We start from the raw sequence: 110,743 nt of genomic DNA on the forward strand, positions 1-110,743 counted from the left end.
GCGGCCGGTGAGGAAGGCGGCAAGGCCGCCGCCGATCAGCACGACAAGGACCGAAACCGCCGGGTTGAACAGCCGGATGACGAAGAAGGCGGCGATCAGCGGCAGGATCAGCCACGGATCGGCGGGAATGGCCTTGACCGCACTGATGGCGAAGCCGACCAGGATGCCGGCCAGCATGCCGGACGCCACCGAGGCCGGAATCTGCGCGATCAGCCGGGTCAGCGGCTTGAACAGGCCGGTGGCGATCAAGAGGATGCCGGTGACGATGAAAGCGCCGACGGCTTGCGCCATGGTGAAGCCGCTGGAGGCCGCGATCAGCGCCAGGCCCGGGGTCGACCAGGCGGTGATGACCGGCATTTTCGTGCGCCAGGACAGCCACAGGCATTCTAGGGCCATGGCCAGGCAGATCGCCGTCACCCCGCTCGCGGTCTCGATCTGAGTGGCGCCGATCGCCTTGGCGGCGGCAATGACGATGGCTAAAGTGCCGCCAAAGCCGACGATGGCCGCAACGAAGGCGGATATCGGGATTGAAATGCGCATGCTCATGAAACCCGCTGGACCAGGTCGCCGACGGCGCGGTTGAGCATGTCGAGATCCTCCGGGCGGGAGAGGCGATGATCGCCGTCGGGGATAAGCGACAGCGTGACGTCATCGGCCGGCAGCAGTGCGGCGAGCTTCAGCGCATGGCCGGAAGGCACGTCCGGATCGGCGAGACCCTGCAGGATATGCACCGGGCAATGAGTGTCGATCGGCCCGGTCATCACCCGGTTCGCGCGGCCGTCCTCGATCAGCGCGCGCGTGTAGATATAGGGCTCGGCGGAATAGTCGGACGGTTCCTCGAAAAATCCCTTTTTCGAAAGGTCGCGCTTCTGCGCCCTGGTCAGCACCGGCTCGATCAGTTCGACGGTGAAGTCGGGCGCCGGCGCAAGCAGCACCAGGCCGGCGATGCGGTCGTCGCCGGCCTTGCGCAATTCCTGCACCATGCGCAGCGCAATCCACGCCCCCATCGAGGAGCCGACCAGGATCTGCTTGCCCTTGCTGAAGCGGCGAAAGACGGCGAGGCTCTCGGCCAGCCATTTCGAGATCGTGCCCTCGGCGAATTCGCCGCCCGATTCGCCGTGGCCGGAATAGTCGTGGCGCAGATAGGCGCGGCCTTCGCGGCTCGCCCAGGCCGACAGCGCCTCGGCCTTGGTGCCCAGCATGTCGGACTTGTAGCCGCCCAGCCAGACGATGCCCGGCGCTGAGCCCGGCGCCTGCCTGACAGCGATCTGCGTTCCGTTCACGTCGATGAAAACTGGTGCGCTGGCGTCCATGACCTCGTCCTTCCGGCCGGTCTTTTGGCACATCCGGCGGTTCGCGGAAAAGTGCTCGCACCTTTTCTTTGCTTGGTGCAGGCAATGGCAAGCTTTGAGGTGATTTCCTGGCGAGGCTGTGCTATTGACTCCGGCCGCGCGCTCACCACATAGGCGCGTCCAAGCGATTGAACTCAAAGAAACCCTGAACGAAACGGCCGAGGAGACCACGACCATTCGCAGACCTTTCAAAGCAGCGGCCCCGACCAAGGACGGTCCGCGCTCCAACCGAGACATCCGGGTGCCCCGGGTCCAGCTCATCGACGCAGAAGGCCACAACCGTGGCGAAGTTTCCATCAACGACGCGCTGCTGCTGGCCGAAGAGGCCGGGCTGGATCTCGTCGAGATATCGCCCAACGCGCAGCCGCCCGTCGTCAAGATCCTCGATCTCGGCAAGCTGAAATACGCCAACCAGAAGAAGGCGGCCGAGGCGCGCAAGAACCAGAAGGTCATCGAGATCAAGGAGATCAAGATGCGCCCGAACATCGACAGCCATGACTACGAAACCAAGATGAAGGCCGTGCGGCGCTTCTTCGAGGACGGCGACAAGGTCAAGCTGACGCTGCGTTTCCGCGGCCGCGAAATGGCGCATATGGAACTCGGCATGCAGCTCCTGAACAAGGTGCGCGAGGAAGTCGCGCCGATCGCCAAGGTCGAGGCCGAGCCGAAGCTCGAAGGCCGACAGATGATGATGGTGCTGGCGCCCCGCTGACGGTGCGCCTCACGTTTCCTTTCCGTCCTGGAGCCATTCCGGCGCGATCGCCGCAAACTGTCGCGCCGATCACGGTTTCGCGAAGGAGAATTGACCGGCCGGCGCTGCTTGGTGCTCCAAAATCCGCCTGAATTGCCGCGCAGGGCGACCCGACGATCGGCGGGGCGCCTGTTTTTCTATCCGATCGCCGGCTTCTCGACGATCGAGCTCCTCGATCGCGAGCAAATCGACGATCGGATTTTCCCGATCGCGATCAAAACACGACGATCGGATTGGCCATGGTCGATGAAACAAAGATCCCGACCGACAACCAGATAGAAGGGTTGGGCGGCTACCAGTATATGCGCCGCATCGTGCTGGCGGTGCTCATCGTGGTGCTGTTTGCGGCACTCCTGTTCGGCCAGTCGACGTTCCCTCCCGAGACGCCCGTGCACGAGACGATCGAGATGTTCGGCGTGCTCCTGATCTTCCTGGGCATTGTCGGGCGCTTGTGGTCGACGCTCTACATCGGCGGCCGCAAATCCTCCGAAGTGGTCACCGGCGGGCCCTATTCGATCACCCGCAACCCGCTCTATCTGTTCTCGACCGTGGCGGCAGCCGGCGTTGGCGCGCAGATCGGCTCGTTTTCCGGCATCATCCTCTTCGCGGTCCTTTGCGCCGGCGCCTTCCACGTCGTCATCCTGCGCGAGGAGCGCTATCTCAAGGAAGTCCTCGGCGCGCCCTACAAAGCCTATCTGGCGCGCGTGCCTCGCTTCTTTCCGAAGCTTTCGCTCTACCAGGAAGGCGACACCGGCAGCTTCAAGCCGCGCCTGCTGTTGAACACGCTGCTCGACGGGCTGGTATTCCTGGTGGCGCTGCCGGCCTTCGAACTGATCGACGGCGCGCAGCAGTCGGGGGTGCTGCCGGTGTGGTTCACGCTGCCCTGAACGGGACAGCGCGCCGCGGGGCGTGAGGTGTTGCGCACGAGCCCTGTTTGATCTATAGGACCGCCGTTCCGCGTATCGGCCACGGAAATCATCTCTGATTTACGGAAAGCACGATACGCAGAGCAAATACAAAAACCGCCCGGCAGGGCATGCCGTGGCGGTTTCATTTGCTTTTCGGGCTTTGGTCGGCCCGAAGCGAGAAAAGAAGCGCGATGGTGCGCCACATTACGGAGTAGCAAAATGCCCAAGATGAAGACCAAATCGGCCGCCAAGAAGCGGTTCAAGATTACCGCCACCGGCAAGGTGCTGTCGGCTGCCGCCGGCAAGCGCCACGGCATGATCAAGCGTTCCAACAAGTTCATTCGCGATGCCCGCGGCACGATGGTTCTGGCTGAACCGGACGGCAAGAAGGTCATCAAGAATTTTCTGCCGAACGGCCTTTAAGCATTCGGTCCGGAACAGCGTTTTAAGGAGATCATGACATGGCACGCGTAAAGAGAGGCGTCACCGCCCACGCCAAGCACAAGAAGGTCCTGAAAGCCGCCAAGGGCTTCTACGGCCGTCGCAAGAACACCATCCGCATCGCCAAGCAGGCGGTGGAAAAGTCGCTGCAGTACGCCTATCGCGACCGCAAGAACCGCAAGCGCTCGTTCCGCGCGCTGTGGATCCAGCGCATCAATGCAGCGGTGCACGAGCACGGCCTGACCTATGGCCGCTTCATCGACGGCCTCAACAAGGCCGGCATCGAGATCGACCGCAAGGTCCTTTCGGACATGGCCATCCACGAGCCGCAGGCTTTCGCAGCCCTTGTGGCCAAGGCCAAGGTGGCGCTCGAATATCTGAAGAACACCACGCCGAATGCTTTTGAGAGCGCTGTCGCCTAAGCCAGCGCTTCCCAAGCATTCGCTATTCTGATTTGGGGAACCCGCGCTGGCACGGCTGGCGCGGGTTTTTCTTATGCCTGATGCAACCAAATTGGTGACGCGCCGGACCCCGGTGGTTGCCCGATCGAGAGAGTTTCGCCGTGAACGCCACTGCTGGAAATCTTGAAACCCTTGAAGCTTCTTTGATGGCCGACATCGCGGCCGCGGCCGACGAGCAGGCGATCGAGGCTGTGCGCGTCTCGGCGCTGGGCAAGAAGGGCTCGGTCTCCGAGATGCTGAAAACGCTCGGCGCCATGAGCGCCGAGGAGCGGCAGGTCAAGGGCCCGGCGATCAATGGGCTGAAGAACCGCGTCACCGAGGCGCTGACGGCGCGCAAGTCGGAGCTGAAGGACGTGGCGATCGCGGCGCGGCTCGCCGCCGAGACGGTCGACGTCACGCTGCCGGTGCGCCAGTCGCCGGCCGAGCGCGGCCGCATCCATCCGATCAGCCAGGTGATCGACGAAATCGCCGCGATCTTCGGCGACCTCGGCTTCGCGATCGCGGAAGGCCCGGACATCGAGACCGACTATTACAATTTCACCGCGCTCAATTTCCCGGAAGGCCACCCCGCGCGCGAGATGCACGACACCTTCTTCTTCCAGCCGGACGAGAAGGGCGAACGCAAGCTTTTGCGCACGCACACCTCGCCCGTGCAGATCCGCACCATGGAGCAGCAGAAGCCGCCGATCCGCATCGTCATCCCCGGCAAGACCTACCGGCAGGATTCGGACGCAACGCACTCGCCGATGTTCCATCAGGTCGAGGGGCTGGTAATCGACAAGACCGCCAACATCGCCAACATGAAGTGGGTGCTGGAGGAATTCTGCAAGGCCTTCTTCGAAGTGCCGAGCGTCAAGATGCGCTTCCGGCCGTCCTTCTTTCCGTTCACCGAGCCCAGCCTCGAGGTCGACATCCAGTGCGACCGCTCGCGGCCGGGAGAAGTGCGCTTCGGCGAAGGCTCCGACTGGATGGAGATCCTGGGCTGCGGCATGGTGCATCCCAACGTGTTGCGTTACGGCGGGCTCGATCCCGACGAATACCAGGGCTTTGCCTGGGGCATGGGCATCGACCGCATCGCCATGCTGAAATACGGCATGCCGGACCTGCGCGCATTTTTCGACGCCGACGTGCGCTGGCTCACGCATTACGGCTTCCGGCCGCTCGACATGCCGACGCTGTTCGGGGGCCTTTCCACATGACCGCTCCCCATACCGGGGGCTGCCGCTGCGGTGCCGTGCGGTTCCAGGCCTCGGCCGAGCCGCACCACATCAGCTATTGCCATTGCGGCGATTGCCGGCGTGCCAGCGGCGCGCCGGTGTCGGCCTTTATCGGCTTCGCCGCCGACCAGATCGCGCTCGAAGGCAAGTCGCTGAAGAGCTACCGGAACGGCCCGGTGGCGCGCTCGTTCTGCGGCATTTGCGGCTCGCCGATCGCCTATAGCGACGAGCGGCTCGCCGGCCATATTTACTTCACGCTCGGCGCCATGGACATGCCTGCCTATTTCAGGCCGACGCTGCATGCGCATGTGCGCGAGCAGCTGCCCTTCCTGCATATGCCCGATTCACTGCCGCGGCACCTCAAGACGAGCGTGGCCAGACCTGACGCGCAAAGCCCTTCCTACGGAACACAGTCATGAAATTCACCCTCTCCTGGCTCAAGGACCATCTCGAGACCGACGCTTCGCTTGCCGAAATCGTCGAGCGGCTGACGGCGATCGGCCTCGAAGTCGAACATGTCGACGACAAGGCGGGCCTAAAACCCTTTGTCATCGCCAAGGTGCTGACTGCCGTGCAGCATCCCGACGCCGACCGGCTGCGGGTGCTTACGGTCGATACCGGCGACGGCAAGCCGCCGGTGCAGGTGGTGTGCGGGGCGCCCAACGCCCGCGCCGGCCTGGTCGGCGCTTTTGCTGCGCCCGGCACCTATATTCCCGGCATCGACGTCACGCTTTCGGTCGGCAAGATCCGAGGCGTCGAGAGCCATGGCATGATGTGCTCCGAACGCGAGCTGCAGCTTTCGGACGAGCATACCGGCATCATCGACCTGCCCGAAGACGCACCGGTCGGCACCAGCTTCGCCGCCTACGCCCATCTCGACGATCCGGTGATCGAGATCAACCTGACGCCGAACCGCCCCGATGCGACCAGCGTCTACGGCATCGCGCGCGACCTCGCGGCGAGCGGCCTCGGCCGGCTGACCGGCGGCGCGATCATGCCGCATGCCGGCGACGGCATGTGCCCTGTCAAGGTCAAGATCGAGGCGCCGGAACTCTGCCCCGGCTTCGCGCTGACGCTGGTGAAGGGCGTGAAGAACGGCCCGTCGCCGAAATGGCTGCAGCAGCGGCTGATCGCCATCGGGCTTCGGCCGATCAGCGCGCTGGTCGACATCACCAACTACGTCACCTTCGACCGCGGCCGGCCGCTGCATGTGTTCGACGCGAAGAAGGTCGCCGGCAACCTTGTGGTGCGCCGCGCCAGGGACGGTGAAAAGGTGCTGGCGCTCGACGGACGCGAATACTCGCTGACGGCCGAGATGTGCGTGATCGCCGACGACAACGGCATCGAATCGATTGCCGGCATCATGGGCGGCGAGCATTCGGGCTGCGACGAGAACACCACCGACGTGCTGATCGAATCGGCGCTCTGGGACCCGATCACGACGGCCCGCACCGGTCGCACCCTCGGCATCATCAGCGATGCGCGCTACCGCTTCGAGCGCGGCGTCGACCCTGAGTTCATGGTGCCCGGCGTCGAGCTCGCGACCAAGCTGGTGCTGGAATTCTGCGGCGGCACGCCGACCGAAATCGAGGTGGCGGGCTATGCCGGCCACAAGCCGAAGATCATTTCCTTCCCGCTGTCGGAAGTGAAGCGGCTGACCGGCATCGAGGTGCCGAGAGAAGAAGCGCTCACCATCCTGACCCGTCTCGGCTTCGAGCCGCGCAGCTCAGGTGACGCCGTCGAGGTGAAGGTCCCCTCCTGGCGTCCGGATGTCGACGGCAAGGCCGATCTCGTCGAGGAAGTGATGCGCATCCACGGCGTCGACAACATAGCGCCGCAGCCGCTCACCTCGCATGACGCGGTCAACGGCAGGATCCTGACCATGCTGCAGGTGCGCACCCGGGCCGCCAAGCGCGCGCTCGCCGTGCGCGGCATGATGGAGGCGGTCACCTGGTCGTTCATTCCGGCGAAACACGCGGAGCTGTTCGGCGGCGGCCAGAACGGGCTGAAGCTCGCCAATCCGATCGCCGCCGACATGTCCGACATGCGGCCGTCGCTGCTGCCCGGGCTGATCAGCGCCGCCCAGCGCAATGCCGATCGGGGCATCGGCGACGTGGCGCTGTTCGAAGTGTCCGGCACCTATGAAGGCGACTTGGCCGACCAGCAGCGGCGCGTCGCCGCGGGCGTGCGGCGGGGCACCGCCAAGCTCGACGGCTCGGGCCGCAGCTGGGCCGGCAATGCCGGGCCGGTCGGCGTCTTCGACGCGAAGGCCGATGCGATCGCGGCGCTCGAAGCCTGCGGCGCGCCGGTCGACAGGCTGCAGATCGAGCCTGGCGGCCCGACCTGGTACCATCCTGGACGCTCAGGCACGATCAAGCTCGGGCCGAAGACCGTGCTCGGCACTTTCGGCGAGTTCCATCCAAAGACGCTCGAAGTGCTCGACGCCTCCGGGCCGCTCTGCGGCTTCGAGGTCTTTGTCGATGCCGTGCCGGAGCCGAAGGCCAAGCCGACGCGCACCAAGCCGAAGCTGGAGCTTTCACCCTTCCAGGCGGTGAAGCGCGATTTTGCTTTCGTCGTCGACCGGACGGTCGAGGCCGGCACGCTGGTGCGGGCAGCTTTGGCCGCCGACAAGAAGCTCGTCACCGGCGTTTCGGTGTTCGACGTCTTCGAGGGCGCTGCGCTCGGCGCCGCCAAGAAGTCGATCGCCATCGAAGTCTCGATCCAGCCGGTCGAAAAGACGCTGACCGACGAGGATTTCGAGGCGCTGGCCAAGCGCATCGTCGAGAACGTCAACAAGCAGACGGGCGGCGTGCTGAGAGCATAAAGGATTGCCGGAAGGTGGCGAATCGCCCTCCATTGGGCGATGCACCATCTCCGCTATTCCGGCCTGCCTTTCGAGGAGCAACGCGCGGCGTTCCTCGAAATCGTGGCGGCGGACCCGCTGCTGGCCAAAACGCTGGCGCGAGTGCGTGAACTGGCGTTGCCGGACTGGCTGGTGGTTTCCGGCGCGCTCTACAACAGCATCTGGAACCATCTCACCGGCAGGCCCTCAGGCTACGGCATCAAGGATGTCGATCTGTTCTATTTCGACGGCACCGATCTCTCCTACGAGGCCGAGGACGCGGTGATCCGCCGGGCGGCGCAGCATTTCGAAGGACTGACGCTGCCGGTGGAGGTGCGAAATCAGGCACGCGTGCATCTGTGGTATCCGGCCAAGTTCGGCCAGGCATGCCCGCGCTACACGAGCGCGAGTGAATCGGTCGGCTATTTCGCGTCGAAGACGCATGCGGTTGGGGTGCGGTACGATGCCGAGGGATGCCTAGATTTGGTGGCACCGTTCGGGCTCGATGACATTTTTTCGTTCCGCATCACGCCGAACCGGGTGCTGGACAACCAGCGGACGCATGAGGCGAAGGGGAGGAGGGCGCGAGAGAACTGGCCGGAGATCAGCGTCGTGCCTTGGTAGGTCAGCGCGAGGCGCCCCCCTCTGTCCTGCCGGACAGAGGGGGGCGCTGTCCCGCCAGCGTCTCAAAGCAAGCTGAAATGTCTAACCATTCACCAGCGCCAGCAGCTCTTCGGTGTAGCGCTTGCCGACGACCTTATCGGGCGACAGCGCGTCGCCGATGGCCGCGACCTCGGCGGCGCTCAGCTTGATCCCGGCGGCTGCCGTGTTCTGCTCCAAATGGAGGATCTTGCGCGCGCCGGGGATCGGCACGATGAAATCGCCCTGGTGCAGCACCCAGGCGAGCGCCAGTTGCGCCGATGTCACGCCCTTCTCCGCCGCCATCTTCTCCAGCACAGCGATGACGGCGTTGTTGGCTTCCATCGCCTCGGCCTGGAAGCGCGGCAGGGTGAGGCGCCAGTCGCCGGCGCCGAGCGCGTCGGGCTTGGCGATGGTGCCGGTGAGCAGGCCGCGGCCGAGCGGGCTGTAGGGCACGAAGCCGATGCCGAGCTCGCGGCAGACCGCAAAGACCTCGTCCTCGGGGTCGCGGCTCCACAGCGAATACTCGCTCTGCACGGCGGCGATCGGGTGCACGGCATGCGCCCGGCGCAGCGTCGCGCCGCTCACTTCCGACAGGCCGAGCGCCCGCACCTTACCCTCGCGCACCAGCTCGGCCATGGCGCCGACCGTGTCCTCGATCGGCACGTTCGGGTCAACGCGATGCTGGTAGTAGAGGTCGATGACGTCGGTATCGAGCCGCTTCAGCGAGGCCTCCGCCACCGCCTTGACGTGCTCAGGGCGGCTGTCGACGCCGATCATGCGGTCGATGCCCGAACCGTGCTCGGATATCTTGAAGCCGAATTTGGTGGCGATGGTGACCTTCTCGCGTACCGGCTTCAGCGCCTTGCCGAGCAGGATCTCGTTCTCGTAAGGGCCATAGACTTCGGCGGTATCGAAGAAGGTGACACCGATCTCGACGGCGCGGCGCAGCGTGGCGATGGCTTCCGCCTCCGGCTGTCCGCCATAGACAAAGCTCATGCCCATGCAGCCGAGGCCGACGGGGAAGACTTCGAGTTCAGTTCCTAATTTGCGGGTTTGCATGGCGCATCTCCTTGTTGCGATGGAGATGAAATAGCGCCTAGGCATCCGTTCGATAATCATGTCTCTTTCGCACAGCTCGCTCTATAAGATAGATCAATGAACCGGACGAACCTTTCCCAGCTGGCCGTTCTCGCCGCGGTCGCGCAATGCGCCAGCTTCCGCGGCGCGGCCCGCGAGCTCGGCATCGCGCCGTCGGCGGTCAGCCATGCGGTGGCGAGCCTGGAGGCGCGGCTCGGCGTGCGGCTTCTGGCGCGCAGCACGCGCAGTGTCGCCCCGACCGAGGAAGGCGCGCGGCTGTTGGAGCGCCTGCGGCCGGCACTGTCCGAGATCGACCTGGCGCTGGAAACGGCGGTCGAGACGCGCGACCGGCCGGCTGGCAATCTCAGGCTTAGCGTGCCGCGCACCGCCGCGCATCTGGTGCTGACGCCGCGGCTCGCTGCCTTCACGGCCGCCTATCCCGAGATCATGCTGGAGATCGTGATCGAGGACCGCTTTACGGATGTGGTGGAGGGTGGGTTCGACGCCGGTGTCAGGCTGGGCGAAAGCCTGCAGCGCGACATGATCGCGGCGCGCATCGGGCCGAACATCCGCGGCGCGGTGGTCGGCGCGCCTTCCTACTTCGCGACCATGCCCAAACCGCGCCATCCATGCGATCTCGCCGATCACCGCTGCATCCGCTTCCGCTTCTCCAGCGGCATCCTCTACCGCTGGGAGTTCGAGAAGGACGGCGAGGAAATCGAGATCGCCGCACAAGGGCCGCTGATCCTCGACGAGGACCATCTGATCGCCCAGGCGGCGATCGACGGCGCCGGGCTCGCCTTCGTCTTCCAGGACTATGTGAAGGCGCCGCTCGCCGATGGCCGGCTGATCCGCGTGCTGGAGGACTGGTGCCCCGCTTTCGACGGCTTCTTCGTCTACTACCCAAGCCGCCGCCAGATGCGGCCGGCGTTGCGGGCCTTCGTCGATTTCTTCAAGGTGAGCGGGTAGGGCTCCTCCGTTCCGCTTGTGGGGAGGGCTGGAAGAAAGGTGATTTCAGCGACGTTTTTCGACCATGCAATCGTCCATCACCAACACCGCTACCCGCTATGGCTGGGCGATGATCATCCTTCACTGGCTGATCGGCATCATCTTCATCGGCCAGTTCGTGCTCGGCTTCGTGATGATGCGGATCGACAGCCAGCGGACATCCTTCGAGCTGATCCAGCTGCATAAGTCCTTCGGCTTCCTGCTGCTTGGGCTGGTCATCCTGCGCATCGCCTGGCGTGTCGGCGATGCGGCGCCAGCACTCCCGCCTTCGGTGGGAACATTGGAGCGCAAGGCAGCGCCGCTGGCGCATTTCGCGCTTTACGCCTTCCAGGTTGCGCTGCCGCTCTCCGGCTGGGCGCTGGTCTCGGTCTCGACGCTGGAAATCCCGACGATGCCGTTCAACCAGTTCGTCATGCCCGACCTGCCGCTCGCCGAATCCGACGCCGCGGAAAGCTTCTGGTCGGCCGCGCATTGGTATCTTGCCTATGCCGGCATCGCGCTGGTCGCGTTGCATATCCTTGCTGCGATGCGCCACCATTTCCTGCTGCGCGACAGCGTGCTCACGCGCATAATCACGCCTTCGTCAGCCCGGGAATAGGGCGGGCCGCCCGTTCGTTGGTGGCGGGAAGACAGCAATGCGCTGGTTCAGGATAGGAAAGATGTCGATGCATGCGCGCATCCTCGGATTGGCGGCCTTTGCCGCTTGCCTTGCCGCGCCGGTTTGCGCCGCGGTGGCGCTCAGTGACGCCGCCGGCAGCTATACGATCAGCCCGGCGGGCTCCTCGATCCGCTTCACCATCGGCAAGGCCGGCGGTGGCGGCTTCGGCGGCGCCTTCGGCCGCTTCAAGGGCACGATCCGCATCGACAATGCCGATGTCGGGCGCTCGAAGGTCAACCTCACGATCTTTCCGGAAAGCGTCGGCACCGGCCAGGGCCGCATCGATGCTTTCCTGCGTTCCGACGCCGTCTTCGACAGCGCCAACAATCCGGAGATCCAGTTCCGCTCGACAAACGTGACCCGCACCGGCGAGACCACCGCCGTGGTCACCGGCCGGCTGACGGCGCGCGGCAAGACGTTTTCGGAAAAGTTCACGGCCGAGCTCGATGGGCTGAAGTCAGGAACCATCAAGTTCCATGTCACCGGCAAGGTGCTCAGATCGCGCTACGGCATGGATGTCGGCACGCCGATCTATTCCAACGTCGTCGACTTCGACATGACCCTGACGGGGAGAAGGGGTTAGCTCTGGTCGCGCATCCTCGGGTTCGTCATCCTAGGGCGGAGCAAGGAGCGAAGCGACGCGCGCAGACCCTAGGATCCATGCCGTGACGCTAAGGCGTTGCAACGGTTACAGAATTCTGCATCCCTGCACTTTACGTCATAGGTCACGGAATGGATCCTCGGATCAAGCCCGAGGATGACGAAGGCGCTTTGTGGCCCGCGTCTGCGATTGGCTTTTCTCCGGAATTGGGGCACACCTCCATCGACGTAACCGACATGGAGAAGCATGATGTTCCGATGGGGTGTTCTGTCGACGGCCAAGATCGGCCGCGAGCAGCTTTTGCCGGCGATCGTGGATTCTGAGAACGGCGTGCTGTCGGCGATCGCCAGCCGCGATCTGGCGAAGGCTCGCGCCCTGGGCGAGCGTTTTGGCGCCCGCCATGCCTTCGGCTCCTATGAGGAACTGCTCGCTTCCAAGGAGGTCGACGGCGTCTATATTCCGCTGCCGACCTCGCAGCATGTCGAATGGACGGCGAAGGCAATCGAGGCGGGAAAACATGTGCTGGTCGAGAAGCCTCTTGCGCTCGACGCCAAGGACATCCCGCCGCTGATCAAGCTGCGCGACGAGAAGAACGTGCTGGTCTGCGAGGCCTTCATGGTCGTCTACCACCCGCAGTGGATCAAGGTGCGCGACCTGATCGCCAGCGGCGCGATCGGCCGGCTGCGCCACGTCCAGGGCGCGTTTTCCTATTACAATGTCGATCCCACCAACATGCGCAACCAGCTCGATCTCGGCGGCGGCGCGCTGCCCGACATCGGCGTCTATCCGACCGTGTCGACGCGCTTCTCGACCGGCAAGGAACCGGTCCGCGTGCAAGCCACCATCGAGCGCGACAAGACCTTCGGCACCGACATCTATTCCTCGATCCGCGCGGATTTCGGCGACTTCGAACTGTCCTTCTACCTGTCGACGCAGATGGCGGCGCGACAGGTGATGGTGTTCCACGGCGAGAAGGGTTTCATCGAGGTCTTTGGCCCGTTCAATGCCGGGCTCTACGACCACCATCGCATCGAATTGCACAACCAGAACCACACCGAAGCGCAGGTGTTCCGCTTCCCAGGCACCCAGCAGTACCGGCTGGAATGCGAGGCCTTCGTACGCGCGGCCCAGGGCGGCAAGGAGCGTGTCTTCACGCTGGAGGAATCGGTCCTCAACCAGAAGGTCATCGACGCCATCTTCCGCGCCGGCGACAAGGACGGCTGGGAGCCCGTCTGACAGGCCGTCGGAAGGCGCTGGGGGGAACGAAGATGGCTGACGACGCGGATGTCATCATTGTCGGCGCGGGGCTGGCAGGCCTCGTCGCCGCGACAGAACTTGCCGAGGCCGGCAAGAAAATCATCATCGTCGACCAGGAGCCCGAGCAATCGCTGGGCGGCCAGGCCTTCTGGTCGTTCGGCGGGCTCTTCCTGGTCGACTCGCCCGAGCAGCGGCGCATGCGCATCCGCGATTCCCACGACCTCGCGCTCGCAGACTGGATGGGCACCGCCGCCTTCGACCGCCCTGAGGATTTTTGGCCGCGCAAATGGGCTGAAGCCTATCTCGGCTTCGCGGCGGGCGAGAAGCGCTCCTGGCTGATCGAGCGCGGGTTGAAATTCTTCCCCGTCGTCGGCTGGGCCGAGCGCGGCGGCGGCACTGCCAGCGGCCACGGCAATTCGGTGCCGCGCTTCCACATCACCTGGGGCACCGGGCCCGGCGTGCTGGAGCCCTTCGTGCTGCGCGTGCGCGAGGCGCAGAAGCGTGGGCTCGTCGAGTTCAAGTTTCGCTACCGGGTCAACGAGATCACGCGGACCGGGAAGACGGTGACCGGGGTGCGCGGCGACGTGCTGGAGCCAAGCACGGTCGAGCGTGGACGCAGGAGCTCGCGCAACGTGGCCGGGGATTTCGAGCTCCACGCCCAGGTCGTGATCGTCGCTTCCGGCGGCATCGGCGGCAACCACGAGCTGGTGCGTAAGAACTGGCCGCAGCGTCTCGGCGCGACGCCGAAGCGGATGATCACCGGCGTGCCGGACCATGTCGACGGCCGCATGCTGGCAATTGCCGAAGCAGCGGGCGGGAGGGTCATCAACCGCGACCGCATGTGGCACTATGTCGAGGGGATCAAGAATTGGGCGCCGGTCTGGACCGATCACGCCATACGTATCCTGCCGGGTCCCTCTTCGCTATGGCTCGACGCGCGCGGCAGACGGCTGCCGGTGCCGCTTTTCCCAGGCTTCGACACTTTAGCCACGCTCAGCCATATCATGAGCACCGGCTTCGATTATTCGTGGTTCATCCTGACGAAGAAGATCATCCAGAAGGAGTTCGCGCTGTCGGGCTCGGAGCAGAATCCGGACCTCACCGGCAAGAGCTGGCGGCAGGTGCTTGGCCGCGCCACGTCGGGCATTCCCGGCCCGGTGAAAGCCTTCATGGAAAAGGGTGAGGATTTGATCGTCGAGGCCAACCTTTCGAAGCTGGTGGCGCGGATGAACGGGCTGGCCGGCGAGCCGCTGCTCGATGTGGCGCAGGTCGAACGCGAGATCCGCGCCCGCGACATGCAGCTCGACAACCCGTTTCTCCAAGGATGCGCAGGTCACCGCGCTGCGCGGCGCGCGCGCTTATCTCGGCGACAGGCTGATCCGCACCGCAAAGCCGCACAAGATGCTCGATCCGGCGAACGGCCCGTTGATTGCGGTCCGCCTCAACATCCTCACCCGCAAAACGCTGGGCGGCTTGCAGACCGATCTCGACAGCCGCGTGCTCGACGCGGCGGGCGAGCCGGTGCCTGGTCTCTACGCGGTGGGCGAGGTCGCCGGCTTCGGCGGCGGCGGCGTGCACGGCTATGCGGCGCTCGAAGGCACCTTCCTCGGCGGCTGCATCTTTTCCGGACGCAGCGCCGGAAGGGCGGCGACGAAGGCGGTCGGCTGAGCGATCGAACGGTGTTGCCAAAAGCTCGTGAGCTCGGCCCACCTTGTATGCTGCGGCCTCATTCGGGGTTTGATGTTGCTTGAAGTCGATGCCGGAAAGGGCGTTGACGATGCACGGAGACCTCATACCAAGCGGCCTCCGGCAAGTTTGGCCTCTACCCCAAGCAAGATGGCCCTTACAACGGGTACCCACGCGCTTTAACGGATGCTAATATTCTCCGTTACTCGGGAAGGTCGCAATGTCCAAGGTTTGTTTGTTGTGCGCGTGCCTTCTTTTGCTGGCCGGCTTGTCGACACCGGCCTCCTCTGAGACCCAGATCGGTCAACGCAGCCATAGATATGCGCTCGTAATCGGTAACTCGGCCTACCGTTTTGCGTCATCGCTTCCCAACGGGGTAAATGATGCGAATGCCATCTCCCGAGTTTTGCAAGAGACGGGCTTCGACGTCACCCTTGGATTGGATACCGACGCATCAACGTTCAGGGAACTCATCGGAAAATTCAGGCGAAACTTGCGGCCGGGTGACGTCTCGCTTTTTTACTTCGCCGGACACGGGCTCCAAGCGAACGGGGAGAACTACCTATTGCCGGTTGACGCCGCCCTTCAACGTCCGGCCGACTTGGCTCTGGAGGCTGAGCGCCTGCAAGACATCATCGCCGCCATGACGGCCGAGGAAAATATCGCAATCGTCCTTCTCGATGCCTGTCGGGACAATCCTTTCGTTAAGCAATTGAGTGGACCGGGTCAAAGTCGCGGCCTTGCCATAGGAAAGGGGCTGGGAGCCTTGGATGCTGGCAGGGGAGTCTTTATCGGCTTTGCAACACAACCCGGCAACGTGGCTCTCGATGGAGCCGTCAATCATAGTCCGTTTGCAGACTCTCTTGTGAAGCGGATAAAGACTCCTTCGATCGACATTGAAATTCTCATGCGTCGCGTCCGGTTGGACGTCATGAACGCGACTTCTGGGAAGCAGGTTCCCTGGAGCAACTCGTCCCTGGTGGAGCCGGGATTCTCATTCAACCCGGATGCCGCGTCTAGTCCGTCTTCGGCAGACGCCTATCAGCCAGACATCAACGCGGCGGCAGAGCTTGAATTCTGGAAATCAATCAAGGATACATCCGATGTCTCGATGTATCGTGCTTATCTAGCGGCATTTCCGAATGGTGCATTCGTCGAAATTGCAAAGAGCCGAATTGCCAAGTTCCAAGCACCTACGCCGCCACGCAAAAAGATCCTGCCAAAGAAAGTCAGTCGCAAGCCGCAAGTGTCGTTGCCTGTCGATGAACCTTCCAATCGTTCGGCAAAAACGAGCGCACCAGCTAAACCGGAATCCGTGGGGCGATGCAGGGATGGCAACAAGGAGAGGTGTCGCCAGAGATGCCGTGAAGGCGCAAGGCGTGCCTGTCGCAAGCTGCAACAGCTAGGGGGTTAGTAACGCCGATGACTGCCTTGCGCGCGGTGGGACTTAGGCCGCGCCGCCGACTGCGGCTGGAGACGAGCAAGGGTGCATGAAAAAAGCTGAACTCAAGAACGCTCGGGTACCACTGCCGACCCGATCAGGATCGTGGATTAATACGCCACGTGAACCTCGCCGCGTGAGCGTAGGCAGCCAGCGACTGCTTCGGCCGGCGAGGCAAATGCGCGGGAGTTCAGTTTGATTAATTGGCGCGCCCGAAGAGATTCGAACTCCTGACCCCCAGATTCGTAGTCTGGTGCTCTATCCAGCTGAGCTACGGGCGCGCATCAGGCCGTGTGAGACACAAGCCCCGCGATCCGGTCGAGACGCCGGCCGCGATGTGGAGTGTTCCCTAACGACTGAATTTCGGAAAAGCAAGCCGGCCCGGCAAAAGTTTTGTCGCAGGCGTTTACAGGATCACATTCCGACCGGGGTCTTTGCTTCGCGGAACTCCGAAGCGGGAACGTCTTCCCTGGCCTGCCACGGTCAAGCCGGGCGGCGCAGGCCGTTGCGGGCCTGATCGAGCCGCACCGGCTGGTCGGGGATGGTGACGGCGAAGACCGTGCGGCCGCCGATCGATTCGACCAGCTCCACCGTGCCGCCATGGGCGCGGATCAGCTCATGGGCGATCGCCAGGCCAAGGCCGGTGCCGCCGCTGCGCGCCGAGCCGCGGAAGGCGGCGAACAGGTTTTCGCGCGCCTTGGGCGGGAGGCCGGGGCCGGTGTCGCTGACGGTGATGCGGCTGACGCTGCCCAAGCGCTCGGCCGAGACGGCGAGCCGGCGCACCACCGCGCTCTCCGTGTCCGCCGCCATTGCCTGCACCGAGTTGCGGCACAGATTGGTGAGCACGCGGAAGAGCTGGTCGGAATCGGCGTCGACTTCGAAGGTGAGCTCGACGGCATTGATGAATTCGATGCCCTCCTCGATGTCGAGCAGGCCGTGCACGTCGTCGACCAGCTGGCGCAGCCGCAAGCGGCGGCGCGACGGCGCCGGCTCCTGTGTGCGGCCATAGGCAAGCACGCCCTCCGAATAGGCGACGGCGCGGTCGAGCGCGCGCAGGAGCTTCGGCGCGAAGGACTGCACGGTCGGATCCTTCACCTGGCGCAACCGGTCCGACATGAGCTGCGCGGAAGCCAGGATGTTGCGCATGTCGTGGTTGATCTTGGACACGGCAAGCCCGAGATTGGCGAGGTGCTTCTGCTCGGCGAGCATTTTTTGCAGCCGATCCTGCATCTGCGACAACTCGCGCTCGGCGACGCCGATCTCGTCGGCACGCTCCGTCGGGCAAATTATGCGGCCGGGATCGTCCGGCGCCTCGGAGAAGGACAGGATCGAGCGCGTCATGGTGCGGATCGGGCCGATCATGATCAGATCGATCGCCGCATAGACGAGCATGGCGGTGAACAGCGAGATCAGCAGCGAGACGACGGCGACGTTGCGCGAATATCTGAGCATGGCGTTGCGCAGACTGTAGTCCGGCATGATCAGCTCGAATTCCTTGTCGCTGTCGCCGACTGGGCCGAAGACGCGCAGCATCCGGTTTCCGCCGGCGAACAACGTTTCCAGCGCGCCTGTCATGCCGTTGACCAGGCCGACATTGGCAATGTCGATATGCTCGTCGACCTTCGGCGGCATGTCGGCCACGACCAGCAGCCGCGAGACGCCGCCGTCGCGCACCGCGATCGCCTTGGCGCCGATCGCCATCAGCACGTCGTTCTGGGCGGTGTGCGACAGGGAGTTGGGCTCGCCCTGCAGCAACACGATCGACACCGCGGCGGAGGTGCTCAGCCGCTCCTTCAGCCAGTTCACCCGGTAGCTGGCGATCCAGGGCAGGAAGATCAGGATTTCGGCGAGCAGCACGAAGACGATGGTGAGAAGCAGAAGCTTGGTCGACAGACCGCGCGACAGCGGCACCCGGCGCGGCGAGCTTGCCGCCGCGGGGCGTGGCTTTTCATCCGTTGACAGGACTTCACTTGTCATGACGCGGTTTTCACGAAGGCTTGATCGAGCAAGATTATGCGATTTGCGGCTTTTTTGCCAATTTCGCCGCCGGCCAGTGAAAAAATGCCTCTGGACGGGCTGGATTGACTTCCAAAATCCTTCTTCCTATAAGCCCGCTCACGCTCGGGCCTTCCGTCCCGGCGCGGTTTCGATCGCGCCTAAAACCGGCCCGGCAAAGCTCCTGTTACAGAGTGACAGAATCAAGAAGGGCCGCACGCCGCGGTATTAAAACAAATGAAGCGTACCTACCAACCGTCCAAACTCGTCCGCAAGCGCCGGCACGGTTTCCGTGCCCGCATGGCCACCAAGGGTGGCCGCGGCGTCGTCGCAGCCCGCCGCAACCGTGGCCGCAAGCGGCTCAGCGCCTGAACGAAAGACGAGATCGTTGCCCGCAACCGGCAAGCCAAAGGGGAAAACTCCCGGGCGGCTTCTGAAACGCGCGGATTTCATGGCTGTGCGCGGCGGCGAGAAGCGCCGCGGGCGGCTTTTTCTCGTCGAGGTTCTCGACCGGGGCGACGATTGTGCGCCACGCGTCGGCTACACCGTGACCAAGAAGGTCGGCAACGCCGTGGTGCGCAACCGCGTCCGGCGGCGGCTGAGAGAAGCCGTGCGAACGCATGCCGCCGATGACATGGCGCCCGGCAGTGACTATGTCATCGTCGGGCGCGAAGACGTGCTTGCCATTCCGTTCGGCCAGTTGAAGGCCGAGCTTTCCCGCCGGCTGCGCGGAACACGATAGGCCAAGGGCTTTCGATGGAAAACAACCGCAATTTCTTCATCACCATCGCGCTGTCGGTGCTGATCCTGACGCTCTGGCAGGTGTTCTACATGAACCCCAAGATGGAGCAGCAACGCGAGCAGGCCCGCATCGAGCAGCAGCGCGTCGAGGCGCAGAAGAAGGAAGCGCAGGGGACCAATCCGGGCGCGGCCGGGACGCCGGCGCCGGCTCCGGGCGCCATCCCGACCGCACCTGGCGGCGAGACAGTCACTGTAGAGAGCCGCGACCAGGCTGTTGCCGCGACCAAGCGCATCAAGATCGACACGCCGAGCCTCGAGGGCTCGATCAACCTCACCGGCGCTCGCTTGGACGACCTCAAGCTCAAGCATTACACCGAGACGGTCGACAAGAATTCGCCCGAGATCCAACTCCTCAATCCGCAGGCGCTACCGACCGGCTATTTCGCCGAGATCGGGTTCGTCGGCACCGACAAGACCGGCGCGGTGCCGAGTTCCGACACGGTGTGGAGCGTTGAGGGCAATCCGACGCTGACCCCGTCGACGCCGGTGACGCTGACCTACACCAACGACAAGGGCCTGACCTTCAAGCGCACCATCTCGGTCGACAACGATTATATGTTCACCGTTTCGGACACCGTGCAGAATTCGGGAAGCGCTGCCGTCAGCCTGTTCAACTACGGTCGCGTCACGCGCTACGACAAGCCGGCGGTCGCCAGCACTTATGTGCTGCATGAAGGCCTGATCGGCGTTACTGGCACCGAGGGGCTGACGGAATACAAATACGCCGCCATCGAGAAGGACAAGGAAGTCAAGCCAGGCAAGTCGACCGACGGCTGGCTCGGCATCACCGACAAGTACTGGGCCGTCACCATGGTGCCGACCGAAAAGCAGCCCTTCCAGCCGCGCTACGGCTATTTCGAGGACGGGCGCCATCGCTACCAATCCGACTTCCTCACTGATCCGATCAACATCGAGGCCGGCCAGTCCGCGACCATCGAAACCGAAGTGTTTGCCGGCGCCAAGGAAGTCGCCAAGATCAACTCCTATGAGGCTGACCGCCACATTCGCCAGTTCAACCTGCTGATCGATTGGGGCTGGTTCTATTTTATCACCAAGCCGATGTTCTGGCTGATCGACACGCTCTACAAATTCTTCGGCAATTTCGGCCTAGCGATCCTGGCCACGACCGTCATCGTCAAGGCCATCTTCTTCCCGCTGGCCAACAAGTCCTACGCGTCGATGGCGAACATGAAGAAGGTGCAGCCGAAGATGCTGGAAATCCGCGAGAAATACGCGGACGACAAGATGAAGCAGCAGCAGGCGATGATGGAGCTCTACAAGACGGAAAAGATCAATCCGTTGGCCGGCTGCTGGCCGGTGGCGCTGCAGATCCCGGTCTTCTTCTCGCTCTACAAGGTGCTCTACATCACCATCGAGATGCGGCACGCGCCGTTCTTCGGCTGGATCCACGACCTCGCGGCGCCCGATCCGACCTCGGTGTTCAACCTGTTCGGCCTGCTGCCCTTCGCGCCGCCGGCCTTCCTCCCGCATATGGGCGCCTGGGCGGTCGTGATGGGCATCACCATGTTCCTGCAGATGCGCATGAACCCGACGCCGCCGGACCCGACGCAGGCCGCGGTGTTCACCTGGATGCCGGTCCTCTTCACCTTCATGATGGGTTCCTTCCCGGCCGGCCTCGTCATCTACTGGGCCTGGAACAACCTGCTCTCGATCCTGCAGCAGGGCGTGATCATGAAGCGCCAGGGCGCCAAGATCGAGTTGTGGGACAATCTGGCGGCGATGTTCCGCAAGAAACCATCGCCGGCGGAATAGACGGCACCCCGGCCCTAACGCCAAAAACCCCGGCATGACCGGGGTTTTTTCGTTGGCGGCTTGCCCTATGGCGCTCCGGACAGAACTTCGCGCAGCCGTCTTTCGGAATTTGGCCTGCCCCCGCGAAACTGCGGCATGGCCTGCCTCGTAGCTTCCCCGGTCCTCCCCAAAAGCCGCGACGGCTTCCGGCGCAGCGACGCCGGTGTTGGGAAGGCCGTCCGGCAGGCCGGGGTCCCGCGGGGGGACCCCGGTTTTTCCTCCTAAAGCGCGACGCGCTTTAGGGACTTTGTTTTAGTGCAGTGTCGTTTTCCCAAAACCGCTCCACGCTTTTGGGCGACATGCACCAGCTCACTCCATGACGGCGCTGTGGTCGACCTTGGTCGGTGTGCCAGGCTTGCGCAGCAGAAGCACAAGCGGGATGGCGGCGAGCGAGAGCAACATCATCAGCTCGAAGTCGTCGACATAGCTGATGATCGTTGCCTGCAGGGTGACCAGCCCGTCGAGCGCGGCGCGGCCGGCGGCGGTGTAAGGGCTCAGCGCCTGCGCGATCGCCGGATCGCCGAACGCCGGATTATAGGGCGTCACATAGTCGGCGATGTTGGCATGGTTGATCTGCTGGTTCTGCGTCAGAAGCGCGGTGACGACCGAGATGCCGACGCTGGAGCCGATGTTGCGCGACAGATTGTAGAGGCCCGTCCCTTCAGCGCGCCGTTCCGGCGCCAGCGTGGCGAAGGTGATGGTGGTGAGCGGCACGAACAGGAAGCCTAAGCCGGCGCCCTGGATGAAGCCGGTGCGGATGATCGTCCATTGCGAAACGTCCGGGGTCCAGCCGGTCATGTCGTACATCGCCCAGGCGGTGACCGCGAGCCCCGTGAACAGCAGCCAGCGCGTGTCGACCTTGCCGACCAGCCGGCCGACAAGGAACATGCAGGCCATGGTGCCTAGGCCGCGCGGCCCCATGACGATGCCGGCGGTCACCACGGGATAGCCCATCAGCGTTTGCAGGTAGGGCGTCATCAGCGCCAGCGAGGCGAGATAGGTGATGCCTATGATGAAGATGAACACCATGCCGACCGCGAAATTCCGGTCGAGGAACAGCCGCGGGTTCACGAAGGTGTCGCGGGCGGTGAAGGTGTGGACGATGAAGATATAGAAGGCCGACGCGCAGACCAGCGCCTCGACGATGATCTCGGACGAGGAGAACCAGTTGAGCTGCTCGCCGCGGTCGAGGAACATCTGCAGCGAAGCGATGGCGAGGCTGAGCATGCCGAAACCCAACCAGTCGAGCCGGGCCTTGAGGTCGAGCTTGGTCTCCTGCACGAACATCGAGACGCCGGCGAAAGCCAGCACGCCGATCGGCACGTTGATGTAGAAGACCCAGCGCCAGGAAACATTCTCGGTCAGCCAGCCGCCGATGACGGGCCCAAGCACCGGGCCGACCATCACCGAGACGCCGAACAGCGCCATGGCCGAACCGCGCTCCTCGACGCTGTAGATGTCCAGCAGGATACTCTGGGACAGCGGTACAAGGGCGGCGCCGAACAGGCCTTGAAGCAGCCGAAAGCCGACGATCTGCGGCAGCGACTGGGCAAAGCCGCACAGCACCGAGGCGACGACGAAGCCGGTGATGGCGACCAGCAGGATGCGCTTGCGGCCGAAGCGGTTGGCAAGATAGCCCGAAGGCGGCGTCATCACCGCCGCGGCGACGATATAGGAAGTGAGCACCCAGTTGATCTGGTCGGCGCTCGCCGACACGCTGCCCTGGGCAGCGCCACATTGGCAATGGTGGTGTCCAGCGCCTGCATGATGACCGCCAGGATGACGCAGGCGGTGATGGCTCCGCGATTGGCGACCGCAGGCGTGCCCGTGGCGGCGGTGCTCATGACTTTTGCTCAAACCGCTTGAAGAGGTCGGTCACGAAATCGGGCAGGCCGCGGGCATGGCCGGTGTCTATGCTGACAACCGCGCTCATGCCCCCGCGCAGCGGCGGCTTGCCTTGCGGGTCGTCGATCGTCACCCGCATCGGAATGCGCTGCACGACCTTGACCCAGTTGCCGCTGGTGTTCTGCGCCGGAAGCAGCGAGAAGCTCGAGGACGAGGCCGGGCTGATGCTGCCGACCTCGCCATGCCAGACCTCGCCCGGATAGCCATCGATGCTGATCGTCGCCTTTTGCCCCGGCCGGACATAAGTGAGCTCGGTTTCCTTCGGCTCGGCGGCGATACAGATGTCGGTCGACGAGACCAGGCTGAAGGCCGGCTGCGAGGCGGGAAGGTACTTGCCGACCTGCAGCGCATCGACATTGGTAACGACGCCGTCGAACGGCGCCTTGACGACGGAATCGCCGAGATTGCGCTGGGCATCATCCAGCGCCGATTGGGCCTGCAGGTAGAAGGGGTTCTTCTCGACCGGCTGGTCGGCGTCGCCGCCGAGCTGGGCGAGCGTTGCCTGCGCCTGCGCCTTGGCGACGATGACTTTCTGCCGGGCGGCGATGAGATCGTGCTGGGCGCTGTCGAAAGTCGCCTTCGAGGCGGTTGAGGTCTTGAGCAGATCCTGCTGACGCTGGAAGGCCGACTCGTAATAGGGGATGTCGGCCTCGGCCTGGGCGATCTGCGCCAGCGATTGCTGGTAGCTCGCCTGCAAGGTCAACACCTGGTTGCGCACCGTGCCGAGTTGCGCCTGAGCGCCGGCCAGCGCCGTCTCGAACGAGGCCGGCCGCAAGCGGAAGAGCACCTGGCCCTGCTTAACCGCCTCGTTGTCATGCACGTCGATCTCCTGCACGGTGCCGGAAACATCGGTGGAGACGCCGAGCGACTGCGCCTGGATATAGGCATTGTCGGTGGTCATGACCTGACCGCCGACGACGTAGTAATAGCCGCCGACCGCCAGCGCCACCGGAAGCAGCGCAAACAGGACGGGCCGGGTCAGGCTGCGCCGGGGCTTGGCTCGGGCCGGCGAAGCTATCGTCACGGCGGCCGGCTTCGGCTGGGCCGAGGGTGCTTCGAGCGCAGCGGGTTCCGGCGCGACAGGCGCTTCCAGCTCATCGTTTTCGATCGCCGGATTGGCGGCACGCCTTTGCTCGCGCTGGCTGTCAAGGCGAATGACCTGGTCGCTGCTTCTGTCGTCGGCATTGTCGCCTTCGGCGGGCTTGCGTGGTGAGGCTGGTTCAGACATGGACTTTCTCCCGGTCGACAGCCGGCTGGGCGCAGGCCTCGAACAGATTGGATTTGATCAGACAAAGTGTTTGCAGCTGCTGCCGCGCCTCCGCGAAAAGGTGAATGCCTTCCTGTCGAGACAGATAGGGCCGCACCTGCCAATGCCCGCGGGTCTGGCCCGAGCGGCGCGAGCGCTGCTCGAAGCGCTTTCCGGGCAGGCGCGCGACGTCGTGCAGCACGAAGCTGCTGGTGAGCGAGGAAGGCATGGGAGGAACTTCGGAGTCGGCAGACAGGTCTTCGTGAGCATGCTTATTATCATCATGCACATAATCCTGCTGGACGCGGTGTGCAAGACCGGCTAAGCCGCCTGGAGCAAATGTCGCGCCGACGTGGCGCAACTGAAGGCCGGCAGATGCACGCACGAAGAATGAAGATGAACCGGCTCAGGATCGCGACCGTGGCTGCCCTGCTGACATGCGCGTTTCCGGCCGCCGCCAAGGAAGCGGTGAGTTGCGGCGGCGCGGCAATGCTCGGCGGCGCGCAGCTCAACTGCAGCCACGTGCAACCCAAGGCTCCGCCGCAGTTCTGCACCTATAGCTGGGCCCTGCACACCTCGGCCGGCGACCAGAAAGTGGTCGACGGCAGTTTCACGCTGCCGCCCGGCGCCTCCAACGTCCAGGTCTATCAGGGCAGCGGTTTCGACAGCGCGCTTTCCAACCCGATCGTGATCTGTCGCGGCAGCCGCTGAGCGCGGGTTGGTGCTGCAGCCGGATCACGGTAGTTTGATCGGGAGACAGCGTCGCCAGGGCGCCGCCTCGTGCCTGCCAACTACGGACTGACCGCGATGACCGGACCCAACCCCAACATCAAGCATCCCATTGCGATGCATCCGCGCGTCGGCTACCTGAAGCCGCTGGTCAATGCGCCGAACATCGAGATCGGCGACTTCACCTATTACGACGATCCCGACGGCCCGGACAAATTCGCCGAGAGGTGCGTGCTGCACCACTATCCCTTCATCGGCGACAGGCTGATCATCGGCAAATTCTGCGCCATCGCCGAGGGTGCCCGCTTCATCATGAACGGCGCCAATCACGCCATGTCCGGCTTCTCCACCTATCCGTTCAATATTTTTGGCCATGGCTGGGAGGAAGGTTTTGACCCCGAGACCTGGTCGAAAGAGATCCGCGGCGACACGATCGTCGGCAATGACGTGTGGATCGGCATGGATGCGGTGATCATGCCGGGCATCGAGATCGGCCATGGCGCGATCGTCGCCGCGAAATCGGTTGTCACGCACGACGTGCCGCCCTATGCGATCGTCGCCGGCAATGCGGCCAAGGTGGTGAAGATGCGCTTCGATGAGTTCACGGTGCGACGGCTTTTGAAAGCGGCCTGGTGGAACTGGCCGGTCGACAAGGTCAGCCGCAACCTCAACGCCATTCGCGGCGCCGATATTGCCAAGCTGGAGGCCGCCGTTTGAACGCGCCGGATAAAACCACGAGCGAAACTGCCATAGGTCCGGAGCTGTTCACCCGCGCGTGGATCTTCATCCGCGGCGTGCCGTCGATGAAATTCCTGCCGCCGGAAGGGCCGCCGGAGATCGCCTTTGCCGGCCGCTCCAATGTCGGCAAGTCGTCGCTGATCAACGCGCTGGTCGGCCAGAAGGGGCTGGCGCGCACCTCCAACACGCCGGGACGTACGCAGGAGCTGAACTATTTCGTGCCGGACGGCTTCTCCGGCGAAGGCGCCGACCTGCCGCCGATGGCGCTGGTCGACATGCCGGGCTACGGCTACGCCAGCGCGCCGAAGGACAAGGTCGATGCCTGGACGAAGCTGATCTTCGAATATCTGCAGGGCCGCGTCACGCTGAAGCGCGTCTATGTGCTGATCGACGCCCGGCACGGCATCAAGGCCAAGGACGAGGAGGTGCTGTCGCTGCTCGACAAGGCGGCGGTGTCCTACCAGATCGTGCTGACCAAGACCGATAAGATCAAGGCAGCCGGCGTGCCGAAGCTGATCGAGGAGACGCTTGCCAAGATCAAGAAACGGCCGGCGGCATTCCCGGCGGTGCTCGCGACTTCGTCGGAAAAGGCCTCAGGGCTCGAGGATCTGCGCGCGGCGATCGCCTTGGTGGCGAACGGCGGCTGACGCATTTTTCGCCTAGGAGGGCAGCCGCGTATGGTGCTCCCCCTGACCCAGCCCCCGCTTCGCCCGGCTGACCTCTCCCCGACGGCCCCAGATCGAACAAGGACGCGGACAGGACCAGCCGTAATCGGCCGACCTGACTGCGCCTCCCGACGCCCCGCTCAATCCGTCTCGTCGCGCTCCAGCGCATGGTCGCGCCGGCCGGCAAGGATTTCGCGCTTGCCGACATGGTTGGGCGCGCCGACCAGGCCTTCCTTCTCCATGCGTTCGACCAGCGAGGCGGCGCGGTTATAGCCGATGCCGAGGCGGCGCTGGATGTAGGAGGTCGAGCATTTCTTGTCGCGCTTGACCACTTTGACCGCCTCCTCATAGAGGGCGTCGCCATCTTCGGCGTCGATCGAGCCCTTGTCGAAGACTGGACCCGTGTCGGCCGGATCTTCTTCCTCTTCCTCGCCGGCGGTGACCGTATCGAGATATTCCGGGCGGCCTTGCGCCTTCAAATGCGCCACGACGTGCTCGACCTCGAGATCGGAGACGAAGGGACCGTGCACGCGCACGATGCGCCCGCCGCCGGCCATGTGCAGCATGTCGCCCTGGCCGAGCAGCTGCTCGGCGCCCTGCTCGCCAAGGATGGTGCGGCTGTCGATCTTGGACGTCACCTGGAAGGAGATACGGGTGGGGAAATTGGCCTTGATGGTGCCGGTGATGACGTCGACCGACGGGCGCTGTGTGGCCATGATCAAATGGATGCCGGCGGCGCGCGCCATCTGCGCCAGCCGCTGGATGGCGCCTTCGATCTCCTTGCCGGCCACCATCATCAGGTCGGCCATCTCGTCGACGATGATGACGATGTAGGGCATCGGCGCGAGGTCGATCTCCTGCTCCTCGAACAGCGGCTCGCCCGTGCCCTTCTCGAAGCCGACCTGCACCTGCATGACGACGACCTCCCCCTTGTCGCGGGCGGCCGCGGCGCGCTGGTTGTAGCCGTCGATGTTGCGCACGCCGAGGCGCGCCATCTTGCGGTAGCGCTCTTCCATCTCGCGCACCGCCCATTTGAGCGCGGTGACCGCTTTCTTGGAATCGGTGACAACGGGCGTGAGCAGATGCGGGATGCCGTCATAGACGGACAATTCGAGCATCTTGGGATCGACCATGATGAGGCGGCACTCCGCCGGCTTCATCCGGTAGAGCAGCGACAGGATCATGGTGTTGATGGCGACCGACTTGCCCGAGCCGGTGGTGCCGGCGACTAGCAGATGCGGCATCTTGGCGAGGTCGGCGATGACCGGCTCGCCGCCGATGGTCTTCCCCAGCCCCAGCGCCAACTTGCACGACGTGTTGCGGAAGCCGGCCGATTCGATCAGCTCGCGGAAATAGACCGTCTCGCGCGTTTCGTTGGGCAGCTCGATGCCGATGACATTGCGGCCCGGCACCACGGCGACGCGCGCCGAGATGGCCGACATGGAGCGGGCGATGTCGTCGGCCAGGCCGATGACGCGGCTGGACTTCACGCCCGGCGCCGGCTCGAACTCGTAGAGCGTGACGACCGGACCCGGCCGGACATGGATGATCTCGCCCTTGACGCCGAAATCCTCCAGCACGCTTTCGAGCAGGTCCGCGTTCTGTTCCATCCGCTCCTGAGACATGTAGAAGCCCTGGCCTTCCGGCGGCATCTGCAGCAATTCCTCGGACGGAAGCTCGTAGCCGGCCGAAGCGGGCTGCGGCGCGACCTTGCCGGCGACGTGCAGGGACGGCGCGGGTCTGGCAGCCTTGGCGCTCTTTGCAGCGGAACGCGGCGCGACGGACTCAGGCGCGGGCGCGCGCGATTCGATTTCCCGAGGCGCGGGCCGGAGCGCGGGCAGATCGACCGCCGCCGTCAGCGGGGCCAGGCTTGCGGCCGGCCCGTTCGAGCGCCATTCGATGACGCGGTAGAACGAGGTCGCCTCGCCCCCCATCGCGGCGGGGCGGAACGGGCTCGGTTGCGCCGCAGGACTCACCCGCGCGGAAGCCGCGGGCGTCTGCAAAGGATCGTTCAGCCGTGCCCGCGCCAGGCGCTCGGCGAGCAAGGGCAGGCTGAACTCGAAAAACGCATCGTCGGAGAGATAGGACCAACGAAATTTCGGCGGCTGCGGCTTTTGTGCCGGAGTGGCTACGGCCCGTGGCGGCGCGGCGCCCGCCTGCTGCGGCTTGACGATGGCCTGCGACGGCTTGGCCGGAGCGGTGGCGGCCGCGGCGGGAATTGCCCGGGCCGGATTGGCCGGCTGGGCCGCCGGCGGCGCCGGGCGAATGGAAACGCCGCGGGAAGCCACCGCCTGGGCCTGCGCTTCATCAACTGGCTCCGGTGCGGGCCGTTTGTCGGAATCCGGCGTGCGAGTGAAGCGCACATTGGGCGCGAGGAAGAAATATTGCTGCCAGGCCTGGCCGCCGAACTCGTCGCCGCCAGCCGAATCGGCGGCGTTCGATTCGCCGTCAGCGGCGGCTCGCAGCGTGACGACCTGCCCCGTTTGTCGCTGCGGCGGCACGGCAGCGCCATGATGCCGCGCGTCTTCCGAGCTGCTGTCGTCGTTGTCGCCGTAAGCGGAAGCGCCGGAAGGATTGGCACGGGTAAAACGCATGGATGTCACACTCGAGATTCGTCGAACAAACGTGTCCCGAGACATAGGAACCGATGGTTAACAAGCTCTTCCGGAAGGGTCCGGGAAAGTGCCGGTCGACGGTTCGAGTTGAGCTGGAAGAAGGAGGTGACCGGTGGCATCGAAGTCGGTTGCCGCGGCGCCGTAGCGTCGTCAAAGCGCCTCGCGTTCCTTCGCAATCGCTGCGCGCCGCAGGTTCACGCCGAGAGCGAGGCCTGCTCCTCGGCCGCGAGCTTCTCGGTGCCGTAGGCCTTCAGAAAGACGTTCACGCCGGAGCGGACGACATGCTCGATCTCGGCCTGGCTCGGCGCCTTGGTGCGGTAGGAAAAGATGCACTGGCGGAAGAGGCCGGCGAGGCAGAGCTCGGTGAACTGATAGGCGGCGAGATCGACATCGTCGATCTTCAGCAGGCCGCGTTCGACAGCTTCATTGAGGAAGATCATCACCTTGTCGTGGCCACGCTTGGGACCGCGCTCGTAAAAGCGGGCGCCAAGCTCCGGAATCCTGTCGGAAGCACCGACCACGGTGCGCTGCGCCTGGATGACCTTGGCCGAGGTGATCTTGGCGGAGAGCACCATGCCGAACTTCACCAGCGTCTTGCGCAGGTCGTCGAAATGGTCGAGCACCTCATACATATTCTTGAAGATGGTGCCGCGCTCTTCCTCGATGAGAGCCTCGAACAGCTCTTCCTTGTTGGCGAAATAGACATAGATCGTGCCCTTGGAGACGCCGGCCTCGCGCGTGATGTCGTTCATCGACGCGGCTTCGAAGCCCTTGTCGATGAAGACGCGGCGCGCGCCTTCGATGATCTGGGCCCGTTTGATCGGATCCTGCCCGGCCGCGGGACGGCCTTTGCGCAGGTCGAGCAGATCGCTTTCGGCTGTCGTTTCGACCATCGAAGTCAAACCTCGCGAAATATTTCGAACCAACCGGTTCGATTTGCTCTTGATATGGGCCTCTTTTCGCGCTATGTCAATCACCAATTCGAACCGAACGGTTCAGTCTGACTGACTTGTCCCAGAGAGATTATCATGTCCTCGAACGCGCCCGCTACCGCCGAAGTCCGCAATTTCCCCAACGCCAAGGTCCAGCCGTCGACCGAAGCTCCGGAAGCGCCTGTACTGCCCGCTCCTACCGCGCCTGCCGAAGCGCCGGCCAAGAAGAAGCGCTCTGTCCGCTCGCTGCTGCTGCCGATCATCGGGCTGGGCCTCCTCGGCGCCGGCTCCTGGTACGGGTACGATTACTGGACCGACGGCCGGTTCATGATCTCCACCGACGACGCCTATGTCCAGGCCGACATGTCGTTCGTGTCGCCGAAAATCTCCGGCTATGTGGACAAGGTGCTGGTGAGCGAGAACCAGAGCGTCAAGGCCGGCGATCCGCTGTTCGTCATCGATGACGGCGACTACAAAATCGCGGTCGCCCAGGCCGAGGCGCAGATCGCCACGCTGGCGAAGACGCTCGACCGCATCGACGCGCAGACCAAGGCGGCGCAGGCCTCGCTGGCGCAAGCACAGGCGCAGAAGATCGCCGACCAGGCGGCAGCCGACAATGCGGCACGCGCCCAGGCCCGCGCGGCGCAGCTGCTCAAGACCCATGTCGGCACGCAGGCGCAGCTCGACGACGCCCAGACGGCGCTCGACCAGGCAAAGGCAGCCCTTGCCGGCGCCGACGCGCAGATCACCGCCGCGCACGCCAATATCGGCGTGCTCGAAGCCCAGCGCGCGGAATCCGCCAGCACGCTCGCCTCGCTGCAGCTCACCCGCGACAAGGCGCAGCGCGACCTTTCCTTCACCGTGCTCAAGGCGCCCTATGACGGCGTCGTCGGCAACCGCTCGGTCGAACAGGGCGACCTCGTCACCCCCGGCCAGAAGCTCGCCGTCGTCGTGCCGATGGACAAGCTCTACATCGTCGGCAACTTCAAGGAGACGCAGCTTGGCCGGCTGGTGCCCGGCGAGAAGGTCCGCATCACGGTCGATGCCATCGACGGCCAGACCTTCGAGGGCACGGTTTCGTCGCTGGCACCGGCTTCGGGCGCGGTGTTCTCGCTGCTGCCGCCGGAAAACGCTACCGGCAACTTCACCAAAGTCGTGCAGCGCGTGCCGGTCCGCATCGACGTGCCGGCCGACGTGCTGAAGACCGGCAAGCTGCGCGCCGGCCTGAGCGTCATCGTCGCCGCCGACAGCCGCACCGCGCCGGCCACGACGACCAACTGAGAGTTTGGGGGGCGGCCCGGTGGCCAATTTGAGCGCCGAGCCGCCCAGCCTGTTTTGACGCAGTTCCGGGCGGAAAACGCCGCGCACTTTTGGAGCTGCCGTAGGGAGGCCATGAGATGGCAACCGCAACCATTGCCGCAGGAGCAGCGCCGGCCCGGCCGGCAGCCGCCGCACCCGCCGACCACATGCCGGCGCGCCGCGTCATCGCCTTCCTGGCGATGGTGTTCGGCATGTTCATGGCAATCCTCGATATCCAGATCGTCTCGGCATCGCTGGCCGAGATCCAGGCCGGCCTCAGCGCCAGCTCCGACGAGATCCCGTGGGTTCAGACCGCCTATCTGATCGCGGAAGTGGTGATGATCCCGCTGTCGGGCTTCCTCAGCCGCATGCTGTCGACCCGCGTGCTGTTCACGACCGCGGCCGCCGGCTTCACAGCAGCAAGCGCGCTGGCCGCGACCGCCACCAACATCGACCAGATGATCGTCTACCGCGCCATCCAGGGCTTTATCGGCGGCGGCATGATTCCGAGCGTGTTCGCTGCCGCCTTCACCATCTTCCCGCCGTCGCGCCGCGCCGTCGTCTCGCCGATGATCGGCCTCGTGGCGACGCTGGCGCCGACCATCGGCCCGACGGTCGGCGGCTATATCAGCCATGCCATGTCCTGGCACTGGCTGTTCCTGATCAATGTCGTGCCGGGCATACTGGTGGCGACGGCTGCCTGGTCGCTGATCGATTTCGACAAGCCGAACCTCAAGCTGTTTTCCAAGTTCGACTGGTGGGGCCTGATCGGCATGGCCGCCTTCCTCGGCTGCATGGAATACGTGCTGGAGGAAGGCCCGAACCATGACTGGCTGCAGGAGCCGGCCGTCTTTGCCTGCGCCATCATCATGACCATAGGCGGTCTCATCTTCTTCTGGCGCGTCTTCACCGCCGAGGAGCCGATCGTCGATCTGCGGGCCTTCAACAATGTCAATTTCGCCTTCGGCTCGCTGTTCTCCTTCGTGGTCGGCATCGGCCTTTATGGGTTGACCTACCTCTATCCGGTGTTCCTCGGCCGGATCCGCGGTTACGATTCGATGATGATCGGCGAGGCGCTGTTCGTCAGCGGCCTGGCGATGTTCTTCACCGCGCCCGTTGCCGGCATCCTGTCGAACAAGATCGATCTCAGGCTGATGATGATGGTCGGCTTCATCGGCTTCGCCACCGGCACATGGTGGATGACGCATCTCACCGCCGACTGGGATTTTTATGAGCTCTTGATCCCGCAGATCCTGCGCGGCTGCTCGATGATGCTGTGCATGGTGCCGATCAACAACATCGCGCTCGGCACGCTGCCGCCGGAGCGGCTGAAGAATGCGTCGGGCCTGTTCAACCTGACCCGCAATCTCGGCGGTGCCGTCGGCCTGGCAGTCATCAATACGGTGCTGATCGACCGCAATGCCTTCCACTATGCAAGGCTTTCCGAGCATGTGCAGTGGGGCAGCGAGGCCGCGCAGACCAAGCTGCAGAACATGACGCTAACCTTCCAGCAAAACGCCGGCCTCGACGCCACGACCGCCGCCATTTCGAAGCTGTCCGGCATGGTGCAGCAGCAGGCGGCGCTGCTGTCATTCATGGACGTGTTCATGATGCTGACCGTGCTGTTCGCCTCGCTCGGATTTTTCGTGCTGTTCATCAACAAGCCGGCGCAGCAAGGCGGCGGTGGCGGCGGAGGCCATTGAGGAGCCGGAACCCCCGCCTGGCGTCCTCAACGCGTGACCCCGGAAATCGTCGCCGATTTCCGGGGTCATTTCTTTGGGCAGATCGCAGTCCGCTCAGGCCGCGGCGGGCTTGAAGGTCAGCGCCACGCCGTTGATGCAGTGGCGCAGGCCGGTTGGCGGCGGGCCGTCGTCGAAGACATGGCCGAGATGACCACCGCAGCGGCGGCAATGCACCTCGGTGCGCGTCATGCCGAGCGAACGGTCTTCGGTCTTGCCGATGGCATTGGGGATCTCCTGCCAGAAGCTCGGCCAGCCGGTGCCGGAATCGAACTTCGTTTCCGACGGATAGACCGGCAGGTCGCAGCCGGCGCAGGCGAAGATGCCCTTGCGGTGTTCGTTGAGCAGCGGGCTGGTGCCCGGATATTCGGTGCCCTCCCTGCGCAGCACGTCGAAGGCGGCATCCGAAAGGATGGCGCGCCATTCGGCGTCGGTCTTGGTGATCTCGAAGGTCTCGGCGGCCAGAGCCGGCTTCGCGCCGCCCATGTGCAACGCCGCTCCGGCTCCGATTGTGAGGGCGGTGGCGGCGGCACTGCTCCAGAGAAAGTCGCGACGGTTCATGGCCTTTCCTCCTGACTTGATCTTACAAACTAGGACGCCACCGGAAAAGCAAAAGCCGTTGACGGTTCGCGCGCCACCCGCGTCGACCGAAGCGCTGGCGATGCGGAGCGGCGCTTGACGGCAACACGGATCGTGGGAGGGAGACCGTGCGGCCGACGCGGACATACGCCACTTCGCCGGCCGCACGCGCTTTGTTACATCTTCGGTAGAAGAACCTTGTCGATGACGTGGATGACGCCGTTCGACTGGCGCACGTCGGCGATCGTGACATGAGCGACGTTGCCGTTCTCGTCGGTCGCCGTGACCTTGCCCTTTTCCGACTTCAGCGTCAGGGCGCAGCCGCCGACGGTCTTGACCTCATGCGCACCGCCATCGGCCTTGGCCATCTTGGCGACGTCGGCGGCCAGCGCCTTGGCGGCAATGACATGGCAGGTGAGGATCTTGGTCAGCTTGTCCTTGTTCTCGGGCTTGAGCAGCGTCTCGACGGTGCCGGCCGGAAGTGCAGCGAAGGCCTCGTTGGTCGGGGCAAAGACGGTGAAAGGACCGCGGGTCTGCAGCGTGTCGACCAAGCCGGCGGCCTTGACGGCGGCGACCAGCGTGGTGTGGTCCTTCGAATTGACGGCATTCTCGATGATGTTCTTCTTGGCATACATCGGGGCGCCGCCGACCATCGGATTGGCGGCATAGGCAACGGCGCCAAGCGCCGAAAGGCCGATTGTAGAGGCAAGCAGAAGGGTGGCGAGTTTACGCATTGTATCAGTCTCCTCGGGTTGTTTTCCCCATCCTTGGGAACGCGAGGAGATACGAGGCGTCAAAAACTTAGTTTCGCGAACTTCGAAGATTTTTTATTCGTCGGCCCGGATGCAAACGTACCGCGTCTAAGCGCACGAAAGCGCTGCTGCCGACACATGTCGGGTGGATAGACTTCGGCTAGTCTCCAATTCTTTTCCGAAGTGTCGTCAGATGCCCTTCAGATCGCCGGCGGCGACGACGGGGCCGGTCGGCTGGCCGGTCGGCGAACCGCCGGCCGGCTCGAGACTGACGGCGAGCACGGCGCCTTGCGCCAGCTTCTCCTGCACGGCCGGCGTGACGGCCATGCGCGCGCTCTGACCGGCCGGGATGACGCCCATCGAGACCGGCGCAGTCTTGCCCTCGATCATCCACAGCTCGAAATCCTTGCCGACGCCGCGTTCGCCGGAAACATGCGAGAGGCCGACCTCCTGGCGGGCTGCGTCGTAGACAGCGAGGTATTTGACGTTGCTGTTGTCGGCGGCGAGCGAGGCGACCAGCCTGGTTTCGGGCTGCGGCAACGGCGGATTGACGAGAGGCAGGGCGACAAAGACGGCCAAAGCGGCAAGCGCGGCCGCGGCAAGCCCGCGCCAGAAGGCGAGGCTCCCCAGCAGGCCGGTGCTGGGCGCGGCGGGGGTGGCCACTGATGAGGCAAACAGCCGCCGGTCGATCGCCGCCTTGACCGAAGCCGGCGCCTCGACCGCAGCGTAGGCGGCTGCCATCGGCGCGAAATGGGCTTCCCAGGCATCGACCAGGCGGGCAAAACCCGCCTCGGTATCGATGCGGCGGGAGGCGATCTGGCGTTCGTCGGCTGCCAGAACGCCGAGAACGTATTCGGCGGCGAGCAGGTCGTCGCCTCCGCGTTCCGGTCCGTTGTCTTCCGCCAGCGTCATCTTTCCAGGCATTCTCTCAGTTTGAGCAAGCTTCGCCGCAGCCAAGTCCGCATCGTGTTCAGCGGGACCTTGTGGCGCTCCGCCAGCTCGGCATAGCTTTCGCCGTTGAGATAGGCGCCCCGGACCGCCGCCGCCCGGTCTTTCTCCAATTCGTCGAGGCAATGGTAGATGCGGTCGGTCTCGCCGCCCGCGACAGCCATGGCCTCAGGCCCCGGCGCCGGATCGGCGACCTCGAGCGCTGCGTCGATATTGGCGGAAGGACCGCGCCGGGCCCTGATGCGGTCGATCGCATGATTGCGCGCAATGGCCACCAGCCAGGAAATCGGGCTGAGATCGGAAACCGCGAAACGATCGGCCTTGGTCCAGATCTTGACGAAGACCTCCTGCAGCGCTTCTTCCGCCTCACTCTTGTCCCTCAATACACGAAGGCAGACGCCGAAAAGTTTCCCGCTGGTCTGCTTGTAGAGCAGATCGAACGCAGCCCGGTCCTTCATCGAAGTCCGGACGATCAGCTTGCTGATGTCCTGAGGCCCCATGCAGGCAAATTAGAAGATTGCGATCTATTTGCAACGGCACCGGCGGTGTTGTCCACCCAAGGCTGCCGCATCGCCAGTACGTGAAGTCATCTTCTCCAATGCGAGATGAACAACGCAAATCCGGATTTCGATTTGCGGCTTCATGCGATAGCCTTCGCCAAAACAGGGGAGCGGCAATGTCAATTGAACGCGTGCTTTGGGAACAGGATGCGACCGGACTTGCCGAGCTCGTCCACAAGGGGGAAATCTCGCCGCAGGAGCTGGTCGACGCCGCGATCGCCCGCGCCGAGGCGACAAGAACCGACATCAACGCCATAGCGACGCCGCTCTATGACGCCGCCAGGGCGCGGGCGAAGGCGATCGACCGCAAGCAGCCGCTCGCCGGCGTGCCCTTCGCGCTGAAGGATCTCGGCATCGGCATCAAGGGCGTGCCGATCCATGGCGGCAGCCGCATCCCGGCCTTCACGGCCGATTTCAACTCGGTGATGGTCGAGCGCTATCTGGCCGCGGGCCTGATCCCGATCGCTACCAGCACCTCGCCCGAGCATGGGCTGCGGCTGATGACCGAATCGGCCCGCTTCGGCATCACCCGCAACCCCTGGAACACCGGCCACACCACCGGCGGCTCGTCCGGCGGATCGGCGGCGCTGGTGGCGGCCGGCGTGGTGCCGGCGGCGCACGCTTCCGACGGCGGCGGCTCGATCCGGGTGCCTTCGGCCTGCAGCGGCTTGGTCGGGCTCAAGACCTCGCGCGGCCGGGTGCCGCTGACGCCGCTCACCAGCGAGAGCTGGTACGGCATGGTCGTCGACCATGCGGTAAGCCGCTCGGTGCGCGACACAGCCCTCCTGCTCGACCTGACGCACGGCGCCGATCCGCTGTCGCCTTATGCGGCGCGGGAGCCGAAAGGCTCCTTTGCTGCTGCCGCGGCCCGCGATCCAGGCCGACTCAGCCTCGCCGTCTACCGCAAATCGCCGCTCGGCCTGCCGATCTCGGCTGAGACGATCGAAGCGCTGGACACCGCGGTGGCGCTGGCGCGCGAGGGCGGGCACACGGTGGAAGAGATCGACCTGCCTTATATCGGCCGCGACTTCATCGCGAATTTCTGCAAGAGCGTCGCCTCGGCCGTCGCAGGCATGATGCGTGCCGAGGCGAAGCGCGTCGGCCGCCCGGTGTCCGGCGAGGTCGAACGTGCGACGCGCGTGCTCGGCCGCCTCGGCGAAATGCTGTCCGCCGGCGAGGTCTATGACGCCGTGCAGCGGCTCAACGCCACCGCGCGACAGATGATCGAAGACACGGCGCGCTTCGATGCCGTGCTGATGCCGATCATTGCGCACCCGCCGCTCGCCTGCGGCGCGATGGATCCGAAAGGCGCCGACGAGATCGTCGAGAACGTCCTCGACAAACTGCATCTTACCGGGCTGCTCAGGATCAAATCATTTTTCGGCCAACTGATGGACAAGAGCCTGTGGTTCACTCCCTGGCCGGCGATCCACAATGTCAGCGGCCAGCCCTCGATCGCGCTGCCGGTGCATGTCACCGCAGGTGGCCTGCCGCTCGGCATCCAAGCCGCGGGACGGCCCGGCGACGAGGAGACGCTTTTGTCGCTCGCCGCGCAGATGGAGAAGATTTCAGGATGGCTGAAACGCCGCGCACCGCTCAAGGTGCCCGGCTAGGTCTGTCGATATTCAGGTGATGCCGGCCTGCGAATGGCGGTTTTCTGCGCTTCCGGTACTCACGTAGAAAGTACGCTCTGTTCCGGTTCTCGAAATCCGCCATTCTCGACTCGACCTGACCTGAATCTCGACAGACCTTGAAACCCGCCGATTTCGTCATTGTGAGCGCAAAGCCGTTTGCGACCTGCGGCAATTCCCGCTAAGACGCCCGCCATCCTTGCCACCTAGGGAAAAGCACCGATGACGGACATCGCCGCCAACGCCGAAATGCAGGCCGCGCTGCTTTCCAGAGCGCTGCCTTATATGCAGCGCTACGAGAACAAGACGGTGGTGGTGAAGTATGGCGGCCATGCCATGGGCGACAACGAGCTCGGCAAGGCCTTTGCCCGCGACATCGCGCTGCTCAAACAGTCCGGCGTCAATCCGATCGTCGTTCACGGCGGCGGGCCTCAGATCGGCGCCATGCTCAACAAGATGGGCATCGAATCCAAGTTCGAGGGCGGGTTGCGCGTCACCGACCAGAAGACGGTCGAGATCGTCGAGATGGTGCTGGCCGGCTCGATCAACAAGGAAATCGTGGCGCTGATCAACGCCGAAGGCGAATGGGCGATCGGGCTCTGCGGCAAGGACGGCAACATGGTCTTCGCCGAAAAGGCGCGCAAGACCATGATCGACCCGGATTCCAACATCGAGCGCGTGCTGGATCTCGGTTTCGTCGGCGAGCCGGTCGAGGTCGACCGCACGCTGCTCGATCTGTTGGCCCGTTCCGAGATGATCCCGGTGCTGGCGCCGGTGGCGCCCGGCCGCGACGGCCATACCTACAACATCAACGCCGATACCTTTGCCGGCGCCATCGCCGGCGCCTGCCGCGCCTCACGCCTGCTGTTCCTGACCGACGTGCCCGGCGTGCTCGACAAGAACAAGAAGCTGATCGACGAGCTGACGGTAGGAGAGGCCAAGGCGCTGATCAAGGACGGCACGATATCGGGCGGCATGATCCCGAAGGTCGAGACCTGCATCGAGGCGATCGAGCGCGGCGTCGAGGGCGTCGTCATCCTCAACGGCAAGACGCCGCATTCGGTGCTGCTCGAGCTGTTCACCGAGCACGGGGCCGGCACGCTGATCGTGCCGTAGCGATTATTTAGCCGGCTATCCTTCTGCTTTCCGCCCGCTTATCTTCCGCGACGGGCAGGGCCGGCTCTCGCGCCGGGCGCTGAAAGACCATCGATTCCTCGTCGGTGTCCTGCGGCGCGCCCCAGAATTCGGCAAGCGTCGGGCCCGCGGCCACGCGGCGGTCGCGGACCAGAAAACCCCAGACCTCGCGGAACCAGACGCGGCGGCCCATCTTGGTGTACCAACGCATCGAATGCCGCTGCTCTGGATCGGGATGGAAAAGGACCCGCGCCAGCGCTTTCGGCCGTGACTGCACGGCAAGCTCGATCAGCTTGACAGCGAAGAACAGCATCCACGGTTTCAGCCGGGTCATATGCAGCACCTGGTGCTTGTAATCCCAGAGCCGGATGTCCTTCTGGATCACCCTGCGCTCCTTGGCGATGCGGAAGAACGGCGTCCAGCGATGCGGCGTCACATAGAGCGCCTGGATCTGGTCGGGATCATAGGCGATGAGCTGGCGAAAGCCGCGCCAGAGATCGCGAAAACCCTCATCCTCGAAGCCAACGACCCAGGTCGCCATGGACAATATGCCGTGCCGGCGAAGCAGCCGGATCGCCTCGCGGTCGGACTTGGTGCTGCCGCCCTTGCGGATCAGCGACAGTGTGGCCTCGTCGGTGTTCTCCATGCCGAGCAGCCAGCGGATGACGCCAGCCTTGCGATAAAGGTGCAGGATATCGGCATCGCGCACGATATCGTCGGCGCGCGTCGAGCCGACGATCAGCACCGGCACGTTCTCGGCGATCATGGCATCGAGAAAGGCGCGCCAGGCCTTCTTCGAAGAGGTGGGGTTCTCGTCGGCCAGATTGACCAGCTCGACGCCATACTCGCGGTGCAGCCAGGCGATCTCCCTGGCGAAGCTGACCGGATCGCGATGTCGCCAGCGGGTCCAGAAGCCGCGCTGGCCGCAATAGTTGCACAGATGCGGACAGCCGCGCGAGAACTGCATGACCACGGCGCGCTTGCCGCCCCAATAGCTGTAGCGGCCATGGTCGATCAGCTCCCAGCCGATGCGGCAGGCGTCGAGATCGGTAATCGTCATCGCAGGCGGCGTCGCAAAGGGTCGGCCGCAATCGTCGCGATAGGCGATGCCGGCGACACCCGACATCGGCCGGCGCCTTTCCAGCGCCTCGACCAGCGCCAGCGCGGTCGCCTCACCCTCGCCGCGCACGATGAAGTCGAAGACGTCCGTTGCGGCGAGCACGTCGCGCCAGTGATAGGTCGGGAAGACGCCGCCATAGAGGATGACGACCCCTAGCGCGCGGGCCTTGATCATTTCCGCGATCCGTAGCGCGGTCGGATGCGCCGAAGTCGAGCCGGAATGGCCGATCAGGACGAAATCCGGATTATCGCTCAGCGCCTCATCGACGAGCGTGGAAAGCGGCATCGGCCCGAACTCCGCGTCGACCAGGCGCACCCGATGGCCGGCATCGAGCAGCGGACCGCCGATCGCCAGCAGACCCAAAGGCGGCAGGTGATCGTCGGGCACGCGGCTGCCGATGGCCGTATGCGGCGGGTTGACCAGCACGATGTTCATGGCGGACCTCCGTTGCGTCGGTCCGCCGGTCGTATTTGGCGATGTCGAAGCCGCCTGGGCGCGGTTCAGCAGTTTCGATGCAGCTTTCCCACAGTTTTGATGGGCACACCCGAAACGTCGCGCAGAGCGGGAGACGGCGTCAGCCCAGTGCATAACAGAAGGTTAAGGACGTGCGCGTTGCGCAGCTCGATCGAGCTCTGGTTTTCGGCGCTTCAAACCTTCGGCAAGGAGAGTATTAGCAGAAACTAATGCAGTTGACCCTAAACTTTTATTAAAACTCTAAGCATTTATAATTGTCGGTGGGGGACCACAAGGAAATGCCCATATGGCGCTGAATCCCGATCTGAAAATCGATGAGGCGAGCCTCATCACATCGACGTTGATCAAGAAGCACAAGGCGGCGTCCGCGGAGGCGGTCGACGCCGCCGAGCTCAAGGCGCGGGCGGCCCAGCTCGCCCTGGTGCTGGACCTCGCTCATCAGGCTTTCGCGCGCCAGGAGCCCGCAGGGCAAATCGTCGAGCGCCTGGCGGGCCGATTGCATGAACTGCGCCGGGAGGTCGCTCCGGCTCTCTGGCAGGAACTGATCCCGCTCGCTCAGCAGCACCGCGTGGCGGCCTACCTGAAGCAGGATCCGTTCACGCGCTGGTCCTTCGAAAAGCCGCGCGGCTATTCGGGCGACGCGACGCTGCTGGACATCTACTACAAGCACCCGAGCGCCGCCGAGATCGTGGCCTCGTCGAGCGAACTCGGCCGCGAGATCTTTGCCTATACGAGCGAAGCGGCAAGCTCGGTGGCGGGGCGCGAGCGCCGCGAGATACTGGCCAAAACGGTCGACGAAACGGCTGCCCGGGTAGAAAACGCCGAGGTGCTGGCAATCGCCTGCGGCCATTTGCGGGAAGCCGAACTCTCAAAGGCGCTCGCCGAGAGAAGGTTAAAGCGCTGGATCGGTCTCGACCAGGACCCGGTGAGCGTCGGCACGGTCAACCGCGACCTCGCCGGTACGGCAGTGGAAGCCGTGGACGGATCGGTGCGCGGTCTTTTGCGGCGCGCCTACCCGCTTGGCACATTCGATCTCGTCTATGCGTCCGGGCTGTATGACTACCTGCCGCTTCCGGTCGGCGCACGGCTGCTGCAGCGCGCCATGGAACTGGTCAAGCCGGACGGCGAATTCCTCTTCGCCAATTTCAGCGACGAGATCACGACCGACGGGTACATGGAGACGTTCATGGACTGGCCGCTCATCCTGCGGTCGGCCGGCGACATGTGGGACATCATCAATGCCGCGGTGGACAAGAACCGCGTCGAAGCCGAGGTCTATTACGGATCGAATAGGAACATCGTCTACGGCAAGATCCGCAAACGCGTGGATTTCGCGGCGCCCGCCATGGAGCGGTAGCGGAGCCGCTTCACATTCCGATTTCAAGTCGGGCCGTGCAGCGGCCCGGCTTCTGATGCAGCGCGCGGCGTGCTCGTTTCGCCGAGATGGCGCCGCCCTACATTCCTGCCGCACTGCTTTGAGTTAAGCGACGAGGTCCTGCCTGGCCTGCATGATCTCTTCGATCGGGACCGGACGTCCAGTCAGGAAGCCCTGGATCGACTGGATGCCCATGTGCTGCAGCAAATTCTGCTGCTCTTTCGTCTCGACACCCTCGACAAGGACCGTATGGCCCAGATTGCGCAGCAGTCTGACCATGTCCTGCAACAGGCTCAGGCCTCGAACCGTCTGGCAATCGTGCAAGAAACTCCGATCGATCTTGACGACGTCGAACTTGAAACGACGGAGCCAGGCCAGACCTGCAAATCCGGTTCCGAAATCATCGAGCCAGATCTGAACGCCCAGGTTTCGAAGCTGCTCGATACTTCTGGCGGCCTGCGCCTCCAGGGATATATCGCTGCCTTCGGTGACCTCGAGCGCCAGCCTCTGAGGCGCCATGCCGTGGCGGCCAAGGATCTCGGTGACGTGAAGCGGGAAATTCGGAGCCTTGAGCTGGACGACCGAGACGTTCACGGACACGACCGATCCCAATCCGTGCTCGACCATGTCGCCGCAAGCCCGATCGATCACCCATATCCCGAGTTCCTCGATCCCGCCGGTCTGCTCGGCGACAGGTATGAACACGGACGGGCTGATCACGCTGCCGTCGAAGTCGCGCAGCCGCATCAACGACTCATGGCCAAGCACCTTGCCGGATATCGCATCGCAGATCGGCTGATAGACGACGGAGACCAGTCCCTCCGAAACGGCTTGCTTGAGCAGTTCCGAAAGATTCTGGCTGGCGCGCTTCTGATCGATGGCCTGCGCATCATAGATGGTGACGGTCGCGCGACCGGAAAACTTGGAGGCGTAAAGCGCGCGATCGGCCTCCTGCAACAGGATCCGAAGCTCTATGCTTTGATCGGCGCGCGTCAACGAGGCGCCAGCGCTGATGGTGACGATGTTGAGTTTATCGTCCCGATCGGGATGGGAGATGTTCAAGTCCTCGACGGCCCGGCAGAATTGATGGGTCACCTCGCGCAGGTGATCCGGTCCGGCGACCTTGCAGAGCACGACGAATTCTTCGCCGCCGTACCGTCCCGCGATGGCGTGATTGGACGCCGCCGTCTCGTCGAAGGCTCGGGCAAGCTCGATCAGGCAGTCGTCGCCGGCCTGATGGCCGAGCCGGTCGTTGAACCGCTTGAAGTAGTCCACGTCCATGAGAATGACGCCTATTTCGTCATTGTCCCTGGCCCATTCCTTGCACAACTCCGCGAATTCCCGGGTGATCGCCCTGCGGTTCTTAAGCCCGGTAAGCGGGTCGGTGTCTGCGATCTCGATGAGCTTTTGACCATTTTCGATGGCGACCTGCTCCTGGATCTGCGCCTGAAGGGCATGCAGGAAGGTTTGGTAGCGCTCCATGCTGAGGCGCCATGAAAGATAAAGCGACAAAACAAGGCAATTCACGAAATAGGTTGCAAGCACCAGACGGGTGCCAAGATCGGCTTGAAGCAAGAACAGCGTGGCGCCGAGGAATGCTATTGTCACGGTTGCGGACGACAGCGCCGAGAGCCATAGCCGGAAGTTGAAGAAAAGGTTGGCACCGAGAATGAAAACCGTGCCGAAGATGATGAAATGGGACAGCGCCTCCTGATGCGTCGTTCCGAGGGCCGACAGCAGCCATCCGATCGCGCCCGCCACGATCGCCAGAGCAGCAACGTAGTGCAGAGTCGTGACGGCAAAATCGCGTCGAGCAACAAGTTCGACAAGCACCAGGAAGGTCAATCCCAACGTCAGGCGCGTCAGAATCACACGGTCGGCAATGTCCGGGAAAAGGAACCAGTCGAAGGCCCCGTAGCATATGTAGCTCAACACGGCCGCCGCTATGCCCCAGCGCACGACCTTGCGATTCTGATCCGCGTTCTTCTGCAGCAGCATCGCAAAAAGCGTCGGATCGGCGGATTTCCACGGCGGGCGTGAAATCGCTTCAGTGACCCTCTGAGCCACGTCCTCCGTCAGTTGCATGCAATGCTCCTTTGCGATCATCCTCCGCATGAACGGGTTCGAGCAAGCGAAGTCCGTCAAGTCCTTACGGAAGGACGAAGGCAAGCCTGGTTCATTATAAGACACTAATGTTGCTAACCGCCGGTAAACGGATCATGCGATTGCACCGGCCCAGCGGCCCGCTAAGGATTCCATGCAACAATCGTGAGTTACCGAATAATGCATGGTCACACTTTCTCCAGATCGCAAGAGAAGACGGACGAAACATTGCGTAAATTTCCGAGCACGTCTTTTGTTAAGATTCGTGTAACCTTAATTTCAGTTGATATCGGGGAAATCGTCCCGACGTAGATTCGCTCCGACAACATTGTCGGGCCGTTCTTTGCGGAGAACCGTTTCGGGCACGATTACCGCCGCAAATGGCTGAGCGGCACGTGGCCTGGCCCCTTGATGTTCTGCAGCACAAGCTGGGTGTGGACGTCGCGGACGCCGGGCAGCCGCATCAGCCGGTGCATGACGAAAGCATTGAGATCGTCCACCGACGGCACCATCACATGCAGCAGGAAATCGTGGTCGCCGGTCATCGTCCAGCAGGACGAGACCTCGTCCATGCGCTGCACGGCGGCGATAAAACTTTCCGGCGAGCCGTCGCTGTGGCTCACCAGGCGGACCTGGATGAACACCTCGACCGTCAGCCCCAGCGCGCGTCGGCTGAGCACGGCGGCAAAGCCCTTGATGACGCCGGCGCCTTGCAGCGCCTCGAAGCGCCGCGCGCAGGGCGTGGTCGACAGGCCAATCTCCTGCGCGAGTTCCGACACGGCCTTGCGCCCGTCGCGTTGCAGGGTGTCCAGCATTCTTATTTCGAACTCATCCAACTGAGGCATTTTCCCTCCTAAACGTTTAAATTTGAGCGAAGTTTACCTCAAAATCCCTCGCTTGGCTACAAAGAAGGCTGATTTGCCTCACGAGCCGCGGCTACGATGACGCCACCATCCGGGAACCGACGATTTTTTTCAGGAGGAAGAAATGACGATCAGCGTTGCCGACTATGCCCGCGAATGCGCGGCGCAAGGCCTTCGCGGCGACTATTCGGTGTGCCGCGCCGACTTCACAGTGGCTCAGGATTACGACTATTCCGCTGACGAGCAGGCAGTGTGGCGCACGCTCTGCGATCGCCAGACGAAGCTGACGCAGAGGCTGGCGCACCGTTCCTATCTCGACGGCGTCGCGACGCTCGGGCTGCTCGACAAGATTCCGGATTTGGACGCCATCAGCGAGAAATTGCGCAAGCTCACGGGCTGGGAAATCGTGGCGGTGCCCGGGCTGATCCCCGCCGGCCCCTTCTTCGACCATCTCGCCAACCGCCGTTTCCCAGTCACCAACTGGCTGCGGACCAGGCAGGAACTCGACTACATCGTCGAGCCGGACATGTTCCATGACTTCTTCGGCCATGTGCCGATCCTGACGCAGCCGGTGTTCGCCGATTTCATGCAGATGTATGGTGAGAAGGCCGAGGACATGATCGCGCTGGGCGGCGACGAGATGATCACCCGGCTCTACTGGTACAGCGCCGAATACGGCCTCATCCAGGAAGCCGGCCAGCCGGTAAAGGCTTTCGGCGCAGGACTGATGTCGTCTTTCACCGAGCTGCAATTCGCGGTCGAAAGCAAGGACGCCCATCATGTGCCGTTCGACCTGGAGACGGTGATGCGCACCGGCTACGAGATCGACAAGTTCCAGCGCGCCTACTTCGTGCTGCCGTCCTTCGACGCATTGCGCGATGCATTCGCCGGCGACGACCTCGCCGGGATCGTCACGCGGTTCAAGGGTCAGCCGGCGCTCGACCCCGCCACGGTCTAGGCATTGAACCAAAATGCGCGAGCCCGAAATCGTTCGGTGCGGCGCGCTTCGGGGTCCGGCTTTCGCCCAGCCGGCCGTCAGAGCGGTTCGGTGCTAAAAGGCGACTGAGCCGCTCTGGGTTTTGCGGAAGCAAGCCGCCAGTGTCCGGTCCTCGGGCATCAGCCGGCCGAAGCCGGCTCGGCCTTGAGCCTCGCCAACTGCTCGCTTTGCAGCTCCAGCGCGGCGTCGATGAAGCGCAGCACGGTCGCCAACTCGGCGTCGCTGAAAGCCGCCATCACTTTCTCGCCCTCGCGCGCGATGGCGCCATAGTAGCGCTCCGAAAGTTCTCTGGTCAGGTCGGTCGCCTCGATCACCACCTTGCGCCTGTCTTCCAGGCTGCGGGTTCGGGTAACGAGCCCACGCGCCTCAAGGCGGTCGATCAAGGCCGTCACCGCTGCCGGCGTCAGCCCCGTCGCCGCCGCCACGGCGCCGGCCGATTGCGGCCCCGCGTAGAGCAAACCCAGACAATGCCGCTCGGCCGCGATCAGCCCAAGCCGCTCCCCGACCGCCTCGTCATAGGCTTGCGTCGCGTCCTGCCAGCGCATGACGGCACGGCTGACGGCCGCCGTCATCTCAGCACGATTCATGCTTGACGAATTTAGTTCGATCATCTAACTATCAAGTTGTCTAACATTCAGACTATCGTATCAATATGCGATGCCACCCTTTGCGAAGCAAGGGCAAAGTCGCCGACAGGAGTGAACAATGAGCTTGATTCAACAGCGCCCCCCTCTCTCGCATGAGGACGAGTACAGATACGCCAAGCTGGCCATGGAATGGTACGGCTGGGGCTCGCCCATCGGCCTCGGCATCCTGCTGGTGGCACTTGCCGCCGCGGCCGTGCTGGTGCGGGTCGCCGTTTACGGACTGTAAATCCGACCCCCAAAGGCGCGCCAAGGCGGCGCCGGTTGCCATTGCAGGCGCCGGCGCCGCCCGCCTGTCGGGAGTTCAGACTGTGATCACCTTCCTGAGGTGGCCGCGCAGCCGGCAGGTACTCATGCGGGTGCCGCCCATTTTGGTGATGGCCCGCCGTCTCCTTATTCGTCGGATAATCGCCGCCTTTGCCGATCCAGTCGGCGATGCGCACGCGGCCGAGATTCTTCCGCGCCATGGTCGTGCCGAAGAGCCGCAAGCCCTCAGGCGGCTTCCGAAAGATCGCGATCGAGAACGGACAGGTTGCGGCCGCGATGCTTGGCCTCGTAGAGCCTGCGGTCGGCGGCGCGCATCAGCTCCGACACGGTGGCGCTCTCGCCACAGGTGATGCCGCCGATCGAGACCGTCAACGGCACGGTCCGCTCGTCGACAGGACGAAAGCGGATCAGTTCGACCTCGCGGCGGATGCGCTCGGCCACGCGCCTTGCTTCCGGTTCGGTGGCGCCAACCAGGAAGGCGGCGAACTCCTCGCCGCCGATTCGGCCGAGCACATCGCCGCTGCGCACGCCGCGCTCGATGGCGCCGGCGATCAGAAGCAGCGCATCGTCGCCGGTCAGGTGACCGTAATTGTCGTTGATGGTCTTGAAGTGGTCGGCATCGATGATCAGCAGGGCGCCGCGATCGGCCTTGCGCCGGGAACCGTCGAGCGCGGCGAAGAAGGTCTCGCGGTTGAGCATGCCGGTCATGTCGTCGCGGCTTGCCTTCTCCGACAGGCGTCTGTGGGCCGCGGCGAGCTGAGCATGCGCGCGGGCAAGCTCGCGATGCGCATTTTTCAGCCGGTCGCTTTGCCAGAAGGTGCCGACGCTGGCAATCCAGGCGAGAATCAAAGGGCAAACCGTGGCCGTCAGCCAGACGGTGCGGCTGATCGGAAAGCCCATGGCCGGGACCACAACCAGCGTCAACAAGAGCGAGACAGCGACCGAAGCGAACGCGACGACTGCGGACTTCAAGATTATGCGACTCATCGCTGTCTCCCAACGGACTGCCTCTGTGCCAGCAAGCGCTGAAGGTGACCTTTCCGGGACGATTAAAATTTGAAGCGAGGCGTCATTTTCACGACGCAAGACGCGCGGAAGTTGTGGATAAACTCCGCGTCCGCATGCCATAAGGAGGCCATGACGACGACGCCCGAGCCCGCCCGTTTTGCCCATGTCACGGATTGGGTATTCGACCTCGACAACACGCTCTATCCGCATCACTCGAACCTGTTCGCGCAGATCGATGTGAAGATGACTGCCTATGTCGGCGAGTTGCTGACGCTCTCGCGCGAGGAGGCGCGCAAGCTGCAGAAAGAGCTCTATCTCGAGTACGGCACGACGCTGAACGGGCTGATGGCGCGCCACGGCATCGACCCCGACGACTTCCTCGAGAAGGTGCACGACATCGACTATTCCTGGCTGGTGCCCGATCCGGTGCTCGGTGCCGCGATCCGCCAATTGCCGGGCCGCAAGTTCATTTTCACCAATGGGGACCGCAAGCATGCCGAGCGCGCCGCGCGCCAGCTCGGCGTATTGGATCATTTCGACGACATCTTCGACATCGTCGCGGCGGGTCTCAACCCCAAGCCGGCCCGCCAGACCTATGAGCGGTTCGCCGAGCTGCATTCCGTGACCGGCCACAACGCGGTGATGTTCGAGGACCTGGCGCGCAACCTCTCTGTACCGAAATCGCTCGGCATGACGACGGTGCTGGTCGTGCCGCGCAATTTCGAGCCGACTTTCTCCGAGATCTGGGAGCGCGACCCGGCGAATGAGGACGACGTGGATTTCGTCACCGACGACCTCGCCGGCTTCCTGACGGCAATCGTCGAGGTCCCGGGCTGAACCAACTCCAGATTGCCGGCGCCGCCGTCAGAACTCGCTGGTCATTGCGGTAACGACGAGCGCGCACTCAGAGGCTGTAGAAGCGGCGAACGATGTCCCAGGCTTCGTCGGCGGTGTCGACGAAATCGATGATGTCCTGGTCGCCGGGCGAGATCGTGCCTTGCTCGGCAAGGAAGTCGAGGTCGATCGCCCGTTGCCAGAACGCCTTGCCGAACAGGATCACCGGCACGCGCTCCATGCGCCCGGTCTGGATCAGCGTCAGCGTCTCGAAGAATTCGTCCATCGTGCCGAAGCCGCCCGGAAACACGGCTACCGCCTTGGCGCGCATGACGAAATGCATCTTGCGGATGGCGAAATAGTGGAAGTTGAAGCAGAGTTCGGGCGTCACATAGGCGTTCGGCGCCTGTTCGTGCGGCAGCACGATGTTCAAGCCGATCGACGGCGCGCCGACATCGTCGGCGCCGCGATTGCCCGCCTCCATGACTCCCGGTCCGCCGCCGGTGACGACGACGAATTCGCGATAATAGGATGTGGCCGACTGCTGCGAGCACAGCCGGGCGAACTTGCGCGCCTCTTCGTAATATTTGCTGTTCAGCTCGAGGTTCTTCTTCTGCGTCTCGTTCTTGGCGGCCCAGGCGGCGCCGCCCGGCTCGGGAAGCCGCGCCCCGCCGAACAGGATGACGGTCGAGCGGATGCCGCGCTCGGCAAGGATCATCTCCGGCTTCAAGAGCTCGAGCTGCAGGCGCACCGGACGCAATTCGCGCCGCGTCATGAAGTCGGGATCGTTCCAGGCCAGGCGATAGGTTTCGGCCCGCGTCTGCGGCGTGTCCGGCACGCTTTTCGACCGCTCGAGATCCTCGTCCGAATGGGGCAGCGGCGTCCAGCCCGCCTTTTCCATGGGTGTCATCGAATCCACCGTCCTAATTCCTTTACTTGCGCCGTCCCGTGACGCAGTCGCGATTGACCCCCATTAAGGCTTCACATAGGGTCCGCGCGATTTCAAAACAGGTTAAGGCGCAGGCCTTAACAGCTTTGTAATGGAGCAAATTCATGTCGAAGCCCGATCTGGCGAGCCTCGAAAAGACCATCGAAAAGGCCTTCGAGGAGCGCGATACGATTTCGACCGCGACCGGCGGCGAAACGCGCGACGCCATCCAGTCGGCGCTCGATTTGCTCGACCGCGGCGTGGTTCGCGTCGCCGAGCGGCAGGACGACGGCAAATGGCTGGTCAACCAGTGGCTGAAGAAGGCGGTGCTGCTCTCCTTCCGGCTGAACCCGATGGAGATCATCAAGGGCGGCCCGGGCCACTCGGTATGGTGGGACAAGGTGCCGTCGAAGTTCGAGGGCTGGGGCGCGGTCGATTTCGAGAAGGCCGGCTTCCGCGCCGTGCCGTCCTCGGTCGTGCGCCGCTCGGCCTATGTCGCCCCGGGCGCGGTGCTGATGCCGTCCTTCGTCAATGTCGGCGCCTATGTCGACACAGGCACCATGGTCGACACCTGGGCCTCGGTCGGTTCTTGCGCCCAGATCGGCAAGAACGTGCATCTCTCCGGCGGCGTCGGCATCGGCGGCGTGCTGGAGCCGATGCAGGCCGGTCCGACCATCATCGAGGACAATTGCTTCATCGGCGCGCGCTCCGAGGTGGTCGAAGGCTGCATCGTGCGCGAAGGCTCGGTGCTCGGCATGGGCGTGTTCATTGGCCAGTCGACCAAGATCGTCGACCGCGCCACCGGCGAGGTCTTCTACGGTGAAGTGCCGGCAAATTCGGTGGTCGTCGCCGGATCGCTGCCGGGCAAGCCGCTGCCCAATGGCGAGCCGGGGCCGAGCCTCTACTGCGCCGTCATCGTCAAACGCGTCGACGCCAGGACCCGCTCCAAGACGTCGATCAACGAATTGCTGCGCGATTGATCTTTCCCGCGAACAGACGCACCCTCCGCCGGCGCGACATTCCGTCGCGCTGGTTCAACGGAGGGGCGTCATGGACTGGAAGTATCTGCTGACGAGTTTCGACGGCCGCATCAACCGGGCCAAGTTCTGGGCCGGCATCGGCATATTCATCGTCATCGCCATCATTGCGTTCATTCTCGACTCGATCCTCGGCACACGTTTCACCACCGCCGGCGGCGACCAGATCGGCATCCTCGGCATCCTGGTCACGCTGGCATCGATCTATTTCGCGATTGCTCTCTATGCCAAACGCTGGCACGACCGTAAGAAGTCGGGCTGGTGGACACTGATCGGCCTTATACCCATCATCGGCGGCATCTGGCTGCTCATCGAACTGGGCATGCTCGAAGGCACCAGGGGCGCCAATCAATACGGACCGGACCCGCTTGCCTGAAAAAGCAGACTTCATCTGGCTCTTCTTCAAAACCTCGGGCCGCGTCAGCCGCGCGGCTTATTTTCTCGGCGGATTGCTGGTTGCTATCGTCCAGGCCTTTCCGCTTTATCGCTTCACGCTGGTGCCGGAAGGTTCGGCCGAGAGCAACATGTGGTCGTTCGTTTTCTTCCTCACGTTCCTCGCCTCGTTGTGGTCGAACGTCGTGCTGGCAGTGAAGCGGCTGCACGACCTCGACAAGCCGGGCATCGCGGCGCTGGTGCTGTTCGTTCCCGTCGTGTCGATCGTTGCCTTCCTGGTGCTCTGCCTGTTTCCGGGACAGCCCGGATCCAATCGCTACGGCAGCCGCACGAATGCGCCGGCCGACCGCTAGCGCCGGATGATTTTTAGGTCGTTTCGACCTCAAATCTGATCCGGCTCTAAATCACAGAGATAACGCGTGATGTAATCGGTCAATGACGATGTCGCCATCCTTGGCGTCAACGAGACCGAGAATTTGAGCTCGAACCTGTCGCGCAAATATCACGCTGATCGAGGACCGCGGCTGACCTCGTCGGGCGTCAATCCGGGCGGACCGCGCCTGTCCGCTTCCGCCTGACGCACCAGCGCCATGATGCGCTTCGTCACAGGCGCCGGCACGCCGGTCTTTTGCGCGAGCCGCAGGATCGCTCCCTGCAATTCGTCGACCTCGGTCGGCCGACGACGATGGAGATCGTCCCACATCGAGGAGCGCGCCTTGGGGTCGATCGCCAGCAGCCGCCGGGCCAGGATTCCGAACAGCCAGTCCGGAAGCCGCAGCACTTTCGGCAGCAGCCATGGGGGCGGCCCAGCGATGCGCGCCGGCTCGATACGGCAAGCTTTCATTGCAGCCAGGGCCTCGTCGATCTGGTCCGCCAGAATGACGCGCCAGCCGCGGTCCGCCAATTCGGTCGCCAGCGGCAGGTCGGAGAGCGCGACCAGCGCATTGTTGAGGTTCATCAGCAGTTTGCTCCACTGCACCGCCCTCATGTCGGCATGGGTTTCGACCCCAAGTCCTTCGACATTGAGCAGTGCTGAAAGGCCGGGCTCAGTATTCTCGATGATGACCATGCCGTCGCTGGCGCGGCGGACGCTGAACGGCGTCTCGCCATCCGGCGATTGCACGACATTAAACGCAACCATACCGGCAAGCACGCGATGCGCGGGAAGCGCTCCACGCAGTTTGTCCGGATTGTCGACGCCATTCTGCAGGCTGATCACAATGGCATCGGGGCGGGCATGAGCCGCAACAAGCGCCGCCATCTCCTCGGTCGCGCCGCTCTTTACGGTGACCAGAACGATATCCGCGTTGCGCAGCGCCAGCGCCGGATCGTCGCTGACCGCCAGCGTCTCAGGCCCGATGCGTCTGTCGCGGCCGTCAAGATCGCTGATCCGCAGCCCGTCCTTGCGCAACGCCTCCACAATGCAGCCGCGGCCAAGGAAGACGACCTTACGCCCGGCGAGCGCCAGGCAGCCGCCGACATAGCAGCCGATGCTGCCGGCGCCGGCTATCGCGATCGTCTTTCCTTCTTTGGCCATGCGATCATCCCGTCCTGGCCCGCGCGACTATACGACACGACAACCATATTGTCGGCGGCTTGCTCGGCGAACATCTGCCACCGTGACAGGCCTGCCGCTTTCGACTATCGCTTTGCCCATGAAATTGCCGACCGACCCTGCCCAGAACCTTGCCGCCCTGATCCGCTGCCCTTCCGTGACGCCCGCCGAAGGCGGCGCGCTGCAGACCTTGGAAGACATGCTGAAGCCACTCGGCTTCGCCGTCGAGCGGCCGATATTCTCGGAAGATGGCACGCCGAACATCGAAAATCTCTATGCGCGCCGCTCCGGCAACGGCCCACATCTGATGTTTGCCGGCCATACCGACGTGGTGCCGGTCGGCGACGAGGCGGCGTGGACGCATCCGCCCTTTGCCGCCGAGATCGCCAATGGCGAGATGTATGGCCGCGGCGCCGTCGACATGAAAGGCGGCATCGCCTGCTTCATCGCCGCGGTGGCGCGCCACATCGAGAACAATGGCGGCCCGAAAGGCTCGGTCTCGCTGCTGATCACCGGCGACGAGGAAGGGCCGGCCATCAACGGCACGGTGAAGCTGCTCGACTGGGCTGCCGCCAAGGGCGAGAAATGGGACGCCTCGATCGTCGGCGAGCCGACCAATCCGGATGCGCTTGGCGATATGATCAAGATCGGCCGGCGCGGCTCGCTCTCCGGCAGCGTCATCGTCAATGGCCGTCAGGGCCACGCCGCCTATCCGCAACTTGCCGACAACCCGGTGCGCGGGCTTATGAGCCTTGTCGACGCGCTGCTCCATCCGGTGTTCGACAGGGGAACAAAGGATTTCCAGCCGACCAATCTGGAAGTGACCTCGATCGACGTCGGCAACCCGGCGACCAATGTCATCCCGGCCAAGGCCACCGCCACGTTCAACATCCGCTTCAACGACACTTGGGATGCCGAGACCGTCCAGGCCGAGATCCACAACCGGCTCGACCAGGCGGCGGGCCGCAAGAAATATCGGCCGGGCAAGAAGACCGCCGTCGACTACGAGCTTGTCTGGCGCGACCGGCCGAGCCATGTCTTCCTTACCCGCGACGAAAAGCTGATCGACACGCTGAGCGGTTCCGTGGCCGCGGTGGTCGGCAAGAGGCCTTCGCTCTCCACCTCCGGCGGCACTTCGGATGCGCGTTTCATCAAGGATTTTTGCCCGGTGGTCGAGTTCGGGCTGGTCGGCAAGACCATGCACATGGTCGACGAGCGCGTGGCGGTCGCCGATCTCGAGACGCTGACAGGGATATACGAGCGCTTTATCGAGGACTGGTTCGGACAAGGTCTGACGTGACCATGCTGTCAACGGACGAAACCTTTGCTTCGCTGGCCGGCGCCTGGCGGCTGATGCTCGGCAGGGCCGACGGCCTGCGCATGCTCGATCTGTCTGCGGACGGTTTTTGGAATTCCTTCTTCGCCATCGTCGTGGCGGCGCCGGCGCTGATCGTCGGCTGGGTCGGGATCGCCAATGAGATAGGCGATCCGAATGCGTTCGCCGGGCGGCTCGGCATGCTGCTCCGGCTGGCAACCGTCGACATCGGTTCCTGGGTACTGCCGCTGGTGGCGCTTGCGCTGGTCGCGCCGCGCGCCGGCATCGGCGGCCGCTTCGTCCACTACGTCGTCGCCTCCAATTGGGCCTCCGCGATCATCGCCTGGCTGATGCTGCCGTCGGCGCTGCTGAGGCTGTTCCTGCCTTCGACCGACGAGGTCAGCGGCCTGGTCTCGCTGCTGCTGTTCGCGCTGTCGATGGTGCTGACCTGGCGCATGACCAACGCGACGATCGGCAAGGGCGCGGCTGTCGGCACCGCGGTGTTTGTCGGCATGTTCGTCGCCTCGCTGCTCGTCTTGTTCGGGCTGCAGGCGCTGCTCGGCATCGACATTCCGGACGGCGCGAGGGGCTGATCTTGGCCGGCTGACGGAGTCTTTTCTGTGAAACAGGGGGGTATGATAGTTTCACACCACTGTCCTCCCGGAGCGCTAGCCATGTCCGCTACCGAAAAACGCGCCTTCAGCCTGCCGGCCAAGCAAGCGGCCTTCATTGATCAGCTCGTCCGCTCGGGCACGTATGCGACCAGCAGCGAAGTCATCCGCGCCGGGCTTCGCGCCCTTCAGGAGCGCGACGCCGCGGTGGAGCGTTGGCTGCGCGCGGAGGTCGCTCCGGCCTATGATGCGTGGAAGGCAAACCCCGGCAAAGGCATTTCGCCGGAGGAAATGGCCGAACGGGCGCGCAAGCGTCACGAGCGCTATTCGCAAAAGAAACCGTGAGGCGTCGGACCGTCGTCTATACGCTTGATCCCGGCGACGATCTCGATCGCATTTACACCTTCATTGCTCAAGCCAGCAATCCCATCCTTGCAGACCGCTACGACGCTCGCATCCGCGCGTTCTGCGAGCGCCTCGAGCATGGCTCAGAACGCGGCACGCGCCGTGATGACGTGCGGGCGGACCTTCGCGTCGTCGGATTTGAGCGCCGGATAACTGTCGCTTTCGTTGTGGAGCCTGAGCGCGTCGTGATTCTGCGCCTCTTCTATGGCGGCGCGAATTGGTCGGACGAACTCGCCGGGGACGACGCCGGCTGATCGACGCCGCCTCAGACGTCTTCTGGATAGTCCACCCCGACCAAGAACAGGCCGTCGGGCGGCGCTACCTGTCCGCAGGCTGCCCGGTTGCGCGCTTCGAGCGCCGCCTTGAGATCGGCGGCGCTCCAGGAGCCGTCGCCGACCCTGCGCAGTGAGCCGACCATCGAGCGCACCTGGTTGTGCAGGAAGGAGCGCGCCGAGGTTCGCACCTCGAGGAGATCTCCGGCACGGGTGACATCGAGCCGGTCAAGCGTGCGCACCGGGCTTTCGGCCTGGCACTGGGTGGAGCGGAAGGTGGTGAAATCGTGCCGCCCGAGCAGCACCCTCGCCGCCTCGTGCATGGCCTCGGCATCGAGCCGTTTCGGCACCCACCAGACCTTGCCCTTTTCAAGCGCCGACGGGGCACGGCGGTTGAGGATGCGATAGAGATAATGGCGGCCGGTGGCGGAAAACCGCGCATCGAAATCGTCGGCGACGACGGCAGCCTTGAGGATGGCGATGCGCGCGCCAGCCGCCTGCAGATGGGCGTTGACGGCGTCGCGCACCTTGTCGCCCGCCCAGTCCCTGGCCAGATCGACATGGGCCACCTGGGCGGTCGCGTGCACGCCGGCATCGGTGCGGCCGGCGGCACGTATTCGCACCTCTTCGCCGCAGAACTTTTCGATCGCCTGCTCGATCGCCTGCTGCACCGAAAGCTGGTCCGCCTGATGCTGCCAGCCGGCGAATTGGCTGCCGTCATATTCGATATCGAGCCGAAAACGCGGCATGCCAGCTCTGCGTTTGGCGCTCGCCTAGGCGGCCAGCGCGGTGAAGGCCGAAGCGTATAGCAGTCTGCCGGCCTCGGGCGCGTCGCCCCAGGCCAGCGCCTGCAGCGCCTCGCCCTGGTACTCGCTCTCGAATTTCTCGGCGCGGGCGTGGGTGTAGCCAAAGCGGCCGTAATAGGCCGGATCGCCGAGCACCACCGCCAATGCCTCGCCGGCTTCCTTCAGGCGGACATGCGCCTCGCGGATCAGCGCGCCGCCGATGCCGGTGCCGTGGAAGGACGGCTCGACGGCCAGCGGCGCCAGCGCCACGGCCGCGAAGCGCTTGCCGCCGTTCTGCACAAAAAGCCTGGAAAACAGGATGTGGCCGACGACCTGGCCATCTTCTTCCGCAACCAGCTCGACGACGGCGTCGCCGCCGGTGACCAGCGCATCGACCAGGCCGGCCTCCGCCTGCTGGCCGAAGGCATGCTCTTCGACGAGGCGGATCGCCTCGCGATCCCGCGGCGTCGCCGCACGTATCGACATCATGCTCATTGGAGTTTCGTTCCTTTTTCGATCTTGGCCCCGCGCAAAAACTCCTGCGCGGCGGCGGGCCTTCCACCCGCCCGTTGAACTTCGACCAGCCGCACCGCGCCTGACCCGCAGGCGACCGTCAGCCGATCATCGAGAATACCTCCCGACTCGCCGACGCCGTTGGAAAGCGTCGAGCGAAGCAGTTTCAGCCGCTCCACGCGGCCACCAATTTCGACCTCGCACCACGCGCCCGGAAAGGGCGAGAGGCCGCGAATGTGATTGTGGACTTCGCCGGCAGGCCGCGTCCAGTCTACGCGTGTCTCCGATTTATCGATCTTTCGCGCATAGGTCACCCCTTCCGTCGCCTGCGGGGCAAATGTCAGACAATTTATCCCCAACTGTGCGAGCGCATCCACCATCAGCGAGGCGCCTCGAGCCATGAGGAGGTCATGCAATTCCCCGGCGGTCATATCGGGACCAATGGCGCATTTTTCAACCAATGCCACCGGGCCAGTGTCCAGCCCCTCTTCCATGCGCATCACCATCATGCCGGTTTCGACATCGCCGGCCATGATGGCGCGCTGTATGGGAGCAGCACCGCGCCAACGCGGCAAAAGTGATGCATGGCCGTTGAGGCAACCGAGCCTGGTGGCCTCAAGAACGGGTTTCGGCAGAAGGAGGCCATAGGCGACGACCACGGCGACATCGGCCCGCAAACCGGCAAAGGCCTGCTGCTCCGTCTCTGCCTTGAGCGATGTCGGCGTGCGCACCTCGAGCCCGAGCCGTTCCGCCTCGCGCTGCACGGGCGAGGGCGTCAATTCCAACCCGCGCCGGCCGGCGGCGCGCGGCGGCTGCGTATAGACGGCGGCGATCTCATGGCCGGCCTCGGCGATGGCGCTGAGCGTCGGCACGGAAAACTCCGGCGTGCCCATGAAGATGACGCGAAGGGGCATTTCTCCTGCCATGCTATGTTCAGGCGTCCGCTTCAAACGGGTTCACGAGCTTCAGGCCAAGCTCGTCGAAGTCGCGAACATTGCGTGTCGCAAGCGTAGCGTCATGGGCCAGACAGATAGCCGCAATCATGGCATCGGAAAGACTGACCGGACGACCGATATTTTCCCGCATTGCCCGAAGCTTGCCGGTAAGGCGAGGTACCGAGCCAGCAAAGTCAACGATGCGACCCGAAAACTGCTTCGAGATCAGATGGTCGAGAGCACGAACGTGTCGATCAGAGCCGGTCTTATTCAGAAATCTTTCGGCGCCGAAAGATTGTTCCATGACGACCGGGCCGCACAGGTAAAGATTGAGCAGATCCTGTTTGCGAAACCATTCGACCACGTTCGGATCAGGTGTGATCCTGCTTGCTTCGGAAACGACGTTGGTATCGAGAATAATCAATCGAAACCCTCGACCAAGGGGCCAAAGTCCTGTTTCCTCGCAGCTTCGATTTCAGCCATTGTCTCAGCAAACTCGTTGTCAATTGCGCTTTCGTTTGCGAATGCGGAGCGGATACTCTCCCATGCTGAGAAGTTTGGCTCTAGCCTTCTTTCCTTTTCCACACTCATGCCCTTCCACAAAAGATCGATGGCTTTGCCCGATAGGCTCTGGCCGACTTTTCGAGCGGCTTGCTCAATTTCGCGCTTTAGGGGTTCTGGTACATTTCTGATTAGCATATCGCTCAAGGCTAAGCCTCCAATTTGATATCATGATATCATGGTTAGGCGATTTGCTCAATCATACCCAGCAGGGATTTGCGCGGCGCTTAAAGACTCTTCGGTAACCAAGTTCGAATGCTTTCCTTATATGATTCGGGCCTCTTGCCCCTTCGGAGCCATTCATATGAAGACTCGTCAAAAGACATTGGGGCGTGTCGTACGCCAGGTTCAAATCGCTCGATGAGGAATCTACGAAGGGCGAGTTGTCCAAACGACGTGAGCGAGCATTCGCTGTCTACCTCACGCCGCTTTTTGCAGTGGCATTAGTCGTGGTTTAATATTCTCGCCAAAGTCTCGCGCGCTTGCGTTTGAATTGGCTTCCAAAGCCATCGAAGTCGGGAAAGACTGGATCCTGCGTGGAATGCTCGAATGAGGTTCAGCCCGCCATCTTGCCCGGCGCCTTGTCCTTGGCGAGCTTCTTGAATTTCCTGACCACCATGTCGCGCTTCAGCTTCGAGATGTGGTCGATGAACAGCACGCCGTTAAGATGGTCGATCTCGTGCTGCAGGCAGGTCGCCATCAGGCCTTCGGCCTGCATCTCCTGCAGCTTGCCGTCGCGGTCGAGATATTTCACCCGCACCGCTGCGGGACGCTCGACCTCGGCATAGTAGTCAGGGATCGACAGGCAGCCTTCCTCATAGACCGAGCGCTCGTCGGAGCTTTCGAGGATTTCCGGATTGATGAAGACATGCGGCGCCGGCGGCTCGCCTTCCTTGGCGAGGTCGATGACCAACAAACGCCGCGGCTCGCCGACCTGGATCGCCGCCAGCCCGATTCCCGGCGCGTCATACATGGTTTCCAGCATGTCGTCGGTGAGCTTGCGCAAGTCACCGTCGACGCGCTCGACCGGTTTGGAAACCTGGCGAAGGATCGGATCGGGAAGGATGATGAGCGGCTTGATCGACATGGCGTCTCACCTAAGACGTCGATGGAAAAGCGTCAACCGGGGCGGCTTTGACTTGTTCACGTTTTGATCTGTGCCAGCAGAGCGAATCGGCTATGCTGCCCAAATGAACGACATGACCTCGATCCTTTCGCAACCCGTCGCGCGGCTCGGCGCCACCACAATCAGGCTCGGCGAGGCGCTTGGCTTCGGAGCGCTGCTGCTGCTGGCGCTGTTCCTGGCGCTCGTCATCGCGTTGTGGCGCGCGGGAAAGGCGCGCGCGGCAGCGGCGGCAGAAGCGGCCGACCATGCCCGCGACACCGAGGCCAGGATGGCGGACATTCTTCAGGCGCAGGCGGAGATGCAGGGTCGCATGGGCGCGATCGCCGAAGTGTTCGGCGCCAGGCAGGCCGAGCTCACCCAATCGCTCGGACAGCGGCTCGACGCCATGACCGGCCGCCTTGGCCAGACCATGGCCGAGCAGACCAAGTCGACGCATGAGAGCCTGGCCAAGCTGCAGGAGCGGCTGGCGGTGATCGACACGGCGCAGGGCAACATCCAATCTTTAGCCGGACAGGTCGTGCAGCTGCAGGCGATCCTCTCCAACAAGCAGACTCGCGGCGCCTTCGGCCAGTCGCGCATGGAGGCGATCATTGCCGACGGCCTGCCGCACGGCGCCTACGAGTTCCAGGCGAGCCTTTCCAACGGCAGCCGGCCCGACTGCCTGGTGCGGATGCCGAACGGCGCGCCGATGCTCGCCATCGACGCCAAGTTTCCGCTGGAGGCCTGGAATGCCATTCGTGCCGCCGAAGCCGCCGACTTGCAGAAGGCGGCGGCGCAGGCGTTCCGGCGCGACATCGAGGTGCATATCCGCGATATCGCGGAAAAATACCTGATCCAGGGCGAGACGCAGGACACCGCCTTCATGTTCGTGCCCTCGGAATCGGTGTTCGCGGAGATTCACGAGAATTTCGAGGCCGTGGTGCAGAAGGCGCACCGCGCCCGCGTCGTCATCGTCTCGCCGTCATTGCTGATGCTGTCGATCCAGGTCATCCAGGCGATCCTGAAGGACGCGCGCATGCGCGAGCAGGCGCATCTGATCCAGGGCGAGGTCATCCGCCTGATGGAGGACGTGGCGCGAGTCGACGAGCGCGTGCGCCGGTTGCAGACGCATTTCGGCCAGGCGGCCAGGGATATCGACGACATCCTCGTCTCGACGACGAAGGTCACCAAACGCGGGCAGAAGATCGAGGCGCTGGAGTTCGCCGAGGGCGAACCCGAACCGCCACGCGGTCCTGCCAAGGTGGAGGCGGGCGCGCGCGTGGCCGATTCCAAGACGGGTCAGCTCAGGCTGCGCGTCGTCGAAGGCGACGACTGAGCTGCCGTAACTCCGTTACTGCTCCTCGATGGTGGTGATGCCTTCGATTTCCGGCAGCCAGTGCAACGCCGAGCGGTGCCAAACCTGTCTTCTCGGCACCAGCTGGTCGCGCTGGCGCGCCGTGCCCACCCGAATGCCGTAGATTTTCGGTCCATCGCCGACCGACGTGGCATAGAGATGCGATCCGCATTCGCCGCAAAACCCCTGAGCGCGCTTAGCGCCGCTGGATCCGGTCTTGATGTAGACCTTCGGCGTGCCCTTGGTAATCCGGTAATCCTCTTCTGGCGCGCCCACCGTCACGCGAAAGGCCGTTCCCGTCAGTTGCTGGCAATCGGTGCAATGGCAGATCGAGGTCTTTTCGGGATCGACCTCCGCTTCGTAGGTGATGGCGCCGCAATGACACCCGCCGTCGATTCTCATTCGGCATGCTCCCAAAAGATTGCTTCGCTCAAATCTAATCCTCTTCGAAGGCCCCGGCGATAGCCTTACGCCTGCGCTCCCATGTGCCGGTCGCCTGCGGCTTGACGAACAGCCTGGTGATTTCGGGCATGTCGCTTTTCAGTCGCGCCTCCACGCGTTCAACGCAGGCTTCGATCTCAGGCGCCGTGAGATGATCCTCGAATTCGATGCTTAGGCCTGCGACGATCTCCTCCGGGCCGATATGGACGCTCAGTATGCCGTTCGCCCGCTGCACGGCCGGGTCTTCCTGAGCGATCGCCAGAACCTTGCGCTGCACCTCGGGCGAAGCGGGCTCACCGATGAGCAGACCCTTGCTCTCGCGCGCCAAGAAGATGGCGGTGGCGCCCAGGATGACGGCGATGCCGATCGAGCCGGCGCCGTCGAGCTCGGGGATACCCAGGAGTTCGGCAGACAGGATGCCGACGAAGGCGACGACGAGGCCGAGCAGCGCGGCGCTGTCCTCGAACAGCACCGTGTAGATGCTGGGATCCTTGCTCATCCGGACCGCCTCGAACCAACCCAGCCTTCCCTTCTGTCCCCGGAACTCCTTCAGCGCCACCAGCCAGGAACTGCCTTCGAACAGAAAAGAAAGACCAAGCACGATGTAGTTGACCTTGGCGTTGACGATCGGCTCGGGCGCCATGATGTGGATCACGCCCTCATAGAAGGAAACGCCCGCGCCCAGCGCGAAAACCAGAAGCGCGACGATAAAGCTCCAGAAATAGAGTTCGCGTCCGTGTCCGAGCGGATGCGTGCGGTCGGGCGGGCGCGCGGCACGGCGCATGCCGTAAAGCAGAAGCGCGCCATTGCCGGTGTCGACCAGCGAATGCACGCCCTCCGACAGCATGGCTGAAGAGCCTGTGAAGAACGCTGCGGCGAATTTGGTCAGGGCGATCGCAACATTGCCGGCGAGCGCGGCGTAGATCACTCTTTTCGAGCCGCTATGCCCTGCCATGCGCTTCCGATCCTCTTCCAAGGGGGAGCTCAGCCGCCGCCCAAAGCTCCACCGACAATGCGCCAGCCGCTCCGAGGTTCAGATGCCCCTATGCATTTCTGTTGCCTGATCGATCCCGAGGTCGCGGGATCAAGGGAAAACGGTTGACATAGCGCAAGCCGGCTTTCGAAGCTGCAAGCGGCCTCTTGCGGTCGGGCGCTTCTCTTGTTTCACTTGTGCTGCCCACAAATCGGAGGAGCGAATCATGGCGAAAGGTGCGATGAAGGCGGGCAAGGAACCCCGCAAGCCGAAAAAGGACGCCAAGAAACCGGCCGCGGCCCCGGCTCCGAAGGCGCCGCCGGTCAAGGCGATGCGCATCAAGGAGAAGTAGGCCGTCAGCGCGGCCGATCCGTCTCGATGCGGATTTGAACCGGCGGCATGCCGAATGCTGCCGGTGTTTTGTTGATCGGGGTACAGAACTCACTATATCGGTACCGCGAGGACGACCTCGCTTCCCCGAAGCCCGGCCGGGACGACCCGCCACGTCAAACGTCGAGCATTCGATGCTCGATCGATGGAGCGTTCGCGATGTCCTGGATCTTCCTTTTCTTCGCCGGCCTGTTCGAGATCGGCTGGGCGATCGGCCTCAAATATACCGATGGGTTCTCGAAGCCGTTGCCGACCGTGCTCACAATCGTCTCGATGGTCGTCAGCCTTGGCCTGCTCGGGCTTGCGTTGAAGACATTGCCCGTCGGCACGGCCTATGCGGTATGGACCGGCATCGGCACTGTCGGCACGGCCTTGCTCGGCATATGGCTGCTCGGCGAGCCGGCGACCGCGGTGCGGCTTGCCTGCATCGGCCTGATCGTCTGCGGCATCGTCGGGCTGAAGCTCGTCGGCTGATGCAGCACGAACGCGTTCAGGGCCGCTCCTGGCGACCCTGACTCATTTTTCGAAAGAACTCGAACCTAGCGGGCCGAGAAGCCCGGAGGCGTGCGACCGACGCGCGCCTTGCGGGCGGCGTAGCGCGCATCTCGCTTGGCCTTGCGTTCTGCCTCCTCGGCGAGCAGGCGGGCGATGCGTTCGGTTTCCTCGGCTTCGCGGATCTTGGCCTCGGCAGCCGCCGCCTCTTCGGCAGCAATACGGGCCGCTTCGGCCACTGCCTCGCGTTCAGCCTTCTCGGCCGCTTCGCGCGCCAGCTTTTCCTGCTTCAACCGGGCCTTCTCGGCCTCGCGGATCGCACGGGCCTCGAGGATCGCCTTGCGTTCCGCCTGACGCGCCAGAACCGCTGGGTCGTCCGCCGCCGGCTTTGACTTGAAGCGCTCCAGGAGCGCCTTCTTTGCCTCGTTCGCGGCGTTGCGCCGCTCGAATATGTCTTTTTCCCTGTAAATAGCCAAGTCCACTTCCCTGAAGTCAATTCGCGACGCTTACATACGCGCGAAAGCGGTGAGTTCAAGCGCCAAAACGGTATGCCAGCCATGAAAATCTGGGCTGTTGCCGTCGGGATACGTCGTCGCGGCGCGATGCACTGTTCACAAATCGCGCCTCTGGCGGCTCTGGGGGCCGGTCGCTACCTCTAGCGCCAACAATCAACGCCCAAGCGGCGCATCAGGATGCATGAAAATGGAACTTGGCCTCTACACTTTCGCGGATGTCAGCCCGGAGCCGGGCCCCGGCGCCATCGGCCCGCACGAACGGCTGCGCAACCTGATCGAGGAGGTCGAGCTGGCCGACCAGGTCGGTCTCGACGTGTTCGGCCTCGGCGAACACCATCGCCCCGACTATGCGGCCTCGGCGCCGGTCGTGGCGCTGGCCGCGGCCGCGGAGCGGACGAAGCGGATCAAGCTCACCAGCGCGGTCACGGTGCTTTCTTCCGACGATCCGGTGCGGGTCTTCCAGCAGTTCGCGACGCTCGACCTTCTGTCCGGCGGCCGCGCCGAGATCATGGCCGGGCGCGGCTCCTTCATCGAATCGTTTCCGCTGTTCGGCTACAATCTCGAGGACTATGACGAGCTCTTCGCCGAGAAGCTGGATCTCCTGCTTGCCATCCGCGACCAGGTGAAGGTGACGTGGCAGGGCAAGCTGCGCGCGCCGATCAACGGCCGCGGCGTCTATCCCCGACCTTTCCGGGACAAGCTGCCGATCTGGATCGCTATTGGCGGGACGCCGCAGTCCGCCGCCCGCGCCGGCGTGCTCGGCCTGCCGCTGGCGCTTGCCATCATCGGCGGCGAGCCGGCCCGCTTCGCGCCGCTGTTCGAGATCTATCGCGAGGCGGCAAGGCGTGCCGGCAACGATCCCGCCTCGCTCGCGACCAGCTTGAACGTGCATGGCTTCGTCGGCGAGACGACCGAGAAGGCGGCCGACGATTTCTACGCACCGCAAGCCGAGGTGATGAACCGCATCGGCCGCGAGCGCGGCTGGGGGCCGACCTCGCGGGCGCATTTCGATCAGGCGCGCGGGCCGAACGGCGCGCTGTTCGTCGGCGATCCCGAACAGGTGGCGGAAAAGATCGTCGCCCAGCACAAGATCTTCGGCAACGACCGCTTCCTGTTGCAGATGGCGATCGGCACCATGCCGCATGCCAAGATCATGAAGGCGATCGAGCTCTACGGCACCAAGGTGGCGCCGGTCGTGCGCAAGGAGACGGCGAAGGCCGCGCCGGCGCCCGTCGCCTGAGGACGCCTGCCCAGCAAGATGCGCCCTCACCGCCGGCTAAGGAACCTTGGCGGCGGCGCGTACGTTTTCCTCGGCGATCGCGAGGGAACGGATGAAGGTCGAAACGAGCGCTTCGGGTTCGAACGTTGCCGAAAGCCCGGACGAGCGCGCCAGCGCCCGCGCCGAATTGCGCCTGATTCGATTGCTGCTGATCGGCATCTTCGTGCTGATAACGATCGCCGCGCTTTATTTCGCCCGCGCCTTCTTCATGCCGGTGATCCTCGCCTTCCTGCTGGCGCTGACGCTGACCCCGATCGTGCGCTTCCTGCGCAAGCGCGGCATCCCCGAGGTGGCCTCCGCGACACTGCTGGTGTTGCTGTCCCTCTTCGTCTTCGCCAGCGCCGGTTACCTGCTCAGCGGCCCGGTCATCGACCTCATCAACAACAGCTACTCGATCGGCGAGCAACTCACCGAGCGGCTGGCGCCTTTCAAGCGTCCGCTCGAGAGGGTCATGGATCTCTCGCGTCAACTGCAGGCCCTGACCGAGACATCGCAGGAACCGGGTGTGCAGAAGGTCGCGCTGGCGCCGTCCGGCATCCTGTCGACGGCGGCCAGCAACATTCTGGGAGCCGGCACGAGCATCACCCTCGTCTTCGTGCTGTCGCTGTTCCTGCTCGCCTCCGGCACCTTGTTCTACGAGAAGATCGTCCAGTCCTTCGCCCACCTCAGCGACAAGAAGCGCGCGCTGCGCATCGTCTATGACGTCGAGCACGAGATTTCCCATTACCTGCTTACCGTGGCGGCCATCAATGCCGGCCTCGGCACGGTGATCGGACTTGGCCTTTGGGGACTTGGGATGCCGAACCCGCAGGTCTGGGGCGCGGCCGCGGCGCTGCTCAACTTCCTGCCCTATGTCGGCGGGCTGATCACCTTGCTGCTGGTCACGATCATCGCGCTGATCAGCTTCGATACGATCCCCTACGCGTTGCTGGCACCCGCCTTCGTTTTGTTGTGCGACATCGTCGAGGGCCAGTTCGTGACCCCGACGGTGGTCGGCCGGCGGCTCGAGATAAACGCGGTGGCGATCTTCATCGCCATCGCCTTCTGGTCCTGGCTGTGGGGTTTCGTCGGCGCGCTGATGGCGGTGCCGCTGCTGGTGGTCATCAAGGTGTTCTGCGACCATTTCGATGGCCTCAGCCATGTCGGCAATTTCCTCGCCGCGCAGCAGACCATGGCGATCGACGACGAGGCCGGCGATAACAACCACAAATCCGGCGCGTGAGGCCTGGCCCAATCTGCATGTCCGGCCGGCTGTTTGCGGCGCCCATGGCGAGTGCCTATATCGGTCCGGTCTAGCCGGACCCGCCTGCATGAATGACTTCGATCTCGCGCTGCGCAACAACCGCCTGTCTATCCATCATCTCGGCGCCCGCAGCGAGCAGCGGGAAATCGCCTCGGCGACCGAACTCGCCGACGTGCTGGAAGGCCAGTTCGCCATCGTCATTCCCGACCGCGCCGAATTCGAGGCCCGGTTGCGGCAGAAGCAAATCGTGGAGACCTGACCAATGACGGCCCTTTCGGTTCTCGACCTGTCGCCGATCACGCAAGGCAACAATGCCTCGCGGTCGCTGGCCAATTCGCTCGACCTTGCCCGCCATGCCGAGCGGCTTGGCTACCAGCGCTACTGGCTCGCCGAGCACCACAACATGCCGGGCATTGCCAGTGCCGCGACGTCGGTTGTGATCGCCCATGTCGCCGGCGGCACCAAGACTATCCGCGTCGGCGCCGGCGGCATCATGCTGCCCAACCATGCGCCGCTGGTAATTGCCGAGCAGTTCGGCACGCTGGCAGCACTTTTCCCCGGCCGCATCGATCTCGGCCTCGGTCGCGCGCCAGGCACCGATATGATGACGGCACGGGCGCTTCGCCGCAACCTGGAGGCCAGCGACAACTTCCCCCAGGACGTGGTCGAGCTGATGGGCTATTTCCAGCCGGCCGAGGAAGGCCAGCGCATCCGCGCGGTGCCGGGCGAAGGCCAGGACGTGCCGGTCTGGATCCTTGGCTCCAGCCTCTATGGCGCGCAGCTCGCGGCGCTGCTTGGGCGGCCCTATGCTTTCGCCTCGCATTTCGCGCCGGCCGAACTCGACCACGCGCTGGAGGTCTATCGCACCCGCTTCCAGCCGTCGGCGCAGCTCGACAAGCCTTATGTGATGCTCGGCCTCAATGTCTTTGCGGCACCCACCGATGCCGAGGCGAAGCTTTTGTTCACCTCGCTGCAGCAGGCCTTCGTCAATCTGCGCAGCGGCCGGCCCGGCCAGCTGCCGCCGCCGGTCGAAAACTACGACCGAGATCTCGATCCCGTCGCCAGATCCGTGCTGGCCCAGGCGCTGTCCTGTGCCGTCGTCGGGTCGCCGGAGACGGTCCGCCAGGGCATCGACGCCTTCGTACGCCGCACCGGCGCCGACGAATTGATGGTGACGGCGCAGATGTTCGACCACACCGCGCGGGTGCGCTCCTTCGAGATCCTGGCAGACGTGCACAGATCGATGTCGCAAGCGGCCTGACCGCTGGGCCGCCTGTCAGCCGGGGCGAAAGAGCGATCGCCGGCGGAAAACACATCTTTCTGAAGCTCGGCGCAACTCCGTTCGCAGGCATTCACGCCCCGATCATGGCGACTGCGACGTTTTTGCCCGCGCCGGATTTACCTCGGTCCGGGCGTATCGGGCGGCAAATCGGCCGCAAAATTGGCGATTTAGCACCGTTCCCGGCAGGCGATCGGCTTGGTAGATGCGTTGCGCAGGATGCTTGCGCCTCGTGCCGCCTGTTCTTATATACGCGCCAACCGCCCGGCCTTGAAAACCCGGGGACCGTGGCGGAATTTCTTGTGAACAGGGGCTTTCGTCGGAACGCCTTATCAGGGTCCTGAGAGCCTGCTTAGAGGAGAGACTAGAACAATGGCAAAAGTAATCGGTATCGACCTCGGAACCACCAACTCCTGCATCGCCATCATGGACGGCAAGGAGCCAAAGGTTATCGAGAATGCGGAAGGCGCGCGCACGACCCCTTCCATCGTCGCCATCAACAGCGATGGCGAACGCCTCGTCGGCCAGCCGGCCAAGCGCCAGGCGGTCACCAATCCTGAAAACACCATCTTCGCGGTCAAGCGCCTGATCGGCCGCCGCTATGACGATCCGGTGACGGAGAAGGACAAGAAGCTTGTCCCCTACAAGATCGTCAAGGGCGACAATGGCGATGCCTGGGTCGAGGCTGGCGGCAAGAAGCTTTCGCCCAGCCAGATCTCGGCCATGATCCTGCAGAAGATGAAGGAAACGGCGGAAGCCTATCTCGGCGAGAAGGTCGAGAAGGCGGTCATCACCGTTCCGGCCTATTTCAACGATGCCCAGCGCCAGGCGACCAAGGACGCCGGCAAGATCGCCGGCCTCGAAGTGCTGCGCATCATCAACGAGCCGACGGCTGCCGCACTTGCCTATGGTCTGGAGAAGAAGGACGGCAAGACCATCGCCGTCTATGACCTTGGCGGCGGCACGTTCGACATTTCGGTGCTCGAGATTGGCGACGGCGTCTTCGAGGTGAAGTCGACCAATGGCGACACCTTCCTCGGCGGCGAGGACTTCGACATGCGCCTGGTCGAGTACCTGGCGGCCGAGTTCAAGAAGGAGCAAGGCATCGACCTCAAGGCCGACAAGCTCGCCCTGCAGCGCCTGAAGGAAGCGGCCGAGAAGGCCAAGATCGAGCTGTCGTCGACGACGCAGACCGAGATCAACCTGCCCTTCATCACTGCCGACGCCAGCGGGCCGAAGCACCTGACGATGAAGCTCACCCGGGCGAAGTTCGAGAGCCTGGTCGAGGACCTCGTGCAGCGCACCATCGACCCCTGCAAGGCGGCGCTCAAGGATGCCGGCCTGAAGGCGGGCGAGATCGACGAAGTGGTGCTGGTCGGCGGCATGACCCGCATGCCCAAGATCCAGGAGATCGTGAAGCAGTTCTTCGGCAAGGAGCCGCACAAGGGCGTCAACCCGGATGAGGTCGTCGCACTCGGCGCCGCCATCCAGGCCGGCGTGCTGCAGGGCGACGTGAAGGACGTGCTGTTGCTCGACGTGACGCCGCTGTCGCTCGGCATCGAGACGCTGGGCGGCGTGTTCACCAGGCTGATCGAACGCAACACCACGATCCCGACTAAGAAGAGCCAGGTGTTCTCGACGGCCGAGGATTCGCAGTCGGCGGTGACCATCCGCGTCTTCCAGGGCGAGCGCGAGATGGCGGCCGACAACAAGCTGCTCGGCCAGTTCGATCTGGTCGGCATTCCGCCGGCTCCGCGCGGCGTGCCGCAGATCGAGGTCACCTTCGACATCGACGCCAACGGTATCGTCAACGTCTCGGCCAAGGACAAGGGCACCGGCAAGGAGCATCAGATCCGCATCCAGGCTTCGGGCGGTCTGTCCGACGCCGACATCGAGAAGATGGTGAAGGACGCCGAGGCCAATGCCGAGGCCGACAAGAAGCGCCGCGCCCTCGTCGAGGCGCGCAACCAGGCCGAATCCCTGGTGCATTCGTCCGAGAAGTCGCTGAAGGACTATGGCGACAAGGTCTCGGAGGCCGACCGCACCGCGATCGCCGACGCGATTGCGGCGCTGAAGTCCGCAGCCGAAGGCGATGACGTGGCCGATATCGAGGCCAAGTCGCAGTCGCTCGCCGAAGCTTCGATGAAGCTTGGCCAGGCCATGTACGAGGCCTCGCAGAAGGAAGCGGCCGAAGCCGACGCCAAGGCGGACGCCGCCAAGGATTCGGACGTGGTCGACGCCGACTTCGAGGAAATCGACGAAGACGACGACAAGAAGAAGTCGGCCTGAGCCGGCTGACGGCCAAATAATGCGAAAAGCCCGGCGCAAGGCCGGGCTTTTTTGCAACCTTCACCGAAAAAGTGCGGACCTGGCCCAAAAATTGACGGAAAAACACCGGTGAGCCCGGCTCGGCTCTGGCATCCGGGCAACATCGCTCCTAAATCGAACAACGTGCCGGCGACGACGCGACAATGCTTGAAGACATTGAGCATCCGGACAGCGGGAAAAAATGAAAGCTGATTTCTACGAAACGCTGGGCGTGCAAAAAGGCGCCGACGACAAGGAGCTGAAGAGCGCTTTCCGCAAACTCGCCATGCAGTTCCATCCCGACCGCAACCCCGGCGACCATGCCTGCGAGCACAAGTTCAAGGAGATCAACGAAGCCTACGAGACGCTGAAGGACCCGCAGAAGCGCGCGGCCTACGACCGTTTCGGCCACGCCGCCTTCGAGCAGGGCGGCATGAACGGCGCCGCGCACGGCTTCGGCGCCGGCGGCTTCGCCGACATCTTCGAAGACATTTTCGGCGACATGATGGGTGGCCGCCAGCGCCGCTCGTCGGGCGGCCGCGAGCGCGGGGCCGACCTGCGCTACAACATGGAAATCTCGCTGGAAGAGGCGTTTTTGGGCAAGACGGCGCAGATCCGCGTGCCGGCATCGATTTCCTGTTCGGAATGCTCCGGCAGCGGCGCCAAGCCCGGCACGCAGCCGGTCACCTGCGCGATGTGCCACGGCCATGGCAAGGTGCGGGCAACGCAAGGCTTCTTCTCGATCGAGCGCACCTGCCCGCAATGCCAGGGGCGCGGCCAGACGATCAAAGACCCCTGCCCGAAATGCGCCGGCCAGGGCCGCGTCACCGAGGAGCGTTCGCTGTCGGTCAACATCCCGGCCGGCATCGAGGACGGAACCCGCATCCGGCTTGCCAATGAGGGCGAGGCCGGCCTGCGCGGCGGCCCCTCGGGCGACCTCTACATCTTCCTTGCCGTCAAGCCGCACGAATTCTTCCAGCGCGACGGCGCCGACCTCTACTGCAAGGTGCCGATCTCGATGACGACCGCCGCCCTCGGCGGCTCGTTCGAGGTCACCACGCTCGACGGCACGCAGACCAAGGTGAAAGTGCCGGAAGGCACCCAGAACGGCCGCCAGTTCCGGCTGAAAGGCAAGGGCATGCCGGTGCTGCGGCAGCCCAATGTCGGCGATCTCTACATCCAGACCGCGGTCGAGACGCCGCAGAACCTGTCGCGGCGCCAGCGCGAGCTCCTGGAAGAGTTCGAGCAGCTCTCCTCGAAGGACAATTCGCCCCAGTCGAGCGGCTTCTTCGCCCGCATGAAGGACTTTTTCGAATCCTTCGGCGAACCCTGAGTGGGATGCGGCAGGGGTTGACGCGCTGCCTCAACGTCATCAACATCTTAAGCCAGATCTTGCCTTGCCTTGTTCCACCTAGCTGCTAAGTAGCGAGTCGGGGAGCGTTGAGGAGAGCTCGCATGGCACGTGGTCCCGGGTTGCGCAAAGCGCTGACGGAAAAATTCGACGACGAGCTGAAGTTCTTCAAAGGCTGGATCGACAAGCCGAAAGCTGTCGGCTCGATCGTTCCCACCAGTTCCGTCACCGCCCGCAAGATGGCCTCGATCGTCAACCCGAAATCGGGCCTGCCGGTGCTGGAGGTCGGCCCCGGCACCGGCGTCATCACCCGTGCCATCCTCGCCCAGGGCGTGAGGCCGGAGAACCTCTATGCGATCGAATACTCGACCGACTTCGTGCGCCATCTGCGCCGGCTCTACCCGCGCGTCAACGTCATCGAGGGCGACGCCTTCGACCTCGACGCAACACTCGGCGACAAGCGCGACTTGGTGTTCGATTCGGTCGTCTCCGGCGTGCCGCTGCTCAATTTCCCGGTCGCCCAGCGCATCGCCTACATCGAAAGCCTGCTCCACCGCATTCCCGTCGGCCGGCCGATCGTGCAGCTGACCTACGGCCCGCTCTCGCCGATTCCGCCCGGCCGCGGCGACTACACGGTCAAGCATTTCGATTTCATCATCCGCAACATTCCGCCGACGCAGCTGTGGATCTACCGGCGCGAGGCATGTTGACCGAAAGCGCTTGGCCATCGAAAGCGCTTGGGGATTGATCGCTCTTCGGCCTATACGTCGTTCGACAGGTGGCCGATGGCAGTAATCCCAAGAATCCTCGTCTTTGCAGGCTCGGTCCGCACCGGCGCTTTCAGCGGCCGGACGGCCGATGTGGCGCAAAAGGAACTCGCCATGCAGGGTGCGGAGGTGACCCGCATCTCGCTCGGCGACTATCCGCTGCCGATCATGGACGAGGATCTTGAGAAGGACAAAGGCATTCCCGAGAATGCCGTGAAGCTCGGGCATCAGATATCCGCCCATGACGGGCTGCTGATCGCGACGCCTGAATATAACGGCTCGATCCCGCCGCTCTTGAAGAATTCCATCGACTGGGTGAGCCGGCTCCGGCGCGACGGCAGCCGCTCGTTCAGGCCGCTTTACGGCAAGCCCGTCGCGCTCTGCTCCTCCTCCGAGGGCAAGTTTGCCGGCATACGCTGCATCAACCATCTGCGCGCGGTGCTGGTGCGCTGCCAGATGGAAGTGATCACGCCGGAATGCTCGGTTTCCGGCGCCGATGAAGCCTTCGCCGAGGACGGACAATTCCGCGACGCCAGACTGCACCAATCGATGGAGCGCCTATGCCGTACACTGATCGAAACCTCGCGCATGCTGTCCGTGAGGATCGAGGTCTGATGCATCCGGTCGAGACCATGCGCGACAGGCTGATCGTCGGCCTCGACGTGCCGACGCTGAAGGAAGCCGAAAAGACGGTGCGCGCGCTCGAAGGCAGCGTCTCTTTCTATAAGATCGGCTATCAGCTTGCCTTCGCCGGCGGGCTCGATTTCGCGCGCGAGCTCGCCAGCGGCGGCACCAAGGTCTTCCTCGACATGAAGCTGCTCGACATCGACAACACGGTGGCCAAGGGGGTCGAGAATATCGTCAGGATGGGGGTCTCGATGCTGACGCTGCATGCCTATCCCAAGGCTATGCAGGCGGCGGTGGAAACAGCCAAAGGCAGCGATCTCTGCCTGCTCGCGGTCACCGTGCTGACCTCGATGGACGAGCAGGACATGATCGACGCCGGCTACGAATACGATCCGCACACGCTGGTGCTGAGGCGCGCCGAACAGGCGCTGCATGCCGGCATGGGCGGCATCGTCTGCTCGGCCGAGGAGGCCGAAGCCGTGCGCCGGATCGTCGGTCCCGACATGGCCGTGGTCACGCCGGGTATACGGCCGAGCGGCAGCGACCATGGCGACCAGAAGCGTGTGGTAACGCCGGCGCAAGCGATCCGCAACGGCTCCAGCCACCTTGTCGTCGGCCGGCCGATCGTCAAGGCGCCGGATCGGCGGGCGGCGGCCGAGGCTATCTTGGCCGAAATGTGCTCGGCATAAGGCCGATCCCGTTTGCGAACCGAAACAGGAGAAAATGATGCCAAAGGGATATTGGGTTGCCCGCGTCGATGTGCGCGACCCGGAAGGCTACAAGGACTATGTCGCCGCCGCCAAACCGGCTTTCGAGCGCTTCGGCGCGAAATTCCTGGCGCGTGGCGGCGAGCATGAGAAAGCCGAGGGGCCCGGCCGCGCGCGCAACGTGATCATCGAGTTCCAATCGCTTGCCGCCGCGCATGACTGCTACCACTCGCCGGAATATCAGCGCGCCGTCGCCATTCGCCAGAAAGTGGCCGATGGCGAGATCGTGCTGGTCGAGGGCGTTTAGTTCGTCTGAATCGTCCTGCCTTGACATGATCATGGAAGGCGGTGGCGCAGAATAGAGATTTGCAGCGATCCTTCGCCGGCGTCTCAAAGCCGCTCCGCAGCCGCAGGCCGGTCCAATCCCTAAGCTTATGCCCTCAGCCGGCTGGTCGCCGTCTCCGCCATCGCATCCGCCAGGCTCATGCTCCATTGCCTGCGGCAATAGTCGCGGAAATCGAAGCAGGGCAGGCCGGGACAGACTTCGAACTCGATGAGATGGACGGTGTCGTCGGCTTCGACCCTGAAGTCGACCGAGAAGACGTCCTTCAGGCCAAGCCCGGCGATCAGCTCCTGCGCGATGGCGCGGATAGCGCGATCGGCCGCCGGCTGGCGGGCGGCGACCTGCTCGAGCTCCGGCTCGGCATAGGTGCCTGCGTCCCTGGCGGCCTGGCCGCTATCGCCATAGAGCGCCATGGAATCGGCCATGGTCTGGAAGTCGCCGCCGGACTCGACGAAGACGATGCCGAGCGCCTCGACGCCGGTATCCGGCCTCAGACCGAGGAAGCTTGCCCGCACATTGCGGCCGGCGACATAAGGCTGGACGACGACATCGTCGCGATAATGGGCAAAGACCCGCCGGCTGAGCTCCAGCGCATGACCAAGTTCATGGCAGCGCGAATCCGGCCAGATGCCGATCTTGGCGCCGAGCCGGTTGGGTTTGAGGAACCAGCCGGCGGGCGAGGCCGGCGGGTCGACCAGCCATTTCCCATTGCGGGCCAGCCCGGCCGGCGGCACCGACAGGCCAAGCGCGCCGAGCACGGCGCCGGAGCGGAACTTGTCCTGGCAGAGCGCGAACAGCGCATCGTCGGCGCCGATCGTCTTCAGTCCGTTCAGCCTTGCCAGCGCAGGCGAAGAGCCGCCGCGGAAATAGGCGATGCCGTCGGTCAGCGTCCAGACCAGGGTTTTGGCGGGATCGGCGTTCGCCAAGACGGTCGCGGCGTCGTCCAGCTCGACGGCCATCAAGGTGAGGCCGCGCGTTTCGCAAGCGGCGGCGAGCTGGCCGAATTCGGGCGCGAGGTCGGTCGACTGCGCCAGATAGGACGATATCTCGGTTGCGCGTTCCGTCGGGTAGCCGTCGGCGACCAGCCGGTCGAAGCAAGCCTTCTCCGGCTCGTGGACAAGGATCAGCGTCGGGCCGTTGCTCGGCATGGAAGCTCCCAGAAAAGTCTGGTGCTACCATCGCATGGCGGTTGCAATCGGCTTTCAGGAAACCGACCTGAGCGAGCGATAATGCGCAAGCCGCTCAGGCGATCAGCACGCGCGGCTCGAAGCGGCCCCGGACCGGAATGTCGAGCAGGAAGGTCATGCCGGCCTGAGGATCGAGCTTGCGCTGCTTGTCGTCCTTGCCTTTCCAGGCCGATGTCACCGCAAGGCGGTCGGCGTTCGGCCCGACAAAGGCGGGGCAGGAAGGCTGGGTTACCGGCATCGGGATTTCGCGCAGCAGCATGCCGTCCGGCGAATACGCCTTCACCGCCTTGCCGCCCCAGACGGCGTTCCACAGCACCCCGTCGCGGTCGACGACCGAGCCGTCGACATAGCCTTTTTGCGAACGATGATCGACGAAGATGTTCGGCTCGCCCGTCGGCAGGCCGGTCGCCGGATCGCAAGCGACGCGCATCAGAAGCCCGGTCGCGGTGTCGGTGTAATAGGCGATCGTCCCGTCGTCGGAAAAGCAGATCGAGTTGGACACGGTAATGTCGGAGAACAGTCGGCGAAGCTCGCCCTTGAAGAACCAGTAGATCGCGCCGGCGCCCTTGCCCTCGTCCTTGCCCATCGTGCCGGTCCACAACGCGCCGCAGGGATGGACGCGGGAATCGTTGGAGCGGGTCAGCGGATTGTCAGCTTCGATCGGCGTGTGCAGCGTCAACTTGCCGGTCGCCACATCGCGGACCTGCAGGCCGATCTCGGTGGCGATCAGCTGGCGGGCATCGTCGATGACGGCGATGGCGCTGGCCATCACGCCGAGATCATGGATTTTCAGCGCGCCGGCGAGCGGCTTTTCCAGAAGCTTGCCATTGACGATGTCGAACCAGAACAGTGTCTCGGTGCCGGGATCGTAGCTCGGTCCCTCCCCCAACTGGCAAATGTGATCGCTGAAGACCGAAACGCTGTCCATCAAATCCCTCCGAAGGCTTCGTCCCAGGCCGCGACCGCGGCGCGGGCGCGCTCAGCCACTTCATCGACGCTGGCGCCCGGCTTATAAAGGCTCGACCCCAAGCCGAAGACGCTGACGCCGACGGCTTTGTAGCCAGCAAAATCCTTGTCCGAAACGCCGCCGACGGCGCCGATCAGCGCCGTTGCCGGCAGCACGGCGCGGATCGCCGAAATGCCACCGGCGCCGAGCACGCTTGCCGGGAAGAATTTAAGCGCCGAAGCACCGAGCCTGATCGCCTGGAAGGCCTCGGTGGGCGTGAACACGCCCGGCATCGTCACCATGCCATACTGCATGGCGCGGCCCATGACATCGGCATCGATGTTGGGGCTGACCAGCAGCCGGCCGCCGGCCTTGTGCAAGGCATCGACATCGGCCGCCGTCAGCACCGTGCCGGCGCCGACCAGCGCGGTTTCCGGAAGGACTTCGGCGATCCTGGTGATCGACGAAAACGGTTCCGGCGAATTGAGCGGCACCTCGATCGCCTCGATGCCGGCGTCGAAGATCGCCTGGCCTATTGAGATCGCCTCGGTCGGCTTGAGGCCACGCAAGATGGCGACGAGCCCGCGTTTCAGTCTGGGAAAGGGTGCTGTCTGCGTCACACGTCGCCTCCGATCATGCGGTTCTCGCGCGCGGCTTCGACAAGGCCGGCGCGCACCGCTTCATCCGCATCGACGACCCGAAAAGCAAGACCGGCGAAGCCAAGAGCGGCGCAATAGAGCGAAGCCAGCGCGCCGGAAGCGATCAGCACGACGGGCGCTCCACTGACGCCGTAGCGCCGCCTTGCCGAAGCGATTTCTCCGCCGATCAACAGCCCGGACAGGCAAGCCGCCGCCTCGTCGGATTTCAAATCCTGCAGCAGCCCGGCGGCGCGGATCGCAAACAGCTTTGACGTGACATCGCCGCCTTCGCCCAGCGCCCGCTCGCACCACTGGCGGAAAAACGGACTATCCGCCGTGACCGGTGCCGGATGCTCGCCCAGCGAATGTTTCAGGATCGAATGCGCGGCCAATACCGAAAACAATTCGCCGGTCGGCCAGGTGCCGAAGCCGGCGACCGCGCCGTCCTCGGCCACGACCCATTTGGAATGCGTGCCCGGCATGCAGACGATGTGGCGCCCCGTTGGCGGCAAATTCGCGCCGGCAAGTTGCGTTTCCTCGCCGCGCATCACATCCGGGGCGTCGGCGAGGCGCTGGGCGAGGCCGGGCACGATACGGATGTCGCGGCGCTCGCCTTCGATGCGGGCGGCGCCTGCCAAGATGGCGCCGATCGGGGCAGGCACGGTGACGTATGGCGCCTCGATCCAGCCCTGGCGGGAACCCGCCATGCCGCAGATGATGACGGGCAGGGACTCCGGCGCGCCCATGGCGGCGAGATGGCCCTCCAGCACCGTCGCAAAACCCTTTTCGCGCGCGGTGATCAGGCCGTCGTCGCCGCGCCGCTCGGCGAGCAGCTGACCCGCGCCGTCAAGCAGCCAGGCCCTGAGCCTGGTCGTGCCCCAGTCGAGGGCGGCGACCGCAGGCGCGCCGCTCACAGCACGCCTCCGTCGACGATCAGCATTTGCGCCGTCAGCATGCGCGAGGCGTCCGACGCCAGGAACAGCACCGTGCCGACAATGTCGTCGGGCTGCATGGGCTCCTTGATGCATTGCTTGGCGACATGGGCGGCAAGCGCCTCCTCGGTGACCCAAAGCTCGCGCTGGCGTTCGGTGATCACCCAGCCGGGCGCAACCGCGTTGACGCGGATGCCGTCGGCGCCGAGCTTGCCGGCAAGGCCTTTGGTGAGACCGAGGATACCGGCCTTGGCGGCGGTGTAAGCCGGCAGATCGGGATGGTTGATGAGATAGGACGTGGAGCTGAAATTGATGATCGAGCCGCCGCCGGCGCGCTTCATGCCCGGCGCCACCGCCTGGGCGGTGAAGAAATGCGGCCGCAGGTTGATGGCCAGGTTGTTGTCCCAGAACTCGACCGTGACATCCTTCACCTCATGGCGATCGTCGAGCGCGGCGTTGTTGACCAGCGCCGTGACATCGCCATGCGCTTTCGCCGCCTCCGCTGCCGCGGCGCGCAGCGCCTCGACGTCGCGCAGATCGGTCTTGAGATAGAGCGGACGCTGGCCAAGCTCCTTTTCCAGACGGTCGGCCAGCGCCGTGCTGGGCTTGTCGGCGATGTCGATGAAGGCGACCTTGGCGCCTTGCCGCATGAAGCCCTCGGTCAGCGCCGCGCCGATGCCGGAACCGCCGCCGGTGATCAACACCGAGGCGCCGTCGAGGTCGGCGAAACGCGCCGATGGCATCATAATTTCTGTCTCCCTTTGGCCGGCGCGCATCCTAGCCATGCCGGCCCGGGGAGCAAGGGTGAAAAGGCGATTTCGGCGGCAATATGTCTGACAAAATAGCAGCCGCGCTTCCGCGAGGCGCGGACGGGTGGGCTTGGATCGCGGGTTGGCTCGATCAGATCGCCTTGGCGCGCAGTGCGCCGCGATAGGAATCGCGCAGATAGCCAAGCGTGGCGTCGGCATCGACGGGCTTGCCGAACAGATACCCCTGGCCACCCGCGCAGCCGAACTGGACGAGGCGGTCGGCCTGCGCTTCCTCCTCGATGCCTTCGGCCACAACGTCCATGCCGAGGCCTTCGCACATGGCGAGAATGGCACGGATGATGTGTTCCGAAGGCCGGTCTTCGAGGATCGAGGAAACGAAGGCGCGATCGATCTTCAGCTTGTCGAAATGGAATTCGCGCAGGCGCCCGAGCGACGACTGGCCGGTGCCGAAATCGTCGAGCGAGACGCGGATGCCGACGCGGCGCAGATCCTCGACGATCTTCTCGGCCGAAGCCGGGTCGGTCATCAGGCCGGTTTCGGTGATCTCGATCTCCAGCCGGCGCGGATCGAAGCCGGTGCGGTCGAGGATCGCCAGGATATGCAGGCCGGTGTTCTGGTCGACAAGCTGCGACGGCGACAGGTTGAAGGACAGGAACAGGTCCTTCGGCCAGTTGCGCGCCGCCTCGGTCGCCTTGCGCAGCACCAGCTGCGACAGTGGGCCGATGATGCCGCGCTCCTCGGCGATGGGAATGAACACGCTCGGCGGCACCATGCCGAGATCGCGGTCGGTCCAGCGAGCCAGCGTCTCGAAGCCGATGGTGCGGCGACTGGTGAGGTCGACGATCGGCTGGAAATGCGGCTCGACCTCGCCGGCCGAGACGGCGCGGCGCAGTGCCTGCTCGATGCGGGTGACGCGCTTGGCGGCCTCCTCCATCTCGCGTGTGTAGACGACGACGCGGCCGCGGCCCGAGCGCTTGGCGTGGTAGAGCGCGGTCTCGGCCTTGTTGATCAGGATCTCTGTGGTCTCGTCGCCGGAATAAAACAGCGAGCAGCCGACCGAAGCCGACAATCTGGCGGTGCGCTCGCCGACATCATAGGGCGCCGACAGGATCTCGATCAGCATGCGCGATTTTTCGGCGGCCTGCTCCTCGCTGAACACCATCGGGTAGAGGAAGGCGAACTCGTCGGCGCCGATGCGACAGACGGTCGAATAGCCATCCATCGAGGCACGCAAGCGCATAGCCACCTGGATCAGGATGTCGTCGCCGGCCTTGTGGCCGAACAGGTCGTTGATCGGTTTGAAGCCATCGAGATCGAGAATGCCAACGGTGAAGGGCGCGGGATCGTCGGCGCGATCGCTGATCAGGCGATCGACCTTGTCGTAAAAGCGACGATGGTTGCCAAGTCCGGTCAGCGGATCGGTGAAGGCCAGATCCGCGTTTTCCCTGCCTGGCTGCCCGGTGCCAAACGTCGTTTGCATCATGTTCCTGTTCTGACGGGGGAATTTGTGACCAGACTGGCAGCAAAGCGTTTAGGAAAGGTATCGGAAAATCGATTTTCTGAAGATGCGGAAAAGGATCTTGGCGCCACCCCTAGCGGTCCAGGTCTTTGGCGGTGGAGGCTTAAACCGGGCATTAACAGCTTCAATAAATAGTAAAGCGGCCCGGAGGCGCCGGCATTGGGGCCGGCATTGGCGCGGCTGGTCGGCTGGGCCCGGGCACCGGAGACAGGCATGCCGCACGAGGTCCGCAACGAGCCGGCGATCGCCGTGCTCCTGCCCTGCTACAATGAGGAGCTGACGATCGGTGAGGTCGTGCGGCGCTTCCGCGAGACGCTGCCCTCCGCGACGATCTATGTCTACGACAACAATTCGAAGGACCTGACCGCGCTCAGGGCCCGCGCGGCCGGCGCGGTCGTCGTGCGCGAACCGCGCCAGGGCAAGGGCAATGTCGTGCGCCGCATGTTCGCCGACGTCGACGCCGACATCTATGTGATGGCGGACGGCGACGGCACCTACGCGCCGGAAGATGCGCCGGAGCTGATCAACACACTCTTGACCGAGCGCTCGGACATGGTGGTGGGCACCCGGCGCGGCGTCACCGACGACGCCGGCCGCTCCGGCCACGCCTTCGGCAACCGCATCTTCAACCGGCTCTACAAGGGCCTGTTCGGCGCCGATTTCACCGATATCTTTTCCGGCTACCGGGTCTTTTCGCGGCGCTTCGTCAAGAGCTTCCCGGCGGTTTCCGGCGGCTTCGAGATCGAGACCGAGATGTCGGTCCATGCCTCGCAGCTCAAGCTGCCGGTGAACGAGATGGCGCTCGACTACGGCCGCCGCCCGGAAGGCTCATCGTCGAAGCTGTCGACTTTCCGCGACGGCGCCAGGATCCTATGGATGTTCGCCATGCTGGTGAAGGAGACGCAGCCGCTGCGTTTCTTCGGCACGTTTGCCCTGTTCTTCCTGGCGGCCAGCATCGGGCTGATGATCCCGGTGCTGATCGAGTTCGCCGAGACAGGACTTGTTCCGCGCATGCCGACCTGGGTGCTGTCCGTTGGCCTGCTCCTCTTGTCCATGCTGGCGATGGTCACCGGGCTGATCCTCGATTCGGTGTCGCGCGGCCGGGCCGAACAGAAGCGCATCTTCTATCTTTCCATCCCTGCCGGCCGCATCGAGCGACGCGCGGGCTTCAACGGCGAGGCCTCCCGGAAGAGGGAGCCGGGCAAGCCCTCGCGAGCCGCCTGATGGTCCGGCTTGGCCGCTTCGTGCTTGCCGGCGGCATCGGCTTCGTTGCCGATGCCGCCGCGCTCTGGCTGCTGCTTTCCGTCACGCCGCTAGGGCCGCTGGCGGCGCGCGTGCTGTCGATCGGCTTCGCGCTCACCGTCACCTGGCAGATCAACCGGCATTTGACCTTTGCGCCGTCGAGCCGAGGCATCGCGCAGGAGGGCGTGCGCTACGGCGGCGTCGGCGTCGCCACCAGCATCGTCAATTATCTCGTCTATTGTGCCCTTCTGTTCGCGCTGCCCTCCCTGGCGCCGCTGGCAGCGCTGACGGTCGCCTCGCTGGTCGCGATGGCGCTGTCCTTCGTCGGCTATTCCCGGCTGGTCTTCGACCGATAATCTCTGGCCGATTGGCAGAAGCCGCCGATTTCCCTATATCGGCGACAGAGATTGCCGGAGGCCCGAGATGCCGTTGAAAATCGCCGTCCAGATGGACCATGTCTCGACGGTGTCGATCGCCGGCGACACCACGTTCGCGCTGTCGTTGGAAGCGCAGCGGCGCGGCCACCAGCTTTTCCACTACACGCCCGACCGGCTGTCGATGCGGGACGGCAAGGTGTTCGCGCGCGCCGAGGAGATGCAGGTGCGCGACGAGAAGGGCAGCCATTATTCGCTGGGCGAGCCGGTGCGCACCGATCTGTCGGAGATGGACGTGGTGCTGCTGAGGCAGGACCCGCCCTTCGACATGAACTACATCACCACAACCCACATTCTGGAACGCATCCATCCGAAGACGCTGGTGGTCAACAACCCGGCCTGGGTGCGCAACAGCCCGGAAAAGATCTTCGTCACCGAATTCCCGGACCTGATGCCGGAAACGCTGATCACCAAGGACCCGCAGGAGGTGGCCGCCTTCCGCAAGGAGTTCGGCGACATCATCGTCAAGCCGCTCTACGGCAATGGCGGGGCGGGCATCTTCCATCTGCACGAGGCCGACCGCAACCTTGCCTCGCTGCTCGAAATGTTCGGCCAGCTGTTCCGCGAGCCCTATATCGTGCAGCGCTATCTCAAGGACGTGCGCAAGGGCGACAAGCGCATCATCCTGATCGACGGCGAGCCGGTGGGCGCCATCAACCGCGTGCCGGCCGAGCACGATTCGCGCTCCAACATGCATGTAGGCGGCCGCGCCGAGAAGACCGAGCTCACGGAGCGCGAACGCGAGATCTGCGCCCGCATCGGGCCGGCGCTCAGGGAACGCGGCTTCATCCTCGTCGGCATCGATGTCATCGGCGACTACATGACCGAGATCAACGTCACCTCGCCGACCGGCGTGCGCGAGGTGCGGCGCTTCGGCGGCGCGGACATTGCTGCCCTGTTCTGGGACTGCGTGGAAGGAAAGCGGAAGTAGCGCCTCTCAGCTGCCCCGTGGGCGGGACCATTATGTTCCCGTAATGTTCTTGCTTAAGCCGAAAATCTGTGGTTGTCTAAACCAAACCCGCTCGCCGCCTGATCGCAGGACCGGCGAGCGAGCCGGTATCCGGGGGCTTGAGACAAGATGGTAGCGCGGGTTCGCACGGTGGCTTTCCAGGGCATCGAGGCCGTGCCGGTCGATGTCCAGGTGATGATCGCCCCGGGCAAGGTCGGGATGCAGATCGTCGGCCTGCCGGACAAGGCGGTGGCAGAGAGCCGGGAACGCGTGCAGGCCGCGCTTCATGCCTCCGGCCTTTCGATGCCGTCGAAGAAGGTGACGGTGAATCTCGCGCCGGCGGACCTGCCCAAGGAAGGCAGCCACTACGACCTGCCGATCGCGCTCGGATTGATGGCCGCGCTCGGCGCCATTCCTGGCGATATGCTGGCCGGCTATGTCGTGCTCGGCGAATTGTCGCTCGACGGCACCATTGCCGCTGTCGCCGGCGCGCTGCCGGCGGCGATCGGCGCCAACGCCGAAGGCAAAGGCCTGATCTGTCCGTTCGCCTGCGGGCCGGAGGCAGCCTGGGCCGGCAAGGATTTCGATATCCTGGCGCCGCGCAGCCTGATCGCCATCGCCAACCATTTTCGCGGCACCCAGGTGCTGTCGCGTCCCGAGGCCGGCATCCAGGTCGCCGCGCGCGATCTGCCGGACCTTGCCGACATCAAGGGCCAGGAAAGCGCCAAGCGGGCGCTGGAAGTGGCGGCGGCGGGCGGCCACAATCTCCTGATGGTCGGACCGCCGGGCTCGGGCAAGTCGATGCTGGCGCAAAGGCTGCCCTCGATCTTGCCGCCGCTGGCGCCGAAGGAGCTGCTCGAAGTCTCGATGATCGCGTCGGTGGCGGGCGAGCTCGGCGAAGGCAAGCTGACAGACCGACGGCCGTTCCGCGCGCCACATCATTCGGCGTCGATGGCGGCGATGGTGGGCGGCGGCTTGCGCGTGCGGCCGGGCGAAGTGTCGCTTGCGCATCACGGCGTGCTGTTCCTCGACGAGTTCCCGGAATTCACGCCGCAGACGTTGGACGCGCTGCGCCAGCCGCTGGAGACCGGCGACTGCGTGATCGCGCGCGCCAACCACCGCGTCACCTATCCGGCGCGCATCCAGCTGGTGGCGGCGATGAACCCGTGCCGCTGCGGCATGTCGGGCGAGCCCGGCTATCGCTGCCTGCGCGGCGAGCGCTGCCGCACCGAATACCAGGCGCGCATTTCCGGCCCGCTGCTCGACCGCATCGATCTCAGGATCGAAGTGCCGGCAGTCTCGGCAAGCGACCTGATCCGGCCGGACAAGGCCGAGGCCAGTGCCGCTGTGGCGCAGCGCGTGGCGCGCGCCCGGGCCATGCAGCGCGAGCGGCTGGAAAGGCTGGGTGCGGCGGCCACCACCAACGCGCACTGCCCGCCTTCGGTCGTCGAGGCGATCGCCAGGCCCGACGTCGCCGGGCTGACGCTGCTCAAGGACGCCAGCGAAAAGCTCGCCTTCTCGGCGCGAGCCTATCACCGCGTGCTGAAAGTGGCGCGGACGCTCGCCGATCTCGACGCCAGCGAAACCGTCGGCCGCATCCATCTCGCCGAGGCGATCTCCTACCGCATGAGCGCGGAGCGCATGGCGCAGGCGGCGTAAGGTCCCTGGCGCGGATTTCCGGCGCTACCCCGCCCGGTCCTGCGCCTTCAGCTCCAATCTGCGCGCATGCAGCACCGGCTCGGTGTAGCCGTTGGGCTGAACGGTCCCCTTGAATACCAGGTCGCAGGCGGCCTGGAAGGCGATCGACTTGTCGAAGTCGGGCGCCATCGGCCGGTAGAGCGGGTCGCCGACATTCTGGCGGTCGACGATCGCCGCCATGCGCTGCAGCGAATCCCGGACCTGGATCTCCGAGCACACCTTGTGGCGCAGCCAGTTGGCGATGTGCTGCGAGGAAATGCGCAGCGTGGCGCGGTCCTCCATCAGGCCGACATCGTTGATATCGGGCACTTTCGAGCAACCGACGCCCTGATCAATCCAGCGCACGACATAGCCCAGAATGCCTTGCGCGTTGTTGTCGAGCTCGCGCTGGATCTCGTCCGGGCTCCAGTTCGGCCGCACCGCCACGGGCACCGACAGGATGTCGTCGAGCCTGGCCTTCGGCCGGCTCCTCAGCGCCGCCTGAACGGCGTGCACATCCACTTTATGATAGTGCGGGGCGTGCAGCGTCGCCGCGGTCGGCGAGGGCACCCAGGCGGTGTTGGCGCCGGCCTTGGGGTGCGCGATCTTCTGTTCCAGCATCGCCGCCATCAAATCCGGCATCGCCCACATGCCCTTGCCGATCTGGGCGTGGCCGGCGAGCCCGCATTCCAGGCCCGTATCGACGTTCCACGCCTCATAGGCGGAAATCCAGGCCGCCTGCTTCATGTCGCCCTTGCGGATCATCGGGCCGGCTTCCATCGAGGTGTGGATCTCGTCGCCGGTGCGGTCGAGGAAGCCGGTGTTGATGAACACGACGCGCTCCCTTGCGGCGCGGATCGCTTCCTTGAGGTTGACGGTGGTCCGCCGCTCCTCGTCCATGATGCCCATCTTGATGGTGTTCTTGGCCATGCCGAGCAGGACCTCGACGCGATCGAAGATTTCCACGGCAAAGCCGACTTCCTCCGGCCCGTGCATCTTGGGCTTCACCACATACATCGAGCCGGCGCGGGAGTTGGCGCGGCGGCCGTTGTCGCCGACATCGTGCAGCGCGATCAGCGCGGTGAGCGCCGCGTCCATGATGCCTTCCGGCACCTCGTTGCCGTCGTGGTCGAGGATCGCCGGATTGGTCATCAGGTGGCCGACATTGCGCACCAGCATCAGCGAGCGTCCGGGCAGCAGCAGCTGGCCGCCATTCGGCGCCGTGTAGCGGCGGTCCGGATTGAGCTTGCGGACAAAGCTCTTGCCGGCCTTGGTGATCTCTTCCGCCAGGTCGCCCTTCATCAGGCCGAGCCAGTTGCGATAGACGACGACCTTGTCCTCGGCATCGACGGCGGCGACCGAATCCTCGCAATCCTGGATGGTGGTCAGGGCGGCCTCGAGGATGACGTCGGCAATGCCGGCCGCATCGGTCTTGCCGATCTGACTGGCATGATCGACGACGATCTCGATATGCAGGCCGTTCTTTACCAAAAGCACGGCTTCCGGAGTGGCGGCGTCGCCGCGGTAGCCGGCGAACTGCTTCGGGTCGGCAAGCGTGGTGGCGCCGGCGCCTTCGCCGACCTTCAGCGCGCCGTTCGCCACCGAGAGCCCGTTGACGCCGGCCCATTTGCCGGTGGTGAGCGGCACGGACTGGTCGAGGAAGTCCCTGACCCAGGCGATCACCTTGGCGCCGCGCGTGGGATTGAACGTTTTGCCCCTTTCGGCGCCTGCGGTCTCGGGAATGGCGTCGGTGCCGTAGAGCGCGTCATAAAGCGAGCCCCAGCGCGCATTGGCGGCATTGAGCGCATAGCGCGCGTTCATCACCGGCACGACCAGCTGCGGCCCGGCGACGACCGCGATCTCCGGATCGACATTTTCGGTCGAGACGCTGAAGGCCGGACCTTCCGGCACCAGATAGCCGATCTCCTCGAGGAAAGTTTTGTACAGCTCCATGTCGACCGGCGCGCCGTTGGCGCGGTACCAGTCGTCCAGCTTCTCCTGCATGGCGTCGCGCTTGGCGAGCAGCGCGCGGTTCTTCGGCGCGAGGTCGTGGACGATCTCTGAAAAGCCGGTCCAGAACTTTTCCGGATCGATGCCGGTGCCGACTGCTGCCTCCTCGGCGACGAAGTCATGGAGCTCCCGGGCAATCTGCAACCCGGCGATCTCGATGCGGTCGGTCATCAGCACGTCTCCAGATGGGTAAGGCTTTGCCGGGGCTTTGACATGTTTGGGGTTCAAGGGTCAATTCGGCTTAGGGTGAAGGTGCGGATTTTGGCGGCAAGCGAATCTCCCCCCTTGAGGGGGAGATGGCCGGCAGGCCAGAGGGGGTCGCCTCGCGTGGAGCGCGAGCTCTATTCGTTGCAGCAGGCCGGGCCCAGTCGGGCCGACCCCCTCTGTCTCCTTCGGCGACATCTCCCCCTCAAGGGGGAGATTGCTTCTAAACCGCAATCCTTGGGCGCCCTGAGGCCACCGCCACCACATGCGCCTCGATGAACATGCGCTGGTTCTCGACCGTCGAGACCTTGAACTCGGTGGACACATCGATTTCGGCGCTGTCGGTGCCGGCATTCTTCGCGCGTTCGGCGACGATCGCCCGCACGTCGGCTTCAGCCGCGGCGATCGCCTTCTCCTCCTCGGTGAAGTCGCGCACCGTCTGCCCCGAGGCGAGCCGGAAAAGCCCTTCCCTGGGCTGGCTGACGCGGGCTTCGGCTGAGACCCGCACCTGGCCGACGACGGCGCCGAGCGCGTTGGCGACGTCGGTGTCCTCCGGCACGATGCAGCCATTGCCGATCAGCGGCGGCAGGCCGGCGTAATGCAGCGGCGCCGAGGCGCCGAGGCCGATCACCGGCCGGTCGAGCGCGACGCTGAAGCGGGCGATGCCGGGATGCGCATCGACGGCGCGCTGCACCAGCGCGTGCGCGACGGTCGCGGCGCCGTCCAGCCCGTCCTCGGCGAAGGCGGTTTCGAGAATATATTCGGCTGACCAGCGCGTCAGCGTGACGAGCACGCGCTGGGCGAGCACTTCCGGCGTCGCGGCGATCGGCTGGCCGCGGCCGTCGCGCCGGCGGGAAAACAGCTCGGCGCCGAGACGGGCGGCGAAGGGATCCCAGTTCGACTGCTTGCCGAGCACATGGGCGGCGTCGGACGGCGTGAAGCCGCAAATGTGCAGCAGGCCGCGCGCCACCAGCCGGTTCAGCGTAGCGTTCTGGGCGTTGGAGCTGAGCAGCCGGTCAAGCGCCAGCGGGGTGGCGCCGATCGCGTCGTAGAGTTTCGCTTCGGGCGCGGTGAGGCCGGCGGCGAGGCGATCGGGCACGCCGGTGCGCACGGCAAAACGCCCGTCCATGCGGCCGGGGTTCGGCGCGCGCAGCTGCCGCTCCAGCTCGGCGGTGACCGCCTCGCCATGCGCCAGGCCGGCCAGCGCCAGCGGCACCAGGCGGCGCGGCCCGAGCAGGATCTTGGGGTCGAGCGCGCCGTCCTCCAGCGCCACTTCGGAGTCGCCGCCAAGGCCGAAGGTGCGCATGGCGACGGCTTCGACCATGGTGCGGAAGCCGCCGACGGTGGCGCCTTCCGGATCGAGCCGCGGCCGGCCGCTATCCAGCACGGCGACGTCGGTGGTGGTGCCGCCGATGTCGGAGACCATGGCGTCGTCGAGCCCGGTCATGTGGCGGGCGCCGACCAGGCTGGCGGCCGGGCCGGAGAGGATCGTCTCGATCGGCCGCTGGCGGGCGAAGGCCGCCGACACCAGCGCGCCGTCGCCGCGCACCACCATCAAAGGTGCGGCGATGCCGCGCCGGCCAAGAAAGCCTTCGGTCGCCGCGACCAGCCGGTCGATCATCGAGATCAGCCGGGCGTTAAGCAGCGTGGTCAACGCGCGGCGCGGGCCGCCAAGCTTGGCCGAAAGCTCGTGGCTGGCGGTGACCGGCAGGCCGGTTTTTTCGCGGATCAGGTCGCGCGCGGCGAGCTCATGCGCCGGATTGCGGGTGGCGAAATAGGCGCAGACGGCGAAGCCCGACACCGAACGCCCAAGCTCCGGCAATGCCGCCTCGAGGCCGGAAAGATCGAGCTTGGCGGCATTGCCGTGCACGTCGTGGCCGCCGGGGCAGAACACCACCGGATCGCTGCCCAGAGCCGTCTTCAGCCCGTCGCGGGCAAGATCGGCCTCGGCAAACCCGATCATCACCAGCGCGACGCGCCCGCCCTGGCCCTCGACCAGCGCGTTTGTGGCAAGCGTGGTCGACATCGACACCAGCTTGATCGCGGCCGGATCGGTGCCGGATTTTTCCAGCACCGCGTCGACCGCGCCGGAAATGCCGACGGCGAGGTCGTGGCGCGTGGTCAGCGCCTTGGCCTTGGCCAGCACCTTGCCCTTATCTGGGTTGTCCAGGGGCCCGCCCTCCTCCGACCACAGCACGGCATCGGTATAGGTGCCGCCGGTGTCGATGCCGAGGAAGAGCGGTTTTGGCTTGGCGGTCATTTGGCGGTGGCAAGTCCGGGCAAGAGGTTTGGTGCCTGCCCCTTAGCCGATACGGGCCAGCGGATAAAGGCGGGAGCGATGGGCCAAGAGCAGAGATGGTGCGGCTTCGAAGAATTTGCTGAGACGCTAAGCGCCAAGCCACCCCCCTCTGTCCTGCCGGACATCTCCCCCTCAGGGAGGGAGATTGGCAACTTCCGCGCCGCGCCATTCCTGCAATGTTGGCAATAGGCGAGGGCCGGTGTGACAGCTGATCTCCCCCCTTGAGGGGGAGATGGCCGGCAGGCTAGAGGGGGTCATCTCGCATGGAGCGCCAGCCTCGTTCTGCAGCCGGAGGCCGAGTCCGGTCGGACCGACCCCCTCTGTCGCCTTTGGCGACATCTCCCCCTCGAGTGGGGAGATTGGCAGCTTCACTCCGCCAGATCCACCGTCTCCGTCGAGTGGTCAGTGCAGATGAAGCAGCAGGTGTCGCAGGGCTGGTCGTTGTCGGGGCCGACGCCGGCGGTGACGGAATCGTTGCCGGCCACCCAGGCGCCCCAGCAGATGTGCTCGCCGGGCTCGCAGGAGATCGGCACGGATTTGCGCGCCTGCGGGCGGATGAGGAAGACCTTGTCGCCGCCCGGCCAGACCTTTTCGCTGTCGCGGCTGAACAGTTCCAGCGCGACGCCGTCGGAGCGCTGGTTGCGGACAAAGACCGACATGTCGGCGGCGAAGGCCGGCGCGGTGAGGAGAAGAGCGGCGAGCAGAGCGCGAATCATGGCGAGGTCCCCGATGGGAGTAGAGCACGGGAAGCACCGGTAATCTCCCCCCTCGAGGGGGAGATGGCCGCGAAGCGGTCAGAGGGGGTCCTTGCGCGTAGAACGCCGACCTCATCTCGTGCCGCACGGCGTCGGCGCTCCACGCGCGGCGACCCCCTCTGTCGCCTTTGGCGACATCTCCCCCTCGAGGGGGGAGATCAGCGCCTCACCACCACGTGCGGCGCGAATGTCTTCACCGCCTCGATCAAGTCCTGGTCGTGGATGTCGAGCGAGGAGATCTCCATGTGCACGGTGGTCTTGCCGAAGGGCATCAGGCCGAAGGCATTGGCGGCGGCGTATTTGATCGCGTCGGGCGGCTCCTCGGTGAGCTCGAAATTGAGCATCGCCGCGCCCTTGCCGCCGGAGGCGAGGCGCACGCTCCGCACCTTGTTCCACGGCACCAGCACATCGCCGGCGCGAGCATCGCGAAAACCGCGCTGATCAAGGGTGACCTTGACCGAATTGTCGAAAGCGCCGCGCGAAATGAAGACGCCAAGCGCCAGGAAGGCGACGCCGAGCAGCGCGATCCACAGCACATGGCCGCCGGACGCCCCCGAACCCAGGCCCTGCAGGGCGCCGAAGCCAAAGATGCCGCCGATCAGGAACGGTCCCACCGCCGGCAGGATCTTGCCGGAGGCGCTGTTGCGGATTTCAAGCGGCGCGGCCATTTTTCGCCCGCTCAGCGCTGCGATTTCAGCAGCGTCCAGATCCAGCCGATGAAGGTGAGGACCAGGAACGGATAGCCGGCGGCGGGCAAAGGCGCCGAGGTGGGCAGAAGCGGCGCGCCCCAGAGGATCATCAGGGCCGAGACGACGAAGAGCACGGCCGCGACGAAAGCGGTGAGCCGCATCCACAGCGCGAAGGTTTTTGGCGCGCTGACCATGACCAGCCCCGCCGCCCAGAGGCAAATGCCGCCGACATAGGACGGCACGCTGGCCTCAAGGCCCGCCGCATTGCCGGCCAGAAGCAGGCTTTCGCCGGCGAGGTAGGTGAGGAAGCCGGCCGCGACGAGATCATTGCCCAGCCGCTGGTATTTCATCGTCAGCAGCGCCGCCGCGACGACAACGCCCACGCCGTCGATGGTCCACAGCGTCTCGCGCAGCGGGTCGCTTGCAACGAAGGCGCCTGCCATGCCCAACGCGCCGCCGATGGCGAGGCCGATCGCGGCGACGGTGTCCGAGGTGGAGCGCATGCGATGTCTCCCCAAAGCCGGGAAGAGGATACAACGAGGTGGCAGCGATCAAAAGGTTGGTTTAGCGAATGGTGACGTCGGATTCGACAGTGAGCTCTGCCGATTACCAGTTCCTCCGATACAGTCACATCTCGTCTTTCGGAGGCCAAAGCCAGCCAGCGCCTCCACGGCGACGGCGCACTACGAAGAACAGGCTAAAGCATACTGAAAGGCGAGTCGAAGCGCGGGGCATAACGTAGCCGCGCTGGCCGAGAGGCTAAAGGAACGGGGCGAACGTGACGCCGAGCACAATCTGGCGAACAAGCTAAAGTTGAGGCAGCTTCACCGCCGCATTCTTCATGATGTGAGTGGACGTCTTTGGTGTCCGGCAAGTCAACCTCGAACCTTGACCTGTCGCCTAGACCAGCGCAACTTCTGCTTTGGTCCAATGTTCCTGTATAGGAAACCAACGCTGACGAATTCTTCACAATAACAAAACCGCATGTTCGATTCGGCCTTTTGTCAAGAGTTTTTTTCGTGTACCATATGCACGCGAATCAGGGGAGCGCGAGCATGGCATATCTGCAACTAGCTGGTGCGGTTGCCCTCGGCGCGTTTGGCCTCGCCTTACTGAGGTTTGCGCTAAAGATCGCCTTGTACGATCGAATTGAGTACGAGAAATCTCGTGCCAGATACCCTTCGTTAAGGGCCGCAGTTTCCGGAAAAGCTCGCGTGAAGCGAGGTGAGTTTCCGGATGGCCGCGTGCGGGCTGGAATCGCTTATAATAAAAAGTTTAAGCGGATCGAGGCTAACGGGAAGCTGCGCAACGACGTGGTCGACCACGTCGCTTAATGAGCGAACTGGTTTCTTTCAAGGGATGGGTTCCCACGGTAAATGGTCGGCTTTCGTATAAGATAATTGGCGAAAGCCGCCATCCTACGATCGCAGATTACGCCAACGTTGCTACTCCGGAGTATCAATTCGTTTTGGCAATTCAGTCGCGGAATACGACTGATGTCCTATTCCACTGGCTGCTGGCAAAATTCTTTCAAGTTTCAGGGGACTTTACCTTCGTCTTCTGCGCTCGCGCGAGGCGTGGGTCGAAATCTCCGGACGATCCGCTCATAGGGCGCGTGTATGTCGTCCGCCCAGGGTCAGACAGTTCCATTCAACTCAAGGAGAAGATGCCAAATTGGCTGCACTCGCTTCGAGGCGCAGAATTGGGTGTCGGCAAAGCTGAGTTATGTAACCTGTTCGGTTCACTTCACCGCGAGCTTACAAGTATCTGCGATTTTAGAGCAAACGTGATCCTGCATAGAAATGGGATCATATCAATCAGTAAGATTGCGTATTCTGACGACGAAATATACCAAAACACGCTTCGCTATGCCAACAACGACCATGTCGAAATCGACTCGATGTGGGCGGATCAGATTTACTACTTTGTGCGCGATATTTCGCATCAGCACCAGCATCACAGTCCGGATGCGGATACCATGATAACGACATATCGCGTCCGTGGCAGGTCAATGGAGTGGAGCAATCGAGTTATATATTCACTGTACTTTTATATCATCAATTCGAAGCGCCGGCTGGAGCCAACAGAGCAAGTTCGAGTGCTTGGCGTTCTCGCCTATTTAAACTCCTTTAAACAGATTGCGACGGAGCAGGCCGCCACCTCGAAACTGCCCCTGCAAATGCCAGTCTTCAATGACCAAGCCACAAAGGATTCCATAAACGCCACAAAGAGCTATCTTGACCTGAAATTTTCAGAGAAGAAACAAAATTCGGACAAATACCGCACGGTTCTTTTTACGATAGCGGCGACGTTACTTACTCTCGTCAACTTCGTTTCGGGATTTGCAGATCCGGAGGTTACGCCGGCCAAGTGGGTAGGCGCGCTAGCTGACTTTGTAAAAGTCAACGCCTACATCTGCCTCGCTCCACCGGCAATCATATTGGTATGGTGGTTGAGCGACGTATTCCTTGTGCCAAACTACGAGGCAAAGAGAGACGCCGTGCGCCTTGGGTTTGCTAACCGGCGCGTGTTCGCCGCAGTCACGATTCCAATTGCCCTTCTCATCCTGTACGCCGCTTGGCGGGTCAATATCATCGCTACGGTGAGTTTGCTCCATAATGCCGCTGATGGCGACGGCTCGATGCCCCGATTTAGGTGTCCTGACATAAGAGCGTGACTTCCACACACGCGGAGCATCAACCGGAGCACCCGCACCAGGCGCTCAGCTCCGCGCTGAACCGGCGAGGGCACGCCGGCAACTCTTCCGATTTCGAAGCCTGCCATCGATTCACTGGATCGATGGCTTGGCGCGGAGCTGAGCGCCAACCGCCCTTCAATCCCCCATCTTAAGCGCCTGGATAAACGCCTCCTGCGGGATGTCCACCTTGCCGAACTGGCGCATCCGCTTCTTGCCCTCTTTCTGCTTGTCGAGCAGCTTGCGCTTGCGGGTCACGTCGCCGCCGTAGCATTTGGCGGTGACGTCCTTCCTGAGCGCCGAAACCGTCTCGCGGGCGATGATGCGGCCGCCGATCGCGGCCTGGATCGGGATCTTGAACAGATGCTGCGGGATCAGTTCCTTCAGCTTCTCGCACATGGCGCGGCCGCGCTTTTCGGCCGCCGATCGATGCACCAGCATGGACAGAGCGTCGACCGGCTCGTCATTGACCAGGATCGACATCTTCACCAGGTCGCCCTCGCGATAGTTGGTCAGGTGATAGTCGAAGGAGGCGTAGCCCTTGGAGATCGACTTCAGCCGGTCGTAGAAATCGAACACGACCTCGTTGAGCGGCAGATCATAGGTCAGCATGGCGCGCTTGCCGACATAGGAGAGATCGGCCTGGATGCCGCGCCTGTCCTGGCAGAGTTTCAGAATGCCGCCGAGATAGTCGTCGGGCGTCAGGATGGTGGCGCGGATCCACGGCTCCTCGATCGAGGCGATCTTGACCACGTCGGGCATGTCGGCCGGATTGTGCAGTTCCTTCGTCGTGCCGTCGATGAGGTTCATGCGGTAGACGACCGACGGCGCGGTGGCGATGAGGTCGAGGTTGAACTCGCGCTCCAGCCGCTCCTGGATGATCTCCAGGTGCAACAGCCCGAGGAAGCCGCAGCGGAAGCCGAAGCCGAGCGCGGCCGACGTCTCCATTTCATAGGAGAAGGAGGCGTCGTTGAGGCGCAGCTTGCCGACGGCGGCGCGCAGATCCTCGAAATCGGCGGCGTCGACCGGGAACAGACCGCAGAACACCACCGGCTGCGCCGGCTTGAAGCCGGGCAGCGCCTTTTGCGTCGGGCGGCGGTCCTCGGTGATGGTGTCGCCGACGCGGGTGTCGGCCACTTCCTTGATCGAGCCGGTGAAGAAGCCGAATTCGCCGGGGCCGAGCTCGTCGACATTGACGCGGGCCGGCTTGAAGACGCCGGTGCGCTCGACGAGATATTTTGCGCCGGTGCCCATCATGCGGATGGTCTGGCCCTTCTTCATCACGCCGTCGATGACGCGCACCAGCACGATGACGCCGAGATAGGCGTCGTACCAGCTGTCGACCAGCATCGCCTTCAAGGGTGCCGCGATGTCGCCCTCGCGCGGCGGCGGCAGCTGGTGGACGATCGCCTCCAGCACGTCCGGCACGCCCAGCCCGGTCTTGGCCGAGATCAGCACGGCGTTGGAAGCGTCGAGGCCGATCACCTCCTCGACCTGCTCGCGGATGCGCTCGGGCTCGGCCGCCGGCAGGTCGACCTTGTTCAGCACCACGACAATCTCGTGGTTGTTGTCGATCGCCTGATAGACATTGGCCAAGGTCTGCGCCTCGACCCCTTGCGAGGCGTCGACCACCAGCAGCGAGCCCTCGCAGGCGGCCAAAGAGCGCGAAACTTCATAGGCGAAGTCGACATGGCCGGGCGTGTCGATGAGGTTCAACACGTAGTCCTCGCCGTTTTTGGCGCGGTAGTTCAGCCGAACGGTCTGGGCCTTGATGGTGATGCCGCGCTCGCGCTCGATGTCCATCGAGTCCAGCACCTGCTCCTTCATGTCGCGCTCCTCCAGCGCGCCGGTGAGCTGGATCAGCCGGTCGGCAAGCGTGGATTTGCCATGGTCGATATGGGCGACGATGGAGAAATTTCTGATGTGGTCGAGCGGCGTCGTCATGCGGCGCGCTTTAGCAGGGGCGGGTTTAAGGGGCAAGCGGTGGGGCCGGGGAGATCGGAGCAGAGCAGGCAAAGACGCTCGCCATGTCTGAACACGGCCAATGATCGGAGGCCGGCGCTGCCCCTCATCGCCCTGCCGGGCACTTCTCCCCGTAAGTGACGGGGAGAAGGGGCTGGCCGCCGCCTCGGTACCTTTCTTGCAGCGTTCCAAATTGGCGAAATCGTCGATGGGGGCACCCCTCTCCCCGTTACCATACGGGGAGAGGATGCCGGCAGGCAGGTGAGGGGCAGCGCAAGCGTTTGAAGGTTAGGGCGCCTCCGCGCCAAAAATTCAAATCCACTTAAACTTTCATGCACTCATTTTGGGCATATCTCCACCTCTGGTGGCAGGCAGGTTGCATTGCCGGTGTGTATGGGGTTGGGGCATGTTCTCGTCGGCAAGAGATTTCGTTCGATCGCAAGGCGGCTCGATGCTGCCGATGATGGCGCTGTTGGCGATCCCGCTGCTGCTCGCGGTCGGCTTTTCCGTCGACTACACCTCGGCGGTGACGACCAGGAGCAACATGCAGCAGGCGCTGGACGCCGCGATCCTGTCGATCACCACGCTGCCGACCACGACCTCGAAGGCCGATCGCCAGACGGCCTTGCAGCAGGCCTATGTCGCCAATAGCGGGCTGGGCGACGCGACGCTCACCGCCGTCAACGTCGCCGCCGACGGCACGGCGACGTTCAGCGCCACGGCGGCCTATCCGATGCCGACCAGTTTCATGCAGATCGCCAGGATCAATTCGGTCGATGTCGGCGTCGGTTCCTCGGTGCGCAAGGCGCCGGCGCTGGTCCAGTCCACCTTCAAGGTGACGAAGGTGTCGGGCTACTGGAACAAGACGATGACCCTCTACGGCACCCAGTTCGGCCAGACCAAGGCCAAGCCGCTGATGACGATCAGCTATAACTACAACGGCTATGGCGACCCGAAGGGCTACGGCACAACCACGGTGAGCACCATCAACGGGTCGACGACGACCGTGGTGCAAAAACAGGTCTGCACGACCTCGACGGTCGACAGTTTCAGCAATCTGCCGAGCGGGGCGATCACCCAGACCAGCGGCAGCAACAAGTACGTCACGACCTGCGCCGATACCTTCTATCCGGCCAATGGCGCCGGCGCGGTGATCGATGTCAGCCAGATGGACCAGCTCTATCTGCAAATGGACGTTCCCTCGGGCAGCCCGAAGGTGCTGAAGTCGAACGATCCCAACACCTCGAACCGGCTCTATATCGGCACCAGCGCCACCGATATGCCGGAAGTCGCGACCGGCCAGAAGGTCGACATCTTCACCTCGGTGCCCTGCGGCCAGACCGGCTACCAAGCCTGGGAAGACGGCGGCAACCCTGTGCCGGCGCCGGTTTCCAATGCCGACTTCTTCTACAATGTGACCGGCAAATGCGCCTTCAACCAGCGGCCGTCCGAGACGGTGCTGACGCAGTAGGAACTGCCGATCTCCCCCCTTGTGGGGGAGATGGCCGGCAGGCCAGAGGGGGGCGCTGTCCGCCGGCTTAGCCGGCTAGCGGGACTAGGCGGAAACGGCCGGCTGTCCCGGTACTGCGGTCTATCGATGGGCTTGCGCTCTACGTCGCCCCCCTCTGTCCTGCCGGACATCTCCCCCACAAGGGGGGAGATTGGACGTCGCCACGGCCTTCGCCACTCTCCGATATCACAAACCGGTGAAGCTGTAACGAAGTCCTCCGCGGCGGCGAAATGGGAGCATTGCCCCGCTACGGAGACTGCTTCCCATGACCGGATTGAAGACAAGGATCGGCCTGCTTGCCCGCGCGACATTTGCTGCGCTTGCCGCCACGCTCGATGCCGCTTCCGCCGAGCCGCTTACCGTGATCGAGCTGTTCACCAGCCAGGGCTGCTCGTCCTGCCCGCCGGCCAATGCCAATCTGATCAAGGTCAAGGACCGGCCGGGCGTGCTGGCGCTGTCCTTCAACGTTACCTACTGGGACTATCTCGGCTGGAAGGACATTTTCGGCCGGCAGGAATTCACCCAGCGCCAGGTCGCCTACGAGCCGCCGCTCGGCCATGACGGGCCGTTCACGCCGCAGGTGGTGGTGAACGGCAGCGCCGACGCCGTCGGTGCGGCGCCCGGCGAGATCGAAAAGCTGATCTTGACAAGCCCGCACGCCAAGGGTCCGGCGCTCTCGCTCGGCGACGGCAAGGTGAGCATCGGCGCCGGCACGGCGCCCGGCGGGGCGGCCGATGTCTGGCTGGTGCGCTACGCACGCGGCGTCGTCGAGGTGCCGGTGGCGCGCGGCGAGAACACCGGACGCACGCTGCCGCATGCCAATGTCGTGCATTCGCTGCAGAGGCTGGGCCGCTGGAACGGCCAAGCGACGACGCTGCCGCTGCCTACGGCACCCGGGGGCTTGAGCACGGCAGTGCTGGTGCAGACGCCGGCCGGCGGGCCGATCCTGGCCGCCGCGGCAAACTGATTTTTCTTTTCGCGCGGGCCGCATCAGAGCGGCAACGCTTAACCAAGGGCCCGCATCCGCGCGCCGCAACCCAAGGAGAACTAGCATGACCAAATTCCTTACGCTGCCGGCGCTGGCTTTCGCGCTTGCCGCTGCCGCGTTCGTGGCCGGCGCCCGCGCCGACGACACGACCGACGCGATGAAGCCCGCCAATGCGATGGCGACCGAAGCCATGAAGCCGGCGACCGATGCTATGATGCCGACCGGCGCGATGAAGCCCGCGGATAAAATGAAGCCCGATGCGATGGCGACCCAGGCGATGAAACCCGCCACGGATGCCATGAAGCCCGCGGATGCGATGAAGCCCGCGACGGATGCAATGAAGCCTGCCGACGCGATGGCGCCGGCGCAATAAGTCCGCGGCCCCGGTTCTTGGCAACAATCGCCGTCGGCCAGAAGCCGCCGCACGGCAAAGTGAGAAACCAGCGGCGGCTTGCATCGTATATAGTGGAACAACGAACAAGGAGATCCGACATGAACGGCATCGACAAAAAGGCGGCGCGGCGCTCGCTGGCCCCGCTTGCAGCGCTGGTGCTGACGGCGGCCGCGGCCGCCTTCTGGCAGACGCCGGCGCGTTCGGCCGAGGACGCGGTGGTGATCCCGCCGCCGGCCATGGATGAAAAGGCCGCCAGCGGCACGGAGAAAGCGATCTTCGCCGGCGGCTGCTTCTGGGGCGTGCAGGGCGTGTTCCAGCACGTCAAGGGCGTCAGCAAGGCCGTCTCCGGCTACGCCGGCGGCAGCGCCGAGAACGCCGTCTACGAGGTCGTCGGCACCGGCCGCACCGGCCATGCGGAATCGGTCGAGATCACCTACGATCCGTCGAAGGTGACCTATGGCCAATTGCTGCAGGTCTATTTCTCGGTCGCGCACAATCCGACTCAGCTCAACTACCAGGGGCCGGACCAGGGCACGCAGTACCGCTCGACGATCTTTGCCGAGAACGACGAGCAGAAGAAGATCGCCGAGAGCTACATCGCCCAGCTCGACAAGGCCAAGGTGTTTTCGAAGCCGATCGTGACGACGCTGGAAACCGGCAAGACCTTCTATCCGGCCGAGGATTACCATCAGGATTTCCTGACGCTGAACCCGACCTACCCCTATATCGTCTACAACGACCTGCCGAAGATCGAGAATTTGAAAGCGCTGTTTCCCGCGCTCTACAGCGAGAAGCCGGTGCTGGTGCTGGCAAGTAGCAAGAGCTGAGCCGCGCAGATCTCCCCCCTCGAGGGGGAGATGTCGCCGAAGGCGACAGAGAGGGTCGCCGCGCGTGGAGCGCCGACTGTCTGCAGCAAAGCAGGCTGAGCCCAGTCGGACCAACCCCTCTGCCTGCCGGCCATCTCCCCCTCGAGGAGGGAGATTATGCCCTCAATCGTAGGTCAGATCCGTCGCCTTGCCGCCGAACACGCGATAGGCGTAGAACGAATAGAAAATGATGATCGGCAGCACGACGACGGTGCCGACCAGGATGAAGGCCAGGCTCTCCGGCGCCGAGGCGGCCTGCCAGATCGTCAGCTTGTCGGGCACGACATAGGGATAGAACGACCAGGCAAGCCCGGCGAAGCCGAGCGCGAAGATGGCGGCCAGGGTCAGGAAGGGCCGCAGCGCATGCCGGTCGTCGGACTTGGGCAGATGAAACGTCTGCCGCCACAGCCACAGGAACAAGAGCGCCGATACGATCGGCAGCGGCGACAGATAGAGGATCTCCGGCCAGAGGAACCATCTGTCGAAGATGCGCGGGCTGGCGAAGGGCGTGGCCAAAGAGACCGCGACCATGCCGAGCGCAGTCAACACCAGCGTGACGCGCAGCCAGCGCACCGCCTTTCCTTGCAGGTCGCCCTCGGTCTTGTAGATCAGCCAGGCCGAGCCCATGGCGGCGTAGGCCGCCGACAGGCAGAGCGCGACCAGCGCGCCGAAGGCCATGCCGCCAAAGCCGACATCGAGGCCGAGCACATAGACGCCGAGCATATAGCCCTGCGCCAGCGAGGCCATGGTGGAGCCCAAAAAGAAGATGCGGTTCCAGCGGTGCTTCTTGCCGGCCGGCACCTTGGCGCGGAAATCGAAGGCAACGCCGCGCAGGATCAAGCCGACCAGCAGCAGGAACACCGGGATATAGAGCGCGGTGAGGATGGTGCCGTGCGCCATCGGAAAGGCGACCAGCAAGAGCCCGACCGCCAGCACCAGCCAGGTCTCGTTGGCGTCCCAGAACGGGCCGATCGCCGCGATCATCGTGTCCTGCTCGGCATCTTCGGCGGCTGCGAACAGGATGCCGATGCCGAGATCGAAACCGTCGAGAATGACGTAGATCAGGATGGCGAGGCCCATCAGGCCGGCAAAGATCAGCGGAAGCGCGGTTGGCCAGTCGAAGGTCATCTTTTTTTCCTCCAACCGAGATTGGTCCGACAGACGGCCATACTGTTCGAAGCAACCGTTTCGGATCGATTGCGAAGGTTGGCGCCGCCCCTCATCGCGCTGCCGGCCGCAACGCGAGGGGCAGCGCCGACCTCAGAAGAAAGCCCCGCATCGAACCGACCGCACCGCTTGTCTTGCTCCTGCATGTTCACTCTCCGGCGGCCGGCTGCGACATCGCGGCGTTCATGACGCCGGGCAGCGGCGAGGTGTCGCCTTCCTTGGCCGCCTTCAGCGCCAGATGCACCAGCACGCCGAGATAGGCGATCAAGAGCAGCACATAGAGGATGAGATAAACGGTCAGGGTCAGCGCGACATGGCTGCCGGCGACCGGGCCGACGGCATCGGCCGTCTTCAACACGCCGGTGACCAGCCAGGGCTGGCGGCCGATCTCGGTCGTGTACCAGCCGGCCAGCGTCGCCAGCCAGCCGGAGAGCGCCATCGGCACCATGATCAGGGCCAGCGGCTTAGGCAGGCTGCGGCGACGCTTGAGGAAGAAGGCCGCCGACCAGGAGACGATGAGCATCAGGATGCCGGTGCCGACCATGACGCGGAAACCCCAGAACACCGGGAAGACCGGCGGGTGGTTGCCCGGATAGTCGTTGAGGCCGGGCACGACGCCGGTTGTGCTGTGGCGCAGGATGAGGCTGGCGCCGTCGGGAATGGCGAGCTCGAACCTGTTTTCCTTGGTTGCCTCGTCGGGCAGCGCGAACAGCACCAGCGGCACGTTGGCGCCGGTGTTCCAGTTCGCCTCCATGGCGGCGATTTTCTGCGGCTGGTGCTCGAGCGTGTTCAAGCCGTGCTGGTCGCCGGCAAAGATCTGGATCGGGATCAGGATGGCGGCGGCGAAGACGCCGGTGCGCAGCGCCTTCCACATCGATTCCGAGCGGTCGCCATAAAGGTAACGCAGCGCCGAGCAGCCGGCGATCAGGAAGGAGACCGTGAGCCCGGAGGCGAGCAGCATGTGGACCAGCCGGTAGGGCATGGACGGATTGAAGATGACCGCCCACCAGTCGAGGGCGTGCGCCTTGCCGTCGATCATCTCGAAGCCGGCCGGCGTCTGCATCCAGGAGTTCAGCGCGATGATCCAGAAGGCGGAAACCGTGGTGCCGCCCGCCACCAGCACTGTCGCCAGCGTATGGATGCGGTTGGAGACGCGGCGGAAGCCGAACAGCATGATGCCGAGGAAGGCCGCCTCGAGAAAGAAGGCAGTTAGCACCTCATAGGCAAGCAGCGGGCCGGCGATGTTGCCGACCGTTTCCATATAGCCCGGCCAGTTGGTGCCGAACTGGAAGCTCATGGTGACGCCCGAAACCACGCCCATGGCGAAGGAGAGCGCGAACACCTTCACCCAGGTGAAATAAGCGCGCATCCAGGCCGAGTCGCCGGTGGCGTTGTAGCGGAGCTTGAAGAAGAGAAGCACCCAGCCAAGTGCAATGGTGATCGCCGGAAACAGGATATGGAACGAGATATTCGCGCCGAACTGGATGCGCGACAGGATGAGCGGGTCCATGCTGGGCTCCGGCTGCAATTCAGGCTTGAAGGATAGGCTTCGAACACGCATCGGTCAAAGCGGCGCGGCGTCACGCGAGGCGCGTTGTCGCAGCGTCGGGCGGTCATGGACACACGCATCGCCTGACCGCTTGCCGGCGCCGTTCGACATCGCGAGCGGCGGCGACTGTCGAGAACTGTCAGGAGCACGGTCGATTGTCGGTTTGCATAAAACGACATCCGACCTATATCAGGTCACGTTTTCCAGCCGGCCATATTTCAGCATGTCATCCATCATCTCCATCTCCGGCGTCACGAAAACCTATGCCACCGGTTTCAAGGCGCTGAAGGAAATCAACCTCGACATCGAGCGCGGCGAGATCTTCGCCCTGCTCGGACCGAACGGCGCCGGCAAGACGACGCTGATCTCGATCGTCTGCGGCATCGTCAACCGCTCGTCGGGCAGCGTCACCGTCGACGGTCACGACATCGGCAGGGACTACCGCGCGGCGCGCAGCCTGATCGGGCTGGTGCCGCAGGAGCTCACCATCGACGCCTTCGAGACGGTCTGGGCGACGGTGAACTACAGCCGCGGCCTGTTCGGCAAGGCGCCCGACAAGGCTTTCGTCGAGAAGGTGCTGCGCGATCTCTCGCTGTGGGACAAGAAGGACGCCAAGGCGATCACGCTTTCGGGCGGCATGAAGCGCCGGCTGATGATTGCCAAGGCGCTGTCGCACGAGCCGCGCGTGCTGTTCCTCGACGAGCCGACGGCGGGCGTCGACGTCGAGCTGCGCCAGGACATGTGGGCGATGGTCAGGCGGCTGCGCGAGGACGGCGTCACCATCATTCTGACGACGCATTACATCGAGGAGGCCGAAGCGATGGCCGACCGGGTCGGCGTCATCAACCGCGGCGAGATCATCCTGGTCGAAGGCAAGGCCGAGTTGATGCGCAAGCTCGGCCGCAAGCAGATGACGCTGGAGCTGCGCGCGCCGCTCGCCGCCTTGCCCGTGGGCCTGTCGCGCTATGCGCTGGAGCTGTCGGCGGACGGCAACGAACTCACCTACACCTATGACAGCCAGAGCGACCGGCCGGGCGTCGCCTCGCTGATCCGCGATCTCGAGGCCGCAGGCATTCAGTTTCACGATCTCGACACCAAAAACAGCACGCTCGAAGAGATCTTCGTCAATCTGCTGAGGCAAGAGCCATGAACCGCCACGCGGCCATGAACCTTCGTGCAGTGTGGGCGATCTACCGGATGGAGATGGCGCGTGCGTTCCGCACGGTGCTGCAGAGCATCGTCTCGCCGGTGATCTCCACCTCGCTCTATTTCGTCGTCTTCGGCTCGGCGATCGGCTCGCGCATCACCGAGATCGACGGCATCAGCTACGGCGCTTTCATCGTGCCGGGGCTGATGATGCTTTCGCTTTTGACGCAGTCGATCTCGAACGCGTCGTTCGCGATCTATTTCCCGAAATTCGTCGGCTCGATCTATGAGCTCTTGTCGGCGCCGGTCTCCTATCTCGAGATCATCATCGCCTATGTCGGGGGCGCGGCGACCAAATCGATCATGCTCGGGCTGATCATCTTGGCCACCGCGGCGCTGTTCGTGCCGCTCAGGATCGAGCACCCGTTCTGGATGATCGCCTTCCTGGTGCTGACGGCGGTGACCTTCAGCCTGTTCGGCTTCATCATCGGAATCTGGGCCAAGACCTTCGAGCAGCTGCAGCTGGTGCCGCTGCTGATCGTCACGCCGCTCACCTTCCTTGGCGGCAGCTTCTATTCGATCCATATGCTGCCCGGCATCTGGAAGACGATCACGCTGTTCAACCCGGTCGTCTACCTGATCAGCGGGTTCCGCTGGAGTTTCTACGGCAAAGCGGACGTCTCGGTCGGCGTCAGCCTCGGCATGACGCTGGTGTTCCTGGCCGCCTGCATCGCGATCGTGGCGTGGATTTTCAGGACCGGGTATCGGCTGAGGAATTGACGAACAGGGCTTGCTTCAAATCGCCTTGATCAGCCGCAGCAGTCCAAGCATCTCCATCAGCGTTCCCTTGCGGAAGGCGATGTAGGTCGGCTCCTCCAGCCCGTGGAAGCGGCGCTTGAAGGCGGCCTGGCCCTGCAGGTTGAAGCGCGAGCGGTTGACCCAGGGCGACTCGTAGGCGCGCCGGAAGGTGCTGCGCCAGAAGCTCGATTCGGCAAAGCCGCTCGGCTCGACGTCAAGCAGCGGCGACAGGCCAAGCGTGACCACCGAAACGCCCTCCTCGCGAAAGCGGTCGACGGCGAATTTGGTCAGGCCGATCTCGGCATGCGGGGTGGCGTCGACCTGCTTGCGCTTGAAGGCGGTGGTATAGCCGATGACCTCGCCATTGCTGAACAGCGGGTCGAAATCGAGGATGGCGACGAGTTCGTCCTGCGGGCCGTGGAGGACGAAGCGGCGCATGTCGGCGCCGAGATGGTCGGCGAAAGGGCGGTTGAGAAAGCCCATCTCCCAACGTTTGACGATGCGCTCGCCGCGCCAATTCTCGGACAGCCGCGAAACCTCGTCGAGCAGCATGTTGACCCTGTCCTCGGCGAAGGTGAAGCCCTTCTTCGCCAGCCAGCGCTCCGAATAGCGCACGGTCTCGTTGCGCTTGCCGGAGAAATCATGCGCCGGCAGCTGCAGCCTCGTGTCGACGCCCAGCCGATTGATCTGATAGCCGAGCCCGGCCAGCACCTTTGCCGTGGCGGCGCTTATCTGAACGAACCAGGGGCCGCCGGCGGCCTCGACGAAGCGCTTGATGTAGCCCGGCCGGTCCGGCGGATCGACGACCGGATCGCCCAGCGCGAAATGGTGCTTCATCTTGGTGCCGAATGCGATGTAACCATCGCCTTCGCTGAAGTAGGACAGCTTCTGCTGCACGGCGGTGGAATAGGCGAGCGAGAAGTCGCCATGGCGCCGCACCAGCTCCAGGCGCTCGAGATGCGTCAGCTCGCGCCGCGGCACCTTGGGCGCCGCGCCGTCAAGAAACCTGTCGATATGGATGCGCAGGGATGGCATCAAGCGTCCGCATGCCGATGAAGAAAGACCCGAAGCCCACGGGCCTCGAATCAGTCGCCTTGGCGCGACGGATCGGTCATGTCGCGCCAGCGCCATATAGGATGCTATCGGCGGCGAATGAAGAGGGAATGTCTACCGGCCAAAGCCGGCGCTCCGGCTGCATCGTGAAACCATATTGCCAATTTCCATGCAATGTTATATATCATGTTATCTTTTTGTTCCGGCAGTTCGACGATGGAAGATGTTCTGAGGTCCCTCGGCTTTCTCTGCCTCGGCAGCAGGCTGAAGCGCATTGGCGAGCAGTTGCAGGCCGACACGCAGCGCGTGCTCGATCGCCTGGATGTGCGGATCCAGTCGAGTCAGTATCCGCTGCTCGCCGCGCTCGACAGGCTGGGGCCGCTGCCGGTCGGCGAACTGGCGCAGTCGCTCGGCATCGCGCAGCCAGGCGTGACGCGGGCCGCGTCGCTGCTCACCGAGCTCGGCCTGGTCGAAGTCACACCATCGGATGACGACCAGCGGCGCCGGATCGTTTCCCTCTCAGCGGACGGCCAGCGGCTGGTCGACGCCGCGAAGCACGACGTCTGGCCGCGCATCGAGGGCGCGGTCGCGGAATTGTGCGCGGACCTCTCCGGGCCGCTGCTTGGCCAGCTCGCCGCCATCGAGGATCGACTGGCGGCGACCCCGCTCGACCGCCGGGCGGACAAGGCCAAGACAGTCGCACCCAAGGCCGTCGCACAATGAAACATGTTCTCGACCGTCCGATCTGGAGCGCATTGGCGACGCGCCATCAGGCCTTTGCGGAAGGCGATACCCTTGCCAGGCGGTACCGGCCTTCGATCGTTCCCTTCGCCGCCACCGTTGCGGACGATGCGGAAAGCCTACAAGCCCTGGGCAAGCTGCTCCCGCCGCTTGAAAGCGCCATCCTGGTTCAGACGGACCCGATCGCCCTGCCTTCGGAACTTGCCGCGGTTTCGACCGCGTCCTTGGTGCAGATGGTTGCCGAGCAGCCGGTTGAAGCCGCCTCCGACGAGCGCGTGCAGCGACTGACGCCGGACGATGCGGCCGAGATGCTCGCTCTGGCATCGCTCACCAAGCCCGGCCCGTTCACGCTCGAGGCCTTGAGCCTCGGCGAATTCTGGGGCGTGAAGATCGACGGCAGGCTCGCGGCGATGGCCGGCGAGCGCATGAAGCAGCCCGGCTACTCCGAGCTCAGCGGCGTGTGCACGCATCCGGATTTCCGCGGCGGCGGCCTTGCCAAGCTGCTGTCGCTGTTCGTGGCGAACCGGATCATGGCGCGGGGCGAGGTTCCATACCTGCACGCCTACGCCAGCAATGCTCCGGCCGTCGGCCTTTACGAGGCCATCGGCTTCCGGTTGAGAACCACCCTGAACATGGCCGTGGTCCGAGGCGTGGAGTAATCGCAAGGTGAGGAGGGTCGCGGATCATCGCAACCCTCCCCCTGCTTAAGCGAGTCGCCAATCAGACCGCGATCTTGCCGCCGCCCTGCTTGGTGATGGCAACGACCGCCGGACGCACCGGCATGTCCGGCTTGAAGTCCGGCCACCGGGTCGATGGATCCTCGTAATAGGAGGGGCGGCCGAAAGCTTCCCAGTCCTCGCCGCCGTCGCCCGGATGCTGGACGGCGACGAAGGCGGTCTGGTCGTCCGGCGCGAATAGCGGGCCGCACATCTCGGCGCCGATCGGCACGCGGAAGAACAGCTTTGAAGTCGCCCGCGCCGTGCCCTCGGTGTCGACCGCCCACAGGCCGTCGGTACGGCCGGTGGCCTTCGGGCCCTGGCCGTCGGTCGCGACCCAGAGGCGGCCGGCCGAGTCGACGGCACAGTTGTCCGGCATGCCGAACCAGCCATTGGCGGTGGTGGCGGTCGAGAAGGTGGCGCCGACGTCGGCCACCGAGGGATCGCCGCATTTCAGGAGCACTTCCCACTTGCCCTTCATGGCGGCGAAGTCGCCGCCATCCTCGACGATCTCGATGATGTGGCCGAAGGCGTTCGCCGCGCGCGGATTGGCGGCGTCGACCTGGTCGGCCTTGCGCTTCGAATTGTTGGTCAGCATGACATAGACCTTGCCGTTGCCGGCATTGGGCTGAATGTCTTCCGGCCGGTCCATCTTGGTGGCGCCGAGCAGGTCGGCGGCGCGACGCGTCTCGATCAGAACGTCGGCCTGGCTGGCGAAACCGTTTTCCGCCGTCAGCGGACCTTCGCCGAACACGATCGGCATCCATTCGACCGAGCCGTCCTCGGCGAATTTGGCGACATGCAGCGTGCCCTCGTCGAGCAGGTTCATGTTGGCGGCGCGGTCGTTCGGATTGAACGTGCCTTTGGTGACGAATTTGTAGACATAGTCGAAGCGCTCGTCGTCGCCGAGATAGAAGACGACGCGGCCATCCTTGGTGACGATCGATTCGGCGCCTTCATGCTTGAAGCGACCCATGGCGGTTCGCTTCCTCGGCACCGAATTCGGGTCGTTGACGTCGACCTCGACGACCCAGCCGAAGCGGTTGGGCTCGTTCGGTTCCTTGGCGAGGTTGAAGCGATCGTAATGCGCGCCCCATTCATAGGCGCCCTCCGGAATGCCGAGACGCTTGTAGTTGGCGGCCTCCTTGTGGCCTTCCGGCAGCTCGCCCGAGAAATAGCCGTGGATGTTCTCCTCGGCCATCACATAGGTGCCCCAAGGCGTGACGCCGCCGGCGCAGTTGTTGAGGGTGCCGAAGACTTTGGTGCCGGACGGGTCGGCATTGGTCTTGACGCGATCATGGCCGGCTACCGGACCGGACAGCGCCATTTCGGTGGTGGACATGATGCGGCGGTTGAGCTTGCCGTCACGCACCGCCTGCCATTTGCCGCCGTCCTTGCGGATCTCGACGATGCTGCCGCCGTGCGCCGCCATTTCGACATCGACCTGCTCCTTGCTGAGCGGCGCCACCTCGGCGGCCTTCTTGCCGTCCTTGTCGACGATCTTGACGATGCCGGGGAACATCAGATGCGGGTTGGTGTATTCGTGGTTGACGACCAGCAGGCCATGCTCGGCCGAGCCTTCGATCGGGATATAACCGATATAGTCGTTGTTGTAGCCGAACTGTCTTGCCTGAGCTCCGGCCGATTGTTTTGCCGGGTCGAATTCCGGCGAATCGGTAAAGAGCGGGTCGCCCCAGCGCAAGAGCACGTCGGCATCGTAGCCGGGCGCGACGTGGTGCTTGTCGTCGATGCCGGCCTCGAGTTCGTCGAATTTGAAGGCCGAGGCCTCGGCGGCGCGCGCCTCGTCTGCCGCGACGAGCGCCAGCGGGCTCACGGTGGCGGCGATGGCCGAGACAGCTAGCGAGCCCTTGAGGAAGTCGCGGCGCGAGAAGCGCTCGGCGATGATCTCGCCCATCGTGCGGTTGTCGGTAGGATTGACGGGCGGGCCGTCATTCTCCTCGAGCTGGCTGGTACGGAAGCGGATCTCAGGTTGGGTCATGGGCTGTCCTCTGGCTCTTGAGGTGGCTGGAACGTGTAACCGGTCGATCCCTATAGGCGGCCGATCACATTTTCGTGACATCAGCCCCATTAAGCAACGCCAATTTGCCGGCTGATGACTGTTCGCCCATGCATTGGCCCCACACGAGGCCCACAACACACGGCGAGCAGACTCCCGAGCGGCCTCGGCGCAAGAACAACCATGGCTGCGGGGCTTGCCTTGCGAGATTCCGCCTTCGATCCCGTCGCAGCGTAGCTTGCCCGACGCCATCAGCTTGACGGCTTCGCGCGCTTCGGAAACAAAAGCGGCGAGCGGCGCGGCGAAGGCCGCTTCGGGAGGGATGAAGGTGAGTCTCTGGGGACTGGCGCAGCTTGGCGTTTCGACTGTGATTTTCCTGCTGGCCGCGATGGCGGCCAAACAATGGGGATTGGCGCCGAGTCTCGGCAAGATCGTGCTGACGCTGGTGCTCTATTCCGCCGGCAATCTGATCATGCTCAGGCTGATCCGCGAATTCGGCATGTCGGTGTCGTTCAGCCTGTCGGCCGTGATCCAGCTGGTCTCAGTCAATGTCGTGGCGCTGGTATTCTTTGGAGAGCGCCTCAACACTTTCCAAGCGACAGGCGTCGTGCTGGCAATCGCCGCCGTCGCGCTGATCACGCTCGGACCCTATATGCAGCGGCTGTAGTTGGAGCAGGCCCGGCATGAAATCGACCGCCAAGGCGCTGCTCAACAGAATAGAGTTCCCGGTGCTTGTGGCCGGGCTGGCCATCGCCTGCGGGCTATGGGGCCTGGTGGAACTGATGGGGGTGGCGCGTGCCACGACTCCGCATGCCTTCGACACGGAAATCCTGCTCGCCTTCCGCCATGCCGGGCAGCCGGACAGCCCGATCGGTCCGCTTTGGCTGCAAGGCGCGGTGCGCGATATCACCGCGCTCGGCAGCACCAGCGTGCTGGTGCTGATCACGACTGCGGTGATCCTCTATTTTCTGCTGATGCGCCGTCCGGCGACCGCACTGTTCGTGTTCGTTTCGGTGGCGGGCGGCCAAGCGGCGTCCAGCCTGCTCAAGTTCGAGGTCGACCGGCCCCGCCCCGATCTCGTCTCGCATCTCGTCAACGAGACCTCGCTGTCCTTTCCGAGCGGCCATGCGATGCTGTCGGCGGTGACCTATCTCACGCTGGGCTCGCTCGCCGCGCGCTTCCTGCCGAACCGCAGGACCAAGATCTTCGTGCTCGGCCTCGCCGTGCTCACCACGGTGCTGGTCGGAACCAGCCGCGTCTATCTCGGCGTGCATTGGCCGTCCGACGTGCTTGCCGGCTGGTGCGCCGGCTTTGCCTGGGCCATGTTGTGCTGGCTTGCAGCGCGCCTGCTGCAGCGGCGCAAAGTGGTGGCGGACAGCGAATGAGTGCTCATGTTTAAACTGTTTGTTATGATGCTTGAACCATCATGATATTTGGATTATCCATTGATACTGCAGACTCAGACAGGGGTTCTGGCCGATGATCACTGCCGCGCAGATGCGCGCCGCGAGGGCGTTGGCCGGTATCGACCAGAAAACGCTCGCCGAGCGCGCCGGGGTTTCGCTTCCGACCATCCAACGCATGGAAGCGAGTGAAGGTGTCGTCAGAGGCGTGGTCGATACGCTGATGAAGGTCATCCAGGCACTCGACGAGGCCGGGGTGGAGCTGATCGGCGAGAACCAGGCCAGCGAGCGCGGCGGCAGGGGCGTGCGCCTCAAGCCTGCCACGCCGCAGAACTCCCAAGGCTGAGCCGCACAAGAAGTCGCGACGGCGACCGCCGACAGCCCTGCCGACGATCCCGCCGCCTCTACGGAGCGGAAGAAGGCAGTTCATGGATCAGGTCCGGCGGTCAATCCACCCCCAGGCGCGGCCGTCCTTTGCCGAGCTGTTCACGCCCAAGCTGGTCACGGTGCTGCGCGAAGGCTACACGCTGGCGCATTTCAGGGCTGACGCCGTCGCGGGGTTGACGGTGGCCATCGTCGCGCTGCCGTTGTCCATGGCGATCGCCATCGCGTCCGGCGTGACGCCGGAGCGAGGCCTCTACACCTCGATCGTTGGCGGCTTCCTCATCTCCGCGCTTGGCGGCAGCCGCTTCCAGATCGGCGGTCCTGCCGGCGCCTTCATCGTGCTGGTAGCGGCGACGGTGGCGCGCGTCGGCGTCGACGGGCTGCTGCTCGCAACGATGATGGCCGGCGTCTTCCTGCTCGCCATCGGCTATCTCAGGCTTGGCACCTACATCAAGTTCATTCCCTATCCGGTGACCGTCGGCTTCACCGCCGGGATCGCGGTCATCATCTTCTCCGGGCAGATCGTCGAACTGCTCGGGCTGAAACTCGCCGGCAAGGAGCCCGGGCCGCTGGTGCCGAAGCTGACCGTGATCGGCGAGGCGATCGGCACGATCAATCCGGCCGCGACCTTCGTGGCGATGCTGACTGTCCTAACCATTGTCTTTTTGCGGCGCTGGCGGCCGAGATGGCCAGCGATGCTGATCGCCATCGGCATCGCCTCGCTGGTCGTGGGGCTGTTCGCCCTGCCTGCGGAAACGATCGGCACGAGGTATGGCGGCATCCCGCGGAACCTGCAATGGCCAGCCCTGCCGCCGGTCAGCCTTGAGAGGATGATCGACGTGCTGCCGGACGCGATCGCCTTCGCGCTGCTCGGAGCGATCGAGTCGCTGCTTTCGGCCGTGGTCGCCGACGGCATGAGCGGAAGGCGGCACCGCTCCAATTGCGAACTGGTGGCGCAAGGCTTCGCCAACATCGCGTCAGCCTTGTTCGGCGGCATTTGTGCCACCGGCACGATCGCTCGCACGGCCACCAACGTGAGGGCCGGCGCGCATGGCCCCGTCTCCGGCATGCTGCATTCGGCGATCCTGCTTGTCCTGATGCTTGCGGCGGCGCCCCTGGCCAGCTACATCCCGCTCGCCGCATTGGCCGGCGTACTCGCCGTCGTGTGCTGGAACATGTTCGAGAAGCAGGCTTTCGTCACGCTCCTCAGAGCCTCGCGTGGCGACGCGCTGGTGCTGATGGCGACGTTCCTGATCGTCATCTTCCGCGATCTCACGGAAGGCATCGTCGTCGGCTTCGCGCTCGGGTCGATCCTGTTCATCGATCGCATGGCCAAGTCCATCGCCGTCGAGGCCGATCTGCCGCTGGTGCCGGAGGACGTCGCCGATCGCGCCGCCACTTATGATTCAAGCCAGGCGGCCGACGCCGATACCGTCATCTATCGAATCTCCGGGGCATTCTTCTTCGGTGCCGCCTCGACCGTCGGCGCCGTGCTCGACCGCATCGCAGACCAGCGCAAGAATTTCATCCTCGATTGCTCGGCGGTGCCGTTCCTCGATTCGACGGCGGCAAACGTCATCGAGGGCGCCGCGCACAAGGCCGGACGCGCCGGCGTGCGCTTCATCATCGCGGGCGCCGCGCCCCAGACAAGGCGCATGCTGATCAACCACGGCCTCAAGCGGCCGCTGGTCACCTATGCCGCCTCGATTCGCGACGCGCGGGCGCAGCTGAAAGGACAATCGCAGTCCGCGTAGAGCGACATGTTCTCTCAAACTGCCGCTTCGATCGGCTCGGCAAGTTTCGGGTTGGCGCGCGCCGCGATCAGGCAGCCGGCGACGATCAGGCAAGCCCCGGTCAGCGTGGTCCAGGCCACCTCCTCGCCGAAGAAGAACCAGCCGAGCGCGATCGCCCAGATGAAGGCCGAGTATTCCGTTGGGATGAGATATTGCGCTTCGGCGCGGGCGTAGGCCCAACTCATCAGGAATTGCCCGGCAAGCGACAGCATAGCCACCCCGACGAGGTGAAGCCACAGGTCACTCGGCAGCGCGACGGCGAGCCACGGCGCGGCGAGACCAAGGATGACAGCGATGCAGAGGTTCTGGAACAGCATGATCTCGACCGGCTTGGCCAACAGCGCTTGCCGCCGCGCGAGGATCAGATTGTAGCCGTAGAACACCGTCGATACGAGCACCGCGGCCGTGCCCAGGAGCGCATCCTGCGAGTGGCCGGCCTGCCCGAACTGGCCGGCCAGAATGATCGCGACGCCGGCGATGCCGGCCAGCGACGCCCACACCGCCTGGCGCCGGATTCTCTCGCCCAGCAACAAGGCTGCGAGAAAAAGCGCAAACAGGGGCGCGACAAAGCTGAGCCCGATCGCCTCGGCGAGCGGCAATCTGGCGAGACCCCAAAAGAACGAAACCAGGACGATGCCGACGACCACGGCGCGCAGCGCATGCAGCCCCAGCACCGGAAGAGCGGGCTTCGAGCGCGGCCCCGCCGACCAGGCCGCGCCC

Annotated in this window: 111 protein-coding genes, 1 tRNA gene and 2 pseudogenes (2 of these 114 cut by a window edge); 67 read left to right on the forward strand and 47 right to left on the reverse strand. The window is 64.2% G+C overall.

Annotated features, from left to right (window positions below; genetic code table 11):
- Positions 1-540, reverse strand: the beginning of a protein-coding gene (locus CK218_RS07085) for a benzoate/H(+) symporter BenE family transporter (RefSeq protein WP_095776870.1). Its footprint begins 603 nt before the window's first position; the window shows 540 of its 1,143 coding nt (coding positions 1-540); its start codon is at positions 538-540; its stop codon lies beyond the left edge, outside the window.
- Between the two features lie 2 nt (positions 541-542).
- Complete coding sequence (locus tag CK218_RS07090; RefSeq protein ID WP_095777085.1) at positions 543-1,313, reverse strand: alpha/beta hydrolase; 771 nt, start codon at positions 1,311-1,313, stop codon at positions 543-545.
- Between the two features lie 214 nt (positions 1,314-1,527).
- On the opposite strand from CK218_RS07090, the gene infC reads away from it, so the two are divergent.
- The 8 genes from infC (at position 1,528) to CK218_RS07130 (ending at position 8,596) form a co-directional block, all read left to right on the forward strand.
- Positions 1,528-2,064 (forward strand): translation initiation factor IF-3, encoded by a 537-nt coding sequence (infC, locus tag CK218_RS07095; protein WP_067003282.1) that lies wholly within the window; start codon positions 1,528-1,530, stop codon positions 2,062-2,064.
- A 278-nt stretch (positions 2,065-2,342) separates the two neighbouring features.
- Entirely contained in the window at positions 2,343-2,990 is a 648-nt protein-coding gene (locus CK218_RS07100) for an isoprenylcysteine carboxylmethyltransferase family protein (protein WP_095776868.1), read from the forward strand.
- Positions 2,991-3,230: 240 nt separating this feature from the next.
- The gene (gene rpmI / locus CK218_RS07105) at positions 3,231-3,434 is read left to right on the forward strand and encodes a 50S ribosomal protein L35 (RefSeq protein WP_027166935.1); all 204 of its coding nucleotides are present in this window, start codon (positions 3,231-3,233) and stop codon (positions 3,432-3,434) included.
- A gap of 38 nt (positions 3,435-3,472) precedes the next feature.
- Positions 3,473-3,874 (forward strand): 50S ribosomal protein L20, encoded by a 402-nt coding sequence (gene rplT / locus CK218_RS07110; RefSeq protein ID WP_040968947.1) that lies wholly within the window; start codon positions 3,473-3,475, stop codon positions 3,872-3,874.
- A 185-nt stretch (positions 3,875-4,059) separates the two neighbouring features.
- A complete protein-coding gene (gene pheS, locus CK218_RS07115) occupies positions 4,060-5,112 on the forward strand; it encodes a phenylalanine--tRNA ligase subunit alpha (protein WP_245322440.1) in 1,053 nt (350 codons plus the stop codon).
- Positions 5,109-5,549, forward strand: coding sequence for a GFA family protein (locus CK218_RS07120; protein WP_095827288.1), 441 nt, complete (start codon positions 5,109-5,111; stop codon positions 5,547-5,549). The genes pheS and CK218_RS07120 overlap by 4 nt, the downstream gene beginning before the upstream one ends.
- A complete protein-coding gene (pheT, locus tag CK218_RS07125) occupies positions 5,546-7,954 on the forward strand; it encodes a phenylalanine--tRNA ligase subunit beta (protein ID WP_095827289.1) in 2,409 nt (802 codons plus the stop codon). The genes CK218_RS07120 and pheT overlap by 4 nt, the downstream gene beginning before the upstream one ends.
- 39 nt (positions 7,955-7,993) lie before the next feature.
- The gene (locus CK218_RS07130; RefSeq protein WP_095827290.1) at positions 7,994-8,596 is read left to right on the forward strand and encodes a nucleotidyltransferase family protein; all 603 of its coding nucleotides are present in this window, start codon (positions 7,994-7,996) and stop codon (positions 8,594-8,596) included.
- 81 nt (positions 8,597-8,677) lie between these two features.
- Here CK218_RS07130 and CK218_RS07135 read toward each other — a convergent pair whose 3' ends face one another.
- A complete protein-coding gene (locus tag CK218_RS07135; protein WP_095827291.1) occupies positions 8,678-9,673 on the reverse strand; it encodes an aldo/keto reductase in 996 nt (331 codons plus the stop codon).
- A 96-nt stretch (positions 9,674-9,769) separates the two neighbouring features.
- On the opposite strand from CK218_RS07135, the gene CK218_RS07140 reads away from it, so the two are divergent.
- From CK218_RS07140 to CK218_RS07165, 7 genes and pseudogenes are all read left to right on the forward strand, one after another.
- Positions 9,770-10,660: a LysR family transcriptional regulator gene (locus CK218_RS07140; RefSeq protein WP_067002968.1), complete on the forward strand. Its 891-nt coding sequence runs from the start codon at positions 9,770-9,772 to the stop codon at positions 10,658-10,660.
- A 64-nt stretch (positions 10,661-10,724) separates the two neighbouring features.
- Entirely contained in the window at positions 10,725-11,297 is a 573-nt protein-coding gene (locus CK218_RS07145) for a cytochrome b (RefSeq protein WP_067002971.1), read from the forward strand.
- 67 nt (positions 11,298-11,364) lie between these two features.
- Entirely contained in the window at positions 11,365-11,940 is a 576-nt protein-coding gene (locus tag CK218_RS07150) for a YceI family protein (RefSeq protein WP_067003284.1), read from the forward strand.
- 267 nt (positions 11,941-12,207) lie between these two features.
- A complete protein-coding gene (locus tag CK218_RS07155) occupies positions 12,208-13,194 on the forward strand; it encodes a Gfo/Idh/MocA family oxidoreductase (RefSeq protein WP_095782104.1) in 987 nt (328 codons plus the stop codon).
- A 32-nt stretch (positions 13,195-13,226) separates the two neighbouring features.
- A pseudogene (locus CK218_RS07160) lies at positions 13,227-14,543 on the forward strand (FAD-binding dehydrogenase); the annotation flags it as partial.
- Positions 14,544-14,616: 73 nt separating this feature from the next.
- Positions 14,617-14,883 (forward strand): FAD-binding protein, encoded by a 267-nt coding sequence (locus CK218_RS31365; RefSeq protein WP_280950819.1) that lies wholly within the window; start codon positions 14,617-14,619, stop codon positions 14,881-14,883.
- Positions 14,884-15,121: 238 nt separating this feature from the next.
- Complete coding sequence (locus CK218_RS07165; protein WP_095827292.1) at positions 15,122-16,315, forward strand: caspase domain-containing protein; 1,194 nt, start codon at positions 15,122-15,124, stop codon at positions 16,313-16,315.
- Positions 16,316-16,546: 231 nt separating this feature from the next.
- On the opposite strand, the gene CK218_RS07170 is transcribed toward CK218_RS07165, so the two are convergent.
- Together CK218_RS07170 and CK218_RS07175 are read right to left on the reverse strand one after the other, a co-directional pair.
- A tRNA-Arg gene (locus CK218_RS07170) sits at positions 16,547-16,623 on the reverse strand.
- Positions 16,624-16,825: 202 nt separating this feature from the next.
- The gene (locus CK218_RS07175; protein ID WP_067002984.1) at positions 16,826-18,319 is read right to left on the reverse strand and encodes a HAMP domain-containing sensor histidine kinase; all 1,494 of its coding nucleotides are present in this window, start codon (positions 18,317-18,319) and stop codon (positions 16,826-16,828) included.
- A 255-nt stretch (positions 18,320-18,574) separates the two neighbouring features.
- Between CK218_RS07175 and rpmH the strand changes: the two genes are divergently transcribed.
- From rpmH to yidC, 3 genes are read left to right on the forward strand one after another with little or no spacing between them, the layout of a single operon-like run.
- Positions 18,575-18,709, forward strand: coding sequence for a 50S ribosomal protein L34 (gene rpmH / locus CK218_RS07180; protein ID WP_008833937.1), 135 nt, complete (start codon positions 18,575-18,577; stop codon positions 18,707-18,709).
- A 16-nt stretch (positions 18,710-18,725) separates the two neighbouring features.
- Complete coding sequence (gene rnpA / locus CK218_RS07185; protein WP_067323826.1) at positions 18,726-19,079, forward strand: ribonuclease P protein component; 354 nt, start codon at positions 18,726-18,728, stop codon at positions 19,077-19,079.
- Positions 19,080-19,093: 14 nt separating this feature from the next.
- Positions 19,094-20,911 carry a membrane protein insertase YidC gene (gene yidC, locus CK218_RS07190; protein ID WP_095827293.1) on the forward strand — a complete coding sequence of 606 codons (1,818 nt, stop codon included), beginning with the start codon at positions 19,094-19,096 and terminating at the stop codon, positions 20,909-20,911.
- Positions 20,912-21,259: 348 nt separating this feature from the next.
- Here yidC and CK218_RS07195 read toward each other — a convergent pair.
- The 3 genes and pseudogenes from CK218_RS07195 to CK218_RS07205 all read right to left on the reverse strand — a co-directional run bounded on the left by CK218_RS07195 (position 21,260) and on the right by CK218_RS07205 (position 24,462).
- Positions 21,260-22,794: pseudogene (locus CK218_RS07195) on the reverse strand (DHA2 family efflux MFS transporter permease subunit).
- Positions 22,791-24,083, reverse strand: a complete 1,293-nt coding sequence (locus tag CK218_RS07200; RefSeq protein ID WP_095827294.1) for an HlyD family secretion protein — start codon at positions 24,081-24,083, stop codon at positions 22,791-22,793. Before CK218_RS07200 ends, CK218_RS07195 begins: the two are co-directional and overlap by 4 nt.
- Entirely contained in the window at positions 24,076-24,462 is a 387-nt protein-coding gene (locus CK218_RS07205) for a hypothetical protein (protein WP_245434941.1), read from the reverse strand. The genes CK218_RS07200 and CK218_RS07205 overlap by 8 nt, the downstream gene beginning before the upstream one ends.
- Positions 24,463-24,497: 35 nt before the next feature.
- On the opposite strand from CK218_RS07205, the gene CK218_RS07210 reads away from it, so the two are divergent.
- The 3 genes from CK218_RS07210 to yihA all read left to right on the forward strand — a co-directional run bounded on the left by CK218_RS07210 (position 24,498) and on the right by yihA (position 26,215).
- Positions 24,498-24,812 carry a hypothetical protein gene (locus tag CK218_RS07210; protein WP_095825578.1) on the forward strand — a complete coding sequence of 105 codons (315 nt, stop codon included), beginning with the start codon at positions 24,498-24,500 and terminating at the stop codon, positions 24,810-24,812.
- A 96-nt stretch (positions 24,813-24,908) separates the two neighbouring features.
- A complete protein-coding gene (locus CK218_RS07215) occupies positions 24,909-25,547 on the forward strand; it encodes a CatB-related O-acetyltransferase (protein WP_095827544.1) in 639 nt (212 codons plus the stop codon).
- A gap of 32 nt (positions 25,548-25,579) precedes the next feature.
- The gene (yihA, locus tag CK218_RS07220; protein ID WP_095827545.1) at positions 25,580-26,215 is read left to right on the forward strand and encodes a ribosome biogenesis GTP-binding protein YihA/YsxC; all 636 of its coding nucleotides are present in this window, start codon (positions 25,580-25,582) and stop codon (positions 26,213-26,215) included.
- 158 nt (positions 26,216-26,373) lie between these two features.
- Here yihA and CK218_RS07225 read toward each other — a convergent pair whose 3' ends face one another.
- Positions 26,374-28,827, reverse strand: coding sequence for a DNA translocase FtsK (locus CK218_RS07225; RefSeq protein WP_095827296.1), 2,454 nt, complete (start codon positions 28,825-28,827; stop codon positions 26,374-26,376).
- 215 nt (positions 28,828-29,042) lie between these two features.
- Positions 29,043-29,741 (reverse strand): TetR/AcrR family transcriptional regulator, encoded by a 699-nt coding sequence (locus CK218_RS07230; RefSeq protein ID WP_067003003.1) that lies wholly within the window; start codon positions 29,739-29,741, stop codon positions 29,043-29,045.
- A 135-nt stretch (positions 29,742-29,876) separates the two neighbouring features.
- Here CK218_RS07230 and CK218_RS07235 point away from each other — a divergent pair, with 135 nt between their 5' ends.
- Both CK218_RS07235 and CK218_RS07240 read left to right on the forward strand, forming a co-directional pair.
- Positions 29,877-31,061, forward strand: coding sequence for an HlyD family secretion protein (locus tag CK218_RS07235; RefSeq protein WP_095827297.1), 1,185 nt, complete (start codon positions 29,877-29,879; stop codon positions 31,059-31,061).
- 116 nt (positions 31,062-31,177) lie between these two features.
- A complete protein-coding gene (locus CK218_RS07240) occupies positions 31,178-32,782 on the forward strand; it encodes a DHA2 family efflux MFS transporter permease subunit (RefSeq protein WP_095827298.1) in 1,605 nt (534 codons plus the stop codon).
- 93 nt (positions 32,783-32,875) lie between these two features.
- Here the strand turns inward: CK218_RS07240 and msrB are convergent, their stop codons facing one another.
- The 4 genes from msrB to CK218_RS07260 form a co-directional block, all read right to left on the reverse strand.
- Complete coding sequence (msrB, locus tag CK218_RS07245) at positions 32,876-33,379, reverse strand: peptide-methionine (R)-S-oxide reductase MsrB (protein ID WP_095827299.1); 504 nt, start codon at positions 33,377-33,379, stop codon at positions 32,876-32,878.
- A 194-nt stretch (positions 33,380-33,573) separates the two neighbouring features.
- Complete coding sequence (locus CK218_RS07250; RefSeq protein ID WP_067323809.1) at positions 33,574-34,131, reverse strand: fasciclin domain-containing protein; 558 nt, start codon at positions 34,129-34,131, stop codon at positions 33,574-33,576.
- A 207-nt stretch (positions 34,132-34,338) separates the two neighbouring features.
- Positions 34,339-35,061 (reverse strand): anti-sigma factor, encoded by a 723-nt coding sequence (locus tag CK218_RS07255; RefSeq protein ID WP_179294464.1) that lies wholly within the window; start codon positions 35,059-35,061, stop codon positions 34,339-34,341.
- On the reverse strand, positions 35,058-35,597 hold the full coding sequence (locus CK218_RS07260; protein WP_067003014.1) for a sigma-70 family RNA polymerase sigma factor: 540 nt from the start codon (positions 35,595-35,597) through the stop codon (positions 35,058-35,060). The genes CK218_RS07255 and CK218_RS07260 overlap by 4 nt, the downstream gene beginning before the upstream one ends.
- A 176-nt stretch (positions 35,598-35,773) precedes the next feature.
- Here CK218_RS07260 and CK218_RS07265 point away from each other — a divergent pair, with 176 nt between their 5' ends.
- The gene (locus CK218_RS07265; RefSeq protein ID WP_095827300.1) at positions 35,774-37,270 is read left to right on the forward strand and encodes an amidase; all 1,497 of its coding nucleotides are present in this window, start codon (positions 35,774-35,776) and stop codon (positions 37,268-37,270) included.
- 240 nt (positions 37,271-37,510) lie between these two features.
- Positions 37,511-38,404 carry an acetylglutamate kinase gene (argB, locus tag CK218_RS07270; protein WP_067003018.1) on the forward strand — a complete coding sequence of 298 codons (894 nt, stop codon included), beginning with the start codon at positions 37,511-37,513 and terminating at the stop codon, positions 38,402-38,404.
- Between the two features lie 7 nt (positions 38,405-38,411).
- Here the strand turns inward: argB and bchE are convergent, their stop codons facing one another.
- Complete coding sequence (bchE, locus tag CK218_RS07275) at positions 38,412-39,977, reverse strand: magnesium-protoporphyrin IX monomethyl ester anaerobic oxidative cyclase (protein ID WP_095827301.1); 1,566 nt, start codon at positions 39,975-39,977, stop codon at positions 38,412-38,414.
- Positions 39,978-40,302: 325 nt separating this feature from the next.
- Between bchE and CK218_RS07280 the strand changes: the two genes are divergently transcribed.
- Positions 40,303-41,373, forward strand: coding sequence for a class I SAM-dependent methyltransferase (locus tag CK218_RS07280; protein ID WP_095827302.1), 1,071 nt, complete (start codon positions 40,303-40,305; stop codon positions 41,371-41,373).
- 123 nt (positions 41,374-41,496) lie between these two features.
- Here CK218_RS07280 and CK218_RS07285 read toward each other — a convergent pair whose 3' ends face one another.
- Together CK218_RS07285 and CK218_RS07290 are read right to left on the reverse strand one after the other, a co-directional pair.
- Positions 41,497-43,476 carry a GGDEF and EAL domain-containing protein gene (locus CK218_RS07285; RefSeq protein WP_095827546.1) on the reverse strand — a complete coding sequence of 660 codons (1,980 nt, stop codon included), beginning with the start codon at positions 43,474-43,476 and terminating at the stop codon, positions 41,497-41,499.
- Positions 43,477-43,862: 386 nt separating this feature from the next.
- Positions 43,863-44,339: an Lrp/AsnC family transcriptional regulator gene (locus CK218_RS07290; protein ID WP_095776842.1), complete on the reverse strand. Its 477-nt coding sequence runs from the start codon at positions 44,337-44,339 to the stop codon at positions 43,863-43,865.
- Positions 44,340-44,481: 142 nt separating this feature from the next.
- Here CK218_RS07290 and phhA point away from each other — a divergent pair, with 142 nt between their 5' ends.
- Positions 44,482-45,315, forward strand: a complete 834-nt coding sequence (gene phhA, locus CK218_RS07295; protein ID WP_095827303.1) for a phenylalanine 4-monooxygenase — start codon at positions 44,482-44,484, stop codon at positions 45,313-45,315.
- A gap of 158 nt (positions 45,316-45,473) precedes the next feature.
- Here the strand turns inward: phhA and CK218_RS07300 are convergent, their stop codons facing one another.
- Entirely contained in the window at positions 45,474-45,965 is a 492-nt protein-coding gene (locus CK218_RS07300; RefSeq protein WP_095799017.1) for a MarR family transcriptional regulator, read from the reverse strand.
- 94 nt (positions 45,966-46,059) lie between these two features.
- On the opposite strand from CK218_RS07300, the gene CK218_RS30505 reads away from it, so the two are divergent.
- Complete coding sequence (locus tag CK218_RS30505; RefSeq protein ID WP_179294449.1) at positions 46,060-46,227, forward strand: hypothetical protein; 168 nt, start codon at positions 46,060-46,062, stop codon at positions 46,225-46,227.
- Positions 46,228-46,490: 263 nt separating this feature from the next.
- Here the strand turns inward: CK218_RS30505 and CK218_RS07305 are convergent, their stop codons facing one another.
- Positions 46,491-47,252, reverse strand: a complete 762-nt coding sequence (locus CK218_RS07305; RefSeq protein ID WP_067323795.1) for a GGDEF domain-containing protein — start codon at positions 47,250-47,252, stop codon at positions 46,491-46,493.
- Positions 47,253-47,402: 150 nt separating this feature from the next.
- Between CK218_RS07305 and CK218_RS07310 the strand changes: the two genes are divergently transcribed.
- Complete coding sequence (locus CK218_RS07310) at positions 47,403-48,110, forward strand: pyrimidine 5'-nucleotidase (protein WP_067003034.1); 708 nt, start codon at positions 47,403-47,405, stop codon at positions 48,108-48,110.
- 67 nt (positions 48,111-48,177) lie between these two features.
- Here CK218_RS07310 and CK218_RS07315 read toward each other — a convergent pair whose 3' ends face one another.
- Entirely contained in the window at positions 48,178-49,017 is an 840-nt protein-coding gene (locus CK218_RS07315) for an LOG family protein (RefSeq protein ID WP_082953833.1), read from the reverse strand.
- A gap of 143 nt (positions 49,018-49,160) precedes the next feature.
- Here CK218_RS07315 and dapD point away from each other — a divergent pair, with 143 nt between their 5' ends.
- The 3 genes from dapD (at position 49,161) to CK218_RS07330 (ending at position 50,818) form a co-directional block, all read left to right on the forward strand.
- The gene (dapD, locus tag CK218_RS07320; protein ID WP_095827304.1) at positions 49,161-50,015 is read left to right on the forward strand and encodes a 2,3,4,5-tetrahydropyridine-2,6-dicarboxylate N-succinyltransferase; all 855 of its coding nucleotides are present in this window, start codon (positions 49,161-49,163) and stop codon (positions 50,013-50,015) included.
- A gap of 70 nt (positions 50,016-50,085) precedes the next feature.
- Complete coding sequence (locus CK218_RS07325) at positions 50,086-50,448, forward strand: DUF805 domain-containing protein (protein WP_095827305.1); 363 nt, start codon at positions 50,086-50,088, stop codon at positions 50,446-50,448.
- Positions 50,441-50,818, forward strand: coding sequence for a DUF805 domain-containing protein (locus tag CK218_RS07330; protein WP_067003040.1), 378 nt, complete (start codon positions 50,441-50,443; stop codon positions 50,816-50,818). Before CK218_RS07325 ends, CK218_RS07330 begins: the two co-directional genes overlap by 8 nt.
- 149 nt (positions 50,819-50,967) lie before the next feature.
- Here the strand turns inward: CK218_RS07330 and CK218_RS07335 are convergent, their stop codons facing one another.
- Positions 50,968-52,002, reverse strand: a complete 1,035-nt coding sequence (locus CK218_RS07335; RefSeq protein ID WP_095827306.1) for a 2-dehydropantoate 2-reductase — start codon at positions 52,000-52,002, stop codon at positions 50,968-50,970.
- A 118-nt stretch (positions 52,003-52,120) separates the two neighbouring features.
- On the opposite strand from CK218_RS07335, the gene dapE reads away from it, so the two are divergent.
- From dapE to CK218_RS07355, 4 genes are all read left to right on the forward strand, one after another.
- Positions 52,121-53,320, forward strand: a complete 1,200-nt coding sequence (dapE, locus tag CK218_RS07340; protein ID WP_067003044.1) for a succinyl-diaminopimelate desuccinylase — start codon at positions 52,121-52,123, stop codon at positions 53,318-53,320.
- A gap of 2 nt (positions 53,321-53,322) precedes the next feature.
- Positions 53,323-53,928: a transporter gene (locus tag CK218_RS07345; protein WP_095827307.1), complete on the forward strand. Its 606-nt coding sequence runs from the start codon at positions 53,323-53,325 to the stop codon at positions 53,926-53,928.
- 81 nt (positions 53,929-54,009) lie between these two features.
- Entirely contained in the window at positions 54,010-54,291 is a 282-nt protein-coding gene (locus CK218_RS07350) for a type II toxin-antitoxin system ParD family antitoxin (RefSeq protein ID WP_095827308.1), read from the forward strand.
- On the forward strand, positions 54,288-54,605 hold the full coding sequence (locus CK218_RS07355) for a type II toxin-antitoxin system RelE/ParE family toxin (protein WP_095827309.1): 318 nt from the start codon (positions 54,288-54,290) through the stop codon (positions 54,603-54,605). The genes CK218_RS07350 and CK218_RS07355 overlap by 4 nt, the downstream gene beginning before the upstream one ends.
- Positions 54,606-54,616: 11 nt before the next feature.
- On the opposite strand, the gene truA is transcribed toward CK218_RS07355, so the two are convergent.
- From truA to def, 6 genes are all read right to left on the reverse strand, one after another.
- Positions 54,617-55,372 carry a tRNA pseudouridine(38-40) synthase TruA gene (gene truA, locus CK218_RS07360; protein ID WP_095827310.1) on the reverse strand — a complete coding sequence of 252 codons (756 nt, stop codon included), beginning with the start codon at positions 55,370-55,372 and terminating at the stop codon, positions 54,617-54,619.
- Between the two features lie 24 nt (positions 55,373-55,396).
- Positions 55,397-55,903, reverse strand: coding sequence for an N-acetyltransferase (locus tag CK218_RS07365; RefSeq protein WP_067323775.1), 507 nt, complete (start codon positions 55,901-55,903; stop codon positions 55,397-55,399).
- A complete protein-coding gene (gene fmt, locus CK218_RS07370; RefSeq protein ID WP_067323773.1) occupies positions 55,900-56,835 on the reverse strand; it encodes a methionyl-tRNA formyltransferase in 936 nt (311 codons plus the stop codon). The genes CK218_RS07365 and fmt overlap by 4 nt, the downstream gene beginning before the upstream one ends.
- Before the next feature lie 19 nt (positions 56,836-56,854).
- Positions 56,855-57,280, reverse strand: a complete 426-nt coding sequence (locus CK218_RS07375; RefSeq protein WP_095776830.1) for a type II toxin-antitoxin system VapC family toxin — start codon at positions 57,278-57,280, stop codon at positions 56,855-56,857.
- Positions 57,277-57,555, reverse strand: a complete 279-nt coding sequence (locus CK218_RS07380; protein ID WP_082953832.1) for a plasmid stabilization protein — start codon at positions 57,553-57,555, stop codon at positions 57,277-57,279. The genes CK218_RS07375 and CK218_RS07380 overlap by 4 nt, the downstream gene beginning before the upstream one ends.
- A gap of 418 nt (positions 57,556-57,973) precedes the next feature.
- A complete protein-coding gene (gene def / locus CK218_RS07385; RefSeq protein WP_067003060.1) occupies positions 57,974-58,504 on the reverse strand; it encodes a peptide deformylase in 531 nt (176 codons plus the stop codon).
- 103 nt (positions 58,505-58,607) lie between these two features.
- Between def and CK218_RS07390 the strand changes: the two genes are divergently transcribed.
- The gene (locus CK218_RS07390) at positions 58,608-59,858 is read left to right on the forward strand and encodes a DNA recombination protein RmuC (protein ID WP_095827311.1); all 1,251 of its coding nucleotides are present in this window, start codon (positions 58,608-58,610) and stop codon (positions 59,856-59,858) included.
- Between the two features lie 15 nt (positions 59,859-59,873).
- Here the strand turns inward: CK218_RS07390 and CK218_RS07395 are convergent, their stop codons facing one another.
- Both CK218_RS07395 and CK218_RS07400 read right to left on the reverse strand, forming a co-directional pair.
- Entirely contained in the window at positions 59,874-60,278 is a 405-nt protein-coding gene (locus tag CK218_RS07395; protein WP_067323761.1) for a GFA family protein, read from the reverse strand.
- Positions 60,279-60,312: 34 nt separating this feature from the next.
- Positions 60,313-61,272: a cation diffusion facilitator family transporter gene (locus tag CK218_RS07400; RefSeq protein ID WP_095827547.1), complete on the reverse strand. Its 960-nt coding sequence runs from the start codon at positions 61,270-61,272 to the stop codon at positions 60,313-60,315.
- A gap of 244 nt (positions 61,273-61,516) precedes the next feature.
- On the opposite strand from CK218_RS07400, the gene CK218_RS31370 reads away from it, so the two are divergent.
- Positions 61,517-61,642, forward strand: coding sequence for a hypothetical protein (locus CK218_RS31370; protein WP_082953831.1), 126 nt, complete (start codon positions 61,517-61,519; stop codon positions 61,640-61,642).
- Positions 61,643-61,839: 197 nt separating this feature from the next.
- Entirely contained in the window at positions 61,840-62,154 is a 315-nt protein-coding gene (sugE, locus tag CK218_RS07410) for a quaternary ammonium compound efflux SMR transporter SugE (protein WP_095827312.1), read from the forward strand.
- 65 nt (positions 62,155-62,219) lie between these two features.
- Here the strand turns inward: sugE and CK218_RS07415 are convergent, their stop codons facing one another.
- Positions 62,220-62,648, reverse strand: coding sequence for a DUF6481 family protein (locus CK218_RS07415; RefSeq protein ID WP_095776825.1), 429 nt, complete (start codon positions 62,646-62,648; stop codon positions 62,220-62,222).
- A gap of 226 nt (positions 62,649-62,874) precedes the next feature.
- Here CK218_RS07415 and CK218_RS07420 point away from each other — a divergent pair, with 226 nt between their 5' ends.
- From CK218_RS07420 to CK218_RS07465, 10 genes are all read left to right on the forward strand, one after another.
- Positions 62,875-63,927, forward strand: a complete 1,053-nt coding sequence (locus CK218_RS07420; protein ID WP_095827313.1) for an LLM class flavin-dependent oxidoreductase — start codon at positions 62,875-62,877, stop codon at positions 63,925-63,927.
- A gap of 91 nt (positions 63,928-64,018) precedes the next feature.
- Positions 64,019-65,188, forward strand: coding sequence for an AI-2E family transporter (locus tag CK218_RS07425; RefSeq protein WP_067003075.1), 1,170 nt, complete (start codon positions 64,019-64,021; stop codon positions 65,186-65,188).
- Positions 65,189-65,276: 88 nt separating this feature from the next.
- Positions 65,277-65,468 carry a hypothetical protein gene (locus CK218_RS07430; RefSeq protein WP_245434942.1) on the forward strand — a complete coding sequence of 64 codons (192 nt, stop codon included), beginning with the start codon at positions 65,277-65,279 and terminating at the stop codon, positions 65,466-65,468.
- Between the two features lie 3 nt (positions 65,469-65,471).
- On the forward strand, positions 65,472-66,470 hold the full coding sequence (locus CK218_RS07435; RefSeq protein WP_095827314.1) for an LLM class flavin-dependent oxidoreductase: 999 nt from the start codon (positions 65,472-65,474) through the stop codon (positions 66,468-66,470).
- A gap of 390 nt (positions 66,471-66,860) precedes the next feature.
- Complete coding sequence (gene dnaK, locus CK218_RS07440; protein ID WP_095782077.1) at positions 66,861-68,777, forward strand: molecular chaperone DnaK; 1,917 nt, start codon at positions 66,861-66,863, stop codon at positions 68,775-68,777.
- A 220-nt stretch (positions 68,778-68,997) separates the two neighbouring features.
- Positions 68,998-70,128 (forward strand): molecular chaperone DnaJ, encoded by a 1,131-nt coding sequence (dnaJ, locus tag CK218_RS07445; protein ID WP_067003083.1) that lies wholly within the window; start codon positions 68,998-69,000, stop codon positions 70,126-70,128.
- Between the two features lie 122 nt (positions 70,129-70,250).
- Positions 70,251-70,856: a phospholipid N-methyltransferase PmtA gene (pmtA, locus tag CK218_RS07450; RefSeq protein ID WP_095827315.1), complete on the forward strand. Its 606-nt coding sequence runs from the start codon at positions 70,251-70,253 to the stop codon at positions 70,854-70,856.
- Between the two features lie 75 nt (positions 70,857-70,931).
- Positions 70,932-71,528, forward strand: a complete 597-nt coding sequence (locus CK218_RS07455) for an NADPH-dependent FMN reductase (protein ID WP_067003087.1) — start codon at positions 70,932-70,934, stop codon at positions 71,526-71,528.
- Positions 71,528-72,229 (forward strand): orotidine-5'-phosphate decarboxylase, encoded by a 702-nt coding sequence (gene pyrF, locus CK218_RS07460; protein WP_095827316.1) that lies wholly within the window; start codon positions 71,528-71,530, stop codon positions 72,227-72,229. The genes CK218_RS07455 and pyrF overlap by 1 nt, the downstream gene beginning before the upstream one ends.
- A 37-nt stretch (positions 72,230-72,266) precedes the next feature.
- Positions 72,267-72,554: a DUF1330 domain-containing protein gene (locus CK218_RS07465; RefSeq protein ID WP_067003299.1), complete on the forward strand. Its 288-nt coding sequence runs from the start codon at positions 72,267-72,269 to the stop codon at positions 72,552-72,554.
- Between the two features lie 125 nt (positions 72,555-72,679).
- On the opposite strand, the gene CK218_RS07470 is transcribed toward CK218_RS07465, so the two are convergent.
- From CK218_RS07470 to CK218_RS07495, 6 genes are all read right to left on the reverse strand, one after another.
- Positions 72,680-73,738: a D-alanine:D-lactate ligase-like protein gene (locus CK218_RS07470; protein WP_095827317.1), complete on the reverse strand. Its 1,059-nt coding sequence runs from the start codon at positions 73,736-73,738 to the stop codon at positions 72,680-72,682.
- 94 nt (positions 73,739-73,832) lie between these two features.
- Positions 73,833-74,705: an SMP-30/gluconolactonase/LRE family protein gene (locus CK218_RS07475; RefSeq protein ID WP_164746632.1), complete on the reverse strand. Its 873-nt coding sequence runs from the start codon at positions 74,703-74,705 to the stop codon at positions 73,833-73,835.
- Complete coding sequence (locus CK218_RS07480; RefSeq protein WP_095827319.1) at positions 74,705-75,343, reverse strand: 2-dehydro-3-deoxy-6-phosphogalactonate aldolase; 639 nt, start codon at positions 75,341-75,343, stop codon at positions 74,705-74,707. The genes CK218_RS07475 and CK218_RS07480 overlap by 1 nt, the downstream gene beginning before the upstream one ends.
- Positions 75,340-76,275: a 2-dehydro-3-deoxygalactonokinase gene (locus CK218_RS07485; RefSeq protein WP_095827320.1), complete on the reverse strand. Its 936-nt coding sequence runs from the start codon at positions 76,273-76,275 to the stop codon at positions 75,340-75,342. The genes CK218_RS07480 and CK218_RS07485 overlap by 4 nt, the downstream gene beginning before the upstream one ends.
- Positions 76,272-77,039 (reverse strand): SDR family oxidoreductase, encoded by a 768-nt coding sequence (locus CK218_RS07490; protein ID WP_095827548.1) that lies wholly within the window; start codon positions 77,037-77,039, stop codon positions 76,272-76,274. Before CK218_RS07490 ends, CK218_RS07485 begins: the two co-directional genes overlap by 4 nt.
- Before the next feature lie 154 nt (positions 77,040-77,193).
- Positions 77,194-78,543, reverse strand: coding sequence for an EAL domain-containing protein (locus tag CK218_RS07495; RefSeq protein WP_067324636.1), 1,350 nt, complete (start codon positions 78,541-78,543; stop codon positions 77,194-77,196).
- 252 nt (positions 78,544-78,795) lie between these two features.
- Between CK218_RS07495 and CK218_RS07500 the strand changes: the two genes are divergently transcribed.
- From CK218_RS07500 to CK218_RS07515, 4 genes are all read left to right on the forward strand, one after another.
- Complete coding sequence (locus CK218_RS07500) at positions 78,796-79,806, forward strand: glycosyltransferase (RefSeq protein WP_095827549.1); 1,011 nt, start codon at positions 78,796-78,798, stop codon at positions 79,804-79,806.
- Positions 79,806-80,180, forward strand: coding sequence for a GtrA family protein (locus CK218_RS07505; RefSeq protein ID WP_095827321.1), 375 nt, complete (start codon positions 79,806-79,808; stop codon positions 80,178-80,180). Before CK218_RS07500 ends, CK218_RS07505 begins: the two co-directional genes overlap by 1 nt.
- Before the next feature lie 67 nt (positions 80,181-80,247).
- Positions 80,248-81,189, forward strand: a complete 942-nt coding sequence (gene gshB / locus CK218_RS07510) for a glutathione synthase (protein WP_095827322.1) — start codon at positions 80,248-80,250, stop codon at positions 81,187-81,189.
- A gap of 147 nt (positions 81,190-81,336) precedes the next feature.
- Positions 81,337-82,866, forward strand: a complete 1,530-nt coding sequence (locus CK218_RS07515; protein WP_095827323.1) for a YifB family Mg chelatase-like AAA ATPase — start codon at positions 81,337-81,339, stop codon at positions 82,864-82,866.
- A 24-nt stretch (positions 82,867-82,890) separates the two neighbouring features.
- Here CK218_RS07515 and CK218_RS07520 read toward each other — a convergent pair whose 3' ends face one another.
- The 5 genes from CK218_RS07520 to CK218_RS30510 all read right to left on the reverse strand — a co-directional run bounded on the left by CK218_RS07520 (position 82,891) and on the right by CK218_RS30510 (position 89,344).
- Positions 82,891-85,065 (reverse strand): malate synthase G, encoded by a 2,175-nt coding sequence (locus tag CK218_RS07520; protein ID WP_095827324.1) that lies wholly within the window; start codon positions 85,063-85,065, stop codon positions 82,891-82,893.
- A gap of 256 nt (positions 85,066-85,321) precedes the next feature.
- Complete coding sequence (locus CK218_RS07525) at positions 85,322-87,358, reverse strand: hydantoinase/oxoprolinase family protein (protein WP_095827325.1); 2,037 nt, start codon at positions 87,356-87,358, stop codon at positions 85,322-85,324.
- A gap of 407 nt (positions 87,359-87,765) precedes the next feature.
- The gene (locus tag CK218_RS07535; RefSeq protein WP_095799502.1) at positions 87,766-88,113 is read right to left on the reverse strand and encodes a hypothetical protein; all 348 of its coding nucleotides are present in this window, start codon (positions 88,111-88,113) and stop codon (positions 87,766-87,768) included.
- Positions 88,114-88,310: 197 nt separating this feature from the next.
- Positions 88,311-88,820 (reverse strand): hypothetical protein, encoded by a 510-nt coding sequence (locus CK218_RS07540; RefSeq protein WP_095827327.1) that lies wholly within the window; start codon positions 88,818-88,820, stop codon positions 88,311-88,313.
- Positions 88,821-88,831: 11 nt separating this feature from the next.
- Positions 88,832-89,344 carry a hypothetical protein gene (locus CK218_RS30510; RefSeq protein ID WP_179294450.1) on the reverse strand — a complete coding sequence of 171 codons (513 nt, stop codon included), beginning with the start codon at positions 89,342-89,344 and terminating at the stop codon, positions 88,832-88,834.
- A gap of 552 nt (positions 89,345-89,896) precedes the next feature.
- Between CK218_RS30510 and CK218_RS07550 the strand changes: the two genes are divergently transcribed.
- Both CK218_RS07550 and CK218_RS07555 read left to right on the forward strand, forming a co-directional pair.
- Complete coding sequence (locus tag CK218_RS07550) at positions 89,897-90,175, forward strand: hypothetical protein (RefSeq protein ID WP_143749607.1); 279 nt, start codon at positions 89,897-89,899, stop codon at positions 90,173-90,175.
- A complete protein-coding gene (locus tag CK218_RS07555; RefSeq protein ID WP_095827329.1) occupies positions 90,175-91,518 on the forward strand; it encodes a hypothetical protein in 1,344 nt (447 codons plus the stop codon). Before CK218_RS07550 ends, CK218_RS07555 begins: the two co-directional genes overlap by 1 nt.
- A gap of 156 nt (positions 91,519-91,674) precedes the next feature.
- Here CK218_RS07555 and lepA read toward each other — a convergent pair whose 3' ends face one another.
- Positions 91,675-93,480 (reverse strand): translation elongation factor 4, encoded by a 1,806-nt coding sequence (lepA, locus tag CK218_RS07560; RefSeq protein ID WP_095782361.1) that lies wholly within the window; start codon positions 93,478-93,480, stop codon positions 91,675-91,677.
- Positions 93,481-93,904: 424 nt separating this feature from the next.
- Here lepA and CK218_RS07565 point away from each other — a divergent pair, with 424 nt between their 5' ends.
- The 4 genes from CK218_RS07565 (at position 93,905) to msrA (ending at position 97,217) form a co-directional block, all read left to right on the forward strand.
- Positions 93,905-94,969, forward strand: coding sequence for a pilus assembly protein TadG-related protein (locus CK218_RS07565; RefSeq protein WP_095827330.1), 1,065 nt, complete (start codon positions 93,905-93,907; stop codon positions 94,967-94,969).
- A 304-nt stretch (positions 94,970-95,273) separates the two neighbouring features.
- A complete protein-coding gene (locus CK218_RS07570; protein WP_095827331.1) occupies positions 95,274-95,975 on the forward strand; it encodes a DUF1223 domain-containing protein in 702 nt (233 codons plus the stop codon).
- A gap of 85 nt (positions 95,976-96,060) precedes the next feature.
- Positions 96,061-96,369, forward strand: a complete 309-nt coding sequence (locus CK218_RS07575; protein WP_095827332.1) for a hypothetical protein — start codon at positions 96,061-96,063, stop codon at positions 96,367-96,369.
- A gap of 119 nt (positions 96,370-96,488) precedes the next feature.
- Positions 96,489-97,217 carry a peptide-methionine (S)-S-oxide reductase MsrA gene (gene msrA / locus CK218_RS07580; RefSeq protein ID WP_095827333.1) on the forward strand — a complete coding sequence of 243 codons (729 nt, stop codon included), beginning with the start codon at positions 96,489-96,491 and terminating at the stop codon, positions 97,215-97,217.
- 162 nt (positions 97,218-97,379) lie between these two features.
- Here msrA and CK218_RS07585 read toward each other — a convergent pair whose 3' ends face one another.
- Complete coding sequence (locus tag CK218_RS07585) at positions 97,380-98,384, reverse strand: cytochrome d ubiquinol oxidase subunit II (RefSeq protein ID WP_095827551.1); 1,005 nt, start codon at positions 98,382-98,384, stop codon at positions 97,380-97,382.
- Between the two features lie 187 nt (positions 98,385-98,571).
- Positions 98,572-99,933: a cytochrome ubiquinol oxidase subunit I gene (locus tag CK218_RS07590; protein WP_095827334.1), complete on the reverse strand. Its 1,362-nt coding sequence runs from the start codon at positions 99,931-99,933 to the stop codon at positions 98,572-98,574.
- Between the two features lie 262 nt (positions 99,934-100,195).
- Here CK218_RS07590 and CK218_RS07595 point away from each other — a divergent pair, with 262 nt between their 5' ends.
- Together CK218_RS07595 and CK218_RS07600 are read left to right on the forward strand one after the other, a co-directional pair.
- On the forward strand, positions 100,196-101,122 hold the full coding sequence (locus CK218_RS07595; RefSeq protein WP_095776799.1) for an ABC transporter ATP-binding protein: 927 nt from the start codon (positions 100,196-100,198) through the stop codon (positions 101,120-101,122).
- Positions 101,123-101,136: 14 nt separating this feature from the next.
- Positions 101,137-101,898: an ABC transporter permease gene (locus CK218_RS07600; protein WP_067003307.1), complete on the forward strand. Its 762-nt coding sequence runs from the start codon at positions 101,137-101,139 to the stop codon at positions 101,896-101,898.
- A 15-nt stretch (positions 101,899-101,913) separates the two neighbouring features.
- Here the strand turns inward: CK218_RS07600 and CK218_RS07605 are convergent, their stop codons facing one another.
- Positions 101,914-102,951 (reverse strand): phosphatidylglycerol lysyltransferase domain-containing protein, encoded by a 1,038-nt coding sequence (locus CK218_RS07605; RefSeq protein ID WP_095827335.1) that lies wholly within the window; start codon positions 102,949-102,951, stop codon positions 101,914-101,916.
- 234 nt (positions 102,952-103,185) lie between these two features.
- On the opposite strand from CK218_RS07605, the gene CK218_RS07610 reads away from it, so the two are divergent.
- Positions 103,186-103,692: a MarR family transcriptional regulator gene (locus CK218_RS07610; protein WP_095827336.1), complete on the forward strand. Its 507-nt coding sequence runs from the start codon at positions 103,186-103,188 to the stop codon at positions 103,690-103,692.
- The gene (locus CK218_RS07615; protein ID WP_067323405.1) at positions 103,689-104,369 is read left to right on the forward strand and encodes a GNAT family N-acetyltransferase; all 681 of its coding nucleotides are present in this window, start codon (positions 103,689-103,691) and stop codon (positions 104,367-104,369) included. Before CK218_RS07610 ends, CK218_RS07615 begins: the two co-directional genes overlap by 4 nt.
- 61 nt (positions 104,370-104,430) lie before the next feature.
- Here CK218_RS07615 and CK218_RS07620 read toward each other — a convergent pair whose 3' ends face one another.
- On the reverse strand, positions 104,431-106,425 hold the full coding sequence (locus tag CK218_RS07620) for a PhoX family phosphatase (RefSeq protein ID WP_095827337.1): 1,995 nt from the start codon (positions 106,423-106,425) through the stop codon (positions 104,431-104,433).
- 346 nt (positions 106,426-106,771) lie between these two features.
- On the opposite strand from CK218_RS07620, the gene CK218_RS07625 reads away from it, so the two are divergent.
- The 4 genes from CK218_RS07625 (at position 106,772) to CK218_RS07640 (ending at position 109,984) form a co-directional block, all read left to right on the forward strand.
- Positions 106,772-107,110, forward strand: coding sequence for a hypothetical protein (locus CK218_RS07625; protein ID WP_095777076.1), 339 nt, complete (start codon positions 106,772-106,774; stop codon positions 107,108-107,110).
- A 16-nt stretch (positions 107,111-107,126) separates the two neighbouring features.
- Positions 107,127-107,828 carry a phosphatase PAP2 family protein gene (locus tag CK218_RS07630; protein WP_095827338.1) on the forward strand — a complete coding sequence of 234 codons (702 nt, stop codon included), beginning with the start codon at positions 107,127-107,129 and terminating at the stop codon, positions 107,826-107,828.
- A 94-nt stretch (positions 107,829-107,922) separates the two neighbouring features.
- Positions 107,923-108,192 (forward strand): helix-turn-helix transcriptional regulator, encoded by a 270-nt coding sequence (locus tag CK218_RS07635; RefSeq protein WP_067003144.1) that lies wholly within the window; start codon positions 107,923-107,925, stop codon positions 108,190-108,192.
- Between the two features lie 82 nt (positions 108,193-108,274).
- Complete coding sequence (locus tag CK218_RS07640; protein ID WP_095827339.1) at positions 108,275-109,984, forward strand: SulP family inorganic anion transporter; 1,710 nt, start codon at positions 108,275-108,277, stop codon at positions 109,982-109,984.
- Between the two features lie 14 nt (positions 109,985-109,998).
- Here CK218_RS07640 and CK218_RS07645 read toward each other — a convergent pair whose 3' ends face one another.
- Positions 109,999-110,743, reverse strand: the 3' portion of a protein-coding gene (locus tag CK218_RS07645; protein WP_095827340.1) for a DMT family transporter. 185 nt of this gene lie beyond the right edge of the window; only the last 745 of its 930 coding nucleotides appear in the window; the start codon falls outside the window, past its right edge — the gene reads right to left on this strand; its stop codon occupies positions 109,999-110,001.

Source organism: Mesorhizobium sp. WSM3879 (assembly GCF_002294915.1).
In the GTDB taxonomy this organism is placed as follows: Bacteria; Pseudomonadota; Alphaproteobacteria; order Rhizobiales; family Rhizobiaceae; genus Mesorhizobium.

Excerpts from the sequence above, each read along its gene's own strand:
- CK218_RS07350 (WP_095827308.1), top strand. The coding sequence starts at position 54,010 with ATGTCCGCTACCGAAAAACGCGCCTTCAGCCTGCCGGCCAAGCAAGCG.
- CK218_RS07240 (WP_095827298.1), top strand. The coding sequence starts at position 31,178 with ATGGCAACCGCAACCATTGCCGCAGGAGCAGCGCCGGCCCGGCCGGCA.
- CK218_RS07210 (WP_095825578.1), top strand. The coding sequence starts at position 24,498 with ATGAACCGGCTCAGGATCGCGACCGTGGCTGCCCTGCTGACATGCGCG.
- bchE (WP_095827301.1), bottom strand. The coding sequence starts at position 39,977 with ATGAACATCGTGCTGGTCAACCCGCCGCATACGGCCATCGGCAGCCGC.
- CK218_RS07300 (WP_095799017.1), bottom strand. The coding sequence starts at position 45,965 with ATGATCGAACTAAATTCGTCAAGCATGAATCGTGCTGAGATGACGGCG.
- CK218_RS07285 (WP_095827546.1), bottom strand. The coding sequence starts at position 43,476 with ATGCAACTGACGGAGGACGTGGCTCAGAGGGTCACTGAAGCGATTTCA.
- CK218_RS07250 (WP_067323809.1), bottom strand. The coding sequence starts at position 34,131 with ATGCGTAAACTCGCCACCCTTCTGCTTGCCTCTACAATCGGCCTTTCG.
- CK218_RS07400 (WP_095827547.1), bottom strand. The coding sequence starts at position 61,272 with ATGGCAGGGCATAGCGGCTCGAAAAGAGTGATCTACGCCGCGCTCGCC.
- CK218_RS07345 (WP_095827307.1), top strand. The coding sequence starts at position 53,323 with ATGCTGTCAACGGACGAAACCTTTGCTTCGCTGGCCGGCGCCTGGCGG.
- CK218_RS07165 (WP_095827292.1), top strand. The coding sequence starts at position 15,122 with ATGTCCAAGGTTTGTTTGTTGTGCGCGTGCCTTCTTTTGCTGGCCGGC.
- CK218_RS07365 (WP_067323775.1), bottom strand. The coding sequence starts at position 55,903 with ATGAGCATGATGTCGATACGTGCGGCGACGCCGCGGGATCGCGAGGCG.
- CK218_RS07140 (WP_067002968.1), top strand. The coding sequence starts at position 9,770 with ATGAACCGGACGAACCTTTCCCAGCTGGCCGTTCTCGCCGCGGTCGCG.
- CK218_RS31365 (WP_280950819.1), top strand. The coding sequence starts at position 14,617 with ATGCTCGATCCGGCGAACGGCCCGTTGATTGCGGTCCGCCTCAACATC.
- CK218_RS07150 (WP_067003284.1), top strand. The coding sequence starts at position 11,365 with ATGCATGCGCGCATCCTCGGATTGGCGGCCTTTGCCGCTTGCCTTGCC.
- rplT (WP_040968947.1), top strand. The coding sequence starts at position 3,473 with ATGGCACGCGTAAAGAGAGGCGTCACCGCCCACGCCAAGCACAAGAAG.
- CK218_RS07260 (WP_067003014.1), bottom strand. The coding sequence starts at position 35,597 with ATGGGGCCTCAGGACATCAGCAAGCTGATCGTCCGGACTTCGATGAAG.
- CK218_RS07495 (WP_067324636.1), bottom strand. The coding sequence starts at position 78,543 with ATGCAAACGACGTTTGGCACCGGGCAGCCAGGCAGGGAAAACGCGGAT.
- CK218_RS07090 (WP_095777085.1), bottom strand. The coding sequence starts at position 1,313 with ATGGACGCCAGCGCACCAGTTTTCATCGACGTGAACGGAACGCAGATC.
- CK218_RS07585 (WP_095827551.1), bottom strand. The coding sequence starts at position 98,384 with ATGACCTTCGACTGGCCAACCGCGCTTCCGCTGATCTTTGCCGGCCTG.
- CK218_RS07145 (WP_067002971.1), top strand. The coding sequence starts at position 10,725 with ATGCAATCGTCCATCACCAACACCGCTACCCGCTATGGCTGGGCGATG.
- CK218_RS07325 (WP_095827305.1), top strand. The coding sequence starts at position 50,086 with ATGGACTGGAAGTATCTGCTGACGAGTTTCGACGGCCGCATCAACCGG.
- CK218_RS07290 (WP_095776842.1), bottom strand. The coding sequence starts at position 44,339 with ATGCCTCAGTTGGATGAGTTCGAAATAAGAATGCTGGACACCCTGCAA.
- CK218_RS07475 (WP_164746632.1), bottom strand. The coding sequence starts at position 74,705 with ATGGACAGCGTTTCGGTCTTCAGCGATCACATTTGCCAGTTGGGGGAG.
- CK218_RS07505 (WP_095827321.1), top strand. The coding sequence starts at position 79,806 with ATGGTCCGGCTTGGCCGCTTCGTGCTTGCCGGCGGCATCGGCTTCGTT.
- CK218_RS07490 (WP_095827548.1), bottom strand. The coding sequence starts at position 77,039 with ATGATGCCATCGGCGCGTTTCGCCGACCTCGACGGCGCCTCGGTGTTG.
- CK218_RS07515 (WP_095827323.1), top strand. The coding sequence starts at position 81,337 with ATGGTAGCGCGGGTTCGCACGGTGGCTTTCCAGGGCATCGAGGCCGTG.
- CK218_RS07235 (WP_095827297.1), top strand. The coding sequence starts at position 29,877 with ATGTCCTCGAACGCGCCCGCTACCGCCGAAGTCCGCAATTTCCCCAAC.
- CK218_RS07430 (WP_245434942.1), top strand. The coding sequence starts at position 65,277 with ATGAATGACTTCGATCTCGCGCTGCGCAACAACCGCCTGTCTATCCAT.
- CK218_RS07595 (WP_095776799.1), top strand. The coding sequence starts at position 100,196 with ATGTCATCCATCATCTCCATCTCCGGCGTCACGAAAACCTATGCCACC.
- pheS (WP_245322440.1), top strand. The coding sequence starts at position 4,060 with ATGGCCGACATCGCGGCCGCGGCCGACGAGCAGGCGATCGAGGCTGTG.
- CK218_RS07615 (WP_067323405.1), top strand. The coding sequence starts at position 103,689 with ATGAAACATGTTCTCGACCGTCCGATCTGGAGCGCATTGGCGACGCGC.
- CK218_RS31370 (WP_082953831.1), top strand. The coding sequence starts at position 61,517 with ATGGCGAAAGGTGCGATGAAGGCGGGCAAGGAACCCCGCAAGCCGAAA.
- CK218_RS07570 (WP_095827331.1), top strand. The coding sequence starts at position 95,274 with ATGACCGGATTGAAGACAAGGATCGGCCTGCTTGCCCGCGCGACATTT.
- CK218_RS07230 (WP_067003003.1), bottom strand. The coding sequence starts at position 29,741 with ATGGTCGAAACGACAGCCGAAAGCGATCTGCTCGACCTGCGCAAAGGC.
- dapD (WP_095827304.1), top strand. The coding sequence starts at position 49,161 with ATGTCGAAGCCCGATCTGGCGAGCCTCGAAAAGACCATCGAAAAGGCC.
- CK218_RS30510 (WP_179294450.1), bottom strand. The coding sequence starts at position 89,344 with ATGCGCTCCACCTCGGACACCGTCGCCGCGATCGGCCTCGCCATCGGC.
- rpmI (WP_027166935.1), top strand. The coding sequence starts at position 3,231 with ATGCCCAAGATGAAGACCAAATCGGCCGCCAAGAAGCGGTTCAAGATT.
- msrA (WP_095827333.1), top strand. The coding sequence starts at position 96,489 with ATGAACGGCATCGACAAAAAGGCGGCGCGGCGCTCGCTGGCCCCGCTT.
- CK218_RS07500 (WP_095827549.1), top strand. The coding sequence starts at position 78,796 with ATGCCGCACGAGGTCCGCAACGAGCCGGCGATCGCCGTGCTCCTGCCC.
- CK218_RS07465 (WP_067003299.1), top strand. The coding sequence starts at position 72,267 with ATGCCAAAGGGATATTGGGTTGCCCGCGTCGATGTGCGCGACCCGGAA.
- CK218_RS07390 (WP_095827311.1), top strand. The coding sequence starts at position 58,608 with ATGAACGACATGACCTCGATCCTTTCGCAACCCGTCGCGCGGCTCGGC.
- CK218_RS07640 (WP_095827339.1), top strand. The coding sequence starts at position 108,275 with ATGGATCAGGTCCGGCGGTCAATCCACCCCCAGGCGCGGCCGTCCTTT.
- CK218_RS07565 (WP_095827330.1), top strand. The coding sequence starts at position 93,905 with ATGTTCTCGTCGGCAAGAGATTTCGTTCGATCGCAAGGCGGCTCGATG.
- pyrF (WP_095827316.1), top strand. The coding sequence starts at position 71,528 with ATGCATCCGGTCGAGACCATGCGCGACAGGCTGATCGTCGGCCTCGAC.
- CK218_RS07470 (WP_095827317.1), bottom strand. The coding sequence starts at position 73,738 with ATGCCGAGCAACGGCCCGACGCTGATCCTTGTCCACGAGCCGGAGAAG.
- CK218_RS07305 (WP_067323795.1), bottom strand. The coding sequence starts at position 47,252 with ATGAGTCGCATAATCTTGAAGTCCGCAGTCGTCGCGTTCGCTTCGGTC.
- CK218_RS07455 (WP_067003087.1), top strand. The coding sequence starts at position 70,932 with ATGGCAGTAATCCCAAGAATCCTCGTCTTTGCAGGCTCGGTCCGCACC.
- CK218_RS07130 (WP_095827290.1), top strand. The coding sequence starts at position 7,994 with ATGCACCATCTCCGCTATTCCGGCCTGCCTTTCGAGGAGCAACGCGCG.
- CK218_RS07620 (WP_095827337.1), bottom strand. The coding sequence starts at position 106,425 with ATGACCCAACCTGAGATCCGCTTCCGTACCAGCCAGCTCGAGGAGAAT.
- dnaJ (WP_067003083.1), top strand. The coding sequence starts at position 68,998 with ATGAAAGCTGATTTCTACGAAACGCTGGGCGTGCAAAAAGGCGCCGAC.
- CK218_RS07600 (WP_067003307.1), top strand. The coding sequence starts at position 101,137 with ATGAACCTTCGTGCAGTGTGGGCGATCTACCGGATGGAGATGGCGCGT.
- CK218_RS30505 (WP_179294449.1), top strand. The coding sequence starts at position 46,060 with ATGAGCTTGATTCAACAGCGCCCCCCTCTCTCGCATGAGGACGAGTAC.
- pheT (WP_095827289.1), top strand. The coding sequence starts at position 5,546 with ATGAAATTCACCCTCTCCTGGCTCAAGGACCATCTCGAGACCGACGCT.
- CK218_RS07535 (WP_095799502.1), bottom strand. The coding sequence starts at position 88,113 with ATGATTCGCGCTCTGCTCGCCGCTCTTCTCCTCACCGCGCCGGCCTTC.
- CK218_RS07225 (WP_095827296.1), bottom strand. The coding sequence starts at position 28,827 with ATGCGTTTTACCCGTGCCAATCCTTCCGGCGCTTCCGCTTACGGCGAC.
- dapE (WP_067003044.1), top strand. The coding sequence starts at position 52,121 with ATGAAATTGCCGACCGACCCTGCCCAGAACCTTGCCGCCCTGATCCGC.
- fmt (WP_067323773.1), bottom strand. The coding sequence starts at position 56,835 with ATGCCCCTTCGCGTCATCTTCATGGGCACGCCGGAGTTTTCCGTGCCG.
- def (WP_067003060.1), bottom strand. The coding sequence starts at position 58,504 with ATGTCGATCAAGCCGCTCATCATCCTTCCCGATCCGATCCTTCGCCAG.
- CK218_RS07425 (WP_067003075.1), top strand. The coding sequence starts at position 64,019 with ATGAAGGTCGAAACGAGCGCTTCGGGTTCGAACGTTGCCGAAAGCCCG.
- CK218_RS07540 (WP_095827327.1), bottom strand. The coding sequence starts at position 88,820 with ATGGCCGCGCCGCTTGAAATCCGCAACAGCGCCTCCGGCAAGATCCTG.
- CK218_RS07610 (WP_095827336.1), top strand. The coding sequence starts at position 103,186 with ATGGAAGATGTTCTGAGGTCCCTCGGCTTTCTCTGCCTCGGCAGCAGG.
- CK218_RS07575 (WP_095827332.1), top strand. The coding sequence starts at position 96,061 with ATGACCAAATTCCTTACGCTGCCGGCGCTGGCTTTCGCGCTTGCCGCT.
- CK218_RS07155 (WP_095782104.1), top strand. The coding sequence starts at position 12,208 with ATGTTCCGATGGGGTGTTCTGTCGACGGCCAAGATCGGCCGCGAGCAG.
- CK218_RS07525 (WP_095827325.1), bottom strand. The coding sequence starts at position 87,358 with ATGACCGCCAAGCCAAAACCGCTCTTCCTCGGCATCGACACCGGCGGC.
- CK218_RS07175 (WP_067002984.1), bottom strand. The coding sequence starts at position 18,319 with ATGACAAGTGAAGTCCTGTCAACGGATGAAAAGCCACGCCCCGCGGCG.
- CK218_RS07120 (WP_095827288.1), top strand. The coding sequence starts at position 5,109 with ATGACCGCTCCCCATACCGGGGGCTGCCGCTGCGGTGCCGTGCGGTTC.
- CK218_RS07435 (WP_095827314.1), top strand. The coding sequence starts at position 65,472 with ATGACGGCCCTTTCGGTTCTCGACCTGTCGCCGATCACGCAAGGCAAC.
- CK218_RS07380 (WP_082953832.1), bottom strand. The coding sequence starts at position 57,555 with ATGCTAATCAGAAATGTACCAGAACCCCTAAAGCGCGAAATTGAGCAA.
- CK218_RS07550 (WP_143749607.1), top strand. The coding sequence starts at position 89,897 with ATGGCATATCTGCAACTAGCTGGTGCGGTTGCCCTCGGCGCGTTTGGC.
- pmtA (WP_095827315.1), top strand. The coding sequence starts at position 70,251 with ATGGCACGTGGTCCCGGGTTGCGCAAAGCGCTGACGGAAAAATTCGAC.
- CK218_RS07315 (WP_082953833.1), bottom strand. The coding sequence starts at position 49,017 with ATGACACCCATGGAAAAGGCGGGCTGGACGCCGCTGCCCCATTCGGAC.
- gshB (WP_095827322.1), top strand. The coding sequence starts at position 80,248 with ATGCCGTTGAAAATCGCCGTCCAGATGGACCATGTCTCGACGGTGTCG.
- sugE (WP_095827312.1), top strand. The coding sequence starts at position 61,840 with ATGTCCTGGATCTTCCTTTTCTTCGCCGGCCTGTTCGAGATCGGCTGG.
- truA (WP_095827310.1), bottom strand. The coding sequence starts at position 55,372 with ATGCCGCGTTTTCGGCTCGATATCGAATATGACGGCAGCCAATTCGCC.
- CK218_RS07100 (WP_095776868.1), top strand. The coding sequence starts at position 2,343 with ATGGTCGATGAAACAAAGATCCCGACCGACAACCAGATAGAAGGGTTG.
- CK218_RS07310 (WP_067003034.1), top strand. The coding sequence starts at position 47,403 with ATGACGACGACGCCCGAGCCCGCCCGTTTTGCCCATGTCACGGATTGG.
- CK218_RS07200 (WP_095827294.1), bottom strand. The coding sequence starts at position 24,083 with ATGTCTGAACCAGCCTCACCACGCAAGCCCGCCGAAGGCGACAATGCC.
- CK218_RS07555 (WP_095827329.1), top strand. The coding sequence starts at position 90,175 with ATGAGCGAACTGGTTTCTTTCAAGGGATGGGTTCCCACGGTAAATGGT.
- CK218_RS07420 (WP_095827313.1), top strand. The coding sequence starts at position 62,875 with ATGGAACTTGGCCTCTACACTTTCGCGGATGTCAGCCCGGAGCCGGGC.
- lepA (WP_095782361.1), bottom strand. The coding sequence starts at position 93,480 with ATGACGACGCCGCTCGACCACATCAGAAATTTCTCCATCGTCGCCCAT.
- CK218_RS07635 (WP_067003144.1), top strand. The coding sequence starts at position 107,923 with ATGATCACTGCCGCGCAGATGCGCGCCGCGAGGGCGTTGGCCGGTATC.
- yidC (WP_095827293.1), top strand. The coding sequence starts at position 19,094 with ATGGAAAACAACCGCAATTTCTTCATCACCATCGCGCTGTCGGTGCTG.
- rpmH (WP_008833937.1), top strand. The coding sequence starts at position 18,575 with ATGAAGCGTACCTACCAACCGTCCAAACTCGTCCGCAAGCGCCGGCAC.
- CK218_RS07335 (WP_095827306.1), bottom strand. The coding sequence starts at position 52,002 with ATGGCCAAAGAAGGAAAGACGATCGCGATAGCCGGCGCCGGCAGCATC.
- CK218_RS07605 (WP_095827335.1), bottom strand. The coding sequence starts at position 102,951 with ATGCCATCCCTGCGCATCCATATCGACAGGTTTCTTGACGGCGCGGCG.
- CK218_RS07265 (WP_095827300.1), top strand. The coding sequence starts at position 35,774 with ATGTCAATTGAACGCGTGCTTTGGGAACAGGATGCGACCGGACTTGCC.
- CK218_RS07255 (WP_179294464.1), bottom strand. The coding sequence starts at position 35,061 with ATGACGCTGGCGGAAGACAACGGACCGGAACGCGGAGGCGACGACCTG.
- CK218_RS07280 (WP_095827302.1), top strand. The coding sequence starts at position 40,303 with ATGGCGCTGAATCCCGATCTGAAAATCGATGAGGCGAGCCTCATCACA.
- dnaK (WP_095782077.1), top strand. The coding sequence starts at position 66,861 with ATGGCAAAAGTAATCGGTATCGACCTCGGAACCACCAACTCCTGCATC.
- phhA (WP_095827303.1), top strand. The coding sequence starts at position 44,482 with ATGACGATCAGCGTTGCCGACTATGCCCGCGAATGCGCGGCGCAAGGC.
- CK218_RS07135 (WP_095827291.1), bottom strand. The coding sequence starts at position 9,673 with ATGCAAACCCGCAAATTAGGAACTGAACTCGAAGTCTTCCCCGTCGGC.
- CK218_RS07590 (WP_095827334.1), bottom strand. The coding sequence starts at position 99,933 with ATGGACCCGCTCATCCTGTCGCGCATCCAGTTCGGCGCGAATATCTCG.
- CK218_RS07215 (WP_095827544.1), top strand. The coding sequence starts at position 24,909 with ATGACCGGACCCAACCCCAACATCAAGCATCCCATTGCGATGCATCCG.
- argB (WP_067003018.1), top strand. The coding sequence starts at position 37,511 with ATGACGGACATCGCCGCCAACGCCGAAATGCAGGCCGCGCTGCTTTCC.
- CK218_RS07520 (WP_095827324.1), bottom strand. The coding sequence starts at position 85,065 with ATGACCGACCGCATCGAGATCGCCGGGTTGCAGATTGCCCGGGAGCTC.
- msrB (WP_095827299.1), bottom strand. The coding sequence starts at position 33,379 with ATGAACCGTCGCGACTTTCTCTGGAGCAGTGCCGCCGCCACCGCCCTC.
- CK218_RS07630 (WP_095827338.1), top strand. The coding sequence starts at position 107,127 with ATGAAATCGACCGCCAAGGCGCTGCTCAACAGAATAGAGTTCCCGGTG.
- CK218_RS07395 (WP_067323761.1), bottom strand. The coding sequence starts at position 60,278 with ATGAGAATCGACGGCGGGTGTCATTGCGGCGCCATCACCTACGAAGCG.